This window comes from Streptomyces sp. NPDC088261 (assembly GCF_044740805.1).
Classification (GTDB): domain Bacteria; phylum Actinomycetota; class Actinomycetes; order Streptomycetales; family Streptomycetaceae; genus Streptomyces.
On sequence record NZ_JBIURL010000001.1, the window covers coordinates 628,869 to 744,211 of the forward strand.

The following is a 115,343-nucleotide window of genomic DNA, read 5'->3' on the forward strand; positions in this document are numbered from 1 at the left end:
ACGGCGGCGGCAACAACGGCGGCCAGAACGGCGGCAACACCGGAACCCCGTCCACGACCACCTCACCCCCCGGTGACCCCGGCGGCGGCGGCAACGGCGGCGGCGACGGAGGCATCTTCGGCGGCCAACAGGGCTGACCGCCCCCACGCCGACCACCCGGGGGCCCACCGCCCCCGCCCCGGCAGCGCCCACGAGGGCCGCCGCACCCCGCGTACCCACCCGGTACGCGCGGGTACGGCGGCCCTCGCCGCGTCACCGGGCCGTACGGCAGGATGGGCGCCATGCCCAGCGCAGAAGAGACCACCGTGCACCAGGACCGACCGGTCGTCGCCCCCACCCGGCGCGACGAGATCGCCGCCGCAGGCAGCGAACTGATCGGCGGCCCCGCCGGGCGCTGGGCCTGGCACGGCAGCAGCCGCCTCACCCCCGTCCGCGTCGTCGCGCTCGTCGCGATCGGCATGTTCGCCCTCGGCATGGCCCAGAAGATGCCCTGCTACGACTGGGCGTGGTTCCGCGGCGCCACCTCGCAGTACACCCACGCCTGCTACTCGGACATCCCGCACCTCTACGTGGGACGCGGCTTCTCCGACAACCTCGTCCCCTACTTCGACCGCCTCAACGGCGACATGCAGTACCTGGAGTACCCCGTCCTGACGGGACTCTTCATGGAGGTCGCCTCCTGGCTCACCCCCGGCGGCTCCCTGCAGTACCGCGAGCAGATGTACTGGATGGTCAACGCGGGCATGCTCATGATCTGCGCGGCCGTCATCGCCGTCTGCACCGCCCGCGTCCACCGCCGCCGCCCCTGGGACGCCCTGCTCGTCGCCCTCGCGCCCGCCTTCGCGCTCACCGCGACCATCAACTGGGACCTGCTCGCCGTCGCGCTCACCGCCGCCGCCATGCTCATGTGGTCCCGCTCCAGGCCCCTGGCCTTCGGCATCCTCATCGGCCTCGCGACCGCAGCCAAGCTCTACCCCGTACTCCTCCTGTGCCCCCTGCTCTTCCTCTGCTGGCGGGCCGGGAAATTCCGGGAGTTCACCACCGCCGCCCTCGGCGCCGCCGGCGCCTGGCTCGCGGTCAACCTCCCCGTGATGCTGCTCGCCCCCCAGGGATGGCAGAAGTTCTACACGTTCAGCCAGGAACGCGGCATCGACTTCGGATCCTTCTGGCTGGTCATCACCCAGCGCACCGGCCGCCCCATCAACATCGAGACCGTCAACACCGCCGCGACCCTCCTCGTCGCCCTCGGCTGCGCGGCGATCGGCGCGCTCACGATGATGGCGCCGCGACGGCCGCGCTTCGCGCAGCTCGCCCTCCTCGTCGTCGCCGTCTTCATCCTCACCAACAAGGTGTACTCACCGCAGTACGTCCTGTGGCTCGTCCCGCTCGCCGCCCTGGCCCGCCCCCGCTGGCGCGACTTCCTGATCTGGCAGGCCTGCGAGGTCATGTACTTCCTGGGCATCTGGATGTACCTCGCGTACACGATGAGCGGCGACAGCCACAAGGGACTCCCCACCGAGGGCTACCAGCTCGCCATCGCCCTGCACGTCGCCGGAACCCTCTACCTGTGCGCGATGGTCGTACGCGACATCCTGCTGCCCGAACGGGACGGTGTACGGGCCGACGGCTCCGACGACCCCTCCGGCGGCGTCCTGGACGGGGCACAGGACGTCCACGCGCTCGGACTTCCCGCCCGGCCCCCGTACGGCGACGACCCGGCGGCGGACGGGCCGCGGGTCGACTGGGGACCCCCGCCGGCGGACCCGGAGACCGCGGGACGGGCGTCGGGCGGCGTCTGAGGGGGTACGGGGGGCGCGTACGGCCTCCGGGCCCGGGACACGCGCCCCCAGGCCCGCGTACGGCCCCCAGGGACACCCAGGGGCCGTGCGGATCAGCGGATCAGCGGTCCACGATCCGGTCGAACTGCGTCGTCGTGTGCCGCAGATGCGCCACCAGCTCCGCACCCACCCTCGGCTCCTGCGCGTCCGACGGCACGAACAGGATCGACACCTGCATGTGCGGCGGCTCCGCGAACCACCGCTGCTTCCCGTCCCACACGAACGGCGACAGATTCCGGTTCACCGTCGCCAGCCCCGCCCGCGCCACCCCCTTGGCCCGCGGCATCACCCCGTGCAGCGCCTTCGGAGCCTCCAGGCCCACTCCGTGCGACGTCCCGCCGGCCACCACCACCAGCCAGCCGTCCGACGCCGCCTTCTGCTGCCGGTAACCGAACCGGTCACCCTTCGAGACACGCGTCACGTCCAGCACCGCGCCCCGGTACTCCGTCGCCTCGTGATCCCCCAGCCACAGCCGGGTCCCGATCCGCGCCCGGAAACGCGTCTGCGGGAACTGCTGCTGCAACCGCGTCAGCTCCTCCGCCCGCAGATGACTGACGAACATCGTGTGCAACGGCAACCGCGCCGCACGCAACCGGTCCATCCAGCCGATGACCTCCTCGACCGCGTCCGAACCGTCCGTACGGTCCAGCGGGAGATGCAGGGCGAAACCCTCCAGCCGCACGTCCTCGATGGCCGCGTGCAACTGGCCCAGCTCCTCCTCCTTCACCCCATGACGCTTCATCGAACTCATGCACTCGATGACCACACGGGCACCCACCAGGGCGAACACCCCGTCCACGGAAGAGACCGAACGCACCACCCGGTCGGGCAGCGGAACCGGCTCCTCCCCCCGCCGGAACGGCGTCAGAACGAGCAGGTCGCCACTGAACCAGTCCTTGATCCGGGCGGCCTCGTAAATGGTCCCGACAGCGAGCATGTCGGAACCGAAGCGGGTCGTCTCGTCCGCGAGACGCTCATGACTGAAGCCGTAGCCATTGCCCTTGCACACCGGGACAAGCCCCGGGAACTGATCGATGACCGACTTCTGATGCGCCCGCCAGCGCGCGGTGTCGACGTAGAGAGAGAGCGCCATGCCGGGCCGGAACCTTTCTCGTGGCAGCGGTGTAGGAACGAAAGGATAGGAACAAACTTGGCAATCCCGGCGGCTTTACGGAAAACTACGCCCGCCCGCCGGCACGGTCAGCGCCGCGACATGTAGATGTCGAGCGCCTTGTGCAACAACTTGTTCAGCGGGAAGTCCCACTCCCCGATGTACTCGACGGCCTCGCCACCGGTACCCACCTTGAACTGGATCAGACCGAAAAGGTGATCCGTCTCGTCCAGCGAATCCGAGATCCCCCGCAGGTCGTACACCGTCGCACCCATCGCGTACGCGTCGCGCAGCATCCGCCACTGCATCGCGTTCGACGGCCTGACCTCGCGCTTGTGGTTCGCCGACGCCCCGTACGAGTACCAGACATGGCCGCCCACGATCAGCATCGTCGCCGCCGCCACGTTCTCACCCTCGTGACGCGCGAAGTACAGCCGCATGCGATTCGGGTCCTCGGTGTTCAGGACACTCCACATGCGCTGGAAGTACGAGAGCGGCCGCGGCCGGAAATGATCACGCTCGGCCGTGATCTCGTACAGCCGCTGCCACTCCTCCAGGTCCTCGTAACCACCCTGGACCACATCGACACCGGCCTTCTCGGCCTTCTTGATATTCCGCCGCCACAACTGGTTGAAGCCCTTGAGGACATCATCCAGCGAACGATTCGCCAGCGGCACCTGGAAGACATACCGGGGCTGTACGTCACCGAAACCGGCACCGCCGTCCTCCGCCTGCTGCCAGCCCATCTTCCGCAACCGGTCCGACACCTCGAACGCGCGCGGCTCGATGTGCGTCGCCTCGACGTCCCGCAGCCGCTTCACATCCGGGTCCTGAATACCCGACTTGATCGCACCCGCGTCCCACCGGCGGATCACCACCGGCGGCCCCATCTTCACCGAGAACGCGCCCTGGTGCTTCAGATGCGCCAGCATCGGCTGCATCCACTCGTCCAGATTGGGCGCGTGCCAGTTCAGCACAGGACCCTCCGGCAGATACGCCAGATACCGCTTGATCTTCGGCAACTGCCGATACAACACCAGCCCGACACCGACGAGTTGTCCGTCCTTGTCAAACCAGCCCAGGTTCTCCGAACGCCACTCCGTCTTCACGTCGGCCCAAGCCGGGACCTGGCAATGACTCGCCGCGGGCAGGCTCTGGATGTACGCCAGATGCTGCTCACGACTGATGGTCCTCAGGGTCAGGCTCATGCGGGGCGCTCCTCGGCAGGTGTGTCCCCATGGATACAGGGGCTCCGGCTCTCGCGCCGAAGCCTACTGCGCCCGTGAAGCGCCCCGACTGGCCGTGCGGTGGAGCGGCCCGTCAGCCCATCACCCGCCGACCCGTCAGCCGATCACCCCGCCGGACCCGTCAGCCGATCACCCCGCCGAACAGACCGCCGTGCGCCATCCCGATGAAGAAACCGACCCCCGACGCCCCCAGCCCCAGGACCGCCAGGAAACGCTCACGCGTGGTGACCGAGAGGAACTGCGCGCTACCGCCCGCCAGGATCCCCACCAGCCCGGCCCACGACGTGAGCAGATGCAGGTTGTGGAAGAACGCGGTCGTCACCGCCAGCACACCCAGCACCCACGCCACCGCGATCAGGCTGTCCTGGAGCGGATGAGGCTTACCGTCCGTAGCGAAGAGGGAACGAGCCGAGTTCGTACGCCCTGCCTGTGCCATGAGGGACCTCCTGGCTTCGCCGGAAGGCGGCGCACGCCGGCGCCGCACACACCCGTTGTGTACAGATTGTGCCCGCCCGGGACCGGATTTCAACCGGAAGCCGCTCTGCGGGTAGTCTGTACGGTCTGCACCGGTGTCTGCCCAGGCCAGAACACGATCCCCCGCTCACCGCGCCGGATTGTCAGTGGCGGCCGATACCGTTGCTACGCATCACGACCCTCCTGCCACGGAACGACCGTGGCCGCTGAGTCCAAAGGAGGTGGGTTCCACATGCGTCACTACGAAGTGATGGTCATCCTCGACCCCGATCTCGAGGAGCGCGCTGTCTCCCCGCTGATCGAGAACTTCCTCTCCGTCGTCCGCGAGGGCAACGGAAAGGTCGAAAAGGTCGACACCTGGGGCCGTCGTCGTCTCTCTTACGAGATCAAGAAGAAGCCCGAGGGCATCTACTCGGTCATCGATCTGCAGGCAGAGCCCGCGATCGTCAAGGAGCTCGACCGACAGATGAACCTGAACGAGTCGGTCCTCCGGACCAAGGTCCTCCGCCCCGAGACCCACTGAGCACCTAGCTCACACGTCATCGGGTTCGAGTAGCAGCAGCAAGCAGCCAGAAGCAATCCCCGCCGAGAGGTTCACCCATGGCAGGCGAGACCGTCATCACGGTCGTCGGCAATCTCGTCGACGACCCCGAGCTGCGCTTCACCCCGTCCGGTGCGGCGGTCGCGAAGTTCCGTGTCGCGTCCACACCCCGCATCTTCGACCGGCAGACCAACGAGTGGAAGGACGGCGAAGGCCTGTTCCTCACCTGCTCGGTCTGGCGTCAGGCGGCGGAGAACGTCGCGGAGTCGCTCCAGCGAGGCATGCGCGTCGTCGTGCAGGGCCGGCTGAAGCAGCGGTCCTACGAAGACCGTGAGGGCGTCAAGCGCACGGTCTACGAGCTGGACGTCGAAGAAGTCGGCCCCAGCCTCAAGAGCGCCACGGCCAAGGTCACCAAGACCACCGGCCGCGGAGGCCAGGGCCAGGGCGGGTACGGCGGCGGTGGCGGCGGCCAGCAGGGCGGCGGCAGCTGGGGCGGCGGCTCCGGCGGCGGCGGCCCGCAGGGCGGAGGCGGGGCTCCCGCCGACGACCCGTGGGCCACCAGCGCACCGGCGGGCGGCAGCCAGCCGTCCAGCGGGGGCGGGGGCAACGGCGGAGGCAGCTGGGGCGGAAGCTCCGGCGGCGGCTACTCGGACGAGCCTCCCTTCTGAGGGACCGGCTCGTACCCCACTTCTTGATCAAACAGGAGATACACATGGCGAAGCCGCCTGTGCGCAAGCCCAAGAAAAAGGTCTGCGCATTCTGCAAGGACAAGACCCAGTACGTGGACTACAAGGACACGAACATGCTGCGGAAGTTCATTTCCGACCGCGGCAAGATCCGTGCCCGCCGCGTCACCGGCAACTGCACACAGCACCAGCGCGACGTCGCCACGGCCGTCAAGAACAGCCGTGAGATGGCGCTGCTGCCCTACACGTCCACCGCGCGATAAGGGAGGGTGACCGAATCATGAAGATCATCCTCACTCACGAGGTCACCGGCCTCGGTGCCGCGGGCGACGTCGTCGAGGTCAAGGACGGCTACGCCCGCAACTACCTGGTCCCGCGCGGTTTCGCGATCCGCTGGACCAAGGGTGGCGAGAAGGACGTCGCGCAGATCCGGCGCGCGCGCAAGATCCACGAAATCGCGACCATCGAGCAGGCCAACGAGATCAAGGCCCGCCTCGAAGGCGTCAAGGTGCGTCTGGCCGTCCGCTCCGGCGACGCCGGCCGCCTCTTCGGCTCCGTCACCCCCGCCGACCTCGCCTCGGCGATCAAGTCGGCCGGCGGCCCGGACGTCGACAAGCGCCGCATCGAACTCGGATCGCCGATCAAGACCCTGGGCTCGCACCAGGTGTCCGTCCGGCTGCACCCCGAGGTCGCCGCGAAGCTCGGCATCGAGGTCATCGCCGCGTAACGCAACGCTCGACAGAACACGCTCGACCGAACACACGAGAGGGCCGCATCCCAGCCGGGGATGCGGCCCTCCCGCCGTTCCACCTGCGTGCCCATGCCGGCCCACGCCGGCCCGTCTCACGCGATGTTTCACGTGAAACCGGACATCTCACCGCGTCGCGCCCGCCACCAACCACCGCCCGGAACGCGTCCGCCACCACAACGTCACCAGCCGGACCGCCATCATCAGACCCATCGCCCACCACAACGCCGTCAACCCCCCACCCCACGACGGCACCGCCAACGCCACCGGCGCGAACACCGCCAACGTCACCACCATCGCCCCCGCCAGATACCGGCCGTCCCCCGCCCCCATCAACACCCCGTCCAGCACAAACACCACCCCCGACACCGGCTGCGTCACCGCCACCACCAACAACGCCGGCACCAACGTGTCCCGCACCACCTGATCCCCCGTGAACAACGGAACGAACAACGGACGCGCCAGGACGATCACCACCCCGAACACCAACCCCGACACCACCCCCCACCACACCATCCGACGGCACGCCTCCCGCGCCCCCCGGACGTCCCCCGCCCCCAGACACCGCCCGATGATCGCCTGCCCCGCGATCGCTATCGCGTCCAGCGCGAAAGCCGTCAGACTCCAGAGCGACAGAATGACCTGGTGCGCCGCGATATCGGCATCACCCAGCCGCGCCGCCACCGCCGTGGCGATCAGCAGCACCGCCCGGAGCGACAACGTACGGACCAGCAACGGCACTCCGGCCCGCGCACCCGCCCGTATCCCCGCGGGATCGGGACGCAGCGACGCACCGTACCGGCGCGCTCCCCGTACGACCACCACCAGATAGACGGCCGCCATGCCGCACTGCGCGATCACCGTCCCCCACGCGGACCCGGCGATCCCGAACCCGAAGCCGTAGACGAACAGCGCGTTGAGCGCCGCGTTGGCGCCGAAGCCGCCGACGGCGACGTACAGGGGCGTCCTGGTGTCCTGGAGCCCCCGCAGCACCCCGGTGGCGGCCAGCACCACCAGCATGGCCGGTATGCCGAGGCTGGAGATGCTCAGATACGTGATGGCGTACGGTGCCGCGGTGTCGGAGGCCCCGAACAGGTCGACGAGCCACGGCGCGGCGGGCAGGGTGACGGCGATGACTCCGACGCCGAGCAGGACCGCGAGCCAGATCCCGTCCATGCCCTGCTGGATGGCGGCCCGGAGATCGCCCGCGCCCACCCGCCGGGCGACGGCCGCGGTGGTGGCGTAGGCGAGGAAGACGAAGACGCTCACCGCGGTGGTCAACAGGGCCGCCGCGATCGCCAGTCCGGCGAGCTGACGCGTACCCAGATGGCCGACGATCGCGCTGTCGACCATCACGAAGAACGGTTCGGCGACGAGCGCGCCGAACGCGGGGACGGCGAGCGCGAGGATCTCGCGGTCGTGCTGGCGGCGGGTCGCCTTGGCTGCCTGGGGGGCCTGTGTCATGCGCTCAATCTAATCTTCCACAGGTAAGAGACGCAAAGGAGCTGCGATCCTTACGTGGAGCGGGTTCGGGGGCTCGGTGGTGCGTCGTTTGTTCTGATCTTGGTCCAGTCGGGAAAGTTTTTCTCCCCCACAGCCGGTGGACGGAAAAAGCGCAGGTCAGGATGGTTGCGGCGGGGGCTCTATGATTTTGTCCACAGTGCTGTCCCCCGGTCCGTACACAGGATCGGGCGAGTTCTCCACAGCATCTGGTCTCTCGTCCACATGGCCTGTGGATAACAAGATTGGCTGACGTCGCGGACGGGCCTACCGTGGACCGGCGTCCGACGCGCCGGAACCGGAGTCAGGCCTCTCGTTTTGTCAGTGTCGTGCCGTAGAAAGAGTGGCACGGCGAGGTCCGCTGGGCGGACGTGAGGAGGTGGCCGGTGACCATTCCCGAGCCGTTGGACGACCCCTGGACCGACACCGGTCCCAGCGACCGTCTGCCTGTCTCCCGGCAGCGCCGCAGCGAGGGCCGGGGCCGTGAGGAGCAGCACGAGCGCGGTCGTGACGACAGCGCGTGGGACGGCGGATCGACCGGGTTCGAGCGGGTGCCTCCGCAGGACCTGGACGCCGAGCAGTCGGTCCTGGGCGGCATGTTGCTGTCCAAGGACGCGATCGCGGACGTCGTGGAGATCATCAAGGGGCACGATTTCTACCGTCCGGCGCACGAGACGGTCTTTCAGGCGATTCTCGACCTGTACGCGAAGGGGGAGCCGGCCGACCCGATCACGGTCGCGGCGGAGCTGACCAAGCGGGGGGAGATCACGCGGGTCGGCGGGGCGTCGTATCTGCACACGCTGGTCCAGTCGGTGCCGAGCGCGGCGAACGCCTCGTACTACGCGGAGATCGTCCACGAACGGGCGGTGCTGCGGCGGCTCGTAGAGGCGGGCACGAAGATCACGCAGATGGGATACGCGGCGGACGGGGACGTCGACGAGATCGTGAACTCCGCCCAGGCGGAGATCTACGCGGTCACCGAGCAGCGGACCAGTGAGGACTATCTGCCGCTCGGCGACATCATGGAAGGCGCGCTGGACGAGATCGAGGCGATCGGTTCGCGCAGCGGTGAGATGACGGGGGTGCCGACGGGGTTCACGGACTTCGATTCGCTGACGAACGGTCTGCATCCCGGTCAGATGATCGTCATCGCGGCGCGTCCCGCGATGGGCAAGTCGACGCTGGCGCTGGACTTCGCGCGGGCGGCGTCGATCAAGAACAATCTGCCGAGCGTGATCTTCTCGCTGGAGATGGGGCGCAACGAGATCGCGATGCGTCTGTTGTCGGCGGAGGCGCGGGTGGCGTTGCACCACATGCGGTCGGGGACGATGACGGACGAGGACTGGACGCGGTTGGCGCGACGGATGCCGGATGTGTCGCAGGCGCCGCTGTACATCGATGATTCGCCGAACCTGTCGATGATGGAGATCCGGGCGAAGTGCCGTCGTCTGAAGCAGCGCAACGACTTGCGGCTGGTGGTCATCGACTACTTGCAGCTGATGCAGTCGGGCGGTTCGAAGCGTGCGGAGAGCCGTCAGCAGGAGGTCTCCGACATGTCGCGAAACCTCAAGCTGCTGGCGAAGGAGCTGGCGGTGCCGGTGATCGCGTTGTCGCAGCTGAACCGTGGTCCTGAGCAGCGTACGGACAAGAAGCCGATGGTGTCGGACCTGCGTGAGTCGGGGTCGATCGAGCAGGACGCGGACATGGTCATCCTGTTGCACCGGGAGGACGCGTACGAGAAGGAGTCGCCGCGCGCGGGCGAGGCGGACCTGATCGTGGCGAAGCACCGTAACGGCCCGACGGCGACCATCACGGTGGCGTTCCAGGGCCACTACTCGCGTTTTGTGGATATGGCGCAGACCTGAGTGGGGGTGGCCGGGGGTCTCGGACTGTGCGGGAGGGACTGGCTGGTGCTGGTGCGGCAGTGCGTCGACTGCCGCCGGATTCTCAGCGCCTCGTCTCGTACCGGGTCAGGATCACGCCGCCGGGAAGCGTTCGTGTCTCGATCAGGTTCAGGTTCACCCAGTTGTCCAGCGCGGTGAAGAACGGTGTGCCGCCGCCCACCAGGACCGGGGCGGTGGCCAGTACGTACTCGTCGATCAGCCCGGCCCGCATGGCCGCTGCGGCCAGCGTCGCGCCGCCGATGTCCATGGGGCCGCCGTCCTCGGCCTTGAGCCGGGTGATCTCGGCGACCGCGTCACCGGTGACCAGGCGGGTGTTCCAGTCGACCGTGTCGATGGTCGAGGAGAACACCGCCTTCGGCATGTCCCGCCAGCGGCGCGCGAACTTGATCTCGGCCGGGGTGGCGTCGGGCCGCTGGTCGCCGGTCGGCCAGTGGGAGCTCATCGCCTGCCACAGCTTGCGCCCGTACAGCGACAGCTCGGTCGCCCGCAACTGGTCGGACCAGAACTGGAACAGCTCGTCGCTGGGTACGCCCCAGGCGATGTCGTCGCCGGGCGCGGCGATGTAGCCGTCCAGGGACAGGTTCATGCCGTAGATCAATTTCCGCATGGCGCCAGCCTTCCGTGAGTCGGTCTCACGCGTCCAGACCGGCGCGGCGCGTAAAACTCATCGTTCGGCGGGTTCGAGGCCGACATCGCGGTGGTCGGTCCGGCGGAGCTCGGGGGTGCGTTCGCCGGCCTGGCCCGCCGGTAGGCCGCTAACGCGAGCCCGGCCTGATCGGCAAGACACCCGCTAGCCCTGGGCGCGTTCGGTGGCGCTGCGTTCGATGCAGAATTCGTTGCCCTCGATGTCGGCGAGGGTCACCCAGCCTGTGCCGTCGGGGCGGCGGTGGTCGGCGGAGAGGGTGGCGCCGAGGGCGAGGAGGCGGTCGACTTCCTCGTCGCGGGTGCGGTCCTGGGGCTCGATGTCCAGGTGGACGCGGTTCTTGGTGGTCTTGGTGTCGGGGACCTGGACGAAGAGCAGTCCGGCGCCGTCGGTGAAGAGGAGGGCTTCGGGATCCCCGGGTTTGTCGTCCTCGCTGAGGACGGCGCCGAGGATCTGGGCCCAGAAGGTGGCGAGGGCATGGGGGTTGGCGCAGTCGACGGTGACGTGGCGTACGAGTGAGGTCATGGGCGTCACTCTCTTCGTCGTGGTGGGGGGTGTCCAGCCGTTTTCCCCGCGGTGCCCGGTGGTTGAGGTGTCCGGCGAGGCCGCGTGGGGTCAGTTCTGGCGCGCGGCTCATCACCTCGTACACGTGATCACATCTCCCGGGACGCGGGGGAAAGAGGTCGACTGGACCGGCCGGCACCGGTAGATGTGGTCCATGACCTCTCCTGCCGCACCTCAGTCGCCCGAGGACCTGCTGCCCGCCACGCGGCGTGCCCTGCTCCGCCGTCTCGCCGTCGCCCAGGCCGAGGGGCGGGCGCCGTCGGTCGTCGGGGCCGTCGTGCGGGACGGGCGGCTGGTGTGGACGGGGTCCCGCAGCTGTGTGGACGGCCACGCGCCGGACGCGGACACGCAGTACCGGATCGGGTCGATCACCAAGACGTTCACCGCCGTTCTGGTGATGCGGCTGCGGGACGAGGGGCTGCTCGACCTCGGCGACCCGCTGGAGAAGCACCTTCCGGGTACGGGCGTGGGCGACTCCACCATCTTCCAGCTCCTCGGGCACGGCGCCGGGCTTGCCGCCGAGGCGCCGGGTCCCTGGTGGGAGCGGACGCCGGGCACCCTCCGTCCGACGCTCGCCGACGTGCTCGGTGAGGAGCCGGTACGGCACACCCCGGGCCGGCGCCACCATTACTCCAACCCCGGCTACACGCTGCTCGGTTCGCTCGTCGAGGCGTTGCGGGGCGCGCCCTGGGAGGAGGTGCTGCGGCGTGAGGTCCTGGAGCCGCTGTCCCTGGACCGTACGACCGCCCAGCCGGTCGCCCCGCACGCCGGTGCCTGGGCCGTGCATCCCTGGGCCGATGTGTTGCTTCCCGAGCCGGCCGTGGACCTCGGTCTGATGGCGCCGGCGGGTCAGCTCTGGTCGACCGCGGCCGACCTGTGCCGGTTCGCGGTGTTCCTCGCCGAGGGCGACGACCGGGTGCTGTCCGCCGCTTCGGTGCGGGAGATGGCGACGCCGTCCACCCCGGAGCCGGAGGAGGGGGCGGGCAACTACGGCCTGGGGGTGCAACTCATCCGCAGGGACGGCCGGGCCCTGGTGGGGCACGGTGGTTCGCTGCCGGGCTTTCTGGCGGGTCTGTGGGTGAGCGTGGCGGACGGGGTGGCCGCGGTCGCGCTCGCCAATGCCACCGGAGGGCCGCTGATCGGCCCGCTCGCGACCGACCTCATCGCGATCGTGGCGGATGCCGAGCCCCGGATCCCGGAGCCCTGGAGGCCGCTGCCGGAGGTCGACCCGGCGCTGCTGGAACTGACCGGGCCCTGGTACTGGGGCACGCAGGCGGTGGCGCTGAAACTCGTGGCGGACGGCGGGGTGGAGCTGTATCCGCTGCGCGGGCCCGGCCGCGGCTCCCGCTTCGAGGCCCGGCCGGACGGCGGTTGGACGGGGCTCGACGGGTACTACGCGGGGGAGACGCTGCGGGTGGTGCGGCGGCCCGACGGGTCGGTGCGCCACCTCGACCTCGGCTCGTTCGTCTTCACCCGTGAGCCGTACGACCCTGAGGGGGACGTGCCGGGCGGTGTGGACGCGGAGGGCTGGCACGGCCTCAGGCCGTAGGGCGGGCCGGGCGGATGTTTCACGTGAAACGGGACATGCCGCCCATCTGATCCGTACCGTGCCCGACGGGCCCGAAGCCGCTTCTGCTTCTTGCGACTTCGGGCCCGGTCTCGTGCCGTGGCGCACGCCGTCGGACAGGCTCGTTACCTCTTCTGGAGCACCTGGAGGGTCGCTCCGCTGTTCCAGGCCTCCAGTAGGCCGCGGTGGACCGCCGTCACGTCGTGCCGCGTCGCCAGGAGCAGTGCGTCGCGGGTGAACGGGCAGGTGGCGACCAGAAGCGCGATGTCGGCCTTGTACTCCAGCTTGGCCATGCCGATGAACTGCTGGACATCGCCGCTCGTGATGGTCGCCGCCGGCGTACGGGACTTGCACTGCACGACGATGCGGCGACCGTCGGGGGTGTAGGCCACGATGTCGGCGCCTGTGTCGCCGTGGCCGCCGGTCACCGTGACCCGGTCGCAGCCGTCGCGCCGGCACAGCCAGGCGATGTGCTGTTCGAATTGGCGGGGGTTCATGGCGTCGAGCGCGCCCATCGAACCGGCGGCCTCGCGCTCCCGCAGGACGCGCTTGAGCCGGGTGACTTCGTGGTCGAGCGCCTCGATGCGGCCTCGCTGTTCGCTGTCGTTCTGGACGGCGACGTTGAGGAGCGGGACGACCGTCCGGCCGATGGTGGCGCGGACCGCGTCCTCCGCGATACGGGTCACGTCCGTGTCGAAACGCGTAGCGAGATGGCGGACGAGGGCCTCGGAGATGCGCTCGTCCACCCACTCCGTCAGCCTGTGGAAAAGGTTGTCCACAGGCTCGCGGCGGGCGCTCCCCTCGGTGTCGAGGAGGTACGTACGCACCTGACGTGCGACAACGCTCTCGCAGAGAAGCATCGCGGTGTTCAGAACGGCCCGCCGGGAGAAGACTCCGAGGGAGCGGCTGCGGGACGTGATCCCACAGAGTTGCTTGAAGCAACGCAGTTCCTCGCCGCTCAGAGCGCGGTATCCGTTGGCTTCGAGTTCGTCCCGGTGATCATGGATGAGCGCGCGGACGACGGTCTCGCCGACCTCGAAGTACGAGGCGACGTCCTTCGTCGTGGCGTGGAGGCCGTCCGGGGAGAGGGCCAGTTGTTTGACCTTGTCGAGGACTTCGTCGCGTTCCGCGACGCTCGCGCGCAGGGTCTTTGATTCGGTCAGAGCTATTTCGTCGAGCATGTGGGGTTCCGTCTCCTCCTGGGCCGGCCGGCCCGTTCGAGTCGGGGGACGTGTTCCGTACACATGACCGCCCCCCTTGCCGGGGGCAACGAGACGAATCGGAAAAGGGTGCGGTTTTCAGATACTCAGCTTGAATCCGACATGGGAGGCGGTGAAGCCGAGGCGTTCGTAGAAGCGGTGGGCGTCGGTGCGGGTGGTGTCGGAGGTCAGCTGGATCAGGTGGCAGCCCTGGCGGCGGGATTCCTCGATCGCCCACTCGATGAACCGGGTGCCGAGGCCGGTGCCGCGTTCGTCGGCGTGGACGCGGACCGCTTCGATGATCGAGCGGGTGGCGCCGCGCCGGGAGAGGCCGGGGATGATCGTGAGCTGGAGGGTTCCGACGACGCGGCCGTCGCGTACGGCGACGACGGCGTGCTGGTGGGGGTCCCGGGTCAGCCGGTCGAGGGCGGCGGTGTACGGGGTGAGGTCGTCGGGGGATTCGCGCTGGGCGCCCAGGGGGTCGTCGGCGAGCAGGGCCACGATGGCGGGGAGGTCGTCGGGGCCGGCCGGTCGTATCTCCAGATCGCTCATGATCCGCAGCCTACGCCGGGGTGATGGGCGGGCCCTCGCGGGCGCTGAGGCCCTCGGGTGGGGTCGGCGGTCAGCCCATGGCCAGGTTGAGGGGGGCGAAGCGGCGGGTCCAGTCGCCGGGCAGGTCGGGGATGCCGCGGGTCATGGTCGTGGTGGTGGAGATGAGGTCGAGGCCGCTGTGCTTGAGCCGGTCCAGCAGGTCCGTGTGGCGTGCGTCGATGTCCAGGCGGAGGGGCCGGTCGGTTTCGGCGGCCAGGGCGTGGATCAGGGCGTAGGCCGTGTCGGTGTCCTGGGCGATCAGCGGGGCGACGACGTCGCAGGAGGTGGAGGGCCAGATTCCGGCGTATCCGGTGAGGGTGGTGCCGTGCTCGGCGACCCTGAGCCGGTCGGTGAAGGAGGGGAGCCGCGCGAGGAGGTGGGTGCGGTCGATGCCGAAGACTTCGTTGTCGAGTCGTACGAGGGCGGACAGGTCGTCGGCGGTCGCGGGCCGGGTGGTGGCGGCCGCGCGGGTCGCGGTGGGGGGTTCCGGGGAGCGGTAGGGGCCGCTGACGGTGTGGGTGTCGCCGACCGCGTGGAAGCCGAGCTGTTCGTAGAGGGGCCGGCCCTGGGCTGTGGCGTAGAGGGCGAAGGGGAGGTCTCCGGCCTCGTGCATGGCGTGGGTCAGGAGCCGGCGGCCGAGGCCCTGGCGGCCGAAGCGTCCGGCGACGATCATCATGCCGAAGGTGGTGAGTGCGGGGCCGTACGAGGTGGTGACGCACATCGCGGCGAGGCCGTCGCCTTCCGGTGCGTCGATTCCGTAGCCGGTGCCGGCTGCCAGGAGCAGGCCCCATTTGTGTTCCTCGCGTGCCCAGCCGCGTTCCTCGGCGAGGTCGGCGCAGGCGGTGAGGTCGGCCAGGGTCAGGCGACGGATCGGCAGGGCGGAGTGCGGTGTCGGCATGGGAGTCAGCGTGTCGGAGCGGGTGATCGTCCGTCCACCGCTTTGTGTGAACTCGCCAGGTTCCGCACGGTGCGCAGGCGTCGGCCGCGCCGGGTGAGTCCCCAGGGCTTGAGGACGGAGAGGACCGTCATGAAGAAGTACGCGGAGCTGGCGACGGAGGGGGCGGCGACCAGGCCGGGGTCGGGGACTCCGGCGCTCACGGCGGCGTTGATGGTGGGGCGCAGCGCGAGGGTGGTGGCGGCGAGGGTGGCGAGGGTGAGCCAGAACTTGATCCATATCCATCGGTGTCTGGCCAGGCCCCAGGGGGTGCCGAGGGAGAGGATCACGCCGGTGAGCAGGGCGGCGAGGGCGATCGGGATGATCAGCCGGTCGGTGAGGATCTTCATGGCCCGGTAGGCGGCCTGTGTGGTGTCGGGGTCGCCGGTGGTGGAGGCGGTGATGCCGAGGGTGAGCAGTCCGAGGGCGAGGCCGAGCCAGCTGACGGAGGTGGCGACGTGGGCGACGAGGAGGGCGCGGCGGGTGGGGCGCTCTAGTGGTTTCACGTGAAACACGGTGCCGGGCGCCGGGGCGTTGGGCGTCTGACGGGGGGAGTATCCGCCCGTACTAACGTCGGCGTACATGGCGACCGCACGCAGACTGCATTTGTTCGATCTCGACGGGACTCTGATCCGGGGCTCGGCCGCGGCCGTGGAGATCTCCCGGCAGTTGGGGCTGGGCGCGGAGATCGCCGCGCTGGAGGACGAGTTCCTGACCCGGGGGCTGGCGCCGGACGAGTTCGCGGTGCGGGCCCGGGCGTTGTGGGGGGCGCTCACGGTGGCTCAGGTGGATGCGGCTTTCCGGGGTGCGCCCTGGTTGGGTGGTATTCGTGAGGTGTGGGCGGACATCCGGAAAGAGGGGGATTACTGCGCTGTTATCTCCCTGTCGCCCGACTTTTTTGTGGAGAGGCTGCTGGCGTGGGGTGCGCACGCGGCTCATGGTTCGCGGTGGCCGGTGCCGCCTTTTACGGAGCCGGTCGATCGGGCGGGGATTCTCGACCCGGCCGCGAAGGTGAAGATCGCGGACCGGCTGTGTGCAGAGTTCGGGGTGGGACTGGACGACTGTGTTGCCTACGGTGATTCCATGTCGGATGCGGAGATCTTCGCGGCGGTGCCGTTGGCGGTGGCCGTGAACGCGGATCACCACGTGACGGGGCTGGCGACGCACACGTACACGGGGGGCGACCTGCGTGAGGCGTATGAACTGGTGCGTGCGGGACGGTAATACGCTGACCCCTGGCGTCGCGAAGTCCGCGGCCGGACGGCGGTGAATGGGCGCGGGAGCGAGGCAGCATAACGGGAAAGCCGGTGTGGGTGCCTGGACTTCGCGCTCTTTGTCCCGGGTGGTGACGCGGACTGCCATGCTGCGGCGACGGGGACTGCGGGCAATGTCACATTCCTTCGCCTCTTGCCTCGGTGGGGGGTGGGCCTGGGGCTAACGTGGGCTGCCAACAGTCTGAGTCATGCGGGGAATTGCTCGCGCATTCCGGGGCAGCGGAAGTGCGCAGACCGACCGAAAGATGTTCGAGGCGAGGCACACGATGGACGCTCCGACCACTACGTCGGCCGACAAGGGCCCTTCCGGAGACGGCGGAGGGAGCGGTTGGTTCGCTCCCCGGCGGGCGCCCACCAGTGAGGGCGCACCGGACGCGGAGACGGATGGCGCCGCGGATCCCGCGAGCCGGGACCGAATACCCGGTGCGGGCCGTTCCTTGGCGGCCATCCGCCTCGTGGGGTCGGGGGCTGGTCGTGCGGGGTCGTCCCGGCGTGACCGGCGTGACGGCCCGGCGGGGCAGGGATCTGCGGCGCCGGGGGCTTCCGGTGCGTCGGCGGGCGGGGTTCCCGATGCCTTCCGGCCGCGCAACAAGGGCTTGCGGAGCGGTACGGGGGCGGCGGGGGCGGCTTCGGGGGAGGCCGTGGTCGCGGCGGTACGGGCTGCCGGGCCGCAGCCGGGGCCGGTTCCCGGGGAGTCCGCGTCTGCCTGGCCCGTACCGCTCGGGTCTCTTCCGTCCGGGTCTCTGCCGCCCGGGTTCATACCGGCGGATCCCGCACCGGCCGGGGCCGATTCCGTAGCGCCGCCGGTGCCGCCCCGGCCGGTCCTGCCGTCGGCCGCGCTGCCGGACGAGGTTCCCCTCCCCGCGGAGGTGCCGGTACGGCAGGCCGCACCGAGCGCCGCCGCGCCGCCGGAGCGCCCCTCCGCCGAACTGCCGGACCTGGCGCGGCCGGACGGCGCGCAGCGGGGTCTCACGCGGTCTGACGGCGCCCAGCCGGGTCTCACGCGGCCGGACGGTGCGCGGCGCGGGCGTGGGCGGCCGCTTCCCGTGGAACCCGATCTGCCGCAGCACGGGCGCGCCGAGTCCCAGGAGCAGCCCCTGCCGTCGGCCCCGGTGTCCACCTCGGGGGCGCTGCCTCCCGAGGTCCCCGTACCCGCCGCCCAACCGGCCCCGGCCCCGCCCCCTCCGGCCGCCCCGCGGCCCGAGCCCTCCACCCCCACCGCGGCGACCCCGAACCCCGGCCCGCCGTCCGCCCCTTCCGCCTCCGCCCCCGGCGCGGAGCCGCCGTCCGCCGAGCTGCCTCCCGCCGAACCGTCCCCCGCCGCCGCCCCTCCGGCGGCCGCCGGGGCGCCCGGCGCCCAGCCGCCCGCCGCGGTTCCGCCGCCCGCGTCCCCCACCCCCGCTCCCGCCTCCGCCGCCCCCGTGGAGGACCCGAACGCGTCGCCCGACGCGATCCTCATCCGCCGGACCCTGGGCGAGATCGGCCCGGTCGCCGATCAGGTGACCTCGTACTTCTACGCGCTGCTGTTCGTCCGCCACCCCGACCTGCGCAGCCTGTTCCCGGTCGCCATGGACGCCCAGCGCGACCGTCTCCTCAAGGCGCTGCTGACGGCGGCCGAGCACATGGACTCGCCGGCCGTTCTCACCGACTACCTGCGCCAGCTGGGCCGCGGTCACCGCAAGTACGGCACGCGGGCCACGCACTATCCGGCGGTCGGCGAGGCGCTGATCGGCGCGCTGACGCGGTACGCCACGAACACGTGGGACGAGGAGACCGAGGGCGCCTGGGTCAGGACGTACACGACGATCTCGCAGATCATGATCGACGCGGCGGCGGAGAACGAGCAGCACGCGCCGGCCTGGTGGCAGGCCGAGGTCGTCTCGCACGAGCTGCGGACCTCCGACATCGCCGTGGTCACGGTCCGGCCCGACCAGCCGTATCCGTTCCTGGCCGGGCAGTACACGAGCCTGGAGACCCCGTGGTGGCCGCGCGTGTGGCGGCACTACTCGTTCGCCTCCGCGCCGCGCCCGGACGGTCTGCTGGCCTTCCACGTGAAGGCGGTGCCGGCCGGCTGGGTCTCCAACGCGCTGGTGCACCGGGCGACTCCCGGTGATGTCCTGCGGCTGGGGCCCCCGGCCGGGTCGATGACGGTCGACCACAGCACGGACAACGGTCTGCTCTGCCTGGGCGGCGGGACCGGGATAGCGCCGATCAAGGCGCTGGTCGAGGATGTGGCCGAGCGGGGGCACCGGCGCCCGGTCGAGGTGTTCTACGGCGCGCGCCACGACCAGGACCTGTACGACATCGACACGATGCTGCGGCTCCAGCAGGTGCATCCGTGGCTGTCGGTGCGCCCGGTGGTCTCCGAGGGGCCGAGTCTGGGGCTGACGGGCCGGCTTCCCGAGGCGGTACGGGACTCGGGGCCGTGGCACGAGTACGACGGGTATCTGTCGGGGCCGCCCGGGATGATCCGCAGCGGTGTGGACGCGCTGCGGGGGGCCGGCATCCCCTCCGAGCGGATCCGTCACGACTCGCTGGAGGAGCTGGTGGCGGCCGCCACCTGAGGGCCCCCGGGGTGCCGGAGTGCCGTGGGTCTCAGCCGAGGTCGGGGGCGTGCATCGCGCGCACGCCCTCGATGTTGCCGTCCAGGTAGTGCCGCAGCGACAGCGGTACGAGGTGGACGGCGGCGATGCCGACGCGGCTGAACGGCACCCGGACGATCTCGTACTCCCCGCACGGTTCGTCGATCTCGGGTCCGTGCCGGCGGGTGGGGTCCATCGACTCCAGGCGGCAGACGAAGAAGTGCTGCACCTTGACGCCGGTGATCCCGCCGTCGGCGATGTGTTCCACGGTGTCGACGAAGCAGGGCACGATGTCGATGATCTTGGCGCCGAGTTCTTCGTCCACCTCGCGGTGGAGGGCCTCGACGACGGTGGTGTCGGTCGTTTCGACGCCTCCGCCCGGGGTGATCCAGTAGGGGTCCATCCCCGGCTTGGTGCGTTTGATGAGGATGAGGTCGTCGCCGTCGAGCAGGATGGCGCGTGAGGTGCGCTTGACCACGGGCCGTTGGGTCATGGGAAGAGGTTCGCCCGTGATTCCGGTTCCGAAACGCTCCGGCGCCCCGCGGGTCACCAGTCGACCGCGGCGCGCAGCAGCCACTCGTGGGCCCGTGCGACCCGGGGCAGGGTGAGGGTGCCGGTGCGTACGGCCAGGAAGTAGGTGCGCAGCGGGGGTACGGGCGGGTCGAGCAGGGCGACGACTTCGCCGCGTTCGAGGGCGTTCTGGCAGAGGTAGCGGGGCAGGACGGCCAGTCCGGCGCCCGCGGCGGCGCATTCGAGGACGGCGCGCAGGTCGGGGGCGATGACGGCCGCGGCGGCGGCGGGCCGGGAGTCGAAGACGGCCGTCCAGTAGCGGGAGACGAGCGGCAGGGATTCGTGGACCTCGACGACGGGGAGCTGTTCGAGGACGACGTGGCCTTCGCGCAGGACGGAGTGGCCGAGGCGGGCGGCCCAGCGGGGGGCTGCGACGAGGACGTGTTCCTCGTCGCAGAGCGGAGTCGCGGTGAGGAGTCCGCCGCGCGGGCGGGCGGTGGTGATGGCCAGATCATGATGTCCGGCGGCGAGTCCTTCGAGGTTTTCCTCGGCGTTCGCGAAGAACGAGGTGCGCAGGGAGAGTCCCTGGGCGATGAGCGGGGTGAGGGCGGGGAGGGCGCGCCGGGCGGTGAATTCGGGGGGTCCGGCGAGGTGGAGTGTCCGGACGCCGGATTCCTCGGCGAGTCCGGTCTCGGCGATCTCGATGAGGGCGTCGAGGTGGGGTGCGGCCCGGTGGGCGAGTTCGTCGCCGATGGTGGTGGGGGTGACGCCGCGGGCCTGGCGCAGGAAGAGGGGGCGGCCCAGCTGGCGTTCGAGGGTTCTTATCTGTCCGGTGACGGCGGGCTGGGAGAGTCCGAGGAGGGCGGCGGCGCGGGTGAAGGAGCCGGCGCGGTGGACGGTGACGAAGGTGCGCAGCAGGGCCAGGTCCATGTCCTGTACTCCCGTCCCGGCCCCGTTCGCCCTGGTCCTGTCTCCGTGAAGCGGTCCCACTATAAATATGTCGATAGGCGGCTGTCGCTACTGTGATTGGACACTGACGCAGAGTCAACTAGCCTTGTGCGGGTGGTTCTCCGCGCGTGGAACCCGGGACGGTCCGAGCCATGAGGGGGGAGGCTCGGACCGTCCGACGTGGGGGGCGGGCGGGGTTACGGGGTGACGGGGCGGCCCGCTTCGTCCAGGGCGCGCAGGACGTCCGCGACGAGGTCCTCGGGGTCCTCGGCGCCGACGGAGAAGCGGACGAAGCCTTCCGGTACGGCGTCGCCGCCCCAGCGTCCGCGCCGCTCCGCGGTGGACCGTACGCCGCCGAAGCTGGTCGCGTCGTCGACGAGCCGCAGTGCGCCGAGGAAGCGCTCGGCGTGGTCCCGGTCGGGCAGGACGAACGAGACGACGGAACCGTACCGCCGCATCTGGCCGGAGGCGACGGCGTGCGAGGGGTCGCCGGGCAGGCCCGGGTAGCGCAGCCCGGTGACATCGTCGCGGCTGCTCAGGGTCTCGGCGAGGGTGAGGGCGGTGGCGCACTGCCGGTCGACGCGGAGCTGGAGGGTGGCGAGCGAGCGGTGGGCGAGCCAGGCCTCCATGGGGCCGGGGATGGCTCCGACGACCTTGCGCCAGCGCCGTACGCCCGCCGCGAGTTCGGGGTTCGCGGTGGTCACGTGGCCGAGCAGGATGTCGCCGTGGCCGGTCATGCCCTTGGTGTCGCTGGCGACGGAGAAGTCGGCGCCCAGTTCGAGGGGGCGCTGGCCGAGCGGGGTGGCGAGGGTGTTGTCGACGGCGACGAGGGCGCCCGCGGCGTGGGCCTCCTTGACGAGGCGGCGGATGTCGCAGACGTCGAGGCCGGGGTTGGAGGGGGTCTCGATCCACAGGAGGCGCGCGCCGGCGAGGACGGCGAGCTGGGCGTCGCCGCCGGTGGGGGCGGTCCGTACCTCGATGCCGTACGCCTCCAGGCGTTCGCGCAGCAGCGGCAGCGCCTGGTAGCCGTCGTCGGGCAGGACGACGGCGTCGCCGGCCCGCAGCTGGGAGAAGATCACCGAGGAGATCGCGGCCATGCCGGAGGCGAGGACGAGGGTCTCGACGGCCTGGCCGGGGGCTTCGAGTTCGCTGATGGCGCGTTCGAGGTGGGTCCAGGTGGGGTTCTCGTCGCGGCCGTAGGTGTAGGGCCCGGTCGGTTCGCCGGGGAGGTGGAAGTGGGCGGCGAAGACCGGTCCCGGGAGGGTCGGTTCGTACTTGACGGGCTCGGGCAGCCCGGCCCGTACGGCGCGGGTGCCGTCACCGACGGTCCGTATGTCCTCGCCGACGGTGCGCGTGCCCTCCCCGACGGTGCGTGTGCGCTCTCCGCCGGTGCGCGCGTCTTCCTCCGCCGCGCCGCCGCCGTGGGTCGTTCTGTCCCCCGTGGTGCTGTCCTTGCCGGTCATGCCGCCTCCTCCACTGCTGTGCGTACGGTGCTGAGCAGGCCCTCGCTCGCGGCCTCCACGCTCTCCAGACATTCCTCGAAGCCTGCCAGATCCCCGTCGTAGGGGTCGGCCACGTCGAGATCGCCGTCGCCTTCCTGCCCGCCGCCGGTGCCGGCGCTGTCCACCTCGACGAGGGTGTCCAGTCCCGCTTCGGCCAGGCGGGCGCGGAAGACGGACGCGGCGACGGGTGAGCGGCAGATGTTCCCGGTGCGGACGAAGCACACGCGGTAGGGGGACGGCATCGGGGGTCAGTCCTCGTCGTCGGGGAGCGCGACGTTGAGCGCCCACGACACGACGGAGATGATCAGCCCGCCGAGCACCGCCGTCCAGAAGCCGTCCACGTGGAAGTCCAGGGTCAGCTTGTCGGCGAGCCAGGACGTCAGGAGCAGCATGAGGGCGTTGACGATCAGCGTTATGAGCCCGAGGGTGAGGATGAACAGCGGCAGTGTGAGCAGCTTCACCATCGGCTTGACGATCACGTTGACCAGGCCGAAGAGAAGGGCCACGAGCACCAGGGACAAGGTCTTCGAGGCGGTGCTGTCCCCGGTCAGGGTGATGTCGTGGACCAGCCAGATGGCGACCGCCAGCGCCCCGGCGTTGGCGATCGTCTTGACTACGAAATTCTTCATGGTGTGATCGTGACATGAAGGCATTTCGACTTGATGAGCTGGAGGCGGAGCGCGCCGCCAACGACGGGGCGTATCTGCAGTTCGTGCGGGAACGCAACATGTCCGTGGGGTTGTACGCGCTGGACGCCGGTGAGACCGACCCGCAGCGGCCGCACAGTCAGGACGAGGTGTACTTCGTCGTGAGCGGCCGGGCGTCGATCACGGTGGGGATGGAGACGACGCAGGTCGGCCGGGGCAGTGTGGTGTACGTGCCCGCGGGGGTGGCGCACAAGTTCCACCACATCACGGAGGATCTGCGGGTGATGGTGGTCTTCTCGCCGCCGGAGGGCTGACCGGGCCGTCTTCCGGAGTCCCGGGGCGGGCTGCCTCGGGCTCGGGCTGCTCTCATGCTGCTTCGTGCTGCCTGGTGTGACCGCTCCCCGGGGCGCTGGACCCCCAGGGCGGGCTCAGGGCGGGTCTCAGGGTCGGATCAGGGGAGAGCGGGGGGCCGCGAGCCTCCGCCGGGGCCGTCGCCGATCTAGCATCGGGGATGTCGGGTCGATGCGTCAGGTGTCGATGTGCGAGGTACTGGGCGAAGCGAGGTAGGGCGATGGCCGTGCGGGAGATATTCACGGGGATGCCGTGGTGGGTCAAGTGGATCGCGGTGCCCGTGATCGCCATCGTCGTGTTCGGCGGGCTGATCGCCACGGTGGTCGGCATTCTGATCTCGCTGCTGTTCAAGCTGCTGCTCTTCGTCGCGATCGTCGGCGGTCTGGTCTATGTCGTACGCAAGTTCATGTCGTCCTCGTCGTCGTCGCGCGACGGCTGGTAGGACCCGGGTCGGTGGTCCGTACGGGCGTTAGCCCGCGCGGGGGAAAGGTGAACGGGAAACCACCCCTGGGCGTGGCCTGCCCCTAGAGTGACAACCCTCTGCCGCGCCCTCGGAATGCACCGTGGGAGATCGTCCTGGCCTGCGGTTCATACGATCCTTCCGGGCGGGGCCTCAGGATTCCCTCGGGGGTGACCTCATGGCCACAGCTGCCACAGCTCCACGTACCCCGGCGCCCACCCTCATCGGGTCGGTCCGGCGGGCGCTGCGACTGCTGGAGGCGGCGGCCTCCCACCTCGGCGGCGCGCCCGCCAAACAGCTGGCCCGCGAGGCCGGACTTCCGCTGCCCACCGCGTACCACCTGCTGCGCACGCTCACGCACGAGGGTTATCTCCGGCGGGAGAGCGGGGTGTTCGTCCTCGGTGACGCCGCGCAGCGGCTGGTGCGTGGCGAGGGAGTGCAGAATCGTCGCGGCAAGATCGCGGACGCGATCGGCAGCTGGCGGGACACGATCGGTGTGCCCGTGTACTTCGCGGTCTACCACGAGGGTGAGATCGACCTCGTGTCCGTGGCCGACAGTCCGGAGCGGCCGGCCGTCGACGAGTGGGCCGACTTCCGCGAGACGGGCCACGCCCACGCGATCGGCCTGTGCCTGCTGAGCCAGCTCGACGGCGCGTCGCGCGACGATCACCTCGACCGCCATCCGGTGAGCCCCCTCACGCCCCATTCCGTACGGGACCGGATCGCCCTGCTGGAGCGCCTGGAGCGCCTGGGATCGCCGGGGCGTACGGAGCCGGTGGTGGAACGTCAGGAGTACGCGCTCGGCACGGTCTGCGCCGCTGTGCCCGTCGCCCTGGGGACGACGGCCGCCGCGTTGGCCATTTCCGTACCTTGCCATCGGGAGGATGAGCTACTTCCCGCTGCTGAGCGGTTACGGAGAGAGATCGGATTTCTGCTGACCTCGGTCGACTTGTCTATCAGTATCTGAAAAATTACTCCTTGTGATCTGCGGGCCCTTACAGGACGATGGCGTCGAGAGGGTCAGGGATCATTCCCAGCCACAGCTTCATCTACTCCGGAGTACATGATGCGCGAGTCGGTCCAGGCCGAGGTTCTGATGAGTTTCCTCGTTTCAGAGGAGCTCTCGTTCCGTATCCCGGTGGAACTGCACTACGAGATGGGGGATCCGTACGCGGTGCGGATGACCTTCCATCTGCCCGGCGACGCGCCCGTGACCTGGACCTTCGGCCGTGAGCTGCTGCTGGACGGCATCAACACGCCCAGTGGTGACGGTGACGTGCACATCTCGCCGACCGAGCCCGAGGATCTGTCGGACGTCCACATCCGGCTCCAGGTCGGTGAGGACCACGCGCTGTTCCGGGTGAGCGCCGCGCCGGTCGTGGCCTTCCTGGACCGTACGGACCGGCTGGTCCCGCTGGGCCAGGAGCGCACGCTCGGCGACTTCGAGGGCAACCTGGAGGAGGCGCTGGGCCGCATCCTGGCGGAGGAGAACGCGGGCTGAGGCGGACTGCCGCGGGCTGACGCGGTCACCCCCTCACGCCGGCATCTCCTCACCCAGGCCGGCGCCGTCACTTCCTGCGGCGGCGGCCCCTGCTTCCGTGCGGGCGCACCGCCGTGCCCTGTCCCGGCACCGTGGGCGCCGTCTCCCGTCCCGCGGCCCCCGACCGGTCCGCGGAGACCACCAGCGCCGCCAGGGCGGTGGTCACCGGCACGGACGCGACCAGGCCGATCGACCCGACCAGGGTCCGTACGATCTCCTCCGCCACCAGCTCGCTGTTGGCGACCGTGCCCACGCCGGACTGCGCGATGGAGAAGAGCAGCAGCAGCGGCAGCGCCGCGCCCGCGTACGCCAGGACGAGCGTGTTGACCACGGACGCGATGTGGTCGCGGCCGATGCGGATGCCCGCCCGGTAGAGGGCGCGCGGTCCCATCGACGGGTCCGCGGCGTGCAGTTCCCAGACCGCCGAGGTCTGGGTCACCGTCACGTCGTCGAGGACACCGAGCGACCCGATGATCACGCCGGCCAGCAGCAGACCGCTCATGTCGATGTGCGGATAGAGCCCGTGGATCAGGCCGGTGCTGTCGTCGGTGTTGCCGGTCAGGCTCGCCCAGCCGATGAAGATCGAGCCCAGCAGTCCGATCAGCATCAGGGAGACCAGCGTGCCGATGACCGCGACCGACGTTCTCGCGGTCAGGCCGTGGCACATGTAGAGCGCGATGAGCATGATCGCGCTGGCCCCGACCACCGCGACGACCAGCGGGTTCGAGCCTTGCAGCACGGCGGGCAGGATGAAGAGCGTCAGCACCCCGAAGGAGACCGCGAGGGCGATCAGCGCCATGAGCCCGCGCAGCCGCCCCACCACGACCACCGCGAGGGCGAAGATCCCGGCGAGCAGCGCCATGGGGAGGTGGCGGTCGACATCGGTGACCGAGTACTGGAGATCGTGCGGCGCGTCGGGCGCGTACGCCAGGACGACGCCCTGTTTCACGTGAAACTGCCGCGGCGCGTCCGGCTGGACGACCTCGATGAAGGTGCGCCCCTTCTCCTTGCCGCTGGTGACCTCGACGGTGGCCTTCTTGCACTGCCCGGTCTCCGCCTGCGCCGCCTCCCGCCCCTCGGGGGTCGAGGTGTCGCCGGTCGACGGGACCTGCGAGGCGTTCACGTCCTTGCAGTCGACCGCCACGAGCTTCACCACCCGGCCCTGCTCGGTCTGCCGGTCGAAGCCGACCCCCGTGCGCTCGTGGGCGGGCGCGCCGCCGGGCCACAGGACGACCAGACCCACGACCACGGCCGCGGCGAACGGGATCAGCACCGCCGCGATGACCTTGCGCAGGTGCTGGGAGACCGGCTCGGCAGGCCCGTGGCTGTGCGTGTGGCCGTGCGTTTCGTGGCTCTGCTGGGGTGTGGTCACCCCCCGATCATCGCAAGAAGCGGGAGGCCCTCTGTTCAGCACGCCGGTCGTGGGGCTAGCGTGGAGACACCTTTGCACACGCGGGAGCTCGGAGCACCGGGCTGAGAGGGCGTTGACGTGGAGTCCCGGGGACCTTCCCCCCGGATTCCCGCCGCTGCGCCGACCGCCGAACCTGTTACCGGGTAATGCCGGCGTAGGGAGTAGGTCTCATGACCGTTCAGGACGCACACACGCCTGCCTCGGAATCGGATTCCCCGGGCGAATCGGGGAATCCGGGCGGGGCCGTGGATCAGAACGGGACCGAGAGGTCCATCGGCTGGCACAAGGGATACGTCCAGGGCTCGCGCCCCGACCTCCTGGTGCCCGTTCGTCAGGTGCATCTCACCAACGGCAAGGACGTGACGCTGTACGACACGTCGGGGCCGTACACCGACCCCACGATCGAGACGGATGTCCGCCGCGGACTCGCGCCGCTGCGGGAGAACTGGATCATCGGGCGCGGTGACACCGAGGAGTACGCGGGCCGTCCGGTCCGCCCCGAGGACGACGGGCTCAAGCACACCTCGCCGCGCGGGGGGCTGCGGAACCTCGACGCGGTGTTCCCGGGCCGGCCGCGCCAGCCCCGGCGGGGCCGGGACGGGCAGGCGGTGACGCAGCTCGCGTACGCGCGCCGTGGCGACATCACCCCGGAGATGGAGTACGTCGCGATCCGGGAGAACGTCGCACCCGAGGTCGTCCGTGACGAGATCGCCGCGGGCCGGGCCGTCCTGCCGGCGAACGTCAACCACCCGGAGATCGAGCCGATGATCATCGGCAAGCGGTTCCTGGTGAAGGTCAACGCCAACATCGGCAACTCCGCGGTCACCTCCTCCATCGAGGAGGAGGTGGACAAGATGACGTGGGCCACGAAGTGGGGCGCGGACACGGTCATGGACCTCTCGACCGGCCGCAACATCCACACCACCCGCGAGTGGGTACTGCGCAACTCCCCCGTCCCCATCGGCACGGTGCCGCTCTACCAGGCGCTGGAGAAGGTCGACGGCAAGGCCGAGGAGCTGACCTGGGACATCTACAAGGACACGGTCATCGAGCAGGCCGAGCAGGGCGTCGACTACATGACGGTCCACGCGGGGGTGCTGCTGCGGTACGTGCCGCTGACCGCCCGCCGCAAGACCGGCATCGTCTCGCGCGGCGGCTCGATCATGGCGGCGTGGTGCCTGGCGCACCACAAGGAGTCGTTCCTGTACGAGAACTTCGAGGAGCTCTGCGACATCCTCGCCGCGTACGACGTGACGTACTCCCTCGGTGACGGCCTGCGGCCCGGGTCCATCGCGGACGCCAACGACGAGGCGCAGTTCGCCGAGCTGCGGACGCTGGGCCAGCTGAACACGATCGCCAAGCGGCATCACGTACAGACCATGATCGAGGGCCCCGGGCATGTCCCGATGCACAAGATCAAGGAGAACATCGACCTCCAGCAGGAGATCTGCGAGGAGGCGCCGTTCTACACGCTCGGCCCGCTGACGACCGATGTGGCGCCGGCGTACGACCACATCACCTCGGGCATCGGCGCGGCGATGATCGCCTGGTGGGGCACGGCGATGCTCTGCTACGTCACGCCCAAGGAGCACCTGGGGCTGCCGGACCGCGACGACGTGAAGACGGGTGTGATCACCTACAAGATCGCGGCGCACGCGGCGGACCTCGCCAAGGGGCACGCGGGGGCGCAGGAGTGGGACGACGCGCTGTCGGACGCCCGGTTCGAGTTCCGGTGGGAGGACCAGTTCAACCTGGCCCTCGACCCGGACACGGCGCGCGCGTTCCACGACGAGACGCTGCCGGCCGAGCCGGCGAAGACCGCGCACTTCTGCTCGATGTGCGGCCCGAAGTTCTGCTCGATGAAGATCTCGCAGGACATCAGGCGACAGCACGGCGGCGACCTGGCGTCCGAGGAGATCGAGGCGGGCATGGCGGAGAAGTCGAAGGAGTTCGCGGCAGCCGGCAACCGGGTGTACCTGCCCCTGGCCGACTGACCCCCTGACGCGCGGGCGGGGGGGACCCCGGCTCCGGCCGGGGTCCTCACCGTCCGCCGTTCTCGCCGCCCGCCCGTTCTCGCCGCCCGCCGTCGCGGGACGGGGCTATTCGGGCTGGTGTTCCGGGCCGCCGAAGTCGGGGCTGGTGAAGTCCGGGCTGCTGAAGGTGGGGCGCTGGTGGGCCGCTGAGCCCTCGTCGGGGCTGGAGAAGCCGGGGTGGGTGTAGCCGATCTTGGGGAGGTGGCCCACCGTACGGGGCGGTCCCGGGGCCGCGCGGCCCGCGCTCGGGTCGGCGAGGGCTCCGCGCAGGAAGGGCAGGATGCCGCGTTCCAGGAGGGCGTGGCGCCAGGCCTCCCTCGCCCGTTCGACCTCGTCCGGCAGCTCCCCGCCGGACTCCTCCGGGGCCGGGACCTCGGTGTCCCTGTTGCGTACGGCCGTGATGAGCAGGCCGACCGCCGCGCCCAGGATCCCGATCACGGTGACCGCGCCGAAGAACCAGCCCACCGCGAGCAGGGAGTCGGCGAAGGCGGGCGGCGGGGTCAGGGCCTTGAGGAGGTAGCCGACGAGCAGGAAGATCAGCGCCGCGGTGCCGCCGAGGACGGGGACCAGGACGGTGAGGACCGCCGCGAACCCCGCGCCCGTGTCGTCGTCCTCCGCGACCGTGGCCGGCTCCCTGATGGAGCCGTTCGGGGCCGGGGAGGAGACCGGCGAGCGGAACTCCTCGCGCATCTTGGCGTAGTGCTCGTACTCGGCGGCCGCGGCGCCGGCTATCCGGGTGGTGGCGTTGAGGGCCTTCGTGCGCAACTGCTCGGCGGTCAGGCGCCGGCCCACGTCGGCCAGATCCGGGCGTTCGTGCGCGTTGCGCAGCGCGTCGTCGAGGATCCGCTCGAACTCCGCGCGATCCTCGCTCAGCAGGTGCGGAGCGCTGTTCATGTGCATCCCCCGATGCTCCGTAGGGCCGATGCGCCCGCGTGAACGGGCGGTTGGCGGAAACGGAAGGAGAGCCTGCTACGGATAAGCCGATGGTAGAGCTGTTTTGCCGCGGGGTGACAGGGGGTTTCCGGAAAACACCGGATCCCCGTCGATCCGGTGGTGCGTACGGAACCGGTCAGTCGGCCAGCGGTAGCCGTACGACCAGCAGTTTCCCCGCCATGGTCACGCCGCCGTCCATGGCGATGGCCAGGCCGTCCGCGTACACGTGCGGCCCCTCCACCCCGGGGCCGCCGCCGTCGCCGTCCTGGGCGTCCTCGGTGCCGACCTCGCCCAGGAGATACGGAATGGGGCTGTGGCCATGGACGATGCGGTGTCCGCCGTACGTGGCGAGGAGTTCCTGGACGGCCTCGGGGCCGCCCTCGTCGCGGAACGCGAAGCGTTTGGTGAGCTTGCGGAACACGTCCCAGCACTCGTCCGCGTCGTTGCGCGTGAGGATCTGGTGGACGGTGTCGTTGACGTCGTCGATGGAGGAGCCGTAGTCCAGGTAGGCCGTCGTGTCGGAGTGCACCAGCAGGTGCCCGTCCTCCTCGACCACCGCGTCGAGCCGTGACATCCACTGGAGGTGGACGTCCTGGAGGCGCTCCATGTCGTTCTTCTGACCGCCGTTGAGGAGCCAGGCCGCCTGGAAGGTGGCGGTGCCCGCGCCGGAGTTGACGGGGGTGTCGCCGAACCGCTTGGCGCCCAGCAGCAGCAGCTCGTGATTGCCCATCAGGGCCTTGCAGTAGCCGCCCGCCGCCGCCGCCTCCGCGGAGAGCCGCATCACGAGGTCGATGACGCCGATGCCGTCGGGGCCGCGGTCGGTGAAGTCGCCGAGGAACCAGAGCCGGGCGTTGCCGGCCGACCAGTTGCCGGCGGAGTCGATGAGGCCCTGCTCGCCGAGGGCGTCGAGGAGTTCGTCCAGGTAGCCGTGCACGTCGCCGACGACGTAGAGCGGGCCGGGTCCGCCGGGCGCGGGAACGCCGTCGGGCCCCAGGTTCAGCTGGACGGTGACCCCCTCGGGGCCGATCACCGGGAGGTCGCGCTCGGTCGGGGTGTAGCCCTCCGGGACCTCGTCGGCGGGGATCGCGTTGCCGGGATGCCCGGACGTGTGCGCGGCCTCCTGGCCGTACCCGTCCACCTCAACGGACTGCGCGGGACGGTCCGGTTGCCCGAACTGCTCGGGCCCGAACTGCTCGGGCCCGAACTGCTCGGGCCCGAACTGCTCGGGCCCGAACTGCTCGGGCCCGAACTGCTCGGGCCCGGACCGCGCGGGATGCGCCGGTTGCCCGGACTGCACGGGAACCTGCGCGTACGGCGGTACGCGGAAGTCGCGCAACGTCGCCGTCCGCACCGCGGGTCCCTGACCGGCCCCCTGTGTCATCGACCCCTCCACCACCGTCGCGCCGCCGTACACCTCTCGGGCTCGCCCTCTCCGGTGGGCGTGTGCCCACCGGAGGTCAGGAAAGGTCCATGGTGTCGTGCGCCCATCATAGGAATCCCGCTCCTCCTGTGTGACGCACCAGGGGTGGTGAATCCGTTTCCACCTCAGGTTCGCCGGAGGTTTTCACGCCGATCACCCCAAATGTGAAAGGTCCGATCCTTCGGCGGGGGTACGGGCGGGGGTACGGAAGGGACCGGCCCGGCCCCGGTGGCGCTCCGTCAGTCCCCCGCCGGGGACCTGGGAGCGCTGACCGTGGTGCGGGGCGGGCGGCGCTGGGACGAGGTCCTGACGACCAGCTCGGTCGGTATCACCTGCTCGATCGGCGCGCCGGTGTTGATTCCTTCGATGGCGTCGATGAGGAGCTGGATGACGGCCGTGCCGATCCGGCGCGGTTTGAGCGAGAGGGTCGTGATGGGCGGTTCCGTCGTCGCGTACACGGTGGACTCGCTGCAACACACCAGCAGCAGGTCCTCGGGGACGCGCAGCCCGTACCGCCGGGCGGCGGCGAGCAGATCGGTGCCATTGGGGTCGAAGAGGCCGTAGACGGCGTCCGGGCGGTCCGGGCGGGCGAGGAGCCGGTCGGCGGCGACGGCACCCGCGCACGGGTCGTGGGCCGGGTAGGACTCGTAGACGGGGTCCTGGCCGACCCGCTCGCACCAGCTCAGGTACGCGGAGGTGGAGAGGCGGGTGTAGGTGTCGGTGGTGGTGCCGGTGAGCAGGCCGATCCGGCGGGCGCCCGCGTCGGCGAGGTGGTCGAGCAGGTCGAGGACGGCCGCCTCGTGGTCGTTGTCGACCCAGGCGGTGACGGGGAGGGTGCCCGCGGGCCGGCCGTCGGAGACGACGGGCAGGCCCTGGCGTACGAGTTCGGTGACGACCGGATCATGGTCGGAGGGGTCGATGACCACGGTGCCGTCGAGGGCGACGTTCGCCCAGACGTCGTGGCGTGAGGTGGCGGGGAGGATGACGAGGGCGTAGCCCCGGGCCAGCGCGGCGGAGGTGGCCGCTCTGGCCATCTCGGCGAAGTAGGCGAATTCGGTGAAGGTGAAAGGTTCATCCCCGTACGTCGTCACGGTCAGGCCGATGAGGCCCGATTTGCCGGTACGGAGGGTTCTGGCGGCGGCGGAAGGACGGTAGCCGAGGCGCTCGGCGACCTCTCGGACGTGGCTTCTCGTGGCGTCGGGTAAGCGTCCCTTGCCGTTGAGCGCGTCCGAGACAGTCGTGATGGAGACACCGGCTGCGGCTGCGACGTCCCGGATGCCCGCCCGACCCTGCCGGTTTCCCCGGCGGGTTGTGTCCGTCCGGCTCACCTGGTGTTTCCCTGCTGCTGTCATGGCCAGCCGATATTAGGGCGCGGGCGGGCGGTTGGGCCGGTCGCATATGCACCCCTCAGCAGGCACGTTTCTGCATGGTCAAAAGCCCCCAATGTCCTTGGATGACGTGGGGTTTGGCCGTCCCGGCTGTCGTCTGGCATGCATCGGACGGCATGTGCCTGTCGAAAGGTCCATGTTTCGAAGTTGTCTCAACTCACCTCTACGGGGGACGCGCGCCACGGCGCGGACCACGGGCGCGCGCCAGGAAGAAGTGCGCCCCCCCGCTCGACGCCCTCCGGGGTGACCCGCGTCACGGCGGGCCGGCGCGCTCCCGGGTGACCCGCGTCACCGAGGCCGGCGCCCTCCCGAGTGGCCCACGTCACCGGACCCTTCGCAGGGACCCCGAATCCTCCTATGGTGAGCAGTATTGAAAAGCGTGACACCCCTGACGCGACACCCGTGAACGGCCGAGGAGGACCTGCGGTGAGCAAGACGAGCCCTGCGGTGGGCGGCGGTACGGGGCCCAGGCTCCGTGCCGAGCTGGACGGCATCCCGACGTACAAGCCGGGCAAGCCCGCCGCGGCCGGCGGCCCCGCCGCGTTCAAGCTGTCCTCCAACGAGAACCCGTACCCGCCGCTGCCCGGCGTGATGGAGCGGGTGATCGCCACCGCCGGGATCTTCCACCGCTACCCCGACCTGTCGTGCGCCGGCCTGACCGAGGAGCTGGCCGGCCGCTTCGCCGTGCCGCTGGAGCACGTGGCGACGGGCACGGGCTCGGTGGGCGTGGCCCAGCAGCTGGTCCAGGCCACCGCCGGCCCCGGTGACGAGGTCATCTACGCCTGGCGCTCCTTCGAGGCGTACCCGATCATCACCCAGATCTCGGGCGCGGCCTCGGTGAAGGTGCCGCTGACCGGCACCGAGACGCACGATCTGGACGCGATGGCCGACGCCGTCACCGACCGGACGCGGCTGATCTTCGTCTGCAACCCCAACAACCCGACCGGCACGGTGGTGCGCAGGGCCGAGCTGGAACGGTTCCTCGACCGGGTGCCCGGTGACGTCCTGGTGGTGCTGGACGAGGCGTACCGCGAGTTCATCCGCGACGCCGAGGTGCCCGACGGGGTGGACCTGTACCGCGAGCGCCCGAACGTGGCGGTGCTGCGCACCTTCTCCAAGGCGTACGGGCTGGCCGGTCTGCGGGTCGGTTTCGCGATAGCTCATGAGCCGGTGGCGGCCGCGCTGCGCAAGACCGCCGTGCCCTTCGGGGTGAGCCAGATCGCCCAGGACGCGGCGGTGGCCTCGCTGCGTGCCGAGACGCAGCTGCTGGAGCGGGTCGAGTCGCTGGTCACCGAGCGGACCCGGGTGGCCGACGCGCTGGCCGGGCAGGGCTGGACGGTGCCGGAGACGCAGGCGAACTTCGTGTGGCTGCGGCTGGGGGAGCGCACGCTCGACTTCGCGGCGGCCTGTGAGGCGGCCGGGGTGATGGTCCGCCCGTTCGCGGGCGAGGGCGTACGGGTCACGATCGGCGAGACCGAGGCCAACGATCTCTTCCTCCAGGCGGCCGAGAAGTTCCGCGAGGAGCTGTGACCGGCTGAGACGAACCGGATGAGGGCGGCCTCCCGAGGGGGCCGCCCTTCGGCGTTCCGGGGGGCGTTTCACGGGTGCTCGACCCGTGCGCCTCGTTGGGGGGACCCCCCGAACGAAGGTCCGGATGGGGGTGCGCCATAATGCTTGTGAATGTGAACGCGTTCACAAGCGTGCCCCGTTTGCCACGTTCCGTACGCAATGCGGACCGGATCAAAGGGGCAAGCCGCCGCTCGACCACGGCGATGTAAGGAGTAACGACGTGGAACTCGCTCTGGCGCCGGAGACCCTGGCGCGATGGCAATTCGGCATCACCACCGTCTACCACTTCCTCTTCGTCCCGCTGACGATCTCGCTCGCCGCGCTCACCGCCGGGCTGCAGACCGCGTGGGTCCGCACGGAGAACCCGAAGTACCTCAAGGCCACGAAGTTCTGGGGCAAGCTCTTCCTGATCAACATCGCGATGGGCGTCGTCACCGGCATCGTGCAGGAGTTCCAGTTCGGCATGAACTGGTCCGACTACTCGCGCTTCGTCGGTGACGTCTTCGGTGCCCCGCTCGCCTTCGAGGCCCTGATCGCCTTCTTCTTCGAGTCCACCTTCATCGGACTGTGGATCTTCGGCTGGGACAAGCTGCCCAAGAAGATCCATCTGGCCTGTATATGGATGGTCTCGATCGGGACCATCCTCTCCGCGTACTTCATCCTCGCCGCGAACTCCTGGATGCAGCACCCGGTCGGCTACCGGATCAACAAGAAGTCCGGGCGCGCGGAACTCACCGACTTCTGGGCGGTGCTCACCCAGAACACCGCGCTCACCCAGTTCTTCCACACCATGACGGCCGCCTTCCTCGTCGGCGGCGCCTTCATGGTCGGCATCGCCGCCTTCCACCTCGCCCGCAAGAAGCACATCCCCGTGATGCGCACCTCCCTGCGGCTCGGCCTGGTCACCGTCGTCCTTGCCGGGATGCTGACCGCCGTCAGCGGCGACACCCTCGGCAAGGTCATGTTCAAGCAGCAGCCGATGAAGATGGCCGCCGCCGAGGCCCTCTGGGACGGACAGGCGCCCGCGCCGTTCTCCGTCTTCGCCTACGGGGACGTCCAGAAGGGCCACAACACCGTCGAGCTGGAGATCCCGGGGCTGCTGTCGTTCCTCGCGAACGACGACTTCAGCTCGCACGTCCCGGGGATCAACGACGTCAACAAGGCCGAGCAGGAGAAGTTCGGGCCCGGCGACTACCGGCCCAACATCCCCGTCGCCTACTGGGGCTTCCGCTGGATGATCGGCTTCGGCATGGCGTCCTTCAGCCTCGGACTCCTCGGCCTCTGGCTCACCCGCCGGAGGTTCCTGCTGCCCCAACGGCTGCGCACCGGCGAGGACGAGGTGCCCCACCTGGTGCTCTTCCGGAACAAGGCCCTCAGCCCGAAGCTCGCCAGGTGGTACTGGGTCACCGCCCTGTGGACGCTCCTCTTCCCCCTGATAGCCAACTCCTGGGGCTGGATCTTCACCGAGACCGGACGCCAGCCCTGGGTGGTGTACGGCGTGCTGCGCACGTCCGACGCGGTCTCCCCGCACACGTCCCAGACCGAGGTGCTCATCTCGCTGATCACCTTCACCCTGCTGTACGCGGTCCTCGCGGTCATCGAGGTCAGACTGCTCGTCACGTACGTCAAGGCGGGACCACCGGAACTCACCGACGACGACCTCGACCCGCCCACCCGGATCGGCGGCGACCACACGGACGCCGACCGCCCGATGGCCTTCTCCTACTGAAGGGCTGAGGAACCATGGAACTCCATGACGTCTGGTTCGTCCTGATCGCCTTCCTGTGGACCGGCTACTTCTTCCTCGAAGGCTTCGACTTCGGCATCGGGGTCCTGACCAAGCTGCTGGCCCGCGACCGTACGGAACGACGCGTCCTGATCAACACCATCGGGCCCGTCTGGGACGGCAACGAGGTCTGGCTCCTCAGCGCGGGCGGCGCGACCTTCGCCGCCTTCCCCGAGTGGTACGCCACGCTCTTCTCCGGCTTCTACCTGCCGCTGCTGCTGATCCTGGTCTGCCTGATCGTGCGCGGCATCGCGTTCGAGTACCGCGCCAAGCGCCCCGAGGAGAGCTGGCAGCGCAACTGGGAACACGCGATCTTCTGGACCTCGCTCCTGCCGGCCGTCCTGTGGGGCGTCGCCTTCGGCAACATCGTGCACGGCGTGCGGATCGACGCGCACAAGGAGTACGTCGGCACCCTCGGCGACCTGCTCAACCCGTACGCGCTCCTCGGCGGCCTGGTGACCCTGGCCCTCTTCACCTTCCACGGCACGGTGTTCGCCGCGCTCAAGACGGTGGGGGACATCCGGGTACGGGCGAGGAGGCTGGCGCTCGTCCTGGGGCCGGTGACCGCCGTCCTGGCGATCGGGTTCCTGCTCTGGACCCAGGCCGACAGCGGCAACGGCAGGAGCCTGGTCGCGCTGGTCGTGGCGGTGGCCGCGCTGGCCGGGGCGATCGGGGCGATCGGGAGGCGGCGGGAAGGCTGGTCGTTCGCGCTCTCCGGGCTGACCGTCGTGGCCGTCGTCGCGATGTTCTTCCTGACGCTGTTCCCGAACGTCATGCCGTCGTCCCTGAACGAGCAGTGGAACCTCACGGTGACGAACGCCTCGTCCACCCCGTACACCCTGAAGATCATGACCTGGGGGGCCGGGATCACGGCGCCCATCGTGCTGCTCTACCAGGGCTGGACGTACTGGGTGTTCCGCAAGCGGATCGGCACGCAGCACATCGCCGGGTCCGGCACGCACTGAGGACGGTGTTTCACGTGAAACCGATCGATCCGCGTCTGCTGCGGTACGCCCGGACCACGCGCCCCTTCATCGTGGCCGTGGTGGTCCTCGGGCTGGCCGGTGCCGGGCTGGTGATCGTCCAGGCGACGCTGATCGCCGAGGTCGTCGTCGGCGCCTTCCAGCACGGGGACTCCCCCTCGGGGCTGCGCACCCCACTCCTGCTGCTGGGCGCGGTCGCCGTCGGGCGGGCGCTGGTGTCCTGGCTGACCGAACTGGCCGCGCACCGGGCGAGCGCGGCGGTCAAGTCCGAGCTGCGCGGACGGCTCCTGGATCGGGCCGCCGAGCTGGGCCCGGGGTGGCTGAGCGGACAGCGGACCGGTTCGCTGGTCGCCCTCGCCACCCGGGGCATCGACGCCCTGGACGACTACTTCGCGCGCTATCTCCCCCAGCTCGGGCTCGCGGTGGTCGTACCGGTGGCGGTCCTGGCGCGGATCGTGACGCAGGACTGGGTCTCGGCGGCGATCATCGTGGTCACGCTGCCGCTGATCCCGCTGTTCATGATCCTCATCGGCTGGGCCACCCAGACCCGGATGGACCGGCAGTGGCGGCTGCTCTCGCGGCTCTCGGGGCATTTCCTGGACGTCGTCGCCGGGATGCCGACACTCAAGGTCTTCGGCCGGGCCAAGGCGCAGGCCGACTCGATCCGGCGGATCACCTCGGAGTACCGGCAGGCCACCCTCCGTACGCTGCGGATCGCCTTCCTGTCGTCCTTCGCGCTGGAGCTGCTGTCGACGCTGTCGGTGGCGCTGGTCGCGGTCGGTGTCGGACTGCGGCTCGTCCACGGCGACCTCGACCTCTCCACCGGGCTCGTGGTGCTGATCCTCGCCCCCGAGACGTACCTGCCGATCCGTCAGGTCGGCGCGCAGTACCACGCGGCGGCCGAAGGGCTCGCGGCGGCGGAGGAGATCTTCACGGTCCTGGAGACCGCGCCGCGCGTGGGCGGACGGGACGAAGTCCCGGCCGGTGCGGTCCGGCTGGAGCTGGACGGGGTGACGGTCCGCCACCCGGGCCGCGAGGAACCGTCCTTGGACGCGGCCACGCTGACGGTCGAGGCGGGGGAGACCGTCGCCCTGGTGGGGCCGAGCGGGGTGGGGAAGTCCACGCTGCTCCACGTGCTGCTCGGGTTCACGGTCCCGGACCAGGGCCGGGTACGGGTGGACGGGCGCGACCTGAGGTCGCTCGACCTGGAGCGGTGGCGGGAGCGGATCGCGTGGGTGCCGCAGCAGCCGTACCTCTTCGCGGGCACGATCGCGGAGAACGTACGGCTGGCGCGGCCGGACGCGGACGACACGGCGGTACGGGCCGCGCTGCGGGACGCGGGGGCGTACCCCTTCGTGGCGGCGCTCCCCCGGGGCGCGGAGACGGTGCTCGGCGAGGACGGGGCGGGGCTGTCGGCCGGGCAGCGGCAGCGGCTCGCGCTGGCGCGCGCCTTCCTCGCGGACCGGCCGCTGCTGCTGCTCGACGAGCCGACGGCGGCGCTGGACGGCGAGACGGAGGCGGGGATCGTCGAGGCGGTGGGGCGGCTGGCGCGGGGGCGGACGGTGGTCCTGGTGGTCCACCGGCCGGCGCTGCTCGCGGTGGTGGACCGGGTGATCACGCTGGCGTGGGGGGAGGGGGCGGGGACGGGACCGGCTTCGGGGGCGGGCGTAGGTGCCGGGACCGGAGGTGGGATCCGTGTGGATGTGGGCGGGGGCGCCGCTGGGTCTGGGATCCGTACGGATGCGGGCGGGGGCGTCGCTGGGGGTGGGATCGGTACGGATCTGCGCGGGGACGCTGCCGGGGGTGGGAGCGGTACGGATCTGGACCGGGGCGTCGCCGGGGTGGGGGCGGACCGCTTCGAGGTACGGGACCTCGCCGACGGCGCTGTCCCTGCGGGCCGCGAGACCGCCGCCCGCGAGACCACCGCCCGCGCGCAGCCGCTCGCGCGGATGCGGGCCGCCGCCGGGGCGCTGCGCGGACGCTTCGTCCTGGCGCTGGTCCTCGGCAGTCTCGCGCTCGGCTCCGCCATCGGCCTCATGGCCGTCTCCGGCTGGCTCATCTCGCGGGCCTCCCAGGAACCCCCGGTCCTGTACCTGATGGTCGCCGTGACGGCGACCCGCGCCTTCGGCATCGGGCGGGCCGTGTTCCGGTACGCCGAGCGGCTCGTGTCGCACGATGCCGTGCTCCGGATACTCGCCGACCTGCGGGTCTCCGTGTACCGGGGGCTGGAGCGCGTCGCGCCCGCCGGGCTCGGCGCGACCCGGCGCGCGGACCTGCTCTCCCGGCTCGTCTCCGACGTGGACGAACTCCAGGACTACTGGCTGCGCTGGCTGCTCCCGGTCGGCACCGCCGTGCTCGTCGGCGCGGGCACCGTCGGGTTCACGGCCTGGCTGCTGCCGGAGGCGGGCGCGCTGCTGGCCGTGGGCCTGCTCCTGGCCGGGGTGGGCGTGCCCCTCCTGAGCGGGGCCTTCGCCCGCCGGGCCGGCCGCCGGCTGGCGCCCGCGCGCGGGCTGCTGGCGACCCGGGTCGCCGACCTGCTGCGGGGCAGTGCCGAGCTGACCGTCACGGGCGCGCTCCCCGGCCGTCTCCGGCGGGCCCGGGAGGCGGACCGTACGCTCACCTCCCTCGCGTCGCGGGGGGCGAGCGCCGTCGCGCTGGGCGGCGGGCTGTCGGCGCTGGTGTGCGGGCTGACGGTGGCCGCCGCCGCGGTGGTGGGGGTGCAGGCGGTACGGGACGGGCGCCTGGCGGGCGTCGAGCTGGCCGTCGTCGTCCTGACGCCGCTCGCCGCGTTCGAGGCGGTCGCCGGGCTCCCGCTCGCCGTGCGGTACCGGCAGCGGGCCGCCGAGGGCGCGCGGCGGGTCTGCGAGGTCCTGGACGCCCCCGTACCCGTACAGGAGCCGGAGCGGCCCGCCGCCGCGCCCGGGTCGCCGTTCCCGCTGGAGGTGCGGGGGGTGTCCGCGCGGTACGCGGGGCAGCGGCGGGACGCGCTGACCGGCTTCGACCTGACGCTGACCCCGGGCTGGCGGGTCGCGGTGGTCGGCCCGTCGGGGGCGGGGAAGACCACCGTCGCCCAGGTGCTCCTGCGCTTCCTGGAGCCGCGCGAGGGCAGCTGGCTGCTCGGCGGCACGGACGCCGCCACGTTCGACGGCGACACGGTGCGGCGGTTCGTCGGGCTGTGTGCCCAGGACGCATACCTCTTCGACAGTTCCGTACGGGAGAACCTGAGGCTCGCCCGCCCCGACGCGACCGACGGTGAGCTGCGTGACGCCCTGCGCGGGGCGCGGCTGCTGGAGTGGGCCGACTCGCTGCCCGCGGGCCTGGACACGCTGGTCGGCGAGCACGGCGCCCGGCTGTCCGGCGGCCAGCGCCAGCGCCTGGCGCTCGCCCGGGCGCTGCTCGCCGACTTCCCCGTGCTGGTCCTGGACGAGCCGGCCGAGCATCTGGACCTGGCGACCGCGGACGCGCTCACCGCCGACCTCCTGGAGGTGACGGAGGGGCGGACGACGCTGCTCATCACCCACCGGCTGCGCGGTCTCGACGCGGTCGACGAGGTGATCGTGCTCGACGAGGGCAGGACCGTACAGCGCGGGCCGTACGACCGGCTGATCGCCGAGGAAGGGCCGCTGCGGCGGATGCTGGAGCGGGAGCGGGCCGGTGATCTGCTGCCCGTGTCGGGACCGCCGACTTTCGCCGTACCAGGATCACCGACTTTGTCCGTATCAGGGCTGCCGACTTTCCCCATCAAATAGGACTTACTACGCTCAAGGGCATGACCCTGCCCGAGTCGACGGAACACCTGGAGGCCGCCACCCGTGCGGCGCGCAGCCTCCAGGGCATGTCCACCGAGCTCACGGCACGGGTGCCGCAGCTGCTGGAAGCCATGCGGTCCGTCGGGACGGGGCTCGAACTGCACTCCACGCTGGATCGGATCTGTGAGACGGCGGCTCATCTCGCGGACGCCCGCTACGCGGCGATCGGCGTGGTCGACGAGTCGGGCGACGGCCTCTCCGACTTCGTGACCTATGGGGTGGGCACGGAGGAGGTACGGCTGGTCGGCGGCAGGCCCGACGGGCTCAGGGGCCTGCTGGGCGCGCTGATCCAGCAGTCGGGGCCGGTGAGGCTCGGCGAGCACGAGACGGGTCCCGGCGACGACGGTGAGGGGCGGGAGGGGCCGCCGACACGTACGTTCATCGGGGTGCCGATCCGGGTGCACGGCGCGCTGTTCGGGAACCTGTATCTCGCCGAGAAGCGCGCTTCCAAGGACGCGGGGGATTCGGGTTCCGGCTCCGGCCCTGGTGAGGGGGAGGGTGAGAGTGAGGGGGAGGCGGGGACGGCCGAGGACGCGGCGGTCGCGTTCGACGAGCAGGACCTGCACGTCCTGCGGGTGCTCGCCACGGAGGCCGGGATCGCCATCGGGCACGCGCGGCTGTACGAGGCGGCCCGGCAGCGCGAGCGGTGGATCGACGGCTCCGTCGCCGTCACCACGGCGCTGCTCTCCAACGGCGGCGCGGACGCCCTTGCGGTGGTCGCGGAACAGGCCCGCAGCCTCGCCGACTCGGCGGCCGGCGTGGTCATGCTGCCCACACCGGGCGACGGGCTGGAGATCGTCGCGATCTCCTCCGACCGCCCCCACCCGTCCTCCAGGCTCGGCATGATCGCGCCTCCCGAGAGCCCGGTCGTACGGTCCCTGCTGGCCGGCGAGTCCGTCTTCGTGGACGACTCCACCACCGACCCGCGCATGATCACCGACATGGCCCAGGGGTACGGCCCCTGCATGCTGCTGCCGCTCCACAGCGGGGGGCGGGTGCTCGGCGCCCTCGTCACGCCCCGCCCGCGCGGCGCGCGCCGCTTCACCGAGACCGAACGCATCCTCGCCACCCAGTTCGCCTCCCAGGCGGCCCTCGCGCTGATGATGGCCGACGCGCAGCGCGACCGGGAGCGGCTGGCCGTCCTGGAGGACAGGGACCGGATCGCCCGCGACCTGCACGACCTGGTCATCCAGCGGCTCTTCGCCACCGGGATGATGCTGGAGAGCGCCCAGCGCGGCCCGGTCGCCCAGGAGGCGCACCAGGGCATCGGGCGGGCCGTGGACGAGCTGGACGTGACCATCCAGGAGATCCGTACCGCCATCTTCGCGTTGCAGCGGGGCCCGGCGGAGGCGCCGTCCGGGCTGCGGACCCGCGTCCTGCGCGAGATCAAGACGGCGGCCGTGCCGCTGGGGTTCCAGCCGTCCCACCGCTTTGTCGGACCGGTCGACGGGCGGGTCGGCGAACTCACCGGGAAGAACCTGATCGCCGCGCTGCGCGAAGCCCTCTCCAACGCCTTCCGGCACGCGCACGCCACCCGGATCGAGGTGGTCGTCGACGCCACCGTCCGGCTGCCCGACGGACATGAGGCGGTGCGGCTGTCGGTGGCGGACGACGGTGTGGGGCTGCCCGAGAGCGGCCGGCGCAGCGGGCTGCGCAATCTCCAGCGGCGGGCGGAGTCGCTGGGCGGATCGAGCAGGTGTGTGGCGGGTCTGGGGGAGGACGGGGGCGGTACGACGGTGGTGTGGGAGGCGCCTCTTTAGGAGGCGGGCCGTTCGGCGGCCGGGGGCAGGGGCGCCGGTGGCTCTGTCAGAGGCGGGCCAGGATCTGTTCGATGACGACCGCGACGCCGTCCTCGTTGTTGGTGAGGGTGTGTCCCGAGGCGGCGGCCAGCACGTCGGGGTGGGCGTTGCCCATCGCGTACGACGTACCGGCCCAGGTCAGCATCTCCAGGTCGTTCGGCATGTCCCCGAACGCGACGACCTCGTCCGAGGAGATGCCACGCTCGGCGCAGCACAGCGCCAGGGTGCTGGCCTTGCTCACGCCCAGGGCGCTGATCTCCAGCAGCGCGGTGGGGCTGGAGCGGGTGATGGACGCGAGGCCGCCCGCGGCCGTCCTGGCCGCCGTCAGGAAGCCGTCCGGGGTCAGGTCGGGGTGGTGGGCGAGCACCTTCAGTACGGGGGCGGCCGCGTCCGGATCGTCCTCGCGCAGGAGCTTCTCGGCGGTGGCGACACTCGCGCCCGGGTCCAGGTGGAAGGCGGGGTAGTCCGGTTCGTAGTGGATGCCGGTGCTCAGCTCGATCGCGAAGGTCGTGCCGGGCGCCGCGTCGCGCAGGGCCCGTACGACGCCGAGCGCGGTCGCACGGTCCAGCGGACGGACACGGAGCAGCTCTCCGCCGGCGCGCAGGTCGACGACGGCCGCGCCGTTCGCGCAGATCGCCAGGCCGTGGCCGTGCACATACTCCCTGACGACGTCCATCCACCGGGCGGGCCGGCCCGTGACGAAGAAGACCTCGATGCCGGCCCGCTCCGCGGCGGCCAGCGCGGCGATCGTACGGTCCGAGACGGTCTTCTCGTCGTGCAGCAGGGTGCCGTCGAGATCGGTGGCGATCAGCCGGGGCCGGGCGGGGAGCGGGGAGTCGTCAGTGGAGGTCACGCGGCCATTCTCCCGTACGAAGGTGCACGGGCGTGCGGAGGGGCGCACATGTGAGTGCCGCGCGCCGCGCCTGGGGCGGCCCTGGCAGGGCGTCGGGCGGGACGCCGGGTGTGCTGTGGGGCCGACGCCGGGTGTGCTGCGGGGCGGGAGAAATTCCACCGGGATTGTCAGTGGCCGGCCCTAGGCTGGTTGTTGCTTCGCGATCTGTGAGGGGGGACCTCGCGATCGTCAACTCCCGTATGCGAGCACGCGAGGTGCTGCCCCATGACGTCCACCGCCCGGGCCGGAATCCCCGATCCCGCCGTCAACACCTTTCAGGTCGACCTGCGTGGTCTGGTCGATCTGCTCTCCCACCACCTGTACTCCAGCCCGCGGGTCTACGTGCGCGAACTGCTCCAGAACGCGGTGGACGCCGTCACCGCGCGCCGTGCCCACGACCCCGCCGCCGTCGTCCGGATCCGGCTCGCCGCCGACGGCGGCCAGGTCTCCATCGAGGACAGCGGCATCGGCCTGACCGCCGACGAGGTCCACACCCTGCTCGCCACCATCGGCCGCAGCTCCAAGCGCGGGGGCGAGCACGGCCTGGAGAGCGCCCGCCGGGAATTCCTGGGCCAGTTCGGCATCGGCCTGCTCGCCTGCTTCGTGGTCGCCCGGCAGATCCGGGTCGTCACGCGTTCCGCGCGTACGCCCGACGCCCCGCCGGTCGAATGGCTCGCGAGCGACGACGGTTCGTACACCGTCCGTGTCCTGCCCGACGAGGCACGTCCCGAGCCCGGCACCACCGTCCATCTGGAGCCGCGCCCCGGCGCGGAGGAGTGGACGGCTCCCGCGCGCGTCGAGGAACTGGCCTGCGACTTCGGCTCCTTGCTGCCGTACGACATCACCTTCGCCGACGACGCGGGCAACGAGCGCCCGGTCACCGACCGCCCCGCCGTCTGGGACCGCCCCCATCCCACGCCGGGCGCGCGCCGGGTCGCCCTCGCCGGGCACTGCGCGCGCGTGTTCGGGTTCTCGCCGCTCGACACCATCGACCTGGACCTGCCCGTCGCGGGGGTGCGCGGAGTGGCGTACGTCCTGCCGGAGGCGACCAGCCCCGCGCACCGGGCGGGGCACCGCGTCCATCTCAAGGGCATGCTGCTCACGGACCACGCGGACAACCTGCTCCCGGAATGGGCGTTCTTCGTCCGCGCGGTCCTGGACACCGACACGCTGCGGCCCACCGCCTCCCGGGAGAATCTGTACGACGACGAGACCCTCGCCGCCGTCAGGGACGCGCTCGGCGCGCGGATCCGCGACTGGCTCACCGGCCTCGCCGCGGGCGAACCGGAGCGGCTCGCCGCCTTCCTGAGCGTCCATCACCTCGGGGTGAAGTCCCTCGCCCGGCACGACGCCGAGCTGCTCGACCTGATGCTGCCCTGGCTGCCGTTCGAGACCAGCGACGGGCAGGTCGGTCTGGACGAGTTCGCCGCCGCGCACGGCGAGATCCACTTCACCAGGACCGTCGAGGAGTTCCGCCAGATCGCCCCCATCGCGGCGGCGCACGGCCTGGGCGTCGTCAACGCCGGATACACGTACGACGCCGATCTGCTCGCCCTGCTCCCCGCGGTCCGGCCCGGGATCCGGGTCACGGAACTGGACGCGGGCGCGGTGACGGACCGCCTCGACGCGGTCGGGACCACGGCCGAGCTGGCTCTCGCCTCGTTCCTCGCGACCGCCCGCGCGCGGCTCTCGCCGCTGGGCTGCGACGTCGCGCTGCGCGCGTTCCAGCCGGTCACGGTGCCCGCGTTGTTCCTCGACGACCGCCAGGCCCGGCACGAACGGGACCGGGTGACCGCCCAGGAAGGCGCCGACGCGCTGTGGGGCGACATCCTCGGGGCGCTGCGGGGGGCGGCGCCGCGCGCGCGGCTCGTCCTCAACCACAACAACCCGCTGATCCGGCGCGTCGCCGCGCTGCCCGACACCGAGCTGACCGGCCTCGCCGTCGAGTCCCTCTACGGACAGGCCCTGTTGATGTCGCAGCGCCCGCTGCGCCCCCACGACACCACGTTGCTCAACCGCGCCTTCCTCGGGCTCCTCGAATGGGCGACGCACCCCAGCACCCCGCAGGCCGGCACCCCGCAGGCCACCACCCCTGAGCAGGCCGCCTCCGAGGAGGACCCGAAGTGACCGCGCTGACCCCCGGCGAGATCGAGCGCGGCCTCGCCGAGAACGCCTCCGCCCCGCACGGCGCCGCGCGCATCGCACACGCCGAGGCGCTGTCGGCGGCGGCCGAGGCGTCGGGCGACCGGCCTCTGTTCCGCCGGGCGCTGACCGCCCTCATCGACGCGTACGAATACAGCGCCGAGCGGACGAAGATGATGGTGCCCTTCGCGCGTCTCCTCCAGGAGTACGACCGCGACCCGTCGGTCTTCGCCGCCCACGAGGTGCACGGCCTGTACTGGCGCTTCAAATGGGTCACGGGCAACATCGTCGAGTCGCCCGACATCCCCCTCGACGCGGTCGAGCGCTGGCTCACCGAGATGGAGCGCCGCTACCGCCTGGCGGGCCACAGCGAACGGGCCGTACGGCAGGCGGAGTTCATCCTCGCCGACTCCCTCGGCGACACCGGGCGCGCGGACCGGGCCATGAGCGCCTGGGCGGCCGCCGAACGCGACCGGATGAGCGACTGCCACGCCTGCGAGCTCAGCAACCAGGGACGCTACTGGGTGGACCGGGAGGACGACGCCAGGGCGGTCGAGGTCTGGGAGCCCGTCCTGGCCGGGCGGAAGACGTGCATGGAGGAGCCCCACCGGGTGCTCGCCCACTCCCTGCTGCCCCTGGTCCGGCTGGGGCGCGCCGACGAGGCGCGCTCCCACCACTTGCGGGGATACCGCATGGCGCGGGGCAACGAGAGCCTTCTGCGCGCGGTCGGCGAGCACATCGAGTTCTGCGCCCTGACCGGCAACGAATCGCGCGGTCTGGAGATCCTCTCCGAGCACACCGCGCACCTGGGACCGCTCGCCGACGCCGACGCGCAGCTGGAGTTCAACGGCGGGATCCTCGTCCTGCTGCGCCGGCTGACGGACCTCGGGCACGGCGACCGTCCGGCGGTTCCGTACGAGGGCGTCGGCCGTACGGTGCGCGAGCTGGCCGACCTGCTGTACGGGCAGGTGTCGGCGATCGTCGGGCGCTTCGACGTCCGGAACGGCTCGGGTCATGTCTCGGGGCGGCTGGCGGAGCGCCTGGCGCGGCGGCCGTTGACGGACGCGCTGCCGCTCGGGGTGCGCAGTCCGGTGTTGCCGGTGGCGGTGGCTGGGGCGGGGGATGGTCTCTCCGTACGGGCCGGCGGGGCTGGTGCGGTCGGCGCGGCCGAGGCAGGCGAGACGGCGGGGGCCGACGAGTCGGCCGAGGCCGGGGAGCTGGCCGAGCTGGTCGGGCGGGCGCGGGCCCTGAGGGCGCAGGGGCATCCGGGCGCGACCCAGCTGTGGGACCGCGTCGCGCACCGGATCGACACCACGGGCGCGGAGCCCGATCCCCAGCTCGCCGCCGACCTGCTGGAGCGGCGTGCCCTGCACGCGTCGCGGGCCGGTGACCCGCGCGCCCGCGCGCTGTTCACGGAGGCCCTGGATGCCTACCGGGCGAGCGGGCAGCCGGGACGCGCCGTCCTCGCCGAGCTGTACGCGGCCACCTCGGCGGTCCAGTTCGGGGCCGGCCCGGAGGAGGCGCGCGAGCTGTTGGCCGCGGCGGCCGCGTCCGCGCGGGCGCTGGACGCATCGGACGAGGCGCGGCCGCGCAGGATCGCCACCGTCGACTTCACCCGGATCCGGATCGAGGCCCACCTCCGCGCCAAGAAGGCCGACGAGGCGGACCGTACGGACGGGGCGGACCGTGCGGACGGTACCGACGCGACGGACCGTACGGACGGCGGACTGGCAGGGGACCTGGCCGGCTTCATCGACCGTACGGACGGGGTCGACGGAGTCCAGGACCTCGTCGCCGGTGCCGAGATGATGCTGGCCGGGCTCGCCCTGGGGGAGGGCGAGGAGGCGCGCGCCGAGCGGCTGTTCGACTCGGCGGCGGGCCGGAGCGTCGCGGCAGGGCGTCCGTGGGACGCCGTGGAACCACTCGCCCGCCGCGCGGCCCTGCTGTTCGCGCGGGGCCGGGCGGAGGACGCGGAGGCGACCGCGCGCGCCGCCGTCGGCCACGCCGGGGAGCTGACCGACCCCGAGGAGCAGGGCGCCGTACGTCTCACGCTGGCCGACATCCTGCTGCGCCGCGGCGAGCGGGCGGAGGAGACGGCGGGGTACGCGCTCGACGCGGCGCACTGGTTCGACCAGGCGGGGCTCGGCGCGGCCGGCGGAGCCACGGCACGGCTCGTCCTGGCCAGGGCGTACGGCGCGGCCGGGCGCACCGCCGAGGCCGCCGAGGTTCTCCAGTCGGCCCTGCCCGACCTGCTGGAGCACGGCGATCACGTCGCCGTCCAGGCCCGCGAGACCCTGGGTAACCTGCTGCGGGAGCTGCGCGACCCCCGCGGGGCGTCCGAGCAGTACCTGCTGGCCGCCGAGACCGCGAAGGGCTGGGACGACCCGGGAGCGCAGGCGCACTTCGCGCAGCTCGCCGCCGAGGGGCTGGCCGCCGCGGGCCTGCGTACCGAGGCGGAGGCCGCGTACGGCCGGGCGCTGGAGCTGTGGCGGCGGACCGGCGGCAACCCGGTGGCCGAGGTGCGGGTGCTGCGCTCCCTGGCGTGGCTGATGGTCCAGGACAACAGCGTCTCCGTGACCACGACGGTGCCCCGCGCGCGGAAGTTGATGGAAGAGGCGGCGGACGTTCTGGACGGCGCCGGGGAACCCGGACTCCGCTACGAACGCGCGCAGACCTGGCAGCAGCTCGCCGACCTGGTGATGGAGCAGCTCTACGACTACGACTACGACGGCGCGGACGAGGAGGACGGCACCGAGGAGGGGCTGGCGGACAGCGAGGAGCCGGAAGCTCCCACCGCCGCCGACACGGCCGTACAGCGAGAGGCGATAGCCCTGTGGGAACGGGCCGCGTCTCTCTACGCGGGGCTCGGTGAGGACGCGCTGGACTCGCGCGTCCAGTGCCTGACCCGCGCGGCATGGAGCGAACGGGCCCTGGACCAGCAGGACGCGGCTCTCGCCCGCCTGACGGCCCTCCGGGACGAACTGGCCGCACAGGAGGGGGAGACGGCGGGCGCCCTGGTGGCCGAGGTGGAGACGACCATCGGCCACATGCGCTGACCGCTGACCGCTGACCGCTGACCGCCGACCGGTGCCGGGTCGCGCCCTACTGACCGAACGCGGACAGACCGGTCCGGAGGTCGTCCAGGTTCATGACGGGCTGGAGAGACACCTTGGCGCCGGTGTGGAACAGCGGCTCCACGGTCGGCGGGATCTCGGAGGCGTCCTTCATGTCGAAGACGAGCAGAAAGGAACGGTCACCTTCGCGGTCCATGAAGTAGGCCGCCTCGGGTTCGAGTTGTTCGACAACGCCCTCGATGATCTTGGGCAGCGTCCCGTCGGAGACGGCCTGGTTCGCCATCGCGGTGTCCAGTCGTGCGGTCATCATCATCCTCATGACGCTCCACCCTTTCGGCGGACCGCGCCTGGCACCCTGTGCCTGCGCACGAGGGACAAGCCCCGGGCGCGCTCAGTCCCACCCTCCCCCGGGGCGACAACGCCCGCAACACAGGGGGCGGCGGCTTGCGCGACGCGGACCGTAGGCTCGGCTCCATGAGTTTGCGCCTGAGCACAGTGATTCTGCCGATCCACCGCTGGACCGAAGGACGGGAGGTGTGGCGGCGGGCCGAGGAGCTGGGGTTCGACGCCGCCTACACCTACGACCATCTGTCGTGGCGGGTGCCGTTCCGCGACGGCCCGTGGTTCGGCGCGGTGCCCACCCTGACGGCCGCCGCCGCCGCCACCTCACGGATGCGGCTGGGCACGTTGGTGACCTCGCCGAACTTCCGGCATCCGGTCCCGTTCGCCAAGGACCTCCTCTCGCTGGACGACGTGTCGGAGGGCCGGATCACGCTGGGCGTCGGCGCGGGCGGTACGGGCTTCGACGCCACGGTGCTGGGGCAGGAGCCGTGGTCGCCCCGGGAGCGTGCCGACCGGTTCGCCGAGTTCGTGGCGCTGCTGGACCGGCTGCTGTCCGAGGACTCCGTGACGTACGACGGCACCTTCTACTCCGCGTCCGAGGCGCGGGACATCCCGGGGTGTGTGCAGCGCCCCCGGCTGCCGTTCGCGGTGGCCGCGACCGGTCCGCGGGGGATGAGGCTCGCGGCGCGGTACGGGCAGGCGTGGGTGACGACCGGCGATCCGAAGCTGTACGAGACGGGGACGCCGGAGGAGTCGCGTGACGCGATCCGCGGGCAGGTCGACCGGCTGGGGAAGGCCTGCGCGGAGATCGGGCGGGAGGTGGCCGGGGTGGAGAAGATCCTGCTCACCGGCTTCACCCCGGACCGGACCGGGCCCCTGCAATCCGTCGACGCCTTCGTGGACTTCGCCGGCCGGCACGCCGAGCTCGGGATCACGGAGATCGTGATCCACCAGCCCGTCGCCGACACGGACTTCGCCGTGGACCCGCGGGTGTTCGAGCGGATCGCCACGGAGGCACCGGCGCAGCTCGGCCGGTAGTCGCGGCTCGGCCGGCCGTGGCTCGCCGGCCGTCGCCGCTTCGGGCGCGCCCGCTAGCCGGGGAGGCGGAGGAAGCGGGGCGGTACGGAGTCGGTGAGCCAGACTCCGTTCGCGCTCACGTGGAAGACCAGGCCCGCGCGGTGCATCGCCCCCGCGTCCACCGCCAGCACGACGGGACGGCCGCGGCGGGCGCCGACCCGGGTGGCCGTCTCCCGGTCGGCCGAGAGGTGGACGTGGTGGCGGCGCATGCGGCGCAGGCCCTCGGCGCGGATCGCCTCCAGGCTGTGAGGAGCGGTGCCGTGGTAGAGGTACGCGGGCGGCTCGGCCGGCGCCAGTTCCAGGTCGACGGCGACGGTGTGGCCCTGGTTGGCCCGGATCCGGTCGCCGTCGACCGTGAAGCGCCGCTTGTCGTTGACGGCCACGGCGTGGTCCAGGTCCGCGCGGCTCATCCGGAAGCCGTGCGCGGCGGCGGCGTGGAGCAGGTCGTCGATCGCCACCCAGCCGTTCGTGTCGAGGGTGATGCCGATCCGCTCGGGCTGGTGGCGCAGGTGCTTCGAGAGGTACTTGGACACCTTCACGGTGCGTCGTTCATCGGATACTCCGGTCATCCGAACAGCGTGCCGGTCGACCGGTCCGCCGCGCCAATCATTTGAACCCCTTTCGATCCACAGGTTTGATCCACAGCCAACTCGACTTATCCACAGGCAATATGACGATGCTGTGGACAACGAGCCTTCCGTTTAGCCTATTTGGGGAATATCGCTGCTTTGTCGTGTGGTTGGGGCGAGCGCGTCCAAGGCCCGTGCCTGAAGCTCCCGTTCGGCGGCCGCCGTGATGAAGGCCGCCGCGTTCGCCGCGCCAACCAGCGCCTCCACGGCCCGGATCGTGTTGACGGGCAGGGCCACCTCCCCGGTCTCGACGGGCTCCGGAGGCGTCCCCTCCGCCGCGAGCCGCCGCCTGAGGTGGCGGCTCGCGAACGGCCGCATGGCGCGCGCCAGTTCCGCGTCCACGGACCGCTGGGCGAGCGGCCGCAGACGCCGTACGAGCGCGGCGGCCTCCGTCGCCTCCCCCTCCGTCGGCGGCCGGTGGCCGGGATACCGGGCGAAGACGTGCTCGGTGGTGAACTCCACAAAACGGTCGGCGATCCGCTCGACCTGACCGCGAAGCTCCCGGAGATGGCCGGACATCGCGGGGAGCGGGACACCGGCCGCGTACAACTCGGCCGCCACGGACAGCTCCTGGGGACTCGGTACGAGGAAGAGGTCGTCGCGCCCGGGAACCCGCTCCAGGACGCCCAGTTCCAGCGCCTCGGCGACCGCGCGGTCGTCCGGTTCGCCCCCGAACCGCTCGTCCAGCTCCGCCCGAGAGATCCTGGCCGCCTCCTCGTCCGTCCACGGTCCGTCCACCTCGGCGACCAGCCCGAGCACCCCGCCCAGGCCACGCCCCGTGTCCCACGCCTCCCGCAACTCCTTGATGGCGGCCAGCGAATAGCCCCGGTCCAGCAGGTCGGCGATCTCCCGCAGCCGGGCGAGGTGCGCGTCCCCGTACACGTTGGCCCGGCCGCGCCGCTCCGGCCGGGGCAGCAGCCCGCGGTCCAGGTAGCCGCGGATCGTACGGACCGTGGCACCGCTCGCCCGCGCCAGCCCCTCTATCCGGTACTCCGCGCTCACGCCTCCTTCCCCGGCGCCGGGCCGCCCGCCGCCCCGGTGGCCGCACGGGCCGCGGGCGAGGACGCGAGATAGGCGACGGCCAGGCCCAGCGACCCCTCCTTCGAGGGGTGGTACGACCGCCGGAGGTAGCGGGGTACCGCGGCGGCGAGTTCACGCCAGGGGGGCAACAGCCCCTTCCTGACGCCTTTGTTGTGCGTGAGCGGCGTGTAACGCAGCCGGCCCGCGAGCTGCGGATCGTGCCGGATCAGATAGGCGGCCCCCCGGGTCCACAGCCACAGCAGCATGGGCGCGGTGACCGCCATCGTCCCCACCCTGCGTACGTACCGCAGGGGTTCGGGGCCGCCGCAGTGCTGGTACAGGTCGAACGCCACCGCCCGGTGCTCGACCTCCTCCGCGCCGTGCCAGCGCAGCAGATCCAGCATCGTCCCGTCGGCACCGGCCCGGTCCAGCGCGTCCGCGCGCAGGATCCAGTCGCCGAGAACCGCCGTGAACTGCTCGATCGCGGCGACGAACGCCAGCCGGTAGAGCAGCCATTTCCCGGCGGGGAAAGGGATGCCCCAGGGCGGTCGCTCACCGAGCAGCCGCTCGAAGAGGTAGTCCACCTGGCGGGTGTACGCGCCGGTGTCCAGCTTCTGCTCCGCCAGGTGGTCCAGCACGTGCGAGTGCTGCACGCTGTGCGTGGCCTCCTGGCCCATGAAGCCCCTGACGTCCTTGAGCAGTCGCGGGTCGGTGACCAGGGGCAGCGCCTCCTTGAAGACCCGGACGAACCACCGCTCCCCCGCCGGCAGCAACAGGTGCAGGACGTTGATGACATGGGTGGCCGTCGGTTCGTCCGGTATCCAGTGCAGTGGCGTCCGCCGCCAGTCGAACGACACCCGGCGGGGCACGATCGCGTACTGCTCGTCGCGCTCCCCGGACTCGTCCCGTTCCCCCGAGTCCTCGCGCTCCCGGGATCCCTCGCGCTCCCCGGCGTCCCCGGACGTCTCCCGCCTCTCGTGGTGGCCGGCGTTCACAGCGGTGGCTCCACCCGTGCGACCGCGCGCAGCGCCCCGGACGCGACCCGGGACAGGAGCCGTCCCCCGCGGGCCTCCGGGGTGACCGGCACCACGGCCTGGTTACGGACCACCGCGCGCAGCACCGCGTCCGCGACCTTCTCCGGCGGATAGTCGCGCAGCCCGTACAGCCGCGCCGCCTTCTTCCTGCGCCGCGACTCCTCCTCGGCGGAGACACCCGTGAAACGCGCGGTGGAGGTGATCCCGGTGTTGACGAAGCCGGGGCAGATCGCGGAGACGCCGATCCCCTGCGCACCCAGCTCCGCCCGCAGGCATTCGCTGAGCATCAGCACGGCCGCCTTGGACGTGCAGTACGCGGACAGCGCCTTCGAGGGCTGATAGGCGGCGGCGGACGCGGTGTTGACGATATGGCCGCCCCGTCCGCGCTCCACCATCTGGCGGCCGAAGAGCCGGCAGCCGTGGAGGACACCCCAGAGGTTGACGTCCAGGACCTGCTTCCAGTCCTCGGCCGAGGTGTCGAGGAACGAGCCCGACAGCCCTATCCCGGCGTTGTTCACCAGGACGTCGACGATCCCGTACTCCGTGGCGACCCTCTCGGCGAGCTTCTCCATCGCCTCGCCGTCGCTGACGTCGGTCTGCTCCGCCCAGGCCTCCGGCGCACCGATCAGCCGGGCCAACTCCGCCGTCCTGGCCGCCCCTTCGGCGTCCCGGTCGACCGCCACCACCCGGGCGCCCGCCTCGGCGAAGGCGAAGGCCGTGGCCCTGCCGATCCCACTCGCCGCGCCCGTGATCAGCACGAGCCGGCCGCCGAAGCGCCGCGCGTACAGGCCGACCGCCCTGGCCGCCGGAGCCGGTCGGACTACGGAAGCCCTTGAGGTCTCCCGGGCCGTCGAAGCCGCAGGGGTCTCCCGGGCCGCCCCCGCCGCCCCGGCCCCGTCCGGCTGCCCGCCTCCCGCGCGGTCCTCATGACGGGTGACGAACTCACCGATCCAGGAGGCCAGCTGAGCCGGACGGGTGCGCGGCACCCAGTGCTTGCCGGGCAGCGAGCGCCGTAGGAGATCCGGGGCCCACCGGTCCAGATCGTCGTAGAGCCGCTCCGACAGGAAGACGTCGTCGGTCGGCGTGATCAGCTGGACGGGGACGTGCGCGTAGGCGTCCGTACGGGGCCCGCGCAGCCGGGCCCGCACGTTGTCCCGGTAGAGCCAGGCACCGTGCGCCGCGTCCTGGGGGAGTGAGGCCGTCGGATACGGGGCCGCTCCCTCGGGGGCCTTCTCCATCCGCCGCAGGATCGCGGGCCACCGCCGGCCGAGAGGCCCCCGCCAGGCCAGCTCCGGCAGCGCGGGCGTGTGCAGGGCGTAGACATACCAGGACTTGGCGCCCTGGCCCAGGAGTTGAGCCGCCCCACGGGGGGTCGGCCGCGACGCCCGTTCAGCGATCCAGTGCCCCAGGTGGTCCAGGGACGGTCCCGACACCGAGGTGAACGACGCGACACGGCCCTCGGTCCGCGCCACGGTCACGAACTCCCAGGACTGCACGGACCCCCAGTCGTGCCCGACCAGGTGGACCGGCCGGCCGGGGCTCACCGCGTCGGCCACCGCCAGGAAGTCGTCCGTGAGCTTCTCCAGCGTGAAACCACCGCGCAGCGGAACCGGCGCCGTCGACCGGCCGTGCCCCCGCACGTCGTACAGCACCACATGGAAGTCCTCCGCGAGCCGTACGGCGACCTCCGACCAGACCTCCTTGCTGTCCGGGTAGCCGTGGACGAGCACGACCGTCGGCCGCGCCGCGTCGCCCGACTCGGCCACACTCAGCTCGATCCCGCCGGTCCTGACCCGCCGCTCCCGCACGTCCCCGAGCCCGTCCGCACGCCTGCCGCCGTCACCCGTACCGCCGCCGCTCGTACCGCCGTCATGCCTGCCGCCGTCGCTCGTACCGTCGTTGCTCATACCTCGTCTCCCAGCGCCGCACATGCGGCAGATCGTCGTCCAGCCAGAACGCGCTCTGTTCCGGATCGGCCGAGTCGGTGACCACCAGGATCTCCTCGAACTTCGCCCCCGTACCACGGAATCCGAGGTGGGGTTCGACCGCCCACATCCCCGGGGCCGGCGGATGATCCGAGAAGCCGTACGGGCTCCACAGCGGCGACCAGCCCTCCCGGTGCCCGCGCACGGCATCGCTCGCCAGCCCCTTGAGCGCCTGGGTGCCGAAGCCGAACACACGCGGGGACCAGCGGCGTTCCTCGACCCGGTCCACCGTGTGGGCGATGACGCCGAACGGATACGCCCGGTGACGGTTGGCGTACCCCTGCTCGACCATCAGCCGGTCCACGTCCTGGTAGATCGCGCGCAGCGTGCGCCGCTCGCGCACCTCGCGCAGGATCAACTCACGGTGCGCGCGGAGATCATCGAGGAGCTTGTCGTGCAGGGCGTTCTCACCGATCCGCCCCGAGAAGCCGACGTCCGCCGGGAACCCGCCGTACACCGGCGCCAGATCGAGGATGAACGGCATCCCCTCCTCCAGCCGGCGGCCGGTGGGGAAGAACTGGAGCGGTATCCGGAAGCCCGTGAACGCCGTACGGTCCCCGAACCACGCGAAGGGCAGATGGAACCAGTCCCGGACACCGCGGACCTCCAGCCACCGCCGCAGCATCCGCGCGGCCTCACGCTCGGTCACCCCCGGCCGCAGCCGCGCCGCCACCTCCTCCGCGCACGCGTACGCCAGACGCTGCGTCCGCCGGAATCCTTCGCGCTCGGCGACCGATCCGCCGGTCGAGCGCCCGCGCCCCCGCTTCCGCACCTGTCCTCGCTTCCGCATCCGTCCTTGCCCTCGCCCCCGCACGTGCTCCCGCTCCCCACCCGCACCCCGCCCCACGTCGCTGTGTGTATTCGGACTGTGACACTGCCGAATGTGACAATCCCCGGCGGCTACGTCAAGGCCGGTGGGGTTACCTGTGGAAACTGGTCGGGGGTGCGGGTGAAAAGCGGGTGGAAGGAGCGGGGCGGCCGGCCCGACCCGCACGCCCTTACGGGTTCCGTACATCTCGAGGGGGAGGCCGATACAGCCGTCAGGTCTGACGACCCCTGTGGTCCGCGCCACTACCTTCGGAGTGTGACTGTGATCGCGACTGAAGGTCTGAGCAAAAGGTTCCCTCGGGTAACCGCGCTTGACCGGCTCTCCCTGGACATCGGACCCGGCGTGACCGGCCTGGTGGGCGCCAACGGAGCCGGCAAGTCCACCATGATCAAGATCCTGCTGGGTCTGTCCCCCGCCACGGAAGGCCGGGCCGCGGTGCTCGGGCTCGACGTCGCCACCAGTGGCGCCGCCATCCGGGAGCGCGTCGGGTACATGCCCGAGCACGACTGCCTGCCACCGGACGTCTCGGCCACCGAGTTCGTCGTCCACATGGCGCGCATGTCCGGACTCCCCCCGACGGCGGCCCGCGAGCGCACGGCGGACACGCTGCGCCACGTCGGTCTCTACGAGGAGCGGTACCGCCCCATCGGCGGCTACTCGACCGGCATGAAGCAGCGCGTCAAACTCGCGCAGGCCTTGGTCCACGACCCCCAACTCGTCCTCCTGGATGAGCCCACCAACGGCCTCGACCCGGTCGGCCGGGACGAGATGCTCGGCCTGATCCGCCGGGTCTACAGCGACTTCGGCATCTCCGTCCTGGTGACCTCGCACCTCCTGGGCGAGCTCGAACGCACCTGTGACCACGTCGTCGTCATCGACGGCGGGAAGCTGCTGCGCTCCAGCTCCACCAGCGACTTCACCCAGATCACCACGACCCTCGCCGTCGAGGTCACCGACACGGACACCCACCCCGACGGCACGCGGACCCTCCGCGAGCACCTCACCGCGGCGGGGCTGACGCTCCACGCGGGCATGGAGGAGGGGCTGCCGGGCGCCGGGCACATCCTGCTGGTCGAGGCCGCGGGGGAGGAGACGTACGACGTCGTCCGCGACACCGTCGCCGACCTCGGGCTCGGCCTCGTACGGATGGAACAGCGCCGCCACCACATCGCGGAGGTCTTCCGCCCCCAGGCGGCCGGAACAGCGGACCCCGCCGGGACGGACCCAGGCAGGACGGACCCTGCCGGGACGGATCCCGCCGGGACGGAATCCGCCGCACACGCGGGAGCCGTCGTTCCCGCGACAGCAGCCGCCGCCGACGACGAGCAGTACGTACTCCAGAAGGGAGGAGACGGAGATGAGCGCTGAGACCGAAGCCCCCGCCGGCACCCCCCTGGGGGCCGACACCACCCGTATCCACAACATCGGCTACCGCACCTACGAAGGCGCCCGGCTGGGCCGCGCGTACGCCCGCCGCTCCCTCTACTCGCAGTCCCTGCGGGGCTCGTACGGCCTCGGCCGCTCGGCCAAGTCCAAGGTCCTGCCCATGATCCTCTTCGCGGTGATGTGCCTGCCCGCGGGGATCATCGTGGCGGTCGCCATTGCGACCAACCTCAAGAGCCTGCCGCTCGACTACACGCGCTACGCGATCTTCACCCAGGCCGTCATCGGCCTCTATCTCGCGTCGCAGGCCCCCCAGTCCGTCTCCCGCGACCTGCGGTTCAAGACGGTCCCTCTCTACTTCTCACGCCCCATCGAGCGCGTCGACTACGTCCTCGCCAAGTACGGCGCGATGGCCTCGGCGCTCTTCGTCCTGACCGCGTCGCCGCTCGTCATCCTCTACGCGGGTTCCCTGCTCGCGAAGATGGACTTCGCCGACCAGACCAAGGGATTCGGACAGGGGCTGGTATCGGTGGCGCTGCTCTCCCTCCTCTTCGGCGGACTCGGCCTGGTGATGGCCGCGTTCACCCCGCGCCGCGGGTTCGGCGTCGCCGCCGTGATCGCGACCCTGACCATCACGTACGGCGCCGTCAGCACGGTCCAGGGCATCGCCGTAGGGACGGGCTCGGACGGCGCGGCCAAGTGGCTCGGCCTCTTCTCGCCGGTCACCCTCATCGACGGCGTGCAGACCGCGTTCCTGGGCGCCTCCTCCAGCTTCCCCGGCGGCGTGGGCCCCTCGGCCGGCCTCGGCGTGCTCTACCTGCTGGTCGTCCTCGCGCTCATCGCCGGCTCGTACGCCGTCCTCATGCGCCGTTACCGGAAGGTCGGGCTGTGACCACCATCAACATCGAGCACGCCTCCCGCTGGTTCGGGAACGTGGTCGCCGTCAACGACGTGACCATGACCGTCGGCCCCGGCGTGACCGGACTGCTCGGCCCCAACGGTGCCGGGAAGTCCACCCTCATCAACATGATGGGTGGTTTCCTCGCCCCCTCCACGGGAACGGTCACGCTCGACGGCGCGCCGATCTGGCGCAACGAGTCCGTGTACCGGCAGATCGGGATCGTGCCCGAGCGCGAGGCGATGTACGACTTCCTCACCGGCCTCGAATTTGTCGTCGCCAACGCCGAACTGCACGGCCTGGGCGCGAAAGCGGCCCACACCGCGCTCGCCACGGTCGAGATGGAGTACGCGCAGGACCGCAAGATCGCGACGTACAGCAAAGGCATGCGCCAGCGCGTGAAAATGGCGTCCGCGCTGGTCCACGACCCGGCGGTGCTGCTGCTCGACGAGCCGTTCAACGGGATGGACCCGCGCCAGCGCATGCAGCTGATGGATCTGCTGCGGCGTATGGGCGCCACGGGCCGCACCGTCCTCTTCTCGTCCCACATCCTTGAAGAGGTCGAGCAACTCGCCTCGCACATCGAGGTGATCGTGGCGGGACGGCACGCCGCGAGCGGTGACTTCCGCAAGATCCGCCGGCTGATGACCGACCGGCCGCACCGCTATCTCGTACGGTCCAGCGACGACCGCGCGCTCGCCGCCGCGCTCATCGCCGACCCGTCGACGGCCGGCATCGAGGTGGACCTCGCCGAGGGCGCGCTGCGCATCCAGGCGGTCGACTTCAGCCGCTTCACGGCTCTGCTGCCGCGGGTCGCCCGTGAGCACTCCATCCGGCTGCTCACGGTCTCGCCCTCGGACGAATCCCTCGAGTCGGTCTTCTCCTACCTCGTAACGGCCTGAGCGCCCAGAAAGGAGCTGTGACGTCATGTACGACCCCACAGTCGCCCGGCTCACCTACCGGGCCCTGCTCGGCCGGCGCCGGGCCGCGATCCTCTTCGTCCTGCCCGCCCTGCTGATCGTCATCGCGATCGCCGTCCGCGCCTTCAGCGGCGCGGACGACCAGGTCGCGTCGGACGTGCTGGGCGGTTTCGCCATCGCCACGATGGTGCCGCTGATCGGCGTGATCGCGGGTACGGGAGCGATCGGCCCGGAGATCGACGACGGCTCGATCGTCTACCTGCTCGCCAAGCCGCTCAAGCGGCCCACGATCATCTTCACCAAGCTGATCGTGGCGATCGCCGTGACCATGGCCTTCTCCGCCATCCCCACGTTCATCGCGGGCTACATCCTGAACGGCAACGGCCAGCAGATCGCCGTCGCCTACACCGTCGCGGCGCTCGTCGCCTCGATCGCGTACAGCGCGCTGTTCCTGCTGCTCGGTACGGTCAGCCGGCACGCGGTCGTCATCGGACTGGTGTACGCGCTGGTCTGGGAGACCCTCTTCGGCAGTCTGGTGGCGGGCGCCCGCACCCTGAGCGTCCAGCAGTGGGCGCTGGCGCTGGCGCAGAAGATCGGCGGCGACGGCATCATCACCTCGGACGTGAAACTCCCGACGGCGGTGGCCCTCCTGGCGGTCGTCACCGTGGCCGCGACCTGGTACGCGGGCCAGAAGCTCCGCACGCTGACGCTGGCGGGCGACGAGTAGCCGAGGCCGGACGCACCCCGAAGCAGGCGAACCGCCGCGTGTGACGCAACCCCTGCCCGATGGGCGGGGGTTGCGGCGTAACTGTACGCTTATCGGCTCGTTGTCCAGGTTGCGTGGAGGCAACTGGAGTTCGTGACGTCGAGCGTTCGTGAATCTGAGGATTGCCGGTGAAGGGTCGAGGGCCACACCGGTCATTGAGTGAGTAAGCACCGTGAGCCGACCTCCGCCCCTGAAGCCCGGGGAGAGGGCCGACCATCATCGGTTTCACGAACGGAAGGCATCTCCATGCCATCGGAAGTCGCCTTGCTCGAATCGCGCACCATGCGCGCCGAGCACCTGGGGCGGGTCGACGCCCTCGACAAGGTCAAGGCTCTTGTCATGCTCCCGGATGGAATTCACATCCGCACAGAGGACGCGGCCCGGTACTTCGAAGTATCCACAGACGTCATCAGGCAGTTGACGGCGCGGCACCGCGCGGAACTCGCGGAGAACGGGATGCGAGTGATGCGAGGCTCTGACCTGCGGAGCTTTCATAGTGACAACATGTCACTCTCATCGGGAAGCGGCGGAAGTTATCCACAGAGGCGCTCCAGCCTGACCCTCTACACGCGCCGTTCCGCCCTCAACATGGCCATGCTGCTTCGCGACAGCGACATCGCCCGGTGCGTCCGTACGTACCTCCTCGACGCCGAGGAGGGCTGGCGCGAGGGGTACGCCTCCCTGGACCGGCGCCTGACCAACGTCGAGGTCTGCCTCGGCGGAGTCGGGGTCGCCCTCCAGGAGGTGGGTCCCGTCCTGAACCGGATGTCCGTCCGGCTCGACCACCTGGACCGGCGACTGGACGCCACCAACAAGGTGGTGGCGGCGATCAGCCACCGGCTGTGCGCCATGTCCGACGACATCAAGCGCATCGACGGCAGGGTCGACGACGTCATGCACGAGCTGAGGGATCTGCGCCGAGGCCGCAGGCGCCGCTGATACGGTAGGAGGCCCGTGCCTGTCCGCCTTCGCGGGAACACTCGTCCGCCGGGCGGCGGGCACGGGCCGCCGCATCGTACGTACGGGCTCAGCGCTCACCGCTCAGGCTCACCGCCTGCCTCGTACCGCCCGTAATTCGGTGGCGCCGAACCGGCCCGCCGGGCACAGTGGAGCGTGTTGGAGCACCACCACAGGACCGGGAGAGGAGCGCGGCGATGACGGGGAGTTGCAGTCCGTCGAGTTCCCACCAGGGCAGCGTCGCGCAGGCTCCGGAGTAGCCATCATCTGCTCCGCGCAGCCGCCGACACGCTGCCCGGGGCGGCCGCTTCGAGCGCGCACACGCGCGGGCCGCCCTTCCCGGAGGATTGGCCGAGTGGTAAGGCAGCGGCTTGCTAAGCCGTCGTCGGGGTACCCACCCCCCGCGCGCGTTCGATCCGCGCATCCTCCGCACAAAGGCCCGGAAAATGCCACGTACCGACAAGGCGCCGCGGATCTGCGAAGTTCCGGCCTGAGGAAGACTCAGCCCTGGAGCAGCAGCTTCTCCAGCACCACCGCGATGCCGTCGTCCTCGTTCGACGCCGTGACCTCGTCGGCCACGGCCTTCAACTCCTGGTGCGCGTTGGCCATCGCCACGCCGTGCCGCGCCCAGCCGAACATCGCGATGTCGTTCGGCATGTCGCCGAACGCGATCGTGTCCGCCGCCTTCACGCCCAGCCGGCGCGCCGCCAGCGACAGCCCCGTGGCCTTGCTCAGCCCCAGCGGCAGGATCTCCACCACACCGGCGCCCGCCATCACCACCGCGACCATGCCGCCGACCGCCGCCCGCGCGATCCGCGTCAACTCGTCGTCGTCCAGCTCGGGATGCTGGATGTACACCTTGTTCAACGGCGCCGCGAACATCTTCACCGGGTCGTTCTCGGCCACCGAGGCGAGCGGCCCGTCGTGCACCCGGTAGCCGGGGCCGAACAGCACCTCACCGTCCAGGCCGTCCTGGCTCACGGCCAGCGCCAGCGGGCCGACCTCCGCCTCGATCTTGGCCAGCGCCGCCCCGGCCACCTGCCGGTCCAGCGTCACCGACGTCAACAGCCTGTGCTCACCCGCGTGATAGACCTGCGCGCCCTGACCGCACACCGCCAGACCGTCGTACCCGAGGTCGTCCAGGATGCGCCGTGTCCACGGCACGGCACGCCCCGTCACGATGATGTGGGCGGCGCCCGCCGCGGTCACCGCGGCGAGCGCCTCACGGGTGCGCGGGGAGACCGTGGCATCCTCACGCAGCAGCGTGCCGTCGAGGTCGGTCGCCACCAGCTTGTACGGGAACGGCGCCCCCGTACCCGTACGGGCGGAGTCGCCGGCCGGGGAGGCCGAAGAAGCCGAAGAGGCGGCGGCGCTCACTTGGCGACCGGCTCCAGAACCTCACGCCCGCCCAGGTACGGACGGAGCACCTCGGGGACCCACACCGAACCGTCCGCCTGCTGGTGGTTCTCCAGCAGCGCCACGATCGTGCGCGGTACGGCGCACAGCGTGCCGTTCAGCGTCGACAGCGGCTTGACCTGCTTGCCGTCCCGCATCCGGATGGACAGCCGGCGGGCCTGGAAGCCGTCACAGTTGGACGCCGACGTCAACTCGCGGTACTTGCCCTGCGTGGGGATCCACGCCTCGCAGTCGAACTTCCGCGAAGCGGAGGCACCCAGATCGCCCGAGGCCACGTCGATCACCTGGAAGGGCAGCCCGAGAGCGCTCAGCCACTGCTTCTCCCAGTCCAGCAGCCGCTGGTGCTCGGCCTCCGCGTCCGCCGGGTCGACGTACGAGAACATCTCGACCTTGTCGAACTGGTGGACCCGGAAGATGCCCCGGGTGTCCTTGCCGTACGTCCCCGCCTCGCGGCGGAAGCACGGCGAGAAGCCCGCGTAGCGCAGCGGCAGCTTGCCGGCCTCGATGATCTCGTCCATGTGGTACGCGGCGAGCGGGACTTCCGACGTACCGACCAGGTAGTAGTCGTCCTTCTCCAGGTGGTACACGTTCTCCGCGGCCTGGCCGAGGAAGCCGGTGCCCTCCATCGCGCGCGGCCGCACCAGCGCGGGCGTGAGCATCGGGACGAGGCCGGCCTCCGTCGCCTGCGCGATCGACGCGTTCACCAGAGCGAGCTCCAGCAGCGCGCCGATCCCCGTGAGGTAGTAGAAGCGCGAGCCGGACACCTTGGCGCCCCGCTCGACGTCGATGGCGCCCAGCGACTCGCCCAGCTCCAGGTGGTCCTTGGGCTCGAAGCCCTCCGCGGCGAAGTCGCGGATCGTGCCGTGCGTCTCCAGGACGACGAAGTCCTCCTCGCCGCCCACCGGGACGTCGGGGTGCACCACGTTGCCCAGCTGGAGCAGCAGCCGCTTGGCCTCGTCGTCGGCCTCGTGCTGCGCGACATCGGCGGCCTTGACGTCGGACTTGAGCTGCTCGGCCTTCCTGAGCAGCTCGGTCTTCTCCTCGGGCGAGGCCTTGGGGATCAGCTTGCCGAGCGACTTCTGCTCGGAGCGCAGCTCGTCGAAGCGGAGGCCGGACGACCTGCGCCGCTCATCGGCGGAGAGCAGGGCGTCGACGAGTGCGACGTCCTCTCCACGGGCGCGCTGGGAGGCGCGGACACGGTCGGGGTCCTCACGGAGCAGGCGAAGGTCAATCACCCCACAAGGCTACCGGTGCGCACCGACACCACCCCACTCGATATCGACACGCGCGTCCCTTTGTCCGGCTTGCGTGAATTGTGCGAATTGGGAAAAGTGCGCGGTGGTGAAGTGGGGGTGATCTTGGAGAGCATCGTGGAGGGCATTCGCCTCGCGTCAATGAAAGTGATCCAATTCCCCGGAAAGGGGCAGTCGGGCCTCGCCGCCTTGACTCACCGTCCTTGTGGAGAAGGGGACTTGGGGGCGGCGACCGCGTTGAGTTGTCCACAGTGGGCTGTGTGTTACCGATAAAGTTATCCACAGGCTGTGTGGGAGTTCTGTGGATGGCGGAAGCGATCGTTCCGGGGCCCGTGTGCAGGCCGGAGAATTCCCCGCTCAAACCCACTTCACACACTCATTCGGGTGGGAATGGCTCGCCCTGACGAGTTGGTCACGGGAATTGGGGTGACACGGGCGACCTGGCGCCCTGTGGACGGGAGTGGGGTGACTGGGGTGATTTGTCGACTGTGCCGGGTTGAGTTATCGACTTGTCCCCAGGTCGAGAAGCAAGCCTGTGGATAACTTTGGTCTGCATCCACAGGCTGGGAAGGATGCGCAGGCCCGAGCCGCACGCGGGCCGGTCGCGGCCTACGCGCTCAGGTCCGGCCGTCCTGGCTGCGCGCCAGCCAGTCCGCCGCCTCGATGAACTCGGCGTCCGAGGTGCCGGGCCGCACCTGCCCCGCGTCGGCCGCCGACACCCCCGCCCGGGGATACGACCCCAGGAACCGCACCTTGGGGCAGATCCGCTTGAGCCCCATCAGCGCCTCCCCCACCCGCCGGTCCGCGATGTGCCCCTCGGCGTCCACGGCGAAGCAGTAGTTGCCGATGCCCGCGCCCGTCGGCCGCGACTGGATCAGCATCAGGTTGACCCCCCGTACCGCGAACTCCTGGAGCAGTTCGAGCAGCGCGCCGGGGCGGTCGTCGCCCAGCCAGATGACGACCGAGGTCTTGTCGGCCCCGGTCGGCGACGCGGGCCGCGCGGGCCGGCCCACCAGCACGAACCGCGTCTCGGCGTTCTCCGCGTCGTGGATCTCGGTGACCAGCGGCGTCAGCCCGTACGTCGCCGCCGCGAACTCACCGGCGAACGCCGCGTCGAAGCGCCCCTCCTGCACCAGCCGCGCGCCGTCCGCGTTCGACGCCGCCGACTCCCACAACGCGTCCGGCAGATGGGTCCGCAGCCAGTTGCGCACCTGGGGCTGGGCGACCGGATGACCGGTCACCGTCTTCACCTCGGAAAGTTCCGTGCCGGGCCGTACGAGCAGCGCGAAGGCGATCGGGAGCAGCACCTCGCGGTAGATCATCAGCGGTTCGCCGGAGGCGAGTTCGTCGAGCGTGGCCGTGACCCCGCCCTCGACCGAGTTCTCGATCGGTACGAGCGCGGCCGCGGCGTCCCCGTTCCGTACCGCGTCGAGGGCCGCCGGTACGGACACCATCGGGATCAGCTCGCGCGTGGCGGCTTCCGGGAGCGTACGGAGGGCGGCCTCGGTGAAGGTGCCCTCGGGGCCGAGATACGTGTAGCGCGTGGCCGACATACGGTCACCCTAATAGGCCGGTGGAGGTGCCCGCTCCGGGATCACACCCTTGAGCGGACGTGTACGCGGCCCAAGGCCCGGGCCCAGGGACGTGACGTGTACGCAGGCCCAGCCCCAGCCCCAGGCCTAGGCCTCCAGGAGACGCTGCCCCACGTACTCGCCCTCGCCCGCCCCGCCCGGCACCGCGAACAGTCCGCTCGCCTCGTGGCGGATGTACGCCGAAAGCGCGTCGCCGCGGTCGAGCTTGCGCTGCACGGGTACGAATCCCTTGAGCGGATCGGCCTGCCAGCAGACGAAGAGCAGCCCCGCGTCCGGCGTTCCGTCCGGGCCGATCCCGTCGTGGAAGGAGAAGGGGCGGCGCAGCATGGCGGCTCCGCCGTTCGCCTCGGGGGCGGAGATGCGCGCGTGCGCGTTGCCGGGGATGACGAGCTTGCCGTCGGGGCCGACGGTGTCGAGGGCGAGCTTGGTGCTCTCGGTCCCGCCGGTGAGGGGGGCGCCGTCGGCCTTGCGGCGGCCGATGACCTGTTCCTGTTGGTGGAGGGAGAGCTGCTCCCAGTTGTCGAGGAGCATGCGGATGCGCCGGACGACGGCGTAGGAGCCGCCCGCCATCCAGGCGGTGTCCTCGGAGGTGGCGGCGCCGGCGGCGGGGGTGGAGGGCACGAAGACGCGCCCGTCGAAGTCGGGCTCGGACGGTTTGGGGTTGGCGGTGCCGTCGAGCTGGCCCATGAGGTTGCGGGCCGTCATGGGGTGCGGGGTCGCGCCGGGGGTGCGGTTGAAGCCGTTCATCTGCCACCGGACCCGGGCGGCGGCGCCCGCGTCCTTCTGGAGCGCGCGCAGCGCGTGGAAGGCGACCAGCGCGTCGTTGGCGCCGATCTGGATCCAGAGGTCGCCGTCGCTGCGCCCCTTGTCGAGGTGGTCGGAGGAGAACGGAGGGAGCGGGTCGAGCGCGGAGGGCCTGCGGCCGGTCAGGTTCGTACGGTCGAAGAAGGTACGGCCGAAGCCGAAGGTGACGGTGAGGGAGGACGGGCCGGCGTCGAGGGCGACGCCGGTGTCGTGTCCGGCGGCCGGTTCGCCGGCCATCAGGGCGCGGGCCGTGGCGGACCAGCGGCGCAGCAGCGCGCTCGCTTCCTTGCGTCCCGCTCCGGGTGCCAGGTCGAAGGCGACGAGGTGGCCGCGCGCGTGCAGCGGGGTGGTGATACCCGGCTGGTGGGTGCCGTGGAAGGCGACGGTGTCCGTTCCGACGGTGATCAGCGCGGTGACGGGGGCGGGCTCGCTCCGGCCGGCGGCGGAGGCGGCGGCTCCGCCTGCCGCGCCGAGCGCTAGTCCGGCGGCTCCCACGGCGCTCGCGGTGCCGAGGAGGCGGCGGCGGGAGACGCCGTCCGGGTTCCGGCCGTCCTCGTTGCTGTCGTTGTTGTTGTTGTCGTCCCGGTTGTCCCCGTCGGGCCGGTCGTTTCGGCCATTCCGTCGGTTCCGGTCGTTCCGGGCGAGGTTGTTCTGCCTGGTGTCGCTCACGGGGTCAGCCGATCTTCACGTTCTTGTCGACGGTGGTCTGGTCGATGTCGGAGGTGCGCACGGTCACCTGGAGTTTCCAGTCGCCCGGCATCGGGATCTGCACCCCGTCCGCGCTCCAGTGCCCGGCGGCGAACCGCTCGGGGACGATCGGCAGCGGGCCGATCTTCTGGGAGGTCAGAGTGAAGGCCACCTTCACCTCGGGCACGTCGAGGGGCTGCCCGTCCGGTCCGTCTATGTACAGGTGCATCAGGTTGGCGCCGGACGTGCCGGGGTCGAGGGTCACCTGCACCGTTCCCTTGCCCTTCTGGCCGCCGGTGTCGAAGGGCAGGGTGACGTCGATGGGTCCGGCGGTCGCGGGCGCGCCGACGGAGGCGCCTGTCCGGTTCGCTTCCTGTTCGGCGGTCCGGCCGGGCTCGGTCGACGTCAGTACGGTCGTGACGGCGAGGAGCACGACGGCGACGCCGGCCTCGGCCAGGACGGAACGGCGCAGTCCGGAGCGTTCGGTGTCGGCGTCACGGAGTCGCTTTTGGCGAGCTGTCGCCATCGCGGCTTGCTGGCGGGCGAGCTGGGCAATCCTTTGAGTATCGCCGACCGCGGTTGTGCTCGCGGTGACGGTCCCGGACCGGGTCCCCTGTCCGGTCGAGGTCTCCGACCCCGACGCGCTTTCCGCTCCGCTCTCGGCCGCCGCTTCGGCACCGGCCAGGACCGCAGCCCCAGACCCGCTCCCGGCCCCCGTCTCCGCCGCGGCCTCAGCCCCCGCCTCTGTCCCTGTCTCCGATGACCCCGACGTTTCCGATTCCGTCGCCGATTTCGCTTCTGCCGTCGCTTCCGTCTTCGCTGCTGTCCCGGCCTCCGCTGCCCCGGCCTCCGCCGAGACAGCCGCCGGGACCGCCGCCGGCTCTCCCAGCCGGGCTGTCCACCGCCGGGAGAAGAAGGCGATGGCGATCAGGACGGCGACCAGTCCGACCTTCACCAGGAGGAGTTGCCCGTATGACGTGTCCCCGAGCGCCGACCACGATCCGACCTGCCGCCAGGACTGGTAGAGCCCGGTCGCGGCGAGGACGACGACGCTGATGAACGCGGTGCGCGAGAAGCGCCGTACCGCCGCGGCCTCGATGGAGGGCGCGCGGTACAGCGCGACGAGCAGTGCCGTCAGGCCGCCGAGCCAGATCGCCACCGCCAGCAGGTGCAGGACGTCCACCGGCATGGCGAGACCGGCCTGGATCCCGGTCGACGCGTGCTCCGAGAGCGCCCAGGTGGCGGCGATGCCCGCCGCGACGACGACGCCGCCGACGGCGAGTCCGAAGGTGAGGTCCTTCTTCTCCTTCGCCTCGTCCTCGTTCGTGGGCGCTTCCCGGCGGGCGTACGCGCCGAAGAGGACGGCCACGAAGAGCGCGGCGGCGCCGAGGAGGAGCAGGCGGGAGACGAGGGCGGTGCCGGACTTGGTGGTGAGGACGGCCCGCAGTCCGCCCAGGTCGAAGGCGTCGGCCAGGTCGCCCGAGCCGGTGTAGGGGGTGCGGAGCAGGAGGAGGACGAGCGTGGCGGCGGTGAGGGCGATCCAGCCCTGGACGACGAGCCGTTGCAGCGGCCGGACGGACGCGCCGCGCGGCCAGCTGCCGAGGACGAAGGCCGAGCCACCGACGAGGAGGATGAACCCGGCGTACGAGACGTAGCGCGCGACGTCGTAGAGGAAGCCGACCAGGCCGCCGCCGGCCTTCTCGGCGGGCACGGTGGCCTCGGTCTTCGAGGGGGCGCCGATCGAGAAGGTGAAGGCGCCCGAGACGGGGTGGCTGTCGGCCGAGACGGCCTGCCAGGCGACGGTGTAGGTGCCGTCGGGAAGACCGGCGTGCAGGTCCACGGCGTAGCTGACCGTTTTGCCGCTGCTCAGGTTCCGGATCTTCTGGGTGTCGACCCGCTTGTTGCTCGGGTCGAGGACACGGATCGAGCTGTCGCTCAGGGCGACCTGCTCGGAGAAGGTGAGGGTGACGTCCTTGGGGGCGGTGGCGACGACCGCCCCGTCCTCGGGGGTGCTGCCGGTGAGGGCGGCATGCGCCGACGCCGTGCCGGACAGCACGGTGAAGACGGTACCGAGCAGCACGGTGGCGACGAGCAGCAGTCGCACGAGCGGTGCGGCCGGTGCGGCTCCGAAGCGCGGGGCGGTGGTCGTCATGGTGTTCAGTCCCTCAGTTCTGGGCCGGGTTGTACGTGGTCTCCTTCACGGGAAGCTCGACCTTGATGGGGTCGGCCTTCTCGAAGTGCAGCTCGATGCCGATCTCCTGGCCTTGCTTCGGCTGCTGCTTGAGCTCGGCGAACATGATGTGATTCCCGCCGCGTGCGAGATCCAGGGTGCCGCCCGCCGGGATGTCGAAGGACGTCACCTCCATCATTTTCTGGTCCTCGGTCTTGTGGATGGTGATGTCGTCGGAGAGGGAGCTGGTGACGGAGGTGAGTTTGTCGGCGGCTCCGCCGCTGTTGGTGACGACGAGGAAGCCCGCCGCGAGGTCACTGACCGGGCGCGGCATATAGGCCCCGCTGACCTTCAGTTCGGGCGACTTCGAGGAGGTGGACGATCCGGACGAGCAGCCGACGAGTATCAGCGCCAGTGCCAGGGCGGAGGTGAGACCACCGGCCACGACGAGGCGCGGCGACGTGCGGGGGGCGGCCGCCAGGGCGGGGCCCGGTGCAGGGGCAGGGACGGGGGCGGCGGTGTCTCCCGTCACGGGTTCTCTCCCTTGATGATCTTCGGGAGGTCCTTGGCGTAGTCGTCCGAGGAGGCGTCGTCGCCGTACAGGAGGTAGCCGCCGTTGGTCTTCGGGGAGAACGCGATGACCTGTGCTCCGTGCATGGAGACGACGGTGCCGTCCTTGTTCGTCGTGGCCGGGTCGATGCCGATGCCGATGCTGCGGGCGCCGGCCTGGATGGTCTTGAAGTCTCCGGTGAGCCCGACGAAGGAGGGATCGCCGGCGGCGGGCAGCCACTTGGCGAGCGACGCGGGGGTGTCCCTGGCCGGGTCGGTGGTGACGAAGACGACCTGGAGCTTGGCCTGGTCGGCCTTGGGGAGGGACTTCTTGGCGATGGCGATGTTGCTCATCGTGGTCGGGCAGACGTCCGGGCAGTTGGTGTAGCCGAAGTAGATGAGCGTGGCCTTGCCCTTGGTCCGCTCGCGGAAGTCGTACGGCTTGCCCTTCGTGTCCGTGAGGACGAAGTCGGGTTTGGCGAAGGGCTGGTCGAGGACGGTCGCGGCCTTGTTCTTCGGCTGCATGGAGATGTCCGCGATCGGCTTGGCGGCGTCGCTGTCGCCACCGCCGCCGCACGCGGTCAGGGTGAGTGCCGTCAGCACCGCGAGGGCGGCGGCGGTGGACACGGTCTTCTTACGCATGGGAGGTGTTTCCTGGTCGAGGGGTGCGGGATGCCGGTACCGGGCACGCGGGTCCGTGAGGGCCTGGACGGTGGGGGGTCGGGATGCGTTGTCTCCGTCCGCCGCGACGACGTGACGTCACCACGTCGTGGTGGTGTGACGTCGCGACATCACAGTCTCGCAATGTCGCGACGTCACGGCGTCATGACGGCACAGCCCCGCGTGCCGCGGTGTGTGGCGGGGGTGTGGGGCGGGTCAGGCGGTGCGGCGGCGTCCGGCGAGGACGCCGAAGGCCACGCCCGCGACGCCGACGACGATGCCGACGATCCCGAGGACGCGGGCGGTGGAGTCGCTGGAGTCGGCGGAGGCCGTCTCGGTCTTCGCGGTGTCGTGCGCCTCGCCGCCCTGGGCGGCGGGCGCGGCGGTGGCGGTGGCGGCCGGCGCGCCGTGCTCGTCCCCGGTGGCGGCGGTCAGCTGGAGGACGGGCGCCGGGTTCTCGGGCTCGGCCGCGCCTTCCTTCGGCTCCTCGATCCACCGGACGACGTCCTTGTTCGAGTACGTCTGGATGGCCTTGAACACCAACTGGTCGGTGTCCTCGGGCAGCTGGCTCAGGGAGACGGGGAAGAGCTGGAACTGGCCGGACGGGGTTCCGCCGCCGGCGGTCGCCGTCCAGGTGACCTTGGAGACCGCCTCGGTGATCTGGTTGCCGTGCAGCTCCAGGGGCTTGGCCAGCTTGGCCTTGGTGACGACGATCTTCCACCCCGGAATGGGCTCCGGCATCACGGAGGCCAGCGGGTGGTCGGCGGGGATGTTCACCTCCAGCTGGGTGGTGTTGGCGTCGTCACGCTCGTTGGGGACCTTGAAGTTGACGATGGCCGAACCGCCCTTGGCGGCGACGCCGAGCGGCTGCACACTCACGTGCGCGGACGCCGGGCCCGCCAGCAGCAGGACGGCGGAAGCGGCGACACCGCCGGCCACGGTGACACGGGCGAGGTTCGAACCGGAGAACTTCTTGGCTGGGAACACGGAACACTCCACGGTGTGATGAGAAGTCAGTGATCGGGCGAGCGAGCTGATGCGGCCGCGTGGGGAGGGCACGCGACGGCATGGCGACCACACCCCCGTGCCGAGCGGAGTGCGTCGCGTCAGGCGGCGAGAGCGAGGCCGGCCGGAGGGCCGCGCCTGATCACTGTGTGCTGGAGTGTCTCCCCGGCCGGTACCGGCGGGGGGCCGTACGAGGCACGCGGCGGGCGCGGGCCCGGGGCGGGCGCACCGGGGAGTCCGGCACGCAGGGCCCGTACGAGAGAGAGGGCGGCGCGCAGGGAGCGCAGTTGGGCGTTCTCCCTGACCTCGCCGACGCCACGCGCCGAGAGCCGGACCAGCCGGTGCAGCGCGAGGTCGCCGTGGCGCAGGAGCCAGCCGGTCACCAGCGCGGCCAGCAGGTGGCCGAGCACCATCGGGAGGGAGGGCAGCAGTCCGTCGGCGGAGGCCAGGGGGCCGACGTTCATGACCATGCCGTGGGCGCCGTGCGCGGCGGCCGTGCCGGTCGTTCCCGTGGTGGTGTGCCCGGTCAGGCTGATCCCGGCGTCGGCGACGATCCGTTGGGCGTCGACGGGGCTCAGCGAGACGGGGCCCGCGCCGCAGACCAGCTTCGCGGCCGTCCTGAGGAGCGCGTCGTTCGTGCCGGGGCCCGTGGGTATCACCATGTGCTGCTGCGCGAACCCGAAGAGGCTGTGCAAGGCGAGCTGTCCGCCCGTCAGGGCCGCGACGACGGTGGGGGTCGAGCGCGCGCGTCCGGCGAGCGGCGCGGCGACCGCGAAGACCCCCAGGAAGCCGAGGACCAGAGTCCACCAGGGGACCGGGGCACAGGCGGCCAGGACGTGACCCGTCGCGGACAGCAGAACGCAGACCGCGGTGAACACCGCGGTCCTCAGCAGCCGGGGAGCGGCCGCGGCGCGAGCGACGTGATCGGACGACATGGCCGGGTCATCATCGCACTGCGCGCCGGGACGCCGCAGGGCAGGTCCGGAAGGTCGTTCTCCGTCCCGTTTCCCAGGGGCCGTCCCGCGCCGGTCTCCCTGCCGCTCCCTCTCGCCCCCTGCCGCCCCCTCCCGCTCGTCCGCGGCGCGCCGCCATACACCGCGGTCCCGCCTCCACGCTTCCGCCGAACGGGGGCTAATGAGGGCTATCGGGGCCATCCGGTCGTTCACGTGCTTACGGCACGACATGAAGGGCAATACGTATCGGTATGTCGAGCCGTGGCCGGGAGGCTGGAGCATGAGCATCTGGTGGTCTCTGCACTTGCGGCGCGAAGCCGCGAGCGTCCCGCTGGCCCGGCGCCTGCTGCTCGGCACGATGGAGACCGCGGGTGTCGACCCGGACGTCTCCTTCGACCTGTCCGTCGCGCTCAGCGAGGCCTGCGCCAACGCCGTGGAGCACGGTGGCGGCGAAGGGCCCGGGGAGTCGCCGGGGGCGTACCAGGTGACGGCCTATCTGGACGGCGAGAAGTGCCGTATCGAAGTCGCGGATTCGGGTCCGGGCTTCCCCGCGCGGCGGATGGTGCGCCGTACCACCCAGATCGGCCCAGCCACGGTGTCCACGACATCCACGACATCCACGACATCCATGGCGTCCGCGACATCCACCTCCGCCGCCCCCGTGCCCGCCACCATGGCGGCCGGGACGACGGTGACCGTACCCGTGACCCCGGCTCCCGCCCCGACCGCCGAGAGCGGCCGGGGCCTGTGTCTGATCGAGCAGCTCGCCGACCACGTGTACTTCCGCAACCGGCCGGGGCGCGGCGCCGTGGTCAGCTTCGACAAGATCCTCAAGTGGCGGGAGGGCGCCCTGCTCCGCGCCATGTGAGCACGGAGCGGGACGCCCTCCACGTACGTACACGTACTCCTACGTACCCCGCCTACTTCTTCAGCGCCGCCATCCACGCCTCGACCTCGTCGGCCTGGCGCGGCAGTCCCGCGGACAGGTTCCGGTTCCCGTCCTCCGTCACGACGAGGTCGTCCTCGATCCTGACGCCGATCCCGCGGTACTCCTCGGGCACCGTCGTGTCGTCCGCCTGGAAGTACAGCCCGGGCTCGACCGTGAGGCACATGCCCGGCTCCAGCGTCCCGTCGGCGTACGCCTCCCGGCGCGCGGCCGCGCAGTCGTGGACGTCCAGGCCCAGCATGTGGCCGGTCCCGTGCAGCGTCCAGCGCCGCTGGAGCCCCAGCTCCAGGACCTTCTCGACCGGCCCCTCCAGCAGCCCCCACTCGACGAGCTTCTCGGCGAGCACGCGCTGCGAGGCGTTGTGGAAGTCGTGGTACTTGGCGCCCGGCCTGACCGCCGCGATCCCGGCCTCCTGGGACTCGTACACCGCGTCGTAGATCTTCCGCTGGATCGCGCTGTAGCGGCCGCTGACCGGCAGCGTACGGGTGACGTCGGCGGTGTAGAGCGTGTGCGTCTCCACGCCGGCGTCCAGGAGGAGCAGGTCGCCGGAGCGTACGTCTCCGTCGTTGCGCACCCAGTGCAGGGTCGTGGCGTGCGGTCCCGAGGCGCAGATCGAGCCGTAGCCGATGTCGTTGCCCTCGACGCGGGCGCGCAGGAAGAACGTCCCCTCGATGTAGCGCTCGCTCGTCGCCTCGGCCTTGTCGAGGACCTTCACGACGTCCTCGAAGCCACGCACGGTCGAGTCGACGGCCTTCTGGAGCTCACCGATCTCGAACTCGTCCTTCACCGCCCGCGCCTCGGAGAGGAAGACCCGCAGCTCCTCGTCGCGCTCCGCCGTGACCTTGTCGGTCAGCGCCGCCTCCACCGAGGCGTCGTGACCGCGCACGACCCGCACGGGCCCGGTGCCCTCCGCGAGGGTGGCGGCCACCTCGCGCACGTCCTTCGCGGGCAGGCCCAGCAGCTGCTCCGCCTCGGCGAGGGAGTGCCGGCGGCCGACCCACAACTCGCCCTGGCCGTCGAGCCAGAACTCGCCGTTCTCCCGGTTGGAGCGCGGGAGCAGGTAGAGAGCCGCGTCGTGGCCGTCGTCCTGGGCGCCGTTCTTCCGCGGTTCCAGGACGAGGACGCCGTCGTGCGTCCGGTCGCCGGTGAGGTACGTGTACTCGGTGCCGGCGCGGAAGGGGTACTCGGTGTCGTTCGACCGCGTCCTGAGGTTGCCCGCCGGGATCACCAGGCGCTCACCGGGGAAGCGCGCGGAGAGCGCGGCGCGGCGCGCGGCCGTGTGGGACGCCTGTGCGATCGGCTCCAGGCCGCGCAGCTCGGTGTCGGCCCAGCCGGACTTCATGTTTTCCGCGAGCTCGTCGGACACGCCGGAGTACAGACCGTTCTTCCGCTGCTTGATCGGCTTCTCTTCCGCTTCCGGGGTCACCGGTTCCGGGGTCTCCGGGGGGAGCTCCTCAGCCACGTCTTCTCCTCGACTCGATACGACTCTTCATATGACTCTTCATGCGGCTCTTCATACGACTCTGGACCGTCCATCCATCGTAGGTGCGAGGGAAAGAGGGTCCAGGTCGATGTGACGGGCTTGTGAGCAATCAGTCGAAACGGACCGCGAGCATCACCACGTCGTCGGCGTATCCGCCGGGACCGCCCGGTCCGCCCCGGCCGGTCACCTCCGCCGCCACCCCCGCGCCCTCCCCCGGCAGCACCGCCCCCAGGACGTGGTCCGCGACCGCCCCCGGATCGTCTCTGACCGCCTCCGGCACACCCGCCGCCGCCGCGCGCAGGCGCGCGAAGGCCCGGTCCATGGGCTCGCCGGTACGGCGCAGCAGCCCGTCGGTGTACAGCAGCACCGTTTCTCCCGGCTCGGGAGAGACCTCCACGCTCGGCGCCTCCCAGCACGCCAGCATCCCCAGCGGCGCGGACAGGGACGTCTCGACGAACTCGGCACGTCCCGCCCCCACGATCAGCGGCGGGGCGTGCCCGGCCCCGGCGAGCACGACCGAGCCCCGGGCGGGTTCGGCGTACGCGTAGAGCGCGGTGGCCGTACGGGCCGGCTCGGTGAGCCGCAACAGCAGTTCCAGATCGGACAGTACGGCGACGGGGTCCTCGCCCTCCAGCACCGCGTACGCCCGCAGCGAGGCCCGCAGCCGCCCCGCCGCGGCGACCGCGCCCGGCCCGGAGCCGCTCACCGACCCGACGGCCAGCCCCACCGCGCCCTCGGGCAGCGCCAGGGCGTCGTACCAGTCACCGCCGCCGTACGGCCCCGTGCGGTGGCGCGCCGCGAGCCGGACGCCGGGGATCCGGGGCAGCCGGCCGGGCAGCAGCTCCTCGGTGAGGGCGATGGTGCGGGTCCGGGCGCGTTCCAGCTCCAGGAGAAGGGCGAGGTGCTCGCTCGCGTACCGCGCGTAGAGGCCCACCAGATGGCGTTGCCGCGCGGCCGGTTCCGCGGGTTCGTCGTAGAACCAGACGGCGGCGCCGAGCCCCTTCGGCTCCGGCGCGCCCGCGGTCGCGAGCGGTACGGCGTAGCTCGCCCCGCACCCCAGCCGCGCCGCCACCTCGCGCTGGCGCGGATCCAGCTCCGTATCGCCGAGCAGGTCGGGTACGGCGACGGGTTCCGCGCGGCCGGCGGCACAGTCGAGGAGCCGTCCGTACGACGTGGCGCGGCGCGGCACCGTCTCCAGGTGCCCCAGCTCGGCGTGGGCCAGCCCCAGGCCGAGCGTGGTGACGGGGCCGAGACCGTCGGCCGGTTCGCACACGACCAGACCGCGCCGGGCGCCCACGAGGGCGGCGCCCGCGCGCAGGATCTCGTTGAGCGCGTCGTCCAGGGATCCCTTGCCGGCCAGGCGCTCGATCAGCTCGTGCAGGGTGGTGAGATCCGACACCCATCCGGCCAGCCGGTCCTGGAGCAGCAGCCCCGGCGGGGGTGTGAGGTCGTCGAGTGGTGCGGCAGTCTGCGCGGGGGCGGAAGCTGGTGGATCGAATCCGGCCACTTTCGGCAGGTTCGGAGCGCTCATGGCAACCGGCTCCTCGACCGGTACGTTGCGCGCGTACCGTGCAACAGCATCGCAAACCCTCACGTCGTTCTGCGCGGCTATCCATGCATCTACGCCATAGACTCACATCTGTACCCACAACTGGGGCAATGTCCAGCATTGCCCTGGCGGGGCGGCGGCTAACTCGACCGGCCTGAACTTGGCGAAAAAATGACCCCCCTGATCAGGTTTTGCGATCGACTGAGTGAGTTCAACCTGGGGGGTCTGCCGGGGCTGAGTTCACCTACGGTCCGGGTGGAGCGTCATTCCGCACGTGATGGGTACGTAAACGGTGACGGACAGGGGCAGTTGGGACCGCCCCGAAACCTGCCCCGGAACCTGGCAGCAGGCCCGGGCGTCTTGTCCGCCGTAGGCCGCGCACCCCATCCCCTCGGAGTGGCGAGGAAAGTACGGAGTACAGCGGGAGAGCAAGCGCCATGCGCACGCCACCCCTCGCCACACGTTCACAGAGGACAGTCCGACGGCCCGACAGGCCGTGCCCGGCCCCGAGGCGGCGTCACGCGCCGCGGGCCCGGAACGCCTGTCCGTGCCCCCGGGGGCGGCGCGGCACAGCGCGGCGAAGCGTCGAACGCACAGCGACAGCGACAGCGAATACACGCACAGCGAATACACGCACAGCTGAAGTACGCACAGCGGGACGTACGCACAGCGGATGTACGCACAGCGAAATGATGCACACACATGGTGTCAGTGTCATGTGGACCTCGGCGTTCAACGGAAAGGAACGAGCGCTCATGCGCGAGATCCTCGGAAGGCGACGCAGGCTCCGGTTCCGGCGTAGGGGGAGGCCTGCCCAGCTCGACGCGGCGCTCACCTACGCCTCCGCGTGGAGATGGCCCGTCCTGCCGGGCGCCGGGCTGACGACGGCCGGCGCACGCGGGACACGCGGTGACGGCTGCGCCTGCCCCGACCCCGATTGCGCCGTACCGGGCGCACACCCCTTCGATCCAGGACTGCTGGCGGCCACCACCGACGCGCGCATGGTGCGCTGGTGGTGGGGCAACCGCCCGACGGCTCCGATCGTGCTGGCGACGGGCGACACCGCGCCGTGCGCGGTGAGCCTGCCGGCCGTGGCCGGGGCGCGCGCCCTGGTGGAGCTCGACCGGATGGGCATGCGCCTCGGCCCGGTCGTGGCGACGCCCACGCGCTGGTCGCTGCTGGTGGCCCCGTACACCCTCGAACAGCTCGGTGAGCTGCTCTACGCGAAGGACTGGGTGCCCAGTTCGCTGCGGTTCCACGGCTCGGGCGGCTATCTCATGCTGCCCCCGTCCGAGGCGGCCGGCGGACAGGTCCGCTGGGAGCGGGCCCCGTTGCCCGGCTCGGCGGCGCCGTGGCTGCCGGATGTGGAGGCGGTGGTGGACGCGCTGGTCGAGGCGAGCACGAGCGCGCCGGACGGCGGGAGTCGGCTCGCGTACTGAGCGGTGAGCGGTGAGCGCCCGGTGGTGAGCGCCGGGTGGTGGGCGCCCGGTGGTGAGCGCGGATGGTGAGTGATGAGCGGTACGGCGTCGCCGTACCGCTCACTCCGTCGTTGTCCCCCGTATGTCACTCGTACGGGTGTGAGCAGGCCCGAGAAGTGGGGAATTGGGCGCGCGGCGCGGCCGGACGGCCCAATTCGCCGATATCTTTCGGCCGACCGTCAGGAATTTCCCCGCACCGGCAGGTGGCCCCCATGAATCTGCGCGTGATCGGGCTCACGGCTGTGGTGGTGTGCACCGCACTGCTGCCGTTCGCCGCCTCCGCGGGACCCGCTTCCGGTCCGGGGGCGCTTCCGGCTTCTCTTCCTCCGGCGGACGTGCCCGCGGTTCCTCTCCCTCTTCCCCTCCCGGTGCCGCTTCCGGCTTCACATCTGACCGGAATCGATGGGTCTACGGCTGCCGGTGACCGGTCGGTCGCGAGAGCGGGAGCAGCGGTACGTACGGCCGAGCGCTGCGGTCCCGAAGTCGCCTCCCCGGAGGGGATCGAGGCCCAGTCGTGTGTCCTCGGCGGGGGGCGCGACACGTGGGCGCGCACCTACTACCGGAACGCGACGGGGCGTGAACTGAGCGCCGTACTGAGCCTGATGGGCCCCGGCGCGCGGACCGTACAGACGCATTGCGCGGTGGCGGCGGACGACGAGCCGGCCACGTGTGAAACCCCTCGTGAACCGTCCGCGGGAGGGGCTTCGCGGTATCTGGCGATGGCGGAGTTCGCCGCCGCGGCGGAGGACGGGGAGAGCGCGGACGACGCGCCGCTGTTGCTGCGGTCGGGGAGCAACTCCCCGGGCTCCGGGGGCCGTTGACCGACGGGGCCCGGTCCGGTCACGCGAACGCCCGGCCGCTGGCGACGGGGGATGCACCAGCGACCGGGCTTCTAGAACCGTAACAAGAGATCGGCGGTTAGCAAATTCGATCCGGTGTATTCGGACAATGAATTACCTGCCGGTAGGGAGGATGTGACAGGTGTCACCGCCTCCCGGGAAAACATCGCGACGGTGGTACGAAGACGGCGAATGGTGTCGCGCGATGGCGGGGTAACCGGGGTGGTCGTACCACCGTCGAAGCCGCAGCCGCAGCCGAAGCCGCAGCCGCAGCCGAAGCCGCAGCCGCAGCCGAAGCCGCAGCCACCGCTGCTGGCGCCCGTCGCATCCGAGCGAGCGCCCCAGCCACCGCCGCAGCCGTCAGCTGAGCGTCACCTGGCGGTTGGTGAGCCCTCCGCGCGCCCGGCGCTCGTCCCCGCTCAGCGGCGTGTCGGCCGCGAGCGCCGCCGCCAGCCGCTCCGCGAACTCCGTCGCCGGCTTCTCGCAGTCCTCCGCGCCCATCGTGCTCGGCAGGTCCCAGACCGGCACGATCAGCCCGTGCGCCCGGAAGGAGCCCACCAGCCGGGTCCCTTCACCGAGGCCGGACGTCCCGGCGGCGTGCAGCCGGGCCAGCGCGTCGAGCAGCTTCTCCTCGGGGTACGGCATGACCCAGCGCAGGTGGTTCTTGGTGGGCGTCTCGCACCAGTACGCGGCGTCCGAGTGCGCCAGCAGGACGGTCGGGATCGCGGCCTCGTTGGCGCGCTCCAGGGAAGCGGTCACCTCGGCGGTGGCGTTCTCCGCGTCGGGCACCCAGAACTCGAAGCCGGGGTGCACCACCGGGCGGAAGTCCGCCCCGGGGTCCAGGAGGTCCTGGAGGCGCGGTCCGCCGGCGGGTGCCCGCTCGGAGGCGACGGGCGTACCGGGCTCGGCGGTCAGCGCACGCCGGAGCGTGTCGGCGAGGTCGCGGCTGAGGTCGCCGGACGGGGTGTCGTTCTGGAGCGCGAGCAGGACGGAACCGTCGTCGCGGCGCAAGGCCGGCCAGGCCATCGGCAGGACGGTCGCGAGCGTCACGGACGGGACACCCTCGGGCAGCCCGTCCCTGAGGGCCAGTTCGACGGTCGCGGCGGGCACCAGTTCGCGCAGGGCGACCCAGTCGCACTCACCGGCCAGCCCCTCGAAGGGGCGCTGTACCAGCTCGGTCACGGCGTGCGCGGCGGAGCGGCCGTGGCACGCCTTGTAGCGGCGGCCGGAACCGCACGGGCAGGGTTCACGGGCCCCCACCACCGGGACCGGTCCGTCCTTGAGCTGCGCCGTGCTGGCCTTGGTCTGGGGGCGCTTCTTGGCCATGGTGTGGCTTTCTCCCGGTAGCGGCGGTGCGGTGTCGGCGCGAGCCTAGCCGTACCGGCCGGAGGAGTGGGTCCGCCGTACAGGTGTACGTACGGACGCGCCGCCCACCGCACTCTTCCCGCCACACGCCGCCCGGGCCCCGGGCCCGCCCAGGGGGCGCGCTCAGCCGCGCGCCCGGGCCTCGTCGCGCGCCCGGGCCTCGTCTCGCGCCGTCGGCCTCCCCGGCCCCCGCCTCAGCCCAGTTCGTCGAAGGCGTCCACAAAACCGAGATCGCCGACATCGAGTGCGGGGCCAGTGACGCGCGTAGCGAAATCGTCGTGGCGGTGTCCTTCGGTGACGAGCACCCACACCGTCACCTCACCGGACGCGCTGTCCCGTACCCCCCAGTCCTGCGCCAGCGCACTGATGATGTTGAGCCCGCGCCCCCCGCGCGCCGTCACCGACGGTGTCGCCGGAACGGGCCGGGTCGGACCGCCCCCGTCCGTCACCTCGACCGTCAGCCGGCCCGCCTTGTCGACGTGCCAGGCCGCACGGATGTCGCCGTCGCCGATGTCGGAGCGCCCCAGCGGCCTGCCGTGCCGGCAGGCGTTGCTGAGCAGCTCGGAAAGGATCAGAACCGCGTCGTCCACCACCGCGTCGGACATCCCGTTGCGCCTCAACTGCTCACGCATCCGGCGTCGCGCCGCCCCCACGCCCGCAGGACCGTGGGGTACGGCCATGCTCGACGACGTGGGCGCCTCTTGTGCCACCAAAACCGTCACCCCCGAGACCTCCTTAGCCCCACGCCACGATGTGAATGCCCCATTGGCCTGGACCGGAAACCGGCCACAGGGGAGCCTTTGACGCACTCATGACTCTCGAACACAGTTCGAGCGCGCCGGTGCACTCCCTCGGCAGGCAACGCGCCTGGAGATCTCGGAAGATCTCAGACAGGACGGCCCAACTGGGACAGGACCTGTTTGGGGCGGTTGGTGATGATCGCCTCGACTCCGAGCCGTACGCACAGGTCGACGTCTTCCGGCTCATTCACCGTCCAGACGTGGACACGGTGGCCCGCTCTGTGCAGGCGGGCGATGTAGCCGGGGTGGTTGCGGACGATCCGCATGCCGGGACCCGCGATCCGGGAACCGGCCGGCAGCCGCCCGTCGCGCAGCCGGGGAGAGACGAACTGCATCAGGTAGACGGTCGGCAGCTGGGGGGCGGCGGAGGCGATCCGGTGGAGCGACCGGGCGGAGAAGCTCATGATCCGTACGGCGGACTCGTGCAGCTCCACCGCGCTCTCCCCGGCCTCGGCCGGACCCTGGGTGGGACGGTCCAGGCCGAAGCGCCGCAGCAGTTCGAGCAGCCGCTCCTCCACCTGACCGGCCCAGCGGGTGGGGTGCTTCGTCTCGATGGCCAGCTGGACGGGGCGCCCGGCGTCCGCGACCAGTGCGAGCAGCCGCTCCAGCGTGAGTACGGAGGTGAACTCGCGGTCCCGCCAGTCCGGGCTCTCCTCGCTGTCCCGCCAGGAGCCGAAGTCGAGCGCGGCGAGGTCGGCGAGCTCCAGGGCGGAGACGGCGCCGCGTCCGTTGGACGTACGGTTCACGCGACGGTCGTGGACGCAGACGAGATGGCCGTCGGCGGTGAGCCGTACATCGCACTCCAGGGCGTCGGCGCCGTCCTCGATGGCCTTGGTGTACGCGGCGAGGGTGTGCTCGGGGGCGTCCTCCGAGGCTCCGCGGTGTGCGACGACCTGAATACTGTGGTGGCGGGCTTGAGTCACCGCGTCATGGTGCCATCGTGCCGGGGTAGGCGGGTGAACGGCGGGGGAGCCGCGGCCGGTCGGTCAGAGGTGCAGGCGTTTTGTCCGTAATAAAGAATGATGGTACGACGCACAGCTCCTGCTTACAGTGGCCTGACGTGCTGTGGGAAAAACTGTGCGCAGAAACTTGCGTGCGAACCGTACGGAATTCTTGCCGACGACCCTGCCGATGACCTTGCCGACGACCGACGTGGAACCGAGGAGAACGAGCTGTGAGCACCGAGAACGAGGGCACTGGGGCCTCAGGCGCCCCGTCCGTACCTCCCGTGCCGGATGCCGCTCCTGAGGGCACACCTGCGTCCACCCCCGCCTCCGCCCCCGCGCCCACCCCGCCGTCCTCACCTGCTCCGGCCGGCGACTACCCGCCGCCGGGCCGGACGGCTCCCCCCGCCGGGAGCTACCCGCCGCCGGGGCACGCGCCTGCGGGGGCTCCCGGGGCCTCCCCGGCCGGGACTCCGGCCGACGCCCCGACCTCGGCGCAGCCCGTGGTGGGCGCCTCCTGGCCGCCGCCCCCGCCGGTGCTCCCTTCCTACGGAAGCGGCGGCTCGTACGGAAGCGGCGGCGACGGCCCCGAGTGGGGCAGCCCGGAGCAGCCGCGGTCCCGGCCGGGCGGCAAGCGCCTGGGCCTGTTCATCGCCGCCATGGCCGTGGTCGCGCTGGTCGCGGGCGGCCTCGGTGGCGGTCTCGGCTACCAGATCGCGAAGAACGACGACGACGGCGTCGGCTCGACGACGGTCTCGGCCGCCGACGCGCCGAAGGACTTCGCCCGCGCGGCGGACACGGTCGCGGCGGTGGCCGGCAAGTCGCTGCCGAGCGTGGTGACCATCGAGGCCAAGGGCGGCGACGGCGAGGGCGGTACGGGCACCGGCTTCATCTACGACAAGCAGGGCCACATCCTGACGAACAACCACGTGGTGGCGTCCGCGGCCGAGGGCGGCGATCTCACGGCGACGTTCTCGAACGGCAAGAAGTACACCGCCGAGGTGGTCGGCCGCGCCGAGGGCTACGACGTGGCCGTGGTGAAGCTCAAGAACGCCCCCTCAGGCCTGAAGCCGCTCCCGCTCGCCGACTCGGACGCGGTCGCCGTCGGCGACTCGACCATCGCGATCGGCGCCCCGTTCGGCCTCTCCAACACCGTCACGACCGGCATCATCAGCGCCAAGAACCGCCCGGTCGCCTCCGGTGACGGCACGGGCAGCAGCAACTCGTACATGAGCGCCCTCCAGACCGACGCGTCCATCAACCCGGGCAACTCGGGCGGCCCGCTGCTGGACGCCGGCGGCGCGGTCATCGGCATGAACTCCGCGATCCAGCCCTCGGGCAGCGGCGGTACGGGCCAGGGCCAGGCGGGCTCCATCGGCCTCGGCTTCGCCATCCCGATCAACCAGGCGAAGAACGTCGCCGAGCAGCTCATCAAGACCGGCACCCCGGTCTACCCGGTCATCGGCGCCACGGTCACGATGACGGAGGGCGGCAGCGGCGCCACGATCTCGGCGGACGGCCAGGGCGGCACCCCGGCGGTCACCCCCGACGGCCCGGCGGCGAAGGCGGGCCTGAAGGCGGGCGATGTCATCACCAAGTTCAACGACACCCCGATCGACAGCGGCCCGACCCTGATCAGCGAGATCTGGACCCACAAGCCGGGCGACACGGTCACCCTGACGTACAAGCGCGCGGGCAAGGAGTCCACGGTCCAGGTCACCCTGGGCGAACGCAAGGGCGAAAGCTGACCCCGAACACCCCCACCCCGACCCCGAACACCCACACCCACCCACTCGGTCCCCCCACCCCACCCCCCGGCCGGTAAGCTGTCCCCGCTCCCGAGCACCACGCCCGGAGCAAAGGTGGGTTGCCCGAGCGGCCTAAGGGAACGGTCTTGAAAACCGTCGTGGCAGCGATGTCACCGTGGGTTCAAATCCCACACCCACCGCACCAGGTCAGTGAAGCAGCAGCGCAGAGGGCGGGTCCCCGAAACGAGGACCCGCCCTCTGTGTTCACCGCGTACGCGCAGTCCGCGAGACAGGCGCGGCGCGCTCGGCCCGACAGGTTGTCCCGGCGGTGTGGGCCAAGTCCTTGAACTGCTCGAACTCCCTGAGGAGGGCGCGGGCACGCTCCCGGACGAGTGCTGGACCTGATGCCCGACGGCTCGACGGTGGGCTTCGAAGGAGACCCGGACCACGGCCCGATGGAACTACCCCGCATCGGGCTGATTCGTCGTATTCGCCGCGCTGGAAGGACAGAACGCAGCTGCGGGAAGGACTGGAATCCTTGAACCCCGCCCGCAGCCGCACAGCTACCGTCCTTGAAGTGCTCAGCTCTTCTGCGGGAAGAAAGCTGCGATCACTTTCCTGGTGGAATCCTTGTCGAAGAAAAAGCCCGCGACACTGTCCGGGAGGCTCACGCCATCGATGAGCAGCGTCGGGGTCCCCGGAGCCCCAGCTGTTTCATATGCCTGCTGTGACGCTTCCACGAAGTCGCGGTACTTGACCTTCTTGACCGCGTTATCAAATTCCTCGCCCCGCAGGCCCGGAACCTTCGCTGCGAGTTTGAGCAAGAAGGCGTCTGTGAATCCGTCGACTTCCTCCGCCGGCTGGTTCGCATAGAGTACGTCGTGGTACTCGATGAACTTGCCCTCTTCCAGCGCTGCTCTCAGTGCATTGACAGCCTTGAGCGAGCCATGACCCCCGAGACGGTCGTCCAGGAACGAGGCCAGTGTGTATTGGACCTTCAGGTCGCCCTTTCGCGCCTGATTCTCGATGAGTTCCGCGCCCCCATCGACCTCGAACTCCTTGCAGTAGGGGCATCGCGGATCCTCATAGAAGAGGAAGGTCCGTGAGGCGTCGGGGTTGCCCACTGAAATCGTGGTGCCGTCGTCCTCAAGCTGCTCCGGAAGGTCTCTGTAGACGACGGCCGTTGCAGCCGGGGCGTCGGGTTTGTCGGCCTGAGCCGCCTTCTGTCCGCATCCCGTCACGCAGACCAGCGTTGCCAATGCCGCGACGAGAGCCAATCTATGTCTAGCTCGTCCTACCCGCATCCAAGCCCCTCCCCATAAGTAGTCCGCATACGTTATCCGATCGCCTCGCAGACCTTGGACCGGGGTGTGCACGGGGGGTGAACAGTGAGTGGAAAAGCGGTCGTTGTGGTGCAAGCAGAGGGCAGCCGAAACCGTTGGTTCTGTTACCCGCAGGGGTTGCCTGAAACGGTTGCAGGGCGGTTGCCTAAGAAACCGGGCCCGGTCGGGCACCCCACGGCAGTTGGAAAGCATGGCGGTCTTGAAAAACCGTCGTGGCAGCGATTCGCGGTGGGTTCAGTCCCGCGCCCACGGTGTGGTCGGGTCAGAAGGGGGCGTCCGGCATGGGGGCGCCCCTTCTGGTTGTGATCGTTTTGGCTTTACGGTGCTTGGCCGGCGTTGCGGCTTTAGAAGTTTGCCTGTTGTTCTTCGGGTGGGGGTTGACGGGGGTGGGGTGTCGTGATTTGCGGGTCAATTCGCTTAGGGGGCACAACCCTTGTGGGTGGGGGTGGGTCCGACTTCTTGGGGGTGGGGAGCTGGTCCTCGCCGTTTTTTGTGGGTTTTTGCTCGTGCTGTCATGTTGAGATTCAGGAGCCGATAGGTGAGTGGTACGCGTTTTGTTGTGGGGACCACCAGGAACCTTGGGAAGCGGAATCGGCGGGTGGCCGGGGTGATGGCGGCTGCCTTGTTGGTGGTCGTCGGTGGCTCGGTCTCTTCTGCCTCCGCCGTGTCTGCCGCTGTGGAGTCGGTTCGCGATGACTTCAACGGTGACGGTTATTCCGACCTCGTCGTCTCCGCTCCCGGTGGGACCGTCAGTGGGCAGGAGGGGGCCGGTTATGTCGCCGTGTTGTACGGGGGCGGGAGTGGGCTCTCCGGTGCGCGGCGGGCCACGTTCAGTCTGAGTACCCCTGGGATACCGGGCGTTGCCCAGGCCGGTGACGGGTTGGGGCAGGTCACCGCCTCCGGTGATCTGGATGGTGATGGGTACGCGGATCTTGTGGTCGGTATGCCTGGCCGGGACGTCGGTGCTACTGCCGACGCGGGGGCCGCTGTGGTGCTGTGGGGGTCCGCCGGTGGGCTCCAGGCCGATGGGGCGCTCTGGCTTCAGGACGACGTTCCGGCGGCGCGCGGTCGCTTCGGGATGGGGCTGGCCACCGGACGGTTCAACGGGGCGGGCATTGAGCTCGCCACCCTGGACCGGGACGGTGTCGCGACGTACGCGTTCGCGGTCGCGGCCGGCGGTGGGCGTACCCCGGAGGGGGCCGTTCCCGTGGACTGGGAGTGGAGGGAGGGGTTCACTCCCACCGGCCTCACCTCGGGCGACTACAACAACAGCGGCTCCGACGACTTGGTCGTACTCGGCACCCTCACCATCTACGAAGGCATCCACCCCATGGAGACCGTCGGCGCGGCCAGTTACTTCACCGGCGGCCGTGACGGGCTGACGTACGGCAGGGGACTCGCCGGCGGTCCGGTCGGCGCCTCCGGGGACATCAACAACGACGGCTACGCCGACCTCGTCTTCGGCTCCCCCGCGGACAGCGACGACCTCAACGAATGGCTGCTCGACGGCGGTACGGTCGACGTCTTCTTCGGCGGGCCCAGCGGGCCGGACACCCGGGAGGGCGCCTCCCAGCACTGGAGCCAGACCACCGTCGGCGCCTCCGGCGACGACGCGAACGGTGACCGTTTCGGGGGCGCCGTCACCGTGGGGGACGTCAACGGCGACGGGTACGCCGACGCCGCGATCGGCGCCCCCGCCAACGACATCAACAACCTCACCGACCCCGGCACGGTGTGGGTGATGCGCGGTACGGCCAACGGGCTCACGCCGAGAGGCCTGGCCAGCTTCAGCCAGAGCACGCCGTCCGTCCCCGGGGACAACGAGGACAACGACCGGTTCGGCGGCGCCCTCCGGCTCATCGACGCCAACCGCGACGGCAGGGCCGAGCTGGTCGCCTCCGCGCCCGGCGAGGACACCGGCGACGGTGCCGCCTGGGTCTTCCCGGGTACGAGCAACGGCCCAACCGGCACCGGCTCTTGGTCGTTCAACGGCGCCACGCTCAGTGCGCCCGTTCCTGACGCCCGGTTCGGGGAGACGCTCGCCCCGTAGCGGCCGTCGCCGAAGCGGAGAAGGGGTGCCTCCGTGGTGGGAGGCACCCCTTACGTCTTGTGTGCGCGGGGTTCGGTGTGTCAGGCCTTTTGGGCGCGGTCGTACACCTTCTCGGCCGTGGCCGTGGCGGGTCGGGAGCGGCGGCGGTCGTCGCGGAAGCGGGGGCGGCGGTGACGAGGACCGTACCGGCGACTGCGAGGCCCACGGCTCGGTCACGAAGGCGCCGGAGGAGGGAAGTTGAGGTCTCGGGCGTGAAACGTGACTGCTCGTCAGATTCGTTCGGTGGCAACAGAGGGGCAAGAGCGGGCTACGGCGAGCGGTTCGCCCCGCAAGAGCGGCGGGCCGGCCCGTACGGTTGCGCTGTCGGTGATCTGTGACAGAAGCAGGTCGCCACGGGGCGCGGCGGGTCACGGCAGGTCACACGCGAGCACCCGTCACGCCCCGCGCAGCGCCGACCCGCCCGCGAAACGTGCCGCCTCGCCCAACTCCTCCTCGATTCGGATCAGTTGGTTGTACTTCGCCGTACGGTCGGAGCGCGAGAGCGAGCCGGTCTTGATCTGGCCGCAGCCCGTCGCCACCGCCAGATCCGCGATGGTGGTGTCCTCCGTCTCGCCCGAGCGGTGCGACATGACGGCCGTCCAGCCCGCCCGGTGGGCGGTGGCCACCGTCGCCAGCGCCTCGGTCAGGGTCCCGACCTGATTGACCTTGACCAGGACCGAGTTGCCGACACCGGTCCGGATTCCCTCGCGCAGCAGCGTCTCGTCGGTGCAGAACACGTCGTCGCCGGTGAGCTGGCAGCGGTCGCCGACGCGGGCGGTCAACTCCCGCCAGCCGTCGAGGTCGTTCTCCGCCATCGGGTCCTCGATGGAGACGACGGGGTAGGCGTCGACGAGCCCGGCCAGGTAGCCGGCGTTCTCGGAAGGGGTACGGCGCACCCCCTCGCCCACGTAGTCGTAGACCCCGTCGTGGAAGAACTCCGACGACGCCGGGTCCATGACCAGGCCGACGTCCGTGCCGGGGCGGTAGCCGGTGCGCTCGATGGCGCCCATCACGAAGTCGAGCGCCTCTTCGGCGGTACGGAGCGCGGGCGCGAAGCCGCCCTCGTCGCCGACGCCCGTGGAGTGCCCGGCGGCCAGCAGGTCGCGGCGCAGGGTGTGGAAGACCTCGCTGCCCATGCGGACGGCTTCGGCGAAGGTGTCCGCGCCCACGGGCACGATCATGAACTCCTGGAAGTCCAGCGGATTGTCGGCGTGGGCGCCGCCGTTGACGATGTTCATCATCGGCAGCGGCAGGAGGTGCGCGCCGGCGCCGCCGAGGTAGCGGTAGAGGGGGTGGCGGTGGGCCGCCGCGGCGGCCTTGGCGGTGGCGAGGGAGACGCCGAGGATCGCGTTGGCGCCGAGCCGGGACTTGGTGGCGGTGCCGTCGAGGGCGATCAGCGCGGCGTCGAGGCCCGACTGGTCCGCCGCGTCCCGGCCGCGTACGGCCGCCGCGATCTCCCCGTTGACGTGGGCCACCGCGCGGTCGACGCCCTTGCCGTGCCAGCGCGCGGGGTCTCCGTCGCGCAGTTCCACGGCCTCCCTGGCGCCGGTGGAGGCGCCGGAGGGGACGGCCGCGCGCCCCCGGGAACCGTCCGCCAGGACGACGTCGACCTCGACCGTGGGGTTGCCCCGGCTGTCGATGATCCGGCGGGCGGCGACGGTGTGGATGGTGGTGTCGACGGTGGTGGCGGCTGCCTGTGCGGACATGGGAGTCCCTTCCCGTTGTCGTGTGTGCCGTGGCCCGGCTGCGACGACGCTGGCGCTGGGCCCGACGACGACAAACAGTACAGCAATGCTGGTCAGTTTTGCTGCTCAGTTCAGCTGTTCAGTGTGGCTGTTCACTTCCGCTGCGCGGTGTTACTGTGCAGGTCAGGTGCGCAGCAATGCTGGCCAACGGGGTAAAGTGCCCTATGCCCACCTCGGAAGCCGCCGCCATCGCCGCCGAACTGCGCACCGCGATGGGCAAGTTGACCCGGCGCGTCAAACACGAGGACCACATCCCGCTGGGCCAGGTCGCCGTGCTCGGCGCCCTCGACCGCAGTGGCGCCATGACCACCAGCGACCTCGCCGCGGATCAGCGCGTACGCCCCCAGTCGATGGCCCGGGCGGTGGGGCTGCTCATGGACCAGAACCTGATCACGCGCCGCGCGCACCCTACGGACGGCCGCAAGTCGCTGGTCGAGCTGTCGGACGCGGGCCGGGCCGCCCTGGAGGCGGAGCGCGGCCGGAGGGCCGGCTGGCTCGCGCAGGCCATCGAGTCCGAACTCACCGACGAGGAGCGGGTGTTGCTGGCGCGGAGCGCCGCCCTGCTGGAGCGGCTCGCCGCACGTTAGCGGCCTTCCACGCGCCGGCGGTCCTCCGCCGGTACGACCCCGAGGGTGGTCACGGCGGTGCCGTACAGGAACTCCTCCGCCCGGGACCAGGACCAGCCGGACTCGGTGACCAGAGTGCGCCAGCTCGTCGGGCCGAACCAGAACCACAACATGTCGGCGATCTCCTCGCGCGGTGTGACCCGGACGCGCGACGTGTCCCCGACGGCGGGGGACAGCTCGCGCAGGTGTCGCGCCGCGTCGTCGAGCGCCCGGCGGTAGGCGGCGGTCGCCCGCGCCCAGAGTGCCTCGCTGTCCTCGTGGACCGGGAGCGCGCCCCTGATGGCCTCCAGGACCTTGAACTGGCCCTCGTTGCCGGTACGGGTCCCGTGGGCCAGTTCCCTCAGTACGGCCTCCGGGGTCGTCGCCGCGAGGATGCGCGCCACGGTCGCCTCGTAGCCGGAGTCCGCGACCGCCTGGTCCACGATCCGGTCCAGGGCGCTCGACTTGCTCCCGACGCTCGCGAAGACGGTCTTCGAGGCGACGCCGGCCGCCTGCGCGATGTCGGCCACGGTGACGCGTCCGTACCCCCGCTCGGCGAACAGTTCCACCGCCTCGCGGAGGATCCGCTCGCGCGTCTCGGCCGCGGCCTTCTTCCGGAGCGGGGAGCTGTACAGGCGCTTGTCGGTCATGGCGTCATGCTATCGCTGGCCTATTCATTAGATGGCTTGTAACCTGAATTTAGGCCGATCGCGCAAGCAGCAGTAAGCAGCAGCAAACAGAGGCAAACAGCAAGAGACAGGTGGCACCTCGGATGAACGCCGACGAACTGGCCCGCGGGCTCTTCCGGATCCTGGAGACCGGGGATCCGTCCCTGGCCGCCTCCGTCGTTGCGGACGACAACCACAACCGCGAGGCGGCCGTCGCGCCCTCCGCCTGCGCGATTCCAGGACCGGCGGGGACCCTCGCGTCGAGTGCCTGGATGCGCTTCGCCTTCAGCGACCTGCGCTTTCCCGTCCTCGGGGTCGCCGAGAGCGACGGTCAGGTGTGGGTCAGGCTGCGCATGCGGGGGCGTCACACGGGTCCGTTCGTACGGTTCCGGGACGGCGCGCTCGACCAGGCCATCCCTCCCACCGGGCGGCCGATCGACTTCGAGCAGGTCCACGTGCTCGGCGTCCGTGACGGCAAGGTCGTCAGCCACGAGGCGGTACGGGACGACGTCACCATGCTCGGTCAGCTCGGTGTGTTCCCGCCGAGCCCCGCCGTCGGGCTGCGGATGGTCGCCTGGCGCCTTTCCGGGCGGGCGACGCGCGCGGCGGCCGCGGTCTCCCAGGAGGCGGACCGGGCCGCGGAGGCGTTCCGTTCGGGGGTCGTGACGTCGTGATGGTGTGACGTCATGAGGGTGTGACGTCGTGACGACCACCCGTGACGTGAGGGACGAATCAGTTGGTGCGCACGGGTACGGGTACGGGTACGGCGGCGACGGGCATGGGCGTGGGTACGGCCACGGCCTCGGCCCGCACCACTCCGTCCGGCCCGCCCACCCCGCGCCCACGCCCCTCCCGGCTCGTCCCCAGCAGCGCCGCCGCCAGGACGAGCTCCACCGCCAGGACCAGCGCCTGCGTCACCGGTGACTCGACCGTCAGCACCGCCATCGTCGCGTTGAACCCGAGGTGGACCGCGACCGACGCCACGACCCCGGCCCGTTCGTACGCGTACCCGGTCAGCAGCGCCACCGGCACGACACTCAGCGAGAACATCAGGCCGCTCCAGCCGAACAGACCCAACTCCGCCTGCACCGTGCCCTCGATGAAGAACAGCGGCAGATGCCACACCGCCCACACCGCGCCCAGCAGCACACCGGCCCCGACCCGGCCCATCGACGCGCGCAGCCGCGGATGCGCCGTACCCCGCCAGCCCGGCTCCTCGGCCAGCGGACCCGCGATCAGCATGCTGACGAGGAACGGAACCACCCCGCCCACCGTCGCGATCAACTCCCTTCCCCCGGCCAGGCTCACCCCGGGACCGCCCAGCGGGTCCGCGAGCAGCGCGCCCACCACGACACTCGCCGACGCCAGCGCCAGCAGGGGCAGCGCCAGGAACACCCGTACCCCCTGCCGGTACGGCACCGCCCGCGCGGGCACGGGCTCGCGGCGGCGGGCCCGGCGCGCCCGGACCGCGAGCGCGCCGAACACCGGGCCGAAGCCGCCGAGCAGGTACGGAACGGCGGCGGGGGAGCTGGTCGGTGATCCGCCGAGGGCGATCGCGATCAGCCAGAACGCCCAGGTGGTGGCGAAGGTGACCGCGAAGAACAGCCCGAGGCCGCTTCCCCGCAGCGCCTCACCGCTCCTGGCGGTCCCGATCCCGGTCCTGGTCCCGGTCCCGATCCCGGTCCTGGTCCCGGTCCCGATCCCGGTCCCGCTCGTCCGCTGGAACATGTCCGTCGCCCCTTCTCCTGCGGCGCTCCCTGCGCCATGTCCATGACGCTACGGACGGCGAGCGCCGCGCACACTGGGCGTACGGCCCGGCTCGGAGGTGGTGCTGGGTGCACCCCCGCGAGTTGCCGGTGTGTTCCCGCGGCGGGAGCATGGTGGGTGGGGGTGTGTGCCGTGGTGAGGGTGAGGGTGGTGCCTGATCTTTCTGGCTTTTTGAGCACGGCTCTGAGCCTGGCTCCGAGGGAAATTCGATGACAGATTATGTGCGCATCGCGCAGTCCATCACGATCGACGCGTCACAGGAGCGCGTTTTCCAGTTCGTGAGCGACTTCCGTAACGACTGGCAGTGGCGGCCCGAGATCAGGCGGGTGGAGCTGCGCGGACCGTTGATGATCGGTACCCAACTGGTCCAGGAAGCCAAGCTGTTGGGCTTCTTCTCCCTCTCGGTGCTCACCGAGGTGGTCGAGCTGGAACCGGGCCGGCGGCTGGTCACCCGTACACCCGCCGAATACGACGCGCACATCTTCAACGTCCGTGCCGTGGAGGAGCTTTCGGTCGACGTCGTCAGGTTTGTGTACGAACTCAGCTTCGACAAGGCCGCCGTGAAGAAGGCGCTTCGGTTCACCGTGCCCGCGGGGGTGGTCTCGACCTTCTACGGGGCGGCGGTGCGCCGCTATCTCGGGACCGTCAAGCACCTCGTCGAGGAGAGCTGAGGCGGGCGGCCGAGGCGACCGTCGCGCGCGCTTCGTGTTCGATCAGGCCGGTCCGTACAGCTGCCTCGATCAGCGTCTCCGCCAGGGCCTCGCCGAAGCCGTGTTCGTACGCCCGGCACGCGGCCCAGAACAGGCGCGTGTTGCGCTGGCCCGCGTGCGCCGCGAGGACGAACTGCACCAGGCCGTGCCCCTGGGCCGGCCGGTCCGTGGCGGGGGAACGGTGGTGGTCGACCGGGTGGTGGTCGACTGGGTGGTGGTCCGGGCCGTCCGTCCGATGGCCGGTTCGGTACGTCTCCGTCCGGTACGTCTCCGCCCGGTGCGGGCGCGGCGGCGTCGGCGGCGTGAGCAGGCGCAGCAGGGCGCGCGGGCACGGCGCGGGTGCGAGGCCGGCCGAGCCGGGGGCCAGCCGGTACGCGCCCCGGGCGCTGACCGAGCCGGGGCCGACGAGGTAGCCGCCGGCTCCCCGGACGTCGATGCCGGGGGCGAGGCGGCCGGCGGAGTTGGGGACGGTGACGTTCGGCGGGCCCGACAGCCAGATGTGACGGCCACCGCTGGGGGTGAGCACCGTGACCGTCTCCGGGAGCGTGAACAGGTGCTGGAGGGCGATCTGCTGGAGCGCGGCCACCGAGGCGGGGGTGGTTTCGAGGCACGGAGGGGTGGGGGTGTTGGTGCCGGGGGCCGTACCGGAGCCCGTGGAGCCCGTACCCGAGGCCCCCGTACCGGAAGACCTGTCCCCCGTCGGCGTGACGTCCAGGTCGATGCCGATCAGGTGGTACGGGGCCCGGCCGCACGCGATGCCGTACCCCGTGGCCCAGGGTGCCGCCGCGAACAGGGCCCGTACGGCGGCGGGGTCGGTGGTCGCGTCGTGCACGCCGTGGCCCGGGCGCCCGCACTCGCCCCGGCAGAGGCCCGACTCGGGCTCGCCGCGGTGCGGGGAGGGCAGCGCCGGGAGTTTGGTGGGCGAGAGGGGAATGACGGGGAGCCCGCGCTCGGCGGCGGACAGCGCGTGGGCGAGAGCCGGGGTGGTGGTGTGACGGGTGGTGGAGTGCCGGGCGGTGGTGGCCATGGCTCTATGTTCGTACATTTGTTCGAAGAAAGGAAGAGGGAGGCCGGTCCGAGGGTGTCCGGGATGTGAAAATTCGGGTGCGTTCGGGCGTTTGCCGTAACGGTTCGCCCCTTGCGGCGCCTGGGTTCTGGGGCTCGGCTGGGGGCGATGTACGGCTTTGGGGGCGCAAAGCGTGTTTATCGACTTGTCCTCACGCTTGCGAGGGAATGCGGGGCTCCGCGCTGGTTCCCGGCGGATTCGGTGGGCAATCCTGAGTTCGCGACGTCGTCACCACGACCTGGGCGGTCGGCCAACTGCCCCGGGACAAGCCGTACTTCTCGTTCCTGGAGGAACTGACATGGCAAGCTTCCGTACTGTTCGCGTCATCGCCGCTGTCGCCGCCCTGCCCCTCGCCGCCTCGCTCTTCACCGGGGTGGCGGAGGCCGACAACGGTGGTCTCGCGAACGACGGATCGAACGCGATCGTGTCCACGATCAGTGGCAGCGGCGTGGGTGGCAGCAACTACGGCAATTCGACCACCACCCAGCAGGTGGCCAACGGGCCCGGCGCGTCCAACCAGAACAACACCGCCAGTGTGGTCGGCTCCGCCTTCACGGCGATCGACCAGTCCAACGAGAACATCTCGGTGTCCTTCACGAACCTCTGGTGACACGCGGCCCGACGGGGGGTGTGTGATCAAGGGGTGATACGAGTTCTGCGCGGCGGCGGTCCGGTCTTCCGGCCCCGCCGCGCAGGGCTTTGCCGTCACCCCGGGCGCCGTACGGCCGCCGTCCGCCCGCCGTCCCGTCCGCCCACGCGCCCGCCGACCCGGACCCCTCCCGCCCGCCGTCCCGGCCGGCCCTGACCCCTCCCGCCCGGCGCCTACCCTGACGGGCCACGTCTCCCGTTCTCCACCTTCAGGAGGTGGAGCCGGCGCCACCCCTACACCCTGAGGCGGAGACAGCTTCGGGACCTGGGGCCGATCCCCTGGCGGAGCCCCGCTCCTAGCGTGGAGCCATGACCACGCCCGTCTGCGCAAACGCCTCCACAGCCGCCAAAACGACCGCTTTTCCGCCCCACTCGGCGCACACCGCGCCGTACACCGCGAACACGACGCACACCGCGCACACCGTGCCCCCACCCCCCTCGGCGCACCCGCACCCGCCGCACCCGCCCCGCCCCGTGCACCCGGCCCGTTCGCCCTACGCGCCCTACGCCTCGTTCTCGTCGTACGTACGCGCGAGAGGCCCCGTCCTCCTCCGTACGGCCCGCTCGCTCACCGCCAATCCGAGCGACGCGGAGGACCTGCTCCAGACCGCGCTCACCAAGACCTACGTCGCCTGGGACCGGATCGAGGACCACCGCGCCCTCGACGGTTACGTACGCCGCGCCCTCCTCAACACCCGTACGTCCCAGTGGCGCAAGCGCAAGGTCGACGAGTTCGCGTGTGACGAACTGCCCGAGCCGCTGGGCCTGCCCGCGCCCGACCCGGCCGAACAGCAGGTGTTGCACGACGCGATGTGGCGGGCCGTGATGCGACTCCCCGACCGCCAGCGGGCGATGGTGGTGCTGCGCTACTACGAAGACCTCAGCGAGGTGCAGACCGCCGAGGTGCTGGGCGTCTCGGTCGGCACGGTCAAGAGCGCGGTCTCCCGGGCGCTGGGCAAACTCCGGGAGGACCCCGAGCTGTCACCGGTGCGCTGAGTGCGCCTTTCCCCTGCTGCTCGCTTTTCCCCGTCTCGCTTGCCCCTCTCGCTCGCCCCTCTCGATTCTTCTTTCGTTCTACTCCCGGGTAGTGACATACCGCGCGGTATGTGCGCAGAATCCTCCCAGCATCAGCGCCACGCCACAGTGTCAGCGCCGACCGGGAGGACGCCCGTGCTCAGCACCATGCAGGACGTACCGCTAACTGTTTCCCGCATCCTGCGCCACGGGATGACCATCCACGGAAAGTCGCAGGTCACGACCTGGACAGGGGAGGACGAGCCGCACCGCCGCAGCTTCGCCGACGTCGGCGCACGGGCGACACAGCTCGCCCACGCCCTGCGCGACGGGCTCGGAGTCACCGGCGACGAACGCGTGGCCACGCTGATGTGGAACAACGCCGAGCACGTAGAGGCGTACCTCGCCGTTCCGTCCATGGGGGCCGTCCTCCACACCCTCAACCTCCGCCTCCCGCCCGAGCAGCTGGTCTGGATCGTCAACCACGCCGCCGACCGGATCGTCATCGCCAACGGCTCCCTGCTGCCCCTGCTCGCGCCGCTCCTCCCGCACCTGCCGACCGTCGAGCACGTCGTCGTCTCCGGTCCCGGCGACCGCTCCCTCCTCGACGGGGCCACGGCCCGCGTCCATGAGTACGAGGAGCTGATCGACGGCCGTCCCACCGGCTACGACTGGCCCGAGCTGGACGAACGCGCCGCCGCCGCCATGTGCTACACCTCCGGCACCACCGGCGAGCCCAAGGGCGTCGTCTACTCCCACCGCTCCATCTACCTGCACTCCATGCAGGTCAACATGACCGAGTCGATGGGCCTGACCGACCAGGACACCACCCTGGTGGTGGTCCCTCAATTCCACGTAGCGGCGTGGGGGCTGCCCCACGCCACGTTCATGGCGGGCGTCAACATGCTGATGCCCGACCGTTTTCTCCAGCCCGCGCCCCTCGCCGACATGATCGAGCGCGAGAAGCCCAGCCACGCCGCCGCCGTCCCGACCATCTGGCAGGGTCTCCTCGCCGAGGTCACCGCCCGGCCGCGCGACCTGACCTCCATGGCCCGCGTCACCATCGGCGGTTCGGCCTGTCCGCCGTCCCTGATGGAGGCGTACGACAAGCTGGGTGTACGGCTCTGTCACGCGTGGGGAATGACCGAGACCTCGCCCCTGGGCACCACGTCGAACCCGCCCGCCGGCCTGACCGCCGAGGAGGAGTGGCCGTACCGCGTCACGCAGGGCCGCTTCCCGGCCGGCGTCGAGGCACGCCTCGCGGGTCCCGGTGGCGACTTCCTGCCATGGGACGGCGAGTCGGCCGGCGAGCTGGAGGTACGGGGTCCGTGGATCGCGGCGGCGTACTACGGCGGCGCGGGCGCCGAACCGATCAGGCCCGAGGACAAGTTCAGCGAGGACGGCTGGCTGCGGACCGGTGACGTCGGTGTCATCAGCCCCGACGGGTATCTCACGCTCACCGACCGCGCGAAGGACGTCATCAAGTCCGGGGGCGAGTGGATCTCCAGCGTCGAGCTGGAGAACGCGCTGATGGCCCACCCGGACGTGGCGGAGGCCGCGGTGGTCGCCGTACCGGACGAGAAGTGGGGCGAACGCCCGCTCGCGACCGTCGTCCTCAAGGACGGCGCGGGCGCCGACTACGCGGCGCTCAAGGGGTTCCTCGCCGGGCGGATCGCCAAGTGGCAGCTGCCCGAGCGGTGGGCGCTGGTGGAGTCGGTGCCGAAGACGAGCGTCGGGAAGTTCGACAAGAAGGTGATCAGGGCGCGGTACGCGGCGGGGGAGTTGGACATCACGGTCCTGTAGGCGGAGGCCGGAGCGCGCCGGGCGGGGGGCGAAGGGCGGGACGGGCGGGGGCGAAGAGCGGGACGGGCGGTCAGTTCGTCCCGATCTTCGCGAGCAGTTCCACGATCCGGGACTGCACTTCGTCGCTGGTCGACCGCTCGGCCAGGAACAGTACGGTCTCTCCCGACGACAGCCGCGGCAGCTCCGCCGGATCGATGCCGACGGAGGTGTAGACGACCAGCGGCGTACGGTTCAACTGGCCGTTCGCGCGCAGCCAGTCGATGATCCCGGCGCGCTGCCGCCGTACCTGCATCAGGTCCATGACCACCAGGTTCGGCCGCATCTGCCCGGCCAGGGCCACGGCCTGGTCGTCGGTGGCGGCCCGCGCGACCTGCATGCCGCGCCGCTCCAGCGTCTCCGTCAGCGCGAGCGCGATCTCGTCGTGCTCCTCGACCAGGAGGACGCGCGGGGGGTGCTGCTCGCTGTCGCGCGGTGCCAGGGCCTTGAGGAGTACGGCGGGGTCCGCGCCGTACGCCGCTTCCCGCGTCGCCTGTCCCAGGCCGGCCGTGACCAGGACGGGGACCTCGGCGGCGACGGCGGCCTGGCGCAGGGACTGGAGCGCGGTACGGGTGATCGGGCCGGTCAGCGGGTCGACGAAGAGCGCGGCGGGGAACGCGGCGATCTGGGCGTCGACCTCCTCGCGCGAGTGCACGACCACCGGGCGGTAGCCGCGGTCGCTCAGCGCCTGCGAGGTGGAGACGTCCGGGGCGGGCCAGACGAGCAGCCGGCGCGGGTTGTCGAGGGGCTCCGGGGGGAGTTCGTCGTCGACGGGGCGCGGCTGGGGGCGGTTGGCCACCTCGACCGCGCCGCCGGGACCGTCCAGCGGCTGGGGACCCTCGGCGCCCTCGTCGGGCGCCCCTATCGCGTACGAGCGTCCCTCGGGGTGCGCGGTGGGGAGGCGGGAGGAGCCCTGGGGGTGGGACCGCTGGTTCGGTTCGGGGTGGTCGCTGTCGGGCGGGGTGCCGAGCTTGCGGCGGCGGCCGGAGCCGAGGGTGCCGGAGGGGCCGCCTTGGGCCGGGGTGCCGTGGCCGGCCTGACCCCCTTGGCCGCCGTGGCCGCCCTGGCCGCCTTGGGTGTCGCCGTGGCCCTGGCCCTGGGTGTGGCCTTGGGTGTGGGCGAGGCCCTGACCCTGGCCCTGGCTCTGGCTTTGTAGGGCCTGGCCCTGCTCCTGGGCGTGGCTCTGGTGGTGCGCGGGCGCCGGCGCCGGCGCCTGTACCGATGCCTGGGGGTGTGCCTGCGTCTGCGCGTGTGCCTGCGCCTGCGGTGCGGACGGGGCGTGCGGCTGCGCCGCTTGGCCCTGCTGCGCCGGGCCCGGCACCAGGCTCTGCCCACGCCCCAGAGTGGGCTGGGCGGGCTGCTGCTGGGAGAACGGCACACCCTGGCCCAGCGTCCGCACGCTGAAGGCCCGGCCCTGGGTGGAGTCCGGGGACGGTGCCTCTTCGGGCAGGGGCTGGGCGGGCGGGAGCGGCTGATGGGCGCCCTGCCGCGCGGGCGGCGGAACGGCCGATTCCGCGGAGGGGTGGTCGGGCGCCGGGTCGGACGCGGTCCGGGCGGCCGGTACGCCGCCGGTGCCGCCGTCCGTACCGTGTACCCCGAAGCCCTGGCCCCCGGCGGTGTCCTGGGCCGGACGGGGGTCGTCGGGCCAGCCGGGCGGTCCGGCCATCGGGCCGAAGCCGGACGGCGTCACTGGCCCGTCCTGCCCGTCCTGCCCGTCCTGCCCGTTCGGGACCGGGCGGACCGGGCCGTTCCCGGGTCCGAGTGCGATTCCGTGGCCGTGGCTCTGGTGCTGCCCGCCGCGGCCTGCGGCAGGACCGGGCTCGGCGTCCGGCGCCGCCCCCCACTGGTTCCCGTTCGGGTCGAAGGACATGGCCCCGGTGTCCAGCTGTACGGGCATCTCCATCGAGTCGTCCGCGCCACCGCCGACGTCCCCGCGCGCCCGCCGCCGCCCGGACGGTACGCCCTGCGCCTGCGGCGGGACGAGGCCGGCGGCCGCCGGATCCGTACGCACGTCATGCCCCGCCGAAGCCGGCGGTACGGCGTCCTGGCGCACCGCGTTCCGGCTTACGCCGTCCTGACGTACGGCATCCTGGCCCACGGCGTCGGGCCGGCGGCCCGGCAGCGAGTCGTCCGGCGCGGCCGCGACCGGCACGCCGCGCGCGGGGGCCGGGGGCCCGGCCGGGGCCGGGGTGCGGTCGGCGTCGGCCGGCGGCAGCGCGAACGGACTGCGCCCGCCCTCCGGCTCGGGCGGTACGGGCGTGTGCCGCTCCTGCGCCGGAGCGAGCGCCCGGCGCGCACGGCGCCCGGCGTTCGGAGCGCCGCTCGCGGGCGCGGTGGGCGGTGCCTGGTGCGGTACGGGCAGGGGCGCGGGGATCCCGGCGGGAGCCGACGCGTAAGTGGGTACGGGCCCGGCGGGACCGGCCCCGGAAGGCGCCGACGGGGCTGTCGGAGCCGACGGCACTGAGGGACCGGACGGACCGGCAGGACCGGAAGGACCGGCGGGCAGCGCCGGCATCGCGCTCTGTCCGCCGCCGCGCCGCGCCCGGCGTCCCGTTCCCGCCGCCGAGGCGGCGTCCACGGGCACACCCTGCGGCGGTACGGCCTGGCCGAGCGCCGCCCGCCCGGTCGGGTGCGACCCCTCGGCGAACGTGACCACCGCGCCCTCGGACGGCACACCGGCCGGGACGGCCGCGCCGCCCGACAGGGCCACCGCCGACCCGGAAGCCACGGACTCCCCTACCTGCCCCGCCCCCGGCCCCGCCCCGGCCCCCGGCGCCACCGCCGCGTCCTCGGCAGGACTCGGCCGCCCGCGCCGGCGCCCCGTACCACCGTTCCCGCTTCCGCCCCCGGGCCCGCTCCCGCCCTCGCCGCCCGGCCCGCCGTCTCCGCTGTGCCCACCGGAGTCCTGCGCCGGAATGAGGTCCTGCTGGGCGCTCGTCCGCGCCCGGCGCCGCCCGGTCGGCTCCCCGGCGTCCGGCACGTCCGGCACCGCGGCCTCCAGGAACGCGTCCGTGGACGCCCGCCGTGCCCGCCGCCTGCCGCCGCCCGAGGTCCCGGGCCCCTGCTGCTGGGCGGGCACCGAAGCCTGCCCGGCCGCGCCCCCCGGCCCGGCCGCGCCCGGCTGATTCGCCACCGGATTCGCCACCGGCTCCGCCACGGGATCCGCCACCGGCCCCGTCGTCCCCGCCGCCCCGTGCACGGACAGCTCCGACGACGCGGACACCGCCGCGGCCGGCGCGGGCGCCGGGACGGTCGGAATCGTCCCCCCGCCCTCCCCCAGCGGCAGTTCCAGTACGTACGCGCTGCCGCCCATCCCCGGCATCTCGTGCGTCTGGAGCACCCCGCCGTGCGCCCGTACGATCCCGCGCACGAGCGGCTCGTGCACCGGATCGCCCCCGGCGAACGGCCCGCGCACCTCGATCCGTACCACCTCGCCGCGCTGCGCGGCGGCCACCACGATCGTCGAGTCGACGTACCCGCCGCCCCCCGCCACCAGCCGCGCCCGGCCCGTGGAGTCGACCCCGGCCACGTCCGCGATCAGGTGCGCGAGGGCCTGCGCCAGCCGGCCCGGGTCCACCTCGGCCTCGATCGGCGGGGCGTGCACGGCGAACTGCGCCCGGCCGGGACCGATCAGCTCGATCGCGCCCTCCACGCCGGCCGCCACGACCGCGTCGAGCAGGACGTTTGCCTTGGCGAGCCCTTCCGTACCGTCGTCCAGCCGCTGGTAGCCCAGCACGTTGTCGACCAGCGTGGTCATCCGCGCGTACCCGGCGGCCAGGTGGTGCAGGATCTGGTTGGCCTCGGGCCAGAGCTGTCCCGCCGGGTCGGCGGCGAGCGTGGCCAGCTCGCCGCGCAACTCCTCCAACGGCCCGCGCAGGGCCCCGCCGAGGACGGCCGTCAGCTGGGCGTGCCGGGCCGCGACCTCGCCGTACCGCTCCGTCAGCTCCTCGATCTCGGCCGCGTACCGGTCACTGCGGTCCGCCAGCTCCGCCGCGTGCCGCTCGGCGCCCTCGTCCAGCTCGGTGGTGAGGCGCTCGGTCGTCTCGATCAGTTCGCCGGTGAGCTGCTTCTTGACCTTCGCCAGCTCGGCGGTGAGGCGTTCCGTCGTCTCCGCCAGCTCCGCCGCGTGCTTCTTCCTCGCCTCGGCCAGCTCGGCGTTGTGCTGGTCGACGAGTTCTTCGTGCGCCCGGCGGTCGGTGAAGGTCATCACGGCGCCGACGAGCTGGTCGCCGTCCCGTACCGGCGCGGTCGTCAGGTCGACGGGCACCTGCTTGCCGTTCTTCGCCCACAACACCTGCCCGCGCACCCGGTGCTTGCGGCCGGACCTGAGCGTGTCGGCGAGCGGGGAGTCCGCGTACGGGAACGGCTCGCCGTCCGCCCGCGAGTGCAGGATCAGGGTGTGCAGCTCACGCCCGCCGAGGTCGGTGGCGCGGAAGCCGAGGATCTGGGCGGCGGCGGGGTTGACGAGGACGACCCGGCCGTCCGTGTCCGTACCGACCACGCCCTCGGACGCGGCCCGCAGGATCATCTCGGTCTGGCGCTGAGAACGGGCCAGTTCGGCCTCGGTGTCGACCGTGCCCGACAGGTCCCGTACGACCAGCATGAGCAGCTCGTCGCCGGTGTAGCTGTGCGAGTCGGTGTACGCGTCCCTGCCGTCCTCCAGGCTCGCGCTGGTCACCTCGGCGGGGAACTCGCCGCCGTCGGTGCGCCGCGCGACCATCCGGGTCGGTTTGGTACGGCCCCGGGAGTCGGCGGAGTCGGGGCGGCGCATGGAGCCGGGGATGAGCTTGGAGTCGAACTCGGGGAGCAGGTCGAGCAGCCCGCGCCCGACGAGGGCCGTGCCGGGGGTCTCGAACATCTCCAGGGCGATGGTGTTGGCGTTGACCACCGTGCCGTTGGCGTTGACGAGCACCAAGCCGTCGGGGAGTGCGTCGAGTATCGCCGCGAGACGAGCAGCGCCCCGGGATGGCCTGCTACTCACGACGACGCTTCCTCCCTGACCTGCTGCCCCTTGCGGACGGCCGAGCCCATCTTGCCTCTCGGGTCTCGGCCTGTCACGGGAGGGAGTCTAAAGGCTGGGGAGGGGGCCGTGGCGGCGGATGAGGGGGAGCGCACCGGAAGAGGGGGCGCGCGGGACGGGGCTGCGGGCCCCCGTCCCGCGCCCCGGCGTCCGGCGATGTCCGCATATGGTGGTGCGCCGGGGGGAGTTGGGGGCGCGGGCGGGGCGAGCGCCAGGGACAGGGATCAAGCAAAGAGAACTGCCTCCCCTGCCCCTCCTCCTCCTTGTCCTACGAACCGGCGGGGGCGGGCAGGATCGGCTCCATCGTCTTCCAGCGGGCGATCTCGCAGCCGTTCTTGCGGTTGAACGTGGCGTCCACGTTCCTGCCCCGCCAGATGCCGGTGACGCGGGCGGTGGCGTCACCGCCGTACTGCATGGTGCACATCTGGTCCTTGGCCACCGGCGCGAAGGGGTCCCGGTCGCTGCCGGCCAGCTCCGTCAGCCGGTCGCAGGCGGCCTTCGCCCGGGGGTGCGTGCCGCCGACCGGCCCGCATTCCAGTTTGAACGAACCATCCGCCCGGGTGACGCCCGAACCGGCGACGGTGACGGTGAACGAGTCGGGCCGCCCCTCCAGGAGCGGCAGCGGGAGCGGCGCGAGCCGCCCGAGGGGGGAGGCGAGCGGGGAGGCCCCGGAACCGGCGGCCGGCCCCGTGAGGGCGCCGGAGGCGCCTGAGGCGGCGGGCGCGAGGGCGGTGAGCGCGGCGACGGACGCGGCGGCGGTGAGGACGAGGCGGCGCAGCATGAAAGCTCCTGACGGGTTACGGATCCGGGGTCGGCCCCCGACACGTCTAACGCTCGTCGGGCCCAGGCGTTGCGCAACCGGAGACGCGCGACTGCTGAGGCGCGCGACTGCGGAGGCGCGGCCGGAGATGCTTTGCTCTCCGCCCCGCCCGCCTAGTACCGTGAGCGGCGATTGGTGAGAGCCCACCCGGCTGTGTCATCATCTGCACGCACCGTCCGCGCCCGCGCGGTGGTGTGCTGGAGGCGTCGCCTAGTCCGGTCTATGGCGCCGCACTGCTAATGCGGTTTGGGCCTTAAAGCCCATCGAGGGTTCAAATCCCTCCGCCTCCGCGCAAGCACCACCCGAAGCCCCGGCCCACAGGCCGGGGCTTCGGCCCGTTCCACCGCCGGCGCGCCACCGGGCCCACCCCCTCGGCGAACCCCACTTCCCGGGCATCTGCGCAGGTCAGCCCCGGTATGACGAATGGATTTCACCTGGCGCCACAGGTCATGTAATGTTGTTCTCGCAACGCCGCCCCGGCAGAAAAGCCCGGAACGCCAAGCACTCGTAGCTTAACGGATAGAGCATCTGACTACGGATCAGAAGGTTGCAGGTTCGAATCCTGCCGAGTGCACACAGGTGAGAGCCCCTCTGGACAAGTCCAGAGGGGCTCTTGCGTATCCCTCCGGTGTGAGAGCACACGGGTACCGAATCTGTACGTCCTCACGGCGGACGAGATCCGGTCGCTACGCCCGCGTGGTGCGGGTGAAACCGAGGGAGGCCAGTCTTTCGGACTGACACAGCCGGTCGGAGGGGCCGCCGGACTCGGTCTGGAGGAGTTGGTAGGCGGCGCCGCGGGACTGGCCCCAGTGCATCGCGGCTCGTGTCGGTCAGTGGGGGCGGGGCGGCGGGCCGAGGCCGATGGCCCGAGGGGATGGTCACGTGGAAGCCCTCGCCCCGGCAGCGGCCGTCGGCTCGCGCCGAGTCGCTGGCCACCTCCGCGAGTTCTACGACCAGTTGCAGCTCCTTTACTGGGAGCCGGCCGCGGCGAGTCCAGGCTTCGGGAAGCGCTGCCATGCCGGGTCAACGGATCGCCTCGTCCACAAGCGCGTAGAGCAGCCCGACGGCTCCTCTCGATCGGTCTCCGGGATCTCAGAGCAGCCAGTAGGGCACGCCGGGTTCCTCGGGTTTGTGTCATTCTGACGACACAACGGGACGGCGAGTTGACAGTCTAGGCATGAGCCCACGTGTGCAGCTCTGGCTTCAGGAGGTTGAGCGACCCGGCGCGCGTTGTGGATACGGACCATGTCGGCCGGAGGACGGCTTCGGTAGCAGCTGACTCGATATCACCAGACCTCGCCACACATTGCTGCGTAAGCTGGGCCCTCAGAAATCAGCAGGGCGCGATGGTGGGGGACAGACGAGCATGGACGACCGGCTTCGCGACTTCGCGAAGGGCTCACCCAACTTCGGGCCGCTGTATCAGCACCAGCCGCTGCTCTCTCTTTACGGGGCTTCCGCCGAAGCAACTGTGTTCACCAACCCCAATTCCTCCCTGGTCCAGGCCGGGCAGTTCGGCGAGGTCCTGGCCGAGGAGCTGGTCACCCGTATTGGGATGCGGATCGAGGGCGATCGGCAGATCGACCGGCTGACCGCCCTGACCAGAGCCGGAGTCCTCGTTCCGGAGATCCGCGACGACTTCGATCGGCTGCGCCGCGACCGGAACAAGGCCGCGCACAGCCACCTCTTCGACACGGCGCGGGCCCTTGCCGCCGTACGGATCTGCTACCGGCTGGGTCTCTGGTTCCACGACGCCATCGACGGCCGGCGGACTGTCGCCGAGTTTGTGCCACCCACGGACCCCGGTGAAAACGCTCAGATCACGGATCCAGTGGAGTTGGCTGAGCTGCGCGAAGCCCTCGATGGCCACCGTCAGGCGCTCACGCAGGCCCGCACAAGGCTCGCCGAGGCCGACGACGCATTGGAGGCCGAGCGCAGGGCAAGGGCCGAGGCCGAGAAACTCATCGCCAGCGCCGACGCGAACAAGACCGAACTGCTGTCCAGAGTGGAGCAGCTGAACAGCCAGATCGAAGAGCTTCGGAGCGCCCAGCAGGCGAAGTACGAGGTTGCTCGGAGACAGCCACGCCCGGTCGACGCCAAGCGACGCGAGGCGATCATCCATCGAGCGCAGCGGCCCGCGGCGCTCAATGAGGTGCAGGCCCGCGAGGTCATCGACGAAATGCTGCACGCGGCAGGATGGGTCGTCCAGGATCGCGACCAGGTCAACCCGGGGGAGAGCCAGGGCGTGGCGGTCCGTGAGTTCACGCTGGCCACTGGCCGCGCGGACTACGTCCTGTACCTCGACGGCAGGATCGTCGGCGTGATCGAGGCCAAGCACGAGGGCGACCACCTCTCCAGCGCCGTGGAGCAGAACGACCGGTACGCGGGAGGTGTTCTCAAGGAGCACCGACTTGCCGTCTGGCGGGAGGCGGAGCCGTTCGCGTTCCGTTACGCGACGACCGGCACCGAGACCTATTTCATCAACCGCCTCGACCCCGATGCCCGGTCCCGCGAGGTGTTCTCCTTCCACCGCCCCGAGACGGTGGCCACCTGGATGCGTCGCGCCGACGAAACCTCGGCAGCCCCGACGTTCCGGGCTGCCCTGCGCCGACTGCCCGTGTTGGAGCCGAACGGGTTGCGTCTCGCTCAGATCGACGCCATCAGCGGCCTGGAGAAGTCCCTGGCAGAGGACCGGTCGCGGGCCCTGATCCAGATGGCGACGGGCGCGGGCAAGACCTTCACTGCCGTGGCGCAGTCCTACCGGCTGCTCAAGCACGCCAAGGCGCGCCGGGTTCTGTTCCTCGTCGACCGCAACAACCTGGGCAGGCAGGCGTACGACGAATTCCGCAAGTTCACGACACCGGACGACGGCCGCAAGCTGTCCGACATCTACAACGTCGACCGGCTCGGGGCGGCGGGCCTCCAGGACACCTCTTCGGTGGTCATCTGCACGATCCAGAAGATGTACTCGTTGCTGCGCGGGGAGACACTCGTCGATGACGAGCAGGCGGACGAGGTCTCGGACAGCACGGCGTACGAGGACACGTACGCCACGGACCTGCCCATCGAGGTCTCCTACAACCCAGAGGTCCCGATCGAGTCCTTCGACCTGATCATCGTGGACGAGTGCCATCGCTCGATCTACGGCCTGTGGCGGGGCGTGCTGGAGTACTTCGACGCGCATCTGGTCGGCCTCACCGCCACCCCCACGCTCCAGACCCTCGGCTTCTTCGGCCGCAACCTGGTCTCCGAGTACACCTATCCCCAGGCCGTCGCGGACGGCGTGAACGTCGACTTCGACGTCGTACGGATGCGTACCGACCTGCGCGAGAAAGGCGCCGCGACCATCGAGTCGGGCACGACGGTGCGGGTCAAGGACCGCAAGACGCGTCGGCAGCGCTACCAGGAACTGGACGACGACTTCACCTACACGACCGGACAGATCGGACGCTCGGTGGTGACGGTGGACGAGATCAGGGCAGTGCTCACCGCATACCGGGACAACTGGCGCCGGTGGTTCCCCGGTCGGACCGAGCTGCCTAAGACCCTGATCTTCGCGGTCGGCGAGGACCATGCGGAAGACGTCCTTGCTCAGGTCAAGGAAGTCTTCGGACGTGGCGACGACTTCGCGAAGAAGATCACGTACAAGAGCCGTCAGGCCGGTGAGGACCCGGACGAACTGATCCGCGCCCTGCGGACCTCTCCCCGGATGCGGGTCGCCGTCACCGTCGACATGATCGCGACCGGTACGGACGTGAAGGCTCTGGAATGCGTGATATTCCTGCGCGAGGTGCGGAGCGCCGTCCTTTTCGAGCAAATGAAGGGCCGCGGCGCCCGCACCATCGACGCGACAGAGCTTCAGGAGGTCACACCGGATGCGGATGCGACGGTCCGGAAAGACCGGTTCGTACTCATCGACGCGGTCGGCGTGACGGACTCTCCACTGGTGGACGCCAAACCGCTGGTGCCTGCGGGCGAGCGGCAGGTCTCACTGGCCAAGCTGCTGGACAAGGCTGGTACGAAATCGATCAGCGCGAGTGAGGCCGAGATCCTGGCGGGACGGCTGGCGCGGCTCAACCAGCAGCTGACGGAAGAGGAGCGCGACCAGCTGACGCGCGCCTCGGGCGGGCAGACCCTGTCCGAGATCGCGGGCGCCATCGTGAAGGCGGTTGACCCGGACCGGCAGGAGCGGGCGCTGGAAGAGGGCGGCAAGGTGGCGGCCAGGCGGCTCGTGGAGGATGCGATTGCTCCGCTGACGCAGTATCCCGATCTTCGCCGGCACATCATCGAGATCCGGCGGGATAAGGACTACCTTTTCGACGAGTTCACGGCCGTCGAGGTGACGGATCTTGATGAGATCCCGCGAGAGGAGCGGGCTCGGGAGCAGGTCGACCGCTGGAGTCGGCTTTTGAAGGACGAGCGCGACCGCATCGCGGCAGTCAGTATCGCCTTGACGAGCCCTCGGTCGGTTTCACCGGCCGAGACGTATGCCGCGCTGAAGGAACTGGCGTTGGAGATTCGCCGCCCGCAGTTCGCCTGGACGCCGCAGGTGCTGTGGACGTACTACGAGGACTTGGGCGTGGCAGTCCACTACGACAGTGGCCAAGAAGCCGGGGTGCCAGACCTGATCTCCCTGATCCGCTACGAGCTGGGCGTGGACGAGGAACTACGGTCGTACCGTGAGACGGTGGAGGAACGCTTCGAGGGATGGCTGCTCAAGCAGCAGCAGGCGGGGGCGAACTTCTCGGAGGAGCAGCTGTGGTGGCTACGGTCAATACGGGACGTGGTGGCGAGTGATGTGGGCATCAGCCCGGCGGAGTTCAACGCAGAGCCCTTCAAGGGAAAAGGTGGCGGCCGAGGGTTCGCCCATGCTTTCCCGGGGCGGGATGTTCGGTCGTTGCTGAGTGAGCTGAATCGAGAGTTGGCTTGAGCGGGTTGAGTGACGTGGACCTTCCGGCGGGGTGGGCTTGGGCCCGCCTCGGCGATCTTGGCGTTTGGTACGGCGGTGGAACTCCGGCAAAGAATCGTCCAGAATTCTGGATGGACGGCTCAACGCCGTGGCTCTCGCCGAAAGACATGGGGCCCGAAGTTGTCTCAGCAACTCAGAACCACATCACTGAGGCCGCAGTAGCAGGATCAGCAGTACGGATAGTCCCTTCAGGATCAGTGGCAATTGTCGTGCGATCGGGAATTCTGGAACGCATTATCCCTGTCTCCCTCGTGCCTTTTGAAACCACGCTGAATCAAGATATGAAGGCGGTCCGCGCCCACGAGGGCATCCTGCCACGCTGGATTGCGTGGTCCCTACGAGCGTTCGAACGGCAAATTTTGAGAGAAAGCCGCAAGGCTGGTACGACCGTCGCTTCATTGGCTACGGATGCTCTGATGGATTTGCGCGTGCCACTCGCCCCGATCGGTGAGCAGTACCGTATTGTCGACGCCATCGAAGATCACCTCTCTCGCCTCCAAGCCGCGACTGAATCCATGGCCGGCGCGAAGCGGCGCATCAAGCCTTTCACCACCTCTGTATTGGATAGGACTGCGCTCGGAGCCTCGTTGGCTACCTGCTCCGAGCAAGACGCAGTAGACGACAGTCAGCATTTGCTCGCGGGCCTCTCAAGTAAGCGCTTCGACTATGCCGCACTGCCCCCCCTCCCCAAAGGCTGGTTCTGGCGCCGCTCCGCTGACGTCTGTGAGTTCATTAGTAGCGGCTCAACGCCCAAGGCCCATTTGATGCACCCCGGGAGTGGCGAGGTCCCCTTTCTGAAGGTGTATAACATCACGCAAGACGGTCGCGTTGACTTCACCAACAAGCCAACCTATATCGACCGAGAGACACACGAAAGTCAGCTGAAGCGGTCGCGGGTGCGACCAGGCGATGTCCTGACCAATATTGTTGGTCCACCCCTAGGGAAGACGGCAGTCGTTCCTGAGGATCATCCCGAGTGGAACATCAACCAAGCGATTGTTGCTTTCCGTGCCGGCCCGGAGGTTCAACCTGAATGGCTGGCTCTCGTGCTTCGCTCACCGTTTGTGCTGTCCATGTTGCAAAAGACGGCGAAGGCGACCGCTGGCCAATTTAACGTTGCGCTCTCTACCTGTCGCGAACTACCTCTTCCCGTCCCGCCGATGGACGTACAGCTCGCTCTTGTCGCACAGTCTGCTGAGCTACTGGAAGTCAGTGATCGTTTTGCCACGCAGGTGGCGTCCGTCTCCTTGCGCGCTCAGAATCTCCGGCGGGCTGTTCTAAGACGGGCTTTCACGGGCAGTCTCGTTCCCCAAGACTCTGCGGACGAGCCCGCTTCCGCCCTCCTCGACCGCATCCGCGCCGAACGCGAGGCGCGGGGAGCCAAGCCCAAACGGGCGGTTCGCCGACCCCGCAAGACGGCTGCTCCAGAAACACTGCCCTCTCCCCCCGCATTGTCAACTCATATTCCCACCACCGCCGTTCAGCAGGAGCTTCCGCTGTGACCCCCGCATCCCCCGCCCTGGCGCACGCGCAGACCAACAGCCTGGTTGCCAAGCTCTGGAACTACTGCAACGTCCTGCGAGACAACGGCCTGTCCACTATCGAGTACGTTGAGCAGCTCTCGTACCTGCTTTTCCTAAAGATGGCCGACGAAATCGCCTCCGACCCCTTCACCGAAGAGGAGGCCAAGACCGTCGTACCCGCCGAGTACGACTGGCAGTCACTCGCTCGTCTCAAGGGCATCGACCTCGAAATCCACTACCGCAACACCCTCGAAGCGCTTGCCAAGAACCCCGGCACCACCCTCGGTACGATCTTCGCGAAGTCTCAGAACAGGATCACCGAGCCTGCCCTGCTCGAAAAGCTGGTCGTCGAGCTGATCGGCAAAGAGGACTGGACGATCCAGGGGACGGACCTCAAGGGCGATGCCTACGAGGGTCTGCTTGCCAAGGGCGCGGAGGACACCAAGACGGGAGCTGGCCAGTACTTCACGCCCCGCGCGCTCATCGACGCCATGGTCGACGTGATGCAACCGGGTCCCGAAGACACGATCACCGACCCGGCCTGCGGTACCGGCGGCTTCCTGATCGCTGCGCATAGCTACATCCGTAAGCACCACATGCAGCACCTGTCACGGGAACAGCGTCTCGCGCTCGGGTCCGGCAAGATCTGGGGCAACGAGCTGGTCACCGGCACGGCCCGTCTGGCCGCCATGAACATGCTGCTGCACGGCATCGGTGACGCCGACGGCAAGTCGCTCATCACCGTGGGTGACGCGCTTGCCGACAAGCCCGAGCGCCACGCGTCGCTCATCCTCGCAAATCCGCCCTTTGGTAAGAAGTCCGCGATCACGATCGTTGGCACGGATGGTAAGGCCGAGAAGGAAGACATCTCGTACGAGCGGGACGACTTCCGCGCCACCACCACCAACAAGCAGCTCAACTTCCTCCAGCACATCATGTCGCAGCTGGATATGAATGGCCGTGCGGCTGTTGTCCTGCCGGACAACGTCCTTTTTGAAGGCGGCGCGGGCGAGAAGGTGCGCCGCCGCCTGCTGGAAGAGTTCGATCTGCACACGATCCTCCGCTTGCCGACCGGTATCTTCTACGCGGGCGGTGTCAAGGCCAACGTCCTGTTCTTCGATAAGAAACCGCCTCGCAGCGGGGGAGCCCACAACACCTCGCAGCTCTGGGTCTACGACTTCCGTACCGCCAAACACTTCACTCTCAAGCAACACCCGCTGACCCGCGCCGCGCTGGACGAATTCGTCGAGGCGTACCTGCCCGGGAAGCCGCGTAGCGAGCGGGTGGAGTCGGAACGGCTCAAGTCCTTCGGCTACGACGAGCTCATCGCTCGTGACAAGGTGAATCTCGACATCAAGTGGATGAAGGATCCGGCGCTCGACGACGCCGACAGTCTTCTCCCGCCCGAGGTGATTGCTCAGGAGATCGTCGAGGACTTGCAGGCCGCGCTGAGTGAGTTCGCGGCCATCGCGGAGGCCCTCGGTGGTGAGGTCTCGGCCGACACCGAAGTAATTCAGCCAACTGAGAGTGGCTGATCCACAACCAGGTTGCCCCTCCTCCGTCCCGCCGGAATCCTTAGTTCCCAGACCAGCGAGACGGGGAAGCTCATGCCACCAGCACAGCCACAGACACGCGAGTTCCGGGCGTTCCTGACCAACCTTGAGTACGCCCGGAAGATGATCGTGGCAGGTCAGAGCCTGGCCGCCTTCCAGTCTCCGGTCATCGACATCGGCGACTTCTACCGGGCCGCCTGGGTGCAGGCCGTCAGTGCCATCGACCATTGGTTCCACGAGGAGCTGTACCGGCGTGTGGCCGAGTTGGCTGCCGAGGACAGCCCCGGGATGCCTTACCAGCTGACGAAGTTCGAGCTGCCTCTGGTCAAGGTGGAGGAAGTCCGGCGTGGTACCACCACGCTTGCGGACGCTGTCTCCGAGCACGTCAAGTCGAAGTGGGGCAACGCGGCACTGCAGAACCCTCGCAAGATCAGCGAGGCACTGAAGCTGGTGACTGAAGAAGACATCTGGGCGAAGGCCGCCGTTCAGCTCAACGAGTGGAACCACGGCCGCACGTCCATGAACGCGCAGTCGCTGAAGCAGAAGTACAACTCGATCACCGATCGCCGCAACAGGATCGCCCACGACGCGGACCTGCTCGACGGGGACCTCAAGCGCCGCCGCCCCATCTCCGACGCCGACGTGACTGACGCGATCGACTGGATCGAGCGGATCGCCCTCGCCATCGCCACTGTGCTGGGATGAGTCGACCTTTCAGGCACCGTCATTGCGGCAACGCCACCATTGGAAGTTGACGGCAGCTCTGACGGCAACGACGGAACACAGACGCGCATGATCGCTGACTGGTGCAATCGGAGTAGGAGGCCGTCGGCCCTCATCACGTCGTTGTGCCCGATCCTACGGATCAGAAGGTTGCAGGTTCGAATCCTGCCGAGTGCACAGCACGTCAAAGAACCTGTGGAGTGATCCACAGGTTCTTTGCTTTGCACCTTCACGGAGCGCCGTCACGTGCATCTACCTGTGGGGCCACGGCTCAGCTGAGGGCCTTGCCGACCTCGTGGATCGTGGGCCTGTCCTCGGGCGCGGAGCTCAGCATGGCGTCGACCAGTTCGCCCAGCCGGCCCTGGATCCGCACTGGCCGGCGCTTGCCACTCGCAACGGCTCGCCTCTGCACTGGGCGGGGTGCGTCGTCCGGGTACTCGACGGCCCGCCAGCCTGTGGCGGAAATGAGCAGGGACGCGCCGAGCGCATAAACGTCGGCTTCCTGCGTCGCCTCGGCCTCTCCGGTCGCGAGCACACCGCGCGCGATCTCTGGCGCTTCGTAGTGGACCAGGCAGCCGCGGAACGGGAAGTCGTACTGCTCGGGGATGTGCCCACCCCGCGCCAAGGCCAGGTCGATGAGGTGCGTGCGCTCCGGCCCGATGATGAAGTGCGCGGGCTGCACGTCGCCGTGGGCCCAACCCTTGGCATGAAGTTCGGCCAGAGCCTCTACGCAGGCGAGGGCCACGCTGGTGTCCGGTTCGGTACGAGAGTCCGGCTCTCGGCAGGGCTTCCAGAGCTTGTAGAGGTCAGGCCCCTCGCGCCACGGCTGGAAGTTCCAGGTGCCCCGTTCCCATTCCCCGTACGCGAAGTCGTCGAAGCCGACACGGTTCAGCACGGCGCCTTCGCGGGCGGGGGCGAGCGCCGTCCAGGGCTGGGCGGGCCAGTCGGCCGTGGCCTCGATCGGATATCCGATCTTCACGGCGTACCGCCCCCGGTGGCTCTCCACCTCCCAGACCGTGGAGCCCCGGCGATTGACCACCAGGCGCTGAGCATGGGGACTGAGCGCATCGAGCACGACGATCGGCAGTTTCGAGGGTGTCCCGGACAACGTCTGTATCTCCTCCCGGGCAACGCCGTCGACCTCGAATCGAGGTCGACCGCGTCGCTGGTGTCGTATGTGCTATGCCCGACCGTACGGACGGCCGCAGTCCGCGTCGCACTGTGCGAGGTTGGTGCCGTCCACGGTCCAGAGGTCGTCGAAGACGATGAAGCCGGCCGCCTTCATCGCGCGCGCGGAGGCGGCGACCATCTCAGGGTCGCGCCCACCGCCGCCCGGCTTGGGGTTGTGGTGGAGGAAGCGGCCGGCGAATCGCTGGCACAGGTCGGCGTACTCCTTCGTGTGCAGGACGAGCGCGTGCAGACCGAGGTCCACGTCGTCCGACGGGAGCATGGGGACGGTTGCGGTCGCGGCGGCGACCACGAAGGCCACCGCCTGGTCCGCGATCCGCTCCGCCCGGTCGGGGGACTGCCCGTTGTGGACGACGACGAAGCGCGTGAGGCTCTCGAACAGCTCCTCACCAGCCACCGTGCGCCCGCTCTTTTGGTCGTTGGCCGTTGCTGTCATGTGAATGCTCCTTGATTGTCGCTGTGCTCCGGTACTGCGGCCGATCTACCGGCTGATACCGAGGACCATGCCGATCACCAGGCCAGACGCCCGCTGATCAGGATGACGAACAGAACCCCACGTACTGGTCGATGGCACATCACAGCCCGCCCCAGCCGTTGCCGTTCTTGACGGCCAGTCAGGTGCTCAGTTCCTCCGGCGATACGGCCGGTGGCACTGTCCTTGTCAGTTCACCGATACGTGGCCCGGGCTGCTGGTTGCTCCCCTTGGGAACGAGCATCCCGCCGCTCATCGGGACGTCGGAACCACCGCAGGCCCCCAGTTGGGGACGTCCCGCATCGGGTAGAACGTCCCTGGTGCCGTCCCCTGGTCTTGGGAGAGATTGAAATGCCGAACGAGCGGTTACGAGCTGCCGTGGCAGCCGGCGGCTGGACGTACAGCGCCCTCGCGGACAAGGTCGAAGTCGATCCCAAGTCCGTCGAGCGATGGGTCAATCAAGGGCGAACGCCACGTCGTGCAACGGCCATGCTGGCAGCGGAAACGCTAGGAGAAGATGTGCACGCTCTATGGCCCGCGCTCCGACAGGCTCGCCCTGCCCGCGCTGTCGGTCCGGAACTTGTGGCTCTGTACGACAAGCGGGCGGACATCCCCGCGTCCACCTTTGTGAACATGCTGACCCAAGCCCGCGAGCGCATCGACGTGCTGGTGTACGCAGCCGTATTTCTGCATGAGGCGTATCCGCGGCTCAACGACTTGCTGCGCGAGCGAGGTGCGGACGGGTGTGCCGTCCGAATCGCGATTGGCGACCCGGACAGTCCACATGTGCGACAGCGCGGCGAGGAAGAGTGCTTCGGGCACGGAATCGAGTCCCGATGCCGACTGGCACTCATGCACTACCGCCCCCTTGCCGGCGTACCCGGCATCGAGGTGCGGACCCATGCCACCACGCTCTACAACTCGATCTACCGGGCGGATGACCAGGCGTTGGTCAACGCCCACGTATGGGGGGTGAACGCTTACGGCGCCCCCGTGTGGCACCTCCGCCGCAGTGAATCGGGCGGCATGTTCGACATCTACGCCGGCAGCTTCGACGCTGTGTGGGACACCGCGACCCCAGTATGGGAAGAGTGACCGTGGCACGGACCGAGTACTACGACGACCCGGCGGCACCTGAGCCGAACAGCATGGTGGTCGCCGCGTCCGCCGTGGTTACCGATGAGGAAGGGCGCCTGCTCTTGCAGCGTCGGCGGGACAACGGCCTTTGGGCGCTGCCCGGCGGTGGGATGGAGATGACCGACTCACTTCCTGGCACTGCCGTCCGGGAGGTGAGGGAGGAGACGGGTCTGGACGTCGAGATCACCGGACTCGTGGGCACGTACACCGATCCACGCCACGTCATCGCCTACGCGGACGGTGAGGTGCGCCGTCAGTTCAACGTCTGCTTCACCGCCCGCGTGGTCGGGGGAAGTCTCGCGATCTCGGACGAGTCGACGGAGTTGCGCTTCGTCCCGCCGGAGGAGATCGACCAGCTGCCGATGCACCCCACGCAACAGCTCCGGATCCGTCACTTCCTGGAACACCGTGAGCGGCCCTACCTCGGCTGATCGCACCCGCGACACCGCTTTGAGGGGCGCCCTTCCCGTGTGGTGTGGCGGAGACCTAGAATCTCCCCCTCCTGGATCACTGGGGAGTGATCCTGAGGGGGGACTCGTGAACTTCTTGTTCGGCATTCTCTTGATCATTTTTGGGGCGCCGCTCGTCGGGGTCGTCGGCCGTGCCGTCGAGAACTCCGGGCGCGAGGGCGTCGGCAAGGTGATTTCCGTCGGCGGGTATCTCGCCGTGCTGGGGGTTGCCGCCTGGCTGATTGTCGACAGTTTCTGACGTCCGTCAGGCCAGGGGGCGTGAGACCGGCCTCGTCTCCTCCGTGCGGGTCTGTTGGGGGAGGGGGGTCGGTGCCGTGGGGGGCTTGTTCCTGTGGGTGGTCAGGGCGCGGGCTCGGTGGGCTACGGACGTGAAGAAGCGGTCCGGGAGGAAGACCGTGTCGGCCACGATCATGGCGCCGGAGAAGAGTGGCAGGCCCATCAGGAGGGCGATGCCCAGGTGCATGCCGAGCAGCGCCGCCAGGACCGGGTACTTCAGGCGGCCGAAGAGGGTGAAGGGGAAAGCCACCTGGAGCAGCACCGTCAGGTAGCCCGTGACCGCGATCATCAGGGGGTACTGGTCGGCGAGTTGGGAGAGCGCCGGCCAGGGGCGGAAGAGCTGGAGGTTCAGTACGTAGTGCAGAGCCGTGCCGTTGCCCCAGGTGCCGCCCTGGACCTTGTACAGGCCGGCCGATCCGTACAGGAAGCAGACCTGCGCCGCGATCACGAACATGGCGCAGTTGTGGAGTGTGGTGGTGAGTGTGTCTCCCGCGTCCCGGAGAGGGCGGAGGCGGGGGAACCGCTTCCTGGGGGGCCTCTTGCGGGCGCGGCGGGCGTCCAGGGACCAGCGTCTTCCGCACGCCGTCAGGACCAGGCAGACGGTCATGAGGAGGATGAGGTTGTCTCCCCCGTCCGTCATGAAGATCGACCGGGCGTGGAACGACGCCACCACCACTGCGAAGAGCACCGACAGGATCCGGGTCCGCCAGCCCAGGGTGAACAGGGCCGAGATGACCAGGGCCGCCGCGTAGCAGCACTCGAAGTACGTCCGGCTGTCCGACAGGGTCAGGACGCTGGTCCAGCCCGTCTGGTCGAACAACTCCCTGGCCAGCGTGGGCGTCCACGGCGAACCGGGGCCCCAGATCTCGTCGCGGTGCGGGAACTCGCGTACCAGGAAGGCGAGATAGAGGAACCCGTACCCCATGCGCAGCACGGCCGCCGCGTACAGGGAGACGGGCCGCTCGACGAGGAGTGTGCTCACGGCTCTTGCGCGGGTGAGCAGCCGCGTGGTTCCGG

Annotated in this window: 96 protein-coding genes, 4 tRNA genes, 2 pseudogenes and 1 riboswitch (2 of these 103 cut by a window edge); of the genes and pseudogenes, 51 read left to right on the forward strand and 51 right to left on the reverse strand. The window is 70.7% G+C overall.

Annotation, left to right across the window (positions count from 1 at the left end; all coding sequences use genetic code 11):
- Nucleotides 1-137 carry the 3' end of a transglycosylase domain-containing protein gene (locus ACIODU_RS02705; RefSeq protein ID WP_401763074.1) on the forward strand. 2,530 nt of this gene lie to the left of the window's left edge, so the window shows 137 of its 2,667 coding nt (coding positions 2,531-2,667); the start codon falls outside the window, past its left edge; the stop codon is at nt 135-137.
- A gap of 144 nt (nt 138-281) precedes the next feature.
- Nucleotides 282-1,799, forward strand: coding sequence for a glycosyltransferase family 87 protein (locus ACIODU_RS02710; protein ID WP_401763077.1), 1,518 nt, complete (start codon nt 282-284; stop codon nt 1,797-1,799).
- A gap of 100 nt (nt 1,800-1,899) precedes the next feature.
- Here the strand turns inward: ACIODU_RS02710 and ACIODU_RS02715 are convergent, their stop codons facing one another.
- From ACIODU_RS02715 to ACIODU_RS02725, 3 genes are all read right to left on the reverse strand, one after another.
- Nucleotides 1,900-2,931: an alanine racemase gene (locus ACIODU_RS02715; RefSeq protein ID WP_161308633.1), complete on the reverse strand. Its 1,032-nt coding sequence runs from the start codon at nt 2,929-2,931 to the stop codon at nt 1,900-1,902.
- 107 nt (nt 2,932-3,038) lie between these two features.
- Nucleotides 3,039-4,157 carry a peptidoglycan bridge formation glycyltransferase FemA/FemB family protein gene (locus ACIODU_RS02720; RefSeq protein ID WP_161308632.1) on the reverse strand — a complete coding sequence of 373 codons (1,119 nt, stop codon included), beginning with the start codon at nt 4,155-4,157 and terminating at the stop codon, nt 3,039-3,041.
- Between the two features lie 160 nt (nt 4,158-4,317).
- The gene (locus ACIODU_RS02725; protein ID WP_356418102.1) at nt 4,318-4,632 is read right to left on the reverse strand and encodes a hypothetical protein; all 315 of its coding nucleotides are present in this window, start codon (nt 4,630-4,632) and stop codon (nt 4,318-4,320) included.
- 270 nt (nt 4,633-4,902) lie between these two features.
- Here ACIODU_RS02725 and rpsF point away from each other — a divergent pair, with 270 nt between their 5' ends.
- The 4 genes from rpsF to rplI all read left to right on the forward strand — a co-directional run bounded on the left by rpsF (nt 4,903) and on the right by rplI (nt 6,624).
- Nucleotides 4,903-5,193 (forward strand): 30S ribosomal protein S6, encoded by a 291-nt coding sequence (gene rpsF / locus ACIODU_RS02730; RefSeq protein ID WP_073787253.1) that lies wholly within the window; start codon nt 4,903-4,905, stop codon nt 5,191-5,193.
- A gap of 77 nt (nt 5,194-5,270) precedes the next feature.
- On the forward strand, nt 5,271-5,879 hold the full coding sequence (locus ACIODU_RS02735) for a single-stranded DNA-binding protein (protein WP_401763082.1): 609 nt from the start codon (nt 5,271-5,273) through the stop codon (nt 5,877-5,879).
- 44 nt (nt 5,880-5,923) lie between these two features.
- On the forward strand, nt 5,924-6,160 hold the full coding sequence (gene rpsR, locus ACIODU_RS02740; protein WP_003967857.1) for a 30S ribosomal protein S18: 237 nt from the start codon (nt 5,924-5,926) through the stop codon (nt 6,158-6,160).
- Nucleotides 6,161-6,177: 17 nt separating this feature from the next.
- Entirely contained in the window at nt 6,178-6,624 is a 447-nt protein-coding gene (gene rplI, locus ACIODU_RS02745; protein ID WP_161310987.1) for a 50S ribosomal protein L9, read from the forward strand.
- Nucleotides 6,625-6,771: 147 nt separating this feature from the next.
- Here rplI and ACIODU_RS02750 read toward each other — a convergent pair whose 3' ends face one another.
- Nucleotides 6,772-8,109 carry an MATE family efflux transporter gene (locus ACIODU_RS02750; protein WP_401763085.1) on the reverse strand — a complete coding sequence of 446 codons (1,338 nt, stop codon included), beginning with the start codon at nt 8,107-8,109 and terminating at the stop codon, nt 6,772-6,774.
- Nucleotides 8,110-8,531: 422 nt separating this feature from the next.
- Here ACIODU_RS02750 and dnaB point away from each other — a divergent pair, with 422 nt between their 5' ends.
- Nucleotides 8,532-10,010 (forward strand): replicative DNA helicase, encoded by a 1,479-nt coding sequence (dnaB, locus tag ACIODU_RS02755; protein WP_327235625.1) that lies wholly within the window; start codon nt 8,532-8,534, stop codon nt 10,008-10,010.
- Nucleotides 10,011-10,092: 82 nt separating this feature from the next.
- Here dnaB and ACIODU_RS02760 read toward each other — a convergent pair whose 3' ends face one another.
- Both ACIODU_RS02760 and ACIODU_RS02765 read right to left on the reverse strand, forming a co-directional pair.
- Nucleotides 10,093-10,656: a dihydrofolate reductase family protein gene (locus ACIODU_RS02760; protein ID WP_401763089.1), complete on the reverse strand. Its 564-nt coding sequence runs from the start codon at nt 10,654-10,656 to the stop codon at nt 10,093-10,095.
- A gap of 183 nt (nt 10,657-10,839) precedes the next feature.
- The gene (locus ACIODU_RS02765) at nt 10,840-11,217 is read right to left on the reverse strand and encodes a VOC family protein (RefSeq protein ID WP_401763091.1); all 378 of its coding nucleotides are present in this window, start codon (nt 11,215-11,217) and stop codon (nt 10,840-10,842) included.
- 193 nt (nt 11,218-11,410) lie between these two features.
- On the opposite strand from ACIODU_RS02765, the gene ACIODU_RS02770 reads away from it, so the two are divergent.
- Nucleotides 11,411-12,805, forward strand: a complete 1,395-nt coding sequence (locus ACIODU_RS02770; RefSeq protein ID WP_401763094.1) for a serine hydrolase domain-containing protein — start codon at nt 11,411-11,413, stop codon at nt 12,803-12,805.
- Nucleotides 12,806-12,948: 143 nt separating this feature from the next.
- Here ACIODU_RS02770 and ACIODU_RS02775 read toward each other — a convergent pair whose 3' ends face one another.
- The 4 genes from ACIODU_RS02775 to ACIODU_RS02790 form a co-directional block, all read right to left on the reverse strand.
- Nucleotides 12,949-14,004, reverse strand: coding sequence for a restriction endonuclease (locus ACIODU_RS02775; RefSeq protein ID WP_401763097.1), 1,056 nt, complete (start codon nt 14,002-14,004; stop codon nt 12,949-12,951).
- Between the two features lie 117 nt (nt 14,005-14,121).
- The gene (locus ACIODU_RS02780; protein WP_401763099.1) at nt 14,122-14,574 is read right to left on the reverse strand and encodes a GNAT family N-acetyltransferase; all 453 of its coding nucleotides are present in this window, start codon (nt 14,572-14,574) and stop codon (nt 14,122-14,124) included.
- 70 nt (nt 14,575-14,644) lie between these two features.
- Nucleotides 14,645-15,511, reverse strand: a complete 867-nt coding sequence (locus ACIODU_RS02785) for a GNAT family N-acetyltransferase (RefSeq protein WP_401763102.1) — start codon at nt 15,509-15,511, stop codon at nt 14,645-14,647.
- Nucleotides 15,512-15,516: 5 nt separating this feature from the next.
- Nucleotides 15,517-16,053, reverse strand: coding sequence for a DUF2269 family protein (locus ACIODU_RS02790; RefSeq protein WP_401763105.1), 537 nt, complete (start codon nt 16,051-16,053; stop codon nt 15,517-15,519).
- Between the two features lie 76 nt (nt 16,054-16,129).
- Here ACIODU_RS02790 and ACIODU_RS02795 point away from each other — a divergent pair, with 76 nt between their 5' ends.
- Complete coding sequence (locus ACIODU_RS02795) at nt 16,130-16,771, forward strand: HAD family hydrolase (RefSeq protein WP_401763108.1); 642 nt, start codon at nt 16,130-16,132, stop codon at nt 16,769-16,771.
- A gap of 856 nt (nt 16,772-17,627) precedes the next feature.
- On the forward strand, nt 17,628-19,385 hold the full coding sequence (locus ACIODU_RS02800; RefSeq protein WP_401763111.1) for a globin domain-containing protein: 1,758 nt from the start codon (nt 17,628-17,630) through the stop codon (nt 19,383-19,385).
- A gap of 31 nt (nt 19,386-19,416) precedes the next feature.
- Here the strand turns inward: ACIODU_RS02800 and ACIODU_RS02805 are convergent, their stop codons facing one another.
- From ACIODU_RS02805 to ACIODU_RS02825, 5 genes are all read right to left on the reverse strand, one after another.
- Nucleotides 19,417-19,896: an NUDIX domain-containing protein gene (locus ACIODU_RS02805; RefSeq protein ID WP_161312523.1), complete on the reverse strand. Its 480-nt coding sequence runs from the start codon at nt 19,894-19,896 to the stop codon at nt 19,417-19,419.
- A 53-nt stretch (nt 19,897-19,949) separates the two neighbouring features.
- Entirely contained in the window at nt 19,950-20,843 is an 894-nt protein-coding gene (locus ACIODU_RS02810) for a LysR family transcriptional regulator (RefSeq protein ID WP_401763114.1), read from the reverse strand.
- Nucleotides 20,844-21,058: 215 nt separating this feature from the next.
- The gene (locus tag ACIODU_RS02815; RefSeq protein WP_401763513.1) at nt 21,059-22,195 is read right to left on the reverse strand and encodes a cystathionine gamma-lyase; all 1,137 of its coding nucleotides are present in this window, start codon (nt 22,193-22,195) and stop codon (nt 21,059-21,061) included.
- 125 nt (nt 22,196-22,320) lie between these two features.
- Complete coding sequence (locus ACIODU_RS02820; RefSeq protein ID WP_401763117.1) at nt 22,321-22,605, reverse strand: hypothetical protein; 285 nt, start codon at nt 22,603-22,605, stop codon at nt 22,321-22,323.
- A gap of 6 nt (nt 22,606-22,611) precedes the next feature.
- Nucleotides 22,612-22,992 (reverse strand): phage holin family protein, encoded by a 381-nt coding sequence (locus tag ACIODU_RS02825; protein ID WP_401763120.1) that lies wholly within the window; start codon nt 22,990-22,992, stop codon nt 22,612-22,614.
- A 14-nt stretch (nt 22,993-23,006) separates the two neighbouring features.
- Here ACIODU_RS02825 and ACIODU_RS02830 point away from each other — a divergent pair, with 14 nt between their 5' ends.
- From ACIODU_RS02830 to ACIODU_RS02845, 4 genes are all read left to right on the forward strand, one after another.
- A complete protein-coding gene (locus tag ACIODU_RS02830) occupies nt 23,007-23,324 on the forward strand; it encodes a cupin domain-containing protein (RefSeq protein ID WP_161312527.1) in 318 nt (105 codons plus the stop codon).
- 263 nt (nt 23,325-23,587) lie between these two features.
- Nucleotides 23,588-23,803: a DUF5326 family protein gene (locus tag ACIODU_RS02835; protein WP_356418072.1), complete on the forward strand. Its 216-nt coding sequence runs from the start codon at nt 23,588-23,590 to the stop codon at nt 23,801-23,803.
- 196 nt (nt 23,804-23,999) lie between these two features.
- The gene (locus ACIODU_RS02840; RefSeq protein ID WP_401763124.1) at nt 24,000-24,788 is read left to right on the forward strand and encodes an IclR family transcriptional regulator; all 789 of its coding nucleotides are present in this window, start codon (nt 24,000-24,002) and stop codon (nt 24,786-24,788) included.
- Between the two features lie 99 nt (nt 24,789-24,887).
- The gene (locus ACIODU_RS02845; protein WP_161312540.1) at nt 24,888-25,322 is read left to right on the forward strand and encodes an SsgA family sporulation/cell division regulator; all 435 of its coding nucleotides are present in this window, start codon (nt 24,888-24,890) and stop codon (nt 25,320-25,322) included.
- Nucleotides 25,323-25,389: 67 nt separating this feature from the next.
- On the opposite strand, the gene ACIODU_RS02850 is transcribed toward ACIODU_RS02845, so the two are convergent.
- Nucleotides 25,390-26,733, reverse strand: coding sequence for a YibE/F family protein (locus tag ACIODU_RS02850; RefSeq protein WP_356418068.1), 1,344 nt, complete (start codon nt 26,731-26,733; stop codon nt 25,390-25,392).
- A 70-nt stretch (nt 26,734-26,803) separates the two neighbouring features.
- A riboswitch (TPP riboswitch) is annotated at nt 26,804-26,950 on the forward strand.
- Here ACIODU_RS02850 and thiC point away from each other — a divergent pair.
- Entirely contained in the window at nt 26,943-28,766 is a 1,824-nt protein-coding gene (gene thiC / locus ACIODU_RS02855) for a phosphomethylpyrimidine synthase ThiC (protein WP_401763126.1), read from the forward strand. Its footprint overlaps the riboswitch before it by 8 nt.
- A 105-nt stretch (nt 28,767-28,871) precedes the next feature.
- On the opposite strand, the gene ACIODU_RS02860 is transcribed toward thiC, so the two are convergent.
- From ACIODU_RS02860 to ACIODU_RS02870, 3 genes are all read right to left on the reverse strand, one after another.
- Nucleotides 28,872-29,705: a hypothetical protein gene (locus ACIODU_RS02860; RefSeq protein WP_401763129.1), complete on the reverse strand. Its 834-nt coding sequence runs from the start codon at nt 29,703-29,705 to the stop codon at nt 28,872-28,874.
- Nucleotides 29,706-29,874: 169 nt separating this feature from the next.
- Nucleotides 29,875-31,134, reverse strand: coding sequence for a metallophosphoesterase (locus ACIODU_RS02865; protein WP_401763516.1), 1,260 nt, complete (start codon nt 31,132-31,134; stop codon nt 29,875-29,877).
- A 263-nt stretch (nt 31,135-31,397) separates the two neighbouring features.
- A complete protein-coding gene (locus tag ACIODU_RS02870) occupies nt 31,398-32,510 on the reverse strand; it encodes a LacI family DNA-binding transcriptional regulator (protein WP_161312533.1) in 1,113 nt (370 codons plus the stop codon).
- A gap of 483 nt (nt 32,511-32,993) precedes the next feature.
- On the opposite strand from ACIODU_RS02870, the gene hisC reads away from it, so the two are divergent.
- The 5 genes from hisC (at nt 32,994) to ACIODU_RS02895 (ending at nt 42,453) form a co-directional block, all read left to right on the forward strand.
- Nucleotides 32,994-34,076: a histidinol-phosphate transaminase gene (gene hisC / locus ACIODU_RS02875; RefSeq protein WP_401763519.1), complete on the forward strand. Its 1,083-nt coding sequence runs from the start codon at nt 32,994-32,996 to the stop codon at nt 34,074-34,076.
- Between the two features lie 259 nt (nt 34,077-34,335).
- Nucleotides 34,336-35,844, forward strand: a complete 1,509-nt coding sequence (locus ACIODU_RS02880) for a cytochrome ubiquinol oxidase subunit I (protein ID WP_356418060.1) — start codon at nt 34,336-34,338, stop codon at nt 35,842-35,844.
- 14 nt (nt 35,845-35,858) lie between these two features.
- Complete coding sequence (cydB, locus tag ACIODU_RS02885) at nt 35,859-36,866, forward strand: cytochrome d ubiquinol oxidase subunit II (protein WP_401763132.1); 1,008 nt, start codon at nt 35,859-35,861, stop codon at nt 36,864-36,866.
- Between the two features lie 14 nt (nt 36,867-36,880).
- Nucleotides 36,881-40,633 (forward strand): thiol reductant ABC exporter subunit CydD, encoded by a 3,753-nt coding sequence (gene cydD / locus ACIODU_RS02890; RefSeq protein ID WP_401763135.1) that lies wholly within the window; start codon nt 36,881-36,883, stop codon nt 40,631-40,633.
- 20 nt (nt 40,634-40,653) lie between these two features.
- Complete coding sequence (locus tag ACIODU_RS02895; RefSeq protein WP_401763136.1) at nt 40,654-42,453, forward strand: GAF domain-containing sensor histidine kinase; 1,800 nt, start codon at nt 40,654-40,656, stop codon at nt 42,451-42,453.
- A gap of 46 nt (nt 42,454-42,499) precedes the next feature.
- Here ACIODU_RS02895 and ACIODU_RS02900 read toward each other — a convergent pair whose 3' ends face one another.
- The gene (locus ACIODU_RS02900) at nt 42,500-43,345 is read right to left on the reverse strand and encodes a Cof-type HAD-IIB family hydrolase (RefSeq protein ID WP_401763139.1); all 846 of its coding nucleotides are present in this window, start codon (nt 43,343-43,345) and stop codon (nt 42,500-42,502) included.
- Nucleotides 43,346-43,609: 264 nt separating this feature from the next.
- Here ACIODU_RS02900 and ACIODU_RS02905 point away from each other — a divergent pair, with 264 nt between their 5' ends.
- Both ACIODU_RS02905 and ACIODU_RS02910 read left to right on the forward strand, forming a co-directional pair.
- Nucleotides 43,610-45,511, forward strand: coding sequence for an HSP90 family protein (locus ACIODU_RS02905; RefSeq protein WP_401763141.1), 1,902 nt, complete (start codon nt 43,610-43,612; stop codon nt 45,509-45,511).
- Nucleotides 45,508-48,582 (forward strand): tetratricopeptide repeat protein, encoded by a 3,075-nt coding sequence (locus tag ACIODU_RS02910; protein ID WP_401763143.1) that lies wholly within the window; start codon nt 45,508-45,510, stop codon nt 48,580-48,582. Before ACIODU_RS02905 ends, ACIODU_RS02910 begins: the two co-directional genes overlap by 4 nt.
- Nucleotides 48,583-48,628: 46 nt before the next feature.
- Here ACIODU_RS02910 and ACIODU_RS02915 read toward each other — a convergent pair whose 3' ends face one another.
- Complete coding sequence (locus ACIODU_RS02915; RefSeq protein ID WP_345943988.1) at nt 48,629-48,907, reverse strand: hypothetical protein; 279 nt, start codon at nt 48,905-48,907, stop codon at nt 48,629-48,631.
- A 167-nt stretch (nt 48,908-49,074) separates the two neighbouring features.
- On the opposite strand from ACIODU_RS02915, the gene ACIODU_RS02920 reads away from it, so the two are divergent.
- Nucleotides 49,075-49,980, forward strand: coding sequence for an LLM class flavin-dependent oxidoreductase (locus ACIODU_RS02920; RefSeq protein WP_401763145.1), 906 nt, complete (start codon nt 49,075-49,077; stop codon nt 49,978-49,980).
- Nucleotides 49,981-50,033: 53 nt separating this feature from the next.
- On the opposite strand, the gene ACIODU_RS02925 is transcribed toward ACIODU_RS02920, so the two are convergent.
- The 5 genes from ACIODU_RS02925 to ACIODU_RS02945 form a co-directional block, all read right to left on the reverse strand.
- Nucleotides 50,034-50,588, reverse strand: coding sequence for an RNA 2'-phosphotransferase (locus ACIODU_RS02925; protein WP_356418044.1), 555 nt, complete (start codon nt 50,586-50,588; stop codon nt 50,034-50,036).
- A gap of 132 nt (nt 50,589-50,720) precedes the next feature.
- Nucleotides 50,721-51,650, reverse strand: a complete 930-nt coding sequence (locus ACIODU_RS02930) for a MerR family transcriptional regulator (RefSeq protein ID WP_401763148.1) — start codon at nt 51,648-51,650, stop codon at nt 50,721-50,723.
- Nucleotides 51,647-52,540: a metal-dependent hydrolase gene (locus ACIODU_RS02935; RefSeq protein WP_401763522.1), complete on the reverse strand. Its 894-nt coding sequence runs from the start codon at nt 52,538-52,540 to the stop codon at nt 51,647-51,649. The genes ACIODU_RS02930 and ACIODU_RS02935 overlap by 4 nt, the downstream gene beginning before the upstream one ends.
- A gap of 119 nt (nt 52,541-52,659) precedes the next feature.
- Complete coding sequence (locus ACIODU_RS02940; protein ID WP_401763151.1) at nt 52,660-54,609, reverse strand: SDR family oxidoreductase; 1,950 nt, start codon at nt 54,607-54,609, stop codon at nt 52,660-52,662.
- A complete protein-coding gene (locus tag ACIODU_RS02945; protein ID WP_401763154.1) occupies nt 54,572-55,477 on the reverse strand; it encodes a M24 family metallopeptidase in 906 nt (301 codons plus the stop codon). Before ACIODU_RS02945 ends, ACIODU_RS02940 begins: the two co-directional genes overlap by 38 nt.
- Nucleotides 55,478-55,777: 300 nt before the next feature.
- Between ACIODU_RS02945 and ACIODU_RS02950 the strand changes: the two genes are divergently transcribed.
- The 6 genes from ACIODU_RS02950 (at nt 55,778) to ACIODU_RS02975 (ending at nt 60,870) form a co-directional block, all read left to right on the forward strand.
- Nucleotides 55,778-56,884 (forward strand): ABC transporter ATP-binding protein, encoded by a 1,107-nt coding sequence (locus tag ACIODU_RS02950; RefSeq protein WP_356418780.1) that lies wholly within the window; start codon nt 55,778-55,780, stop codon nt 56,882-56,884.
- Nucleotides 56,874-57,791: an ABC transporter permease gene (locus ACIODU_RS02955; RefSeq protein WP_356418034.1), complete on the forward strand. Its 918-nt coding sequence runs from the start codon at nt 56,874-56,876 to the stop codon at nt 57,789-57,791. The genes ACIODU_RS02950 and ACIODU_RS02955 overlap by 11 nt, the downstream gene beginning before the upstream one ends.
- Nucleotides 57,788-58,699, forward strand: a complete 912-nt coding sequence (locus tag ACIODU_RS02960) for an ABC transporter ATP-binding protein (RefSeq protein ID WP_401763157.1) — start codon at nt 57,788-57,790, stop codon at nt 58,697-58,699. The genes ACIODU_RS02955 and ACIODU_RS02960 overlap by 4 nt, the downstream gene beginning before the upstream one ends.
- Before the next feature lie 25 nt (nt 58,700-58,724).
- Nucleotides 58,725-59,444 (forward strand): ABC transporter permease subunit, encoded by a 720-nt coding sequence (locus tag ACIODU_RS02965; RefSeq protein ID WP_356418030.1) that lies wholly within the window; start codon nt 58,725-58,727, stop codon nt 59,442-59,444.
- Between the two features lie 285 nt (nt 59,445-59,729).
- On the forward strand, nt 59,730-60,422 hold the full coding sequence (locus tag ACIODU_RS02970) for a hypothetical protein (protein ID WP_401763159.1): 693 nt from the start codon (nt 59,730-59,732) through the stop codon (nt 60,420-60,422).
- A gap of 359 nt (nt 60,423-60,781) precedes the next feature.
- Nucleotides 60,782-60,870: transfer RNA gene (locus ACIODU_RS02975), tRNA-Ser, on the forward strand.
- 71 nt (nt 60,871-60,941) lie between these two features.
- On the opposite strand, the gene ACIODU_RS02980 is transcribed toward ACIODU_RS02975, so the two are convergent.
- The 9 genes from ACIODU_RS02980 to ACIODU_RS03020 form a co-directional block, all read right to left on the reverse strand.
- Entirely contained in the window at nt 60,942-61,730 is a 789-nt protein-coding gene (locus tag ACIODU_RS02980; protein ID WP_401763525.1) for an HAD family hydrolase, read from the reverse strand.
- Nucleotides 61,731-61,813: 83 nt separating this feature from the next.
- On the reverse strand, nt 61,814-63,091 hold the full coding sequence (serS, locus tag ACIODU_RS02985; protein ID WP_356418026.1) for a serine--tRNA ligase: 1,278 nt from the start codon (nt 63,089-63,091) through the stop codon (nt 61,814-61,816).
- Between the two features lie 635 nt (nt 63,092-63,726).
- Nucleotides 63,727-64,662 (reverse strand): prephenate dehydratase, encoded by a 936-nt coding sequence (gene pheA / locus ACIODU_RS02990; RefSeq protein ID WP_356418024.1) that lies wholly within the window; start codon nt 64,660-64,662, stop codon nt 63,727-63,729.
- A gap of 126 nt (nt 64,663-64,788) precedes the next feature.
- A complete protein-coding gene (efeB, locus tag ACIODU_RS02995; RefSeq protein WP_401763527.1) occupies nt 64,789-66,000 on the reverse strand; it encodes an iron uptake transporter deferrochelatase/peroxidase subunit in 1,212 nt (403 codons plus the stop codon).
- A 178-nt stretch (nt 66,001-66,178) separates the two neighbouring features.
- Nucleotides 66,179-68,344: a copper resistance CopC/CopD family protein gene (locus ACIODU_RS03000; RefSeq protein WP_401763162.1), complete on the reverse strand. Its 2,166-nt coding sequence runs from the start codon at nt 68,342-68,344 to the stop codon at nt 66,179-66,181.
- Between the two features lie 13 nt (nt 68,345-68,357).
- Entirely contained in the window at nt 68,358-68,843 is a 486-nt protein-coding gene (locus ACIODU_RS03005; RefSeq protein ID WP_401763529.1) for a copper chaperone PCu(A)C, read from the reverse strand.
- A gap of 47 nt (nt 68,844-68,890) precedes the next feature.
- A complete protein-coding gene (locus ACIODU_RS03010; RefSeq protein WP_356418018.1) occupies nt 68,891-69,553 on the reverse strand; it encodes an SCO family protein in 663 nt (220 codons plus the stop codon).
- A gap of 234 nt (nt 69,554-69,787) precedes the next feature.
- Nucleotides 69,788-70,510 carry a YcnI family protein gene (locus tag ACIODU_RS03015; protein ID WP_356418772.1) on the reverse strand — a complete coding sequence of 241 codons (723 nt, stop codon included), beginning with the start codon at nt 70,508-70,510 and terminating at the stop codon, nt 69,788-69,790.
- Between the two features lie 167 nt (nt 70,511-70,677).
- Entirely contained in the window at nt 70,678-71,511 is an 834-nt protein-coding gene (locus tag ACIODU_RS03020) for a hypothetical protein (protein WP_401763165.1), read from the reverse strand.
- A gap of 298 nt (nt 71,512-71,809) precedes the next feature.
- Here ACIODU_RS03020 and ACIODU_RS03025 point away from each other — a divergent pair, with 298 nt between their 5' ends.
- Nucleotides 71,810-72,397 (forward strand): ATP-binding protein, encoded by a 588-nt coding sequence (locus tag ACIODU_RS03025; protein ID WP_401763166.1) that lies wholly within the window; start codon nt 71,810-71,812, stop codon nt 72,395-72,397.
- A 52-nt stretch (nt 72,398-72,449) separates the two neighbouring features.
- Here the strand turns inward: ACIODU_RS03025 and ACIODU_RS03030 are convergent, their stop codons facing one another.
- Complete coding sequence (locus tag ACIODU_RS03030) at nt 72,450-73,937, reverse strand: aminopeptidase P family protein (RefSeq protein WP_401763169.1); 1,488 nt, start codon at nt 73,935-73,937, stop codon at nt 72,450-72,452.
- 130 nt (nt 73,938-74,067) lie between these two features.
- Entirely contained in the window at nt 74,068-75,489 is a 1,422-nt protein-coding gene (locus tag ACIODU_RS03035; protein ID WP_401763171.1) for a PP2C family protein-serine/threonine phosphatase, read from the reverse strand.
- A 773-nt stretch (nt 75,490-76,262) separates the two neighbouring features.
- Here ACIODU_RS03035 and ACIODU_RS03040 point away from each other — a divergent pair.
- Together ACIODU_RS03040 and ACIODU_RS03045 are read left to right on the forward strand one after the other, a co-directional pair.
- Nucleotides 76,263-76,946 (forward strand): bifunctional DNA primase/polymerase, encoded by a 684-nt coding sequence (locus ACIODU_RS03040; protein WP_401763174.1) that lies wholly within the window; start codon nt 76,263-76,265, stop codon nt 76,944-76,946.
- Between the two features lie 251 nt (nt 76,947-77,197).
- Nucleotides 77,198-77,806: a hypothetical protein gene (locus ACIODU_RS03045; RefSeq protein WP_401763177.1), complete on the forward strand. Its 609-nt coding sequence runs from the start codon at nt 77,198-77,200 to the stop codon at nt 77,804-77,806.
- A 378-nt stretch (nt 77,807-78,184) separates the two neighbouring features.
- Here ACIODU_RS03045 and ACIODU_RS03050 read toward each other — a convergent pair whose 3' ends face one another.
- The 3 genes from ACIODU_RS03050 to ACIODU_RS03060 form a co-directional block, all read right to left on the reverse strand.
- A complete protein-coding gene (locus tag ACIODU_RS03050; protein WP_401763179.1) occupies nt 78,185-79,150 on the reverse strand; it encodes a DUF5926 family protein in 966 nt (321 codons plus the stop codon).
- Nucleotides 79,151-79,383: 233 nt separating this feature from the next.
- Nucleotides 79,384-79,998, reverse strand: coding sequence for an ATP-binding protein (locus tag ACIODU_RS03055; protein ID WP_356418005.1), 615 nt, complete (start codon nt 79,996-79,998; stop codon nt 79,384-79,386).
- 77 nt (nt 79,999-80,075) lie between these two features.
- Complete coding sequence (locus tag ACIODU_RS03060) at nt 80,076-80,912, reverse strand: glycerophosphodiester phosphodiesterase family protein (protein ID WP_356418003.1); 837 nt, start codon at nt 80,910-80,912, stop codon at nt 80,076-80,078.
- 251 nt (nt 80,913-81,163) lie between these two features.
- Here ACIODU_RS03060 and ACIODU_RS03065 point away from each other — a divergent pair, with 251 nt between their 5' ends.
- The 3 genes and pseudogenes from ACIODU_RS03065 to ACIODU_RS03075 all read left to right on the forward strand — a co-directional run.
- Nucleotides 81,164-82,681: a trypsin-like peptidase domain-containing protein gene (locus ACIODU_RS03065; protein ID WP_401763183.1), complete on the forward strand. Its 1,518-nt coding sequence runs from the start codon at nt 81,164-81,166 to the stop codon at nt 82,679-82,681.
- A 113-nt stretch (nt 82,682-82,794) separates the two neighbouring features.
- Nucleotides 82,795-82,881 (forward strand) — tRNA-Ser (locus tag ACIODU_RS03070).
- A gap of 174 nt (nt 82,882-83,055) precedes the next feature.
- Nucleotides 83,056-83,142 (forward strand): annotated as a pseudogene (locus tag ACIODU_RS03075) (glycosyltransferase family 2 protein); the annotation flags it as partial.
- A gap of 120 nt (nt 83,143-83,262) precedes the next feature.
- Here the strand turns inward: ACIODU_RS03075 and ACIODU_RS03080 are convergent.
- Complete coding sequence (locus ACIODU_RS03080) at nt 83,263-83,940, reverse strand: DsbA family protein (RefSeq protein ID WP_401763186.1); 678 nt, start codon at nt 83,938-83,940, stop codon at nt 83,263-83,265.
- Nucleotides 83,941-84,634: 694 nt separating this feature from the next.
- Here ACIODU_RS03080 and ACIODU_RS03085 point away from each other — a divergent pair.
- Nucleotides 84,635-86,074: an FG-GAP repeat protein gene (locus tag ACIODU_RS03085; RefSeq protein WP_401763189.1), complete on the forward strand. Its 1,440-nt coding sequence runs from the start codon at nt 84,635-84,637 to the stop codon at nt 86,072-86,074.
- 434 nt (nt 86,075-86,508) lie between these two features.
- On the opposite strand, the gene eno is transcribed toward ACIODU_RS03085, so the two are convergent.
- Nucleotides 86,509-87,819: a phosphopyruvate hydratase gene (eno, locus tag ACIODU_RS03090; RefSeq protein WP_401763192.1), complete on the reverse strand. Its 1,311-nt coding sequence runs from the start codon at nt 87,817-87,819 to the stop codon at nt 86,509-86,511.
- 203 nt (nt 87,820-88,022) lie between these two features.
- On the opposite strand from eno, the gene ACIODU_RS03095 reads away from it, so the two are divergent.
- Nucleotides 88,023-88,445, forward strand: a complete 423-nt coding sequence (locus tag ACIODU_RS03095) for a MarR family transcriptional regulator (RefSeq protein WP_356417994.1) — start codon at nt 88,023-88,025, stop codon at nt 88,443-88,445.
- Here the strand turns inward: ACIODU_RS03095 and ACIODU_RS03100 are convergent.
- A complete protein-coding gene (locus tag ACIODU_RS03100) occupies nt 88,442-89,113 on the reverse strand; it encodes a TetR/AcrR family transcriptional regulator (protein ID WP_401763195.1) in 672 nt (223 codons plus the stop codon). The two genes, ACIODU_RS03095 and ACIODU_RS03100, sit on opposite strands and share 4 nt — an antisense overlap.
- Nucleotides 89,114-89,235: 122 nt before the next feature.
- Between ACIODU_RS03100 and ACIODU_RS03105 the strand changes: the two genes are divergently transcribed.
- On the forward strand, nt 89,236-89,805 hold the full coding sequence (locus ACIODU_RS03105) for an ester cyclase (RefSeq protein WP_401763197.1): 570 nt from the start codon (nt 89,236-89,238) through the stop codon (nt 89,803-89,805).
- 58 nt (nt 89,806-89,863) lie between these two features.
- On the opposite strand, the gene ACIODU_RS03110 is transcribed toward ACIODU_RS03105, so the two are convergent.
- Nucleotides 89,864-90,859 carry a lysostaphin resistance A-like protein gene (locus ACIODU_RS03110; protein ID WP_401763200.1) on the reverse strand — a complete coding sequence of 332 codons (996 nt, stop codon included), beginning with the start codon at nt 90,857-90,859 and terminating at the stop codon, nt 89,864-89,866.
- Between the two features lie 248 nt (nt 90,860-91,107).
- Here ACIODU_RS03110 and ACIODU_RS03115 point away from each other — a divergent pair, with 248 nt between their 5' ends.
- Nucleotides 91,108-91,569, forward strand: coding sequence for an SRPBCC family protein (locus tag ACIODU_RS03115; protein WP_356417986.1), 462 nt, complete (start codon nt 91,108-91,110; stop codon nt 91,567-91,569).
- Here ACIODU_RS03115 and ACIODU_RS03120 read toward each other — a convergent pair.
- A complete protein-coding gene (locus ACIODU_RS03120) occupies nt 91,544-92,635 on the reverse strand; it encodes a bifunctional DNA primase/polymerase (protein ID WP_401763203.1) in 1,092 nt (363 codons plus the stop codon). The genes ACIODU_RS03115 and ACIODU_RS03120 overlap by 26 nt on opposite strands.
- A 337-nt stretch (nt 92,636-92,972) precedes the next feature.
- On the opposite strand from ACIODU_RS03120, the gene ACIODU_RS03125 reads away from it, so the two are divergent.
- The 3 genes from ACIODU_RS03125 to ACIODU_RS03135 all read left to right on the forward strand — a co-directional run bounded on the left by ACIODU_RS03125 (nt 92,973) and on the right by ACIODU_RS03135 (nt 96,139).
- A complete protein-coding gene (locus ACIODU_RS03125; RefSeq protein ID WP_356417982.1) occupies nt 92,973-93,284 on the forward strand; it encodes a hypothetical protein in 312 nt (103 codons plus the stop codon).
- A 347-nt stretch (nt 93,285-93,631) separates the two neighbouring features.
- A complete protein-coding gene (locus ACIODU_RS03130; RefSeq protein WP_401763206.1) occupies nt 93,632-94,318 on the forward strand; it encodes a SigE family RNA polymerase sigma factor in 687 nt (228 codons plus the stop codon).
- Between the two features lie 174 nt (nt 94,319-94,492).
- Nucleotides 94,493-96,139 carry a long-chain fatty acid--CoA ligase gene (locus tag ACIODU_RS03135; protein WP_401763208.1) on the forward strand — a complete coding sequence of 549 codons (1,647 nt, stop codon included), beginning with the start codon at nt 94,493-94,495 and terminating at the stop codon, nt 96,137-96,139.
- 70 nt (nt 96,140-96,209) lie between these two features.
- Here ACIODU_RS03135 and ACIODU_RS03140 read toward each other — a convergent pair whose 3' ends face one another.
- Together ACIODU_RS03140 and ACIODU_RS03145 are read right to left on the reverse strand one after the other, a co-directional pair.
- Complete coding sequence (locus ACIODU_RS03140; protein ID WP_401763211.1) at nt 96,210-101,156, reverse strand: PAS domain-containing protein; 4,947 nt, start codon at nt 101,154-101,156, stop codon at nt 96,210-96,212.
- 307 nt (nt 101,157-101,463) lie between these two features.
- Nucleotides 101,464-101,976, reverse strand: coding sequence for an SSI family serine proteinase inhibitor (locus ACIODU_RS03145; protein WP_356417974.1), 513 nt, complete (start codon nt 101,974-101,976; stop codon nt 101,464-101,466).
- Between the two features lie 238 nt (nt 101,977-102,214).
- Here ACIODU_RS03145 and ACIODU_RS03150 point away from each other — a divergent pair.
- Together ACIODU_RS03150 and ACIODU_RS03155 are read left to right on the forward strand one after the other, a co-directional pair.
- A tRNA-Ser gene (locus tag ACIODU_RS03150) sits at nt 102,215-102,305 on the forward strand.
- A gap of 211 nt (nt 102,306-102,516) precedes the next feature.
- Nucleotides 102,517-102,589, forward strand: a tRNA-Arg gene (locus tag ACIODU_RS03155).
- Between the two features lie 112 nt (nt 102,590-102,701).
- Here the strand turns inward: ACIODU_RS03155 and ACIODU_RS03160 are convergent.
- A pseudogene (locus ACIODU_RS03160) lies at nt 102,702-102,839 on the reverse strand (GNAT family N-acetyltransferase); the annotation flags it as partial.
- A gap of 542 nt (nt 102,840-103,381) precedes the next feature.
- On the opposite strand from ACIODU_RS03160, the gene ACIODU_RS03165 reads away from it, so the two are divergent.
- From ACIODU_RS03165 to ACIODU_RS03180, 4 genes are all read left to right on the forward strand, one after another.
- The gene (locus tag ACIODU_RS03165; RefSeq protein WP_401763214.1) at nt 103,382-106,945 is read left to right on the forward strand and encodes a DEAD/DEAH box helicase family protein; all 3,564 of its coding nucleotides are present in this window, start codon (nt 103,382-103,384) and stop codon (nt 106,943-106,945) included.
- Between the two features lie 14 nt (nt 106,946-106,959).
- Nucleotides 106,960-108,486, forward strand: coding sequence for a restriction endonuclease subunit S (locus ACIODU_RS03170; RefSeq protein WP_401763533.1), 1,527 nt, complete (start codon nt 106,960-106,962; stop codon nt 108,484-108,486).
- The gene (locus tag ACIODU_RS03175) at nt 108,483-110,042 is read left to right on the forward strand and encodes an N-6 DNA methylase (RefSeq protein WP_401763217.1); all 1,560 of its coding nucleotides are present in this window, start codon (nt 108,483-108,485) and stop codon (nt 110,040-110,042) included. Before ACIODU_RS03170 ends, ACIODU_RS03175 begins: the two co-directional genes overlap by 4 nt.
- Nucleotides 110,043-110,114: 72 nt before the next feature.
- Nucleotides 110,115-110,765 carry a hypothetical protein gene (locus ACIODU_RS03180; protein WP_401763220.1) on the forward strand — a complete coding sequence of 217 codons (651 nt, stop codon included), beginning with the start codon at nt 110,115-110,117 and terminating at the stop codon, nt 110,763-110,765.
- Between the two features lie 289 nt (nt 110,766-111,054).
- Here the strand turns inward: ACIODU_RS03180 and ACIODU_RS03185 are convergent, their stop codons facing one another.
- Entirely contained in the window at nt 111,055-111,891 is an 837-nt protein-coding gene (locus ACIODU_RS03185; RefSeq protein WP_401763223.1) for a protein kinase, read from the reverse strand.
- Nucleotides 111,892-111,963: 72 nt separating this feature from the next.
- A complete protein-coding gene (locus ACIODU_RS03190; protein WP_356417970.1) occupies nt 111,964-112,407 on the reverse strand; it encodes a hypothetical protein in 444 nt (147 codons plus the stop codon).
- A 387-nt stretch (nt 112,408-112,794) separates the two neighbouring features.
- On the opposite strand from ACIODU_RS03190, the gene ACIODU_RS03195 reads away from it, so the two are divergent.
- The 3 genes from ACIODU_RS03195 (at nt 112,795) to ACIODU_RS03205 (ending at nt 114,288) form a co-directional block, all read left to right on the forward strand.
- Entirely contained in the window at nt 112,795-113,538 is a 744-nt protein-coding gene (locus ACIODU_RS03195) for a helix-turn-helix transcriptional regulator (protein ID WP_356417968.1), read from the forward strand.
- A gap of 2 nt (nt 113,539-113,540) precedes the next feature.
- Nucleotides 113,541-114,011: an NUDIX domain-containing protein gene (locus ACIODU_RS03200; protein WP_401763227.1), complete on the forward strand. Its 471-nt coding sequence runs from the start codon at nt 113,541-113,543 to the stop codon at nt 114,009-114,011.
- Nucleotides 114,012-114,117: 106 nt separating this feature from the next.
- Nucleotides 114,118-114,288 carry a hypothetical protein gene (locus ACIODU_RS03205; protein ID WP_356417964.1) on the forward strand — a complete coding sequence of 57 codons (171 nt, stop codon included), beginning with the start codon at nt 114,118-114,120 and terminating at the stop codon, nt 114,286-114,288.
- A 6-nt stretch (nt 114,289-114,294) separates the two neighbouring features.
- Here ACIODU_RS03205 and ACIODU_RS03210 read toward each other — a convergent pair whose 3' ends face one another.
- Nucleotides 114,295-115,343: the 3' portion of an HTTM domain-containing protein gene (locus ACIODU_RS03210; RefSeq protein WP_401763230.1), read on the reverse strand. It continues 61 nt past the right edge of the window; the window shows 1,049 of its 1,110 coding nt (coding positions 62-1,110); its start codon lies beyond the right edge, outside the window; the stop codon is at nt 114,295-114,297.

Bases quoted from the DNA above. Each gene is read 5' to 3' on its own strand.
- ACIODU_RS02710 (WP_401763077.1), top strand. From the start codon at position 282: ATGCCCAGCGCAGAAGAGACCACCGTGCACCAGGACCGACCGGTCGTC.
- ACIODU_RS02715 (WP_161308633.1), bottom strand. From the start codon at position 2,931: ATGGCGCTCTCTCTCTACGTCGACACCGCGCGCTGGCGGGCGCATCAG.
- ACIODU_RS02720 (WP_161308632.1), bottom strand. From the start codon at position 4,157: ATGAGCCTGACCCTGAGGACCATCAGTCGTGAGCAGCATCTGGCGTAC.
- ACIODU_RS02725 (WP_356418102.1), bottom strand. From the start codon at position 4,632: ATGGCACAGGCAGGGCGTACGAACTCGGCTCGTTCCCTCTTCGCTACG.
- rpsF (WP_073787253.1), top strand. From the start codon at position 4,903: ATGCGTCACTACGAAGTGATGGTCATCCTCGACCCCGATCTCGAGGAG.
- ACIODU_RS02735 (WP_401763082.1), top strand. From the start codon at position 5,271: ATGGCAGGCGAGACCGTCATCACGGTCGTCGGCAATCTCGTCGACGAC.
- rpsR (WP_003967857.1), top strand. From the start codon at position 5,924: ATGGCGAAGCCGCCTGTGCGCAAGCCCAAGAAAAAGGTCTGCGCATTC.
- rplI (WP_161310987.1), top strand. From the start codon at position 6,178: ATGAAGATCATCCTCACTCACGAGGTCACCGGCCTCGGTGCCGCGGGC.
- ACIODU_RS02750 (WP_401763085.1), bottom strand. From the start codon at position 8,109: ATGACACAGGCCCCCCAGGCAGCCAAGGCGACCCGCCGCCAGCACGAC.
- ACIODU_RS02760 (WP_401763089.1), bottom strand. From the start codon at position 10,656: ATGCGGAAATTGATCTACGGCATGAACCTGTCCCTGGACGGCTACATC.
- ACIODU_RS02765 (WP_401763091.1), bottom strand. From the start codon at position 11,217: ATGACCTCACTCGTACGCCACGTCACCGTCGACTGCGCCAACCCCCAT.
- ACIODU_RS02770 (WP_401763094.1), top strand. From the start codon at position 11,411: ATGACCTCTCCTGCCGCACCTCAGTCGCCCGAGGACCTGCTGCCCGCC.
- ACIODU_RS02775 (WP_401763097.1), bottom strand. From the start codon at position 14,004: ATGCTCGACGAAATAGCTCTGACCGAATCAAAGACCCTGCGCGCGAGC.
- ACIODU_RS02780 (WP_401763099.1), bottom strand. From the start codon at position 14,574: ATGAGCGATCTGGAGATACGACCGGCCGGCCCCGACGACCTCCCCGCC.
- ACIODU_RS02785 (WP_401763102.1), bottom strand. From the start codon at position 15,511: ATGCCGACACCGCACTCCGCCCTGCCGATCCGTCGCCTGACCCTGGCC.
- ACIODU_RS02795 (WP_401763108.1), top strand. From the start codon at position 16,130: ATGGCGACCGCACGCAGACTGCATTTGTTCGATCTCGACGGGACTCTG.
- ACIODU_RS02805 (WP_161312523.1), bottom strand. From the start codon at position 19,896: ATGACCCAACGGCCCGTGGTCAAGCGCACCTCACGCGCCATCCTGCTC.
- ACIODU_RS02810 (WP_401763114.1), bottom strand. From the start codon at position 20,843: ATGGACCTGGCCCTGCTGCGCACCTTCGTCACCGTCCACCGCGCCGGC.
- ACIODU_RS02820 (WP_401763117.1), bottom strand. From the start codon at position 22,605: ATGCCGTCCCCCTACCGCGTGTGCTTCGTCCGCACCGGGAACATCTGC.
- ACIODU_RS02825 (WP_401763120.1), bottom strand. From the start codon at position 22,992: ATGAAGAATTTCGTAGTCAAGACGATCGCCAACGCCGGGGCGCTGGCG.
- ACIODU_RS02830 (WP_161312527.1), top strand. From the start codon at position 23,007: ATGAAGGCATTTCGACTTGATGAGCTGGAGGCGGAGCGCGCCGCCAAC.
- ACIODU_RS02840 (WP_401763124.1), top strand. From the start codon at position 24,000: ATGGCCACAGCTGCCACAGCTCCACGTACCCCGGCGCCCACCCTCATC.
- ACIODU_RS02845 (WP_161312540.1), top strand. From the start codon at position 24,888: ATGCGCGAGTCGGTCCAGGCCGAGGTTCTGATGAGTTTCCTCGTTTCA.
- thiC (WP_401763126.1), top strand. From the start codon at position 26,943: ATGACCGTTCAGGACGCACACACGCCTGCCTCGGAATCGGATTCCCCG.
- ACIODU_RS02860 (WP_401763129.1), bottom strand. From the start codon at position 29,705: ATGCACATGAACAGCGCTCCGCACCTGCTGAGCGAGGATCGCGCGGAG.
- ACIODU_RS02870 (WP_161312533.1), bottom strand. From the start codon at position 32,510: ATGACAGCAGCAGGGAAACACCAGGTGAGCCGGACGGACACAACCCGC.
- cydB (WP_401763132.1), top strand. From the start codon at position 35,859: ATGGAACTCCATGACGTCTGGTTCGTCCTGATCGCCTTCCTGTGGACC.
- ACIODU_RS02895 (WP_401763136.1), top strand. From the start codon at position 40,654: ATGACCCTGCCCGAGTCGACGGAACACCTGGAGGCCGCCACCCGTGCG.
- ACIODU_RS02905 (WP_401763141.1), top strand. From the start codon at position 43,610: ATGACGTCCACCGCCCGGGCCGGAATCCCCGATCCCGCCGTCAACACC.
- ACIODU_RS02915 (WP_345943988.1), bottom strand. From the start codon at position 48,907: ATGACCGCACGACTGGACACCGCGATGGCGAACCAGGCCGTCTCCGAC.
- ACIODU_RS02920 (WP_401763145.1), top strand. From the start codon at position 49,075: ATGAGTTTGCGCCTGAGCACAGTGATTCTGCCGATCCACCGCTGGACC.
- ACIODU_RS02925 (WP_356418044.1), bottom strand. From the start codon at position 50,588: ATGACCGGAGTATCCGATGAACGACGCACCGTGAAGGTGTCCAAGTAC.
- ACIODU_RS02940 (WP_401763151.1), bottom strand. From the start codon at position 54,609: ATGAGCAACGACGGTACGAGCGACGGCGGCAGGCATGACGGCGGTACG.
- ACIODU_RS02945 (WP_401763154.1), bottom strand. From the start codon at position 55,477: ATGCGGAAGCGAGGACAGGTGCGGAAGCGGGGGCGCGGGCGCTCGACC.
- ACIODU_RS02955 (WP_356418034.1), top strand. From the start codon at position 56,874: ATGAGCGCTGAGACCGAAGCCCCCGCCGGCACCCCCCTGGGGGCCGAC.
- ACIODU_RS02965 (WP_356418030.1), top strand. From the start codon at position 58,725: ATGTACGACCCCACAGTCGCCCGGCTCACCTACCGGGCCCTGCTCGGC.
- ACIODU_RS02970 (WP_401763159.1), top strand. From the start codon at position 59,730: ATGCCATCGGAAGTCGCCTTGCTCGAATCGCGCACCATGCGCGCCGAG.
- pheA (WP_356418024.1), bottom strand. From the start codon at position 64,662: ATGTCGGCCACGCGCTACACGTATCTCGGCCCCGAGGGCACCTTCACC.
- ACIODU_RS03000 (WP_401763162.1), bottom strand. From the start codon at position 68,344: ATGACGACCACCGCCCCGCGCTTCGGAGCCGCACCGGCCGCACCGCTC.
- ACIODU_RS03010 (WP_356418018.1), bottom strand. From the start codon at position 69,553: ATGCGTAAGAAGACCGTGTCCACCGCCGCCGCCCTCGCGGTGCTGACG.
- ACIODU_RS03020 (WP_401763165.1), bottom strand. From the start codon at position 71,511: ATGTCGTCCGATCACGTCGCTCGCGCCGCGGCCGCTCCCCGGCTGCTG.
- ACIODU_RS03025 (WP_401763166.1), top strand. From the start codon at position 71,810: ATGAGCATCTGGTGGTCTCTGCACTTGCGGCGCGAAGCCGCGAGCGTC.
- ACIODU_RS03035 (WP_401763171.1), bottom strand. From the start codon at position 75,489: ATGAGCGCTCCGAACCTGCCGAAAGTGGCCGGATTCGATCCACCAGCT.
- ACIODU_RS03040 (WP_401763174.1), top strand. From the start codon at position 76,263: ATGCGCGAGATCCTCGGAAGGCGACGCAGGCTCCGGTTCCGGCGTAGG.
- ACIODU_RS03045 (WP_401763177.1), top strand. From the start codon at position 77,198: ATGAATCTGCGCGTGATCGGGCTCACGGCTGTGGTGGTGTGCACCGCA.
- ACIODU_RS03050 (WP_401763179.1), bottom strand. From the start codon at position 79,150: ATGGCCAAGAAGCGCCCCCAGACCAAGGCCAGCACGGCGCAGCTCAAG.
- ACIODU_RS03085 (WP_401763189.1), top strand. From the start codon at position 84,635: ATGGCGGCTGCCTTGTTGGTGGTCGTCGGTGGCTCGGTCTCTTCTGCC.
- eno (WP_401763192.1), bottom strand. From the start codon at position 87,819: ATGTCCGCACAGGCAGCCGCCACCACCGTCGACACCACCATCCACACC.
- ACIODU_RS03095 (WP_356417994.1), top strand. From the start codon at position 88,023: ATGCCCACCTCGGAAGCCGCCGCCATCGCCGCCGAACTGCGCACCGCG.
- ACIODU_RS03100 (WP_401763195.1), bottom strand. From the start codon at position 89,113: ATGACCGACAAGCGCCTGTACAGCTCCCCGCTCCGGAAGAAGGCCGCG.
- ACIODU_RS03105 (WP_401763197.1), top strand. From the start codon at position 89,236: ATGAACGCCGACGAACTGGCCCGCGGGCTCTTCCGGATCCTGGAGACC.
- ACIODU_RS03110 (WP_401763200.1), bottom strand. From the start codon at position 90,859: ATGTTCCAGCGGACGAGCGGGACCGGGATCGGGACCGGGACCAGGACC.
- ACIODU_RS03115 (WP_356417986.1), top strand. From the start codon at position 91,108: ATGACAGATTATGTGCGCATCGCGCAGTCCATCACGATCGACGCGTCA.
- ACIODU_RS03120 (WP_401763203.1), bottom strand. From the start codon at position 92,635: ATGGCCACCACCGCCCGGCACTCCACCACCCGTCACACCACCACCCCG.
- ACIODU_RS03125 (WP_356417982.1), top strand. From the start codon at position 92,973: ATGGCAAGCTTCCGTACTGTTCGCGTCATCGCCGCTGTCGCCGCCCTG.
- ACIODU_RS03130 (WP_401763206.1), top strand. From the start codon at position 93,632: ATGACCACGCCCGTCTGCGCAAACGCCTCCACAGCCGCCAAAACGACC.
- ACIODU_RS03145 (WP_356417974.1), bottom strand. From the start codon at position 101,976: ATGCTGCGCCGCCTCGTCCTCACCGCCGCCGCGTCCGTCGCCGCGCTC.
- ACIODU_RS03165 (WP_401763214.1), top strand. From the start codon at position 103,382: ATGGACGACCGGCTTCGCGACTTCGCGAAGGGCTCACCCAACTTCGGG.
- ACIODU_RS03180 (WP_401763220.1), top strand. From the start codon at position 110,115: ATGCCACCAGCACAGCCACAGACACGCGAGTTCCGGGCGTTCCTGACC.
- ACIODU_RS03190 (WP_356417970.1), bottom strand. From the start codon at position 112,407: ATGACAGCAACGGCCAACGACCAAAAGAGCGGGCGCACGGTGGCTGGT.
- ACIODU_RS03195 (WP_356417968.1), top strand. From the start codon at position 112,795: ATGCCGAACGAGCGGTTACGAGCTGCCGTGGCAGCCGGCGGCTGGACG.